General features: G+C 52.4%; 98 protein-coding genes, 8 tRNA genes, 3 rRNA genes, 1 pseudogene and 1 other annotated feature (1 of these 111 only partly in view). Of the genes and pseudogenes, 36 read left to right on the plus strand and 74 right to left on the minus strand.

Annotated elements, in window-relative coordinates:
- Positions 1 to 117: 117 nt before the first annotated feature.
- Both hemL and H4F65_RS16900 read left to right on the plus strand, forming a co-directional pair.
- Positions 118 to 1,398 carry a glutamate-1-semialdehyde 2,1-aminomutase gene (gene hemL, locus H4F65_RS16895; protein ID WP_010280733.1) on the plus strand — a complete coding sequence of 427 codons (1,281 nt, stop codon included), beginning with the start codon at positions 118 to 120 and terminating at the stop codon, positions 1,396 to 1,398.
- A 162-nt stretch (positions 1,399 to 1,560) separates the two neighbouring features.
- Positions 1,561 to 2,184, plus strand: a complete 624-nt coding sequence (locus H4F65_RS16900; protein ID WP_010280735.1) for a glutathione S-transferase family protein — start codon at positions 1,561 to 1,563, stop codon at positions 2,182 to 2,184.
- 7 nt (positions 2,185 to 2,191) lie between these two features.
- Here H4F65_RS16900 and H4F65_RS16905 read toward each other — a convergent pair whose 3' ends face one another.
- Complete coding sequence (locus tag H4F65_RS16905; RefSeq protein WP_010280737.1) at positions 2,192 to 3,658, minus strand: aminotransferase-like domain-containing protein; 1,467 nt, start codon at positions 3,656 to 3,658, stop codon at positions 2,192 to 2,194.
- Positions 3,659 to 3,793: 135 nt separating this feature from the next.
- Between H4F65_RS16905 and H4F65_RS16910 the strand changes: the two genes are divergently transcribed.
- On the plus strand, positions 3,794 to 4,384 hold the full coding sequence (locus H4F65_RS16910; RefSeq protein ID WP_010280738.1) for a LysE family translocator: 591 nt from the start codon (positions 3,794 to 3,796) through the stop codon (positions 4,382 to 4,384).
- A 42-nt stretch (positions 4,385 to 4,426) separates the two neighbouring features.
- On the opposite strand, the gene fhuB is transcribed toward H4F65_RS16910, so the two are convergent.
- The 5 genes from fhuB to hrpB form a co-directional block, all read right to left on the minus strand.
- Complete coding sequence (gene fhuB / locus H4F65_RS16915) at positions 4,427 to 6,445, minus strand: Fe(3+)-hydroxamate ABC transporter permease FhuB (protein WP_010280741.1); 2,019 nt, start codon at positions 6,443 to 6,445, stop codon at positions 4,427 to 4,429.
- A complete protein-coding gene (gene fhuD / locus H4F65_RS16920; protein ID WP_010280744.1) occupies positions 6,438 to 7,364 on the minus strand; it encodes a Fe(3+)-hydroxamate ABC transporter substrate-binding protein FhuD in 927 nt (308 codons plus the stop codon). The genes fhuB and fhuD overlap by 8 nt, the downstream gene beginning before the upstream one ends.
- A gap of 16 nt (positions 7,365 to 7,380) precedes the next feature.
- Positions 7,381 to 8,178, minus strand: a complete 798-nt coding sequence (fhuC, locus tag H4F65_RS16925) for a Fe3+-hydroxamate ABC transporter ATP-binding protein FhuC (RefSeq protein WP_010280747.1) — start codon at positions 8,176 to 8,178, stop codon at positions 7,381 to 7,383.
- A gap of 342 nt (positions 8,179 to 8,520) precedes the next feature.
- Positions 8,521 to 10,998, minus strand: coding sequence for a bifunctional glycosyl transferase/transpeptidase (gene mrcB / locus H4F65_RS16930; RefSeq protein WP_010280751.1), 2,478 nt, complete (start codon positions 10,996 to 10,998; stop codon positions 8,521 to 8,523).
- A 102-nt stretch (positions 10,999 to 11,100) separates the two neighbouring features.
- On the minus strand, positions 11,101 to 13,563 hold the full coding sequence (gene hrpB, locus H4F65_RS16935) for an ATP-dependent helicase HrpB (RefSeq protein WP_010280754.1): 2,463 nt from the start codon (positions 13,561 to 13,563) through the stop codon (positions 11,101 to 11,103).
- A 92-nt stretch (positions 13,564 to 13,655) separates the two neighbouring features.
- Between hrpB and thpR the strand changes: the two genes are divergently transcribed.
- The 9 genes from thpR (at position 13,656) to panD (ending at position 21,029) form a co-directional block, all read left to right on the plus strand.
- The gene (gene thpR / locus H4F65_RS16940) at positions 13,656 to 14,186 is read left to right on the plus strand and encodes an RNA 2',3'-cyclic phosphodiesterase (RefSeq protein WP_010280756.1); all 531 of its coding nucleotides are present in this window, start codon (positions 13,656 to 13,658) and stop codon (positions 14,184 to 14,186) included.
- Between the two features lie 37 nt (positions 14,187 to 14,223).
- Complete coding sequence (gene sfsA / locus H4F65_RS16945) at positions 14,224 to 14,928, plus strand: DNA/RNA nuclease SfsA (RefSeq protein WP_010280757.1); 705 nt, start codon at positions 14,224 to 14,226, stop codon at positions 14,926 to 14,928.
- Positions 14,929 to 15,196: 268 nt separating this feature from the next.
- Entirely contained in the window at positions 15,197 to 15,652 is a 456-nt protein-coding gene (gene dksA / locus H4F65_RS16950) for an RNA polymerase-binding protein DksA (RefSeq protein ID WP_010280759.1), read from the plus strand.
- Positions 15,653 to 15,780: 128 nt separating this feature from the next.
- On the plus strand, positions 15,781 to 16,713 hold the full coding sequence (gluQRS, locus tag H4F65_RS16955) for a tRNA glutamyl-Q(34) synthetase GluQRS (RefSeq protein WP_010280762.1): 933 nt from the start codon (positions 15,781 to 15,783) through the stop codon (positions 16,711 to 16,713).
- Between the two features lie 139 nt (positions 16,714 to 16,852).
- Positions 16,853 to 18,265, plus strand: a complete 1,413-nt coding sequence (pcnB, locus tag H4F65_RS16960; protein ID WP_205536111.1) for a polynucleotide adenylyltransferase PcnB — start codon at positions 16,853 to 16,855, stop codon at positions 18,263 to 18,265.
- Positions 18,262 to 18,795: a 2-amino-4-hydroxy-6-hydroxymethyldihydropteridine diphosphokinase gene (folK, locus tag H4F65_RS16965; protein WP_010280767.1), complete on the plus strand. Its 534-nt coding sequence runs from the start codon at positions 18,262 to 18,264 to the stop codon at positions 18,793 to 18,795. The genes pcnB and folK overlap by 4 nt, the downstream gene beginning before the upstream one ends.
- Before the next feature lie 104 nt (positions 18,796 to 18,899).
- Positions 18,900 to 19,697, plus strand: coding sequence for a 3-methyl-2-oxobutanoate hydroxymethyltransferase (panB, locus tag H4F65_RS16970; RefSeq protein WP_010280769.1), 798 nt, complete (start codon positions 18,900 to 18,902; stop codon positions 19,695 to 19,697).
- Between the two features lie 80 nt (positions 19,698 to 19,777).
- Positions 19,778 to 20,632 carry a pantoate--beta-alanine ligase gene (gene panC, locus H4F65_RS16975; RefSeq protein ID WP_010280771.1) on the plus strand — a complete coding sequence of 285 codons (855 nt, stop codon included), beginning with the start codon at positions 19,778 to 19,780 and terminating at the stop codon, positions 20,630 to 20,632.
- A 16-nt stretch (positions 20,633 to 20,648) separates the two neighbouring features.
- On the plus strand, positions 20,649 to 21,029 hold the full coding sequence (gene panD / locus H4F65_RS16980; protein ID WP_010280773.1) for an aspartate 1-decarboxylase: 381 nt from the start codon (positions 20,649 to 20,651) through the stop codon (positions 21,027 to 21,029).
- Between the two features lie 206 nt (positions 21,030 to 21,235).
- Here the strand turns inward: panD and H4F65_RS16985 are convergent, their stop codons facing one another.
- Together H4F65_RS16985 and H4F65_RS16990 are read right to left on the minus strand one after the other, a co-directional pair.
- The gene (locus H4F65_RS16985; protein WP_010280776.1) at positions 21,236 to 22,006 is read right to left on the minus strand and encodes an ABC transporter permease; all 771 of its coding nucleotides are present in this window, start codon (positions 22,004 to 22,006) and stop codon (positions 21,236 to 21,238) included.
- Positions 22,003 to 22,941 carry an ABC transporter ATP-binding protein gene (locus H4F65_RS16990; protein WP_010280781.1) on the minus strand — a complete coding sequence of 313 codons (939 nt, stop codon included), beginning with the start codon at positions 22,939 to 22,941 and terminating at the stop codon, positions 22,003 to 22,005. The genes H4F65_RS16985 and H4F65_RS16990 overlap by 4 nt, the downstream gene beginning before the upstream one ends.
- Positions 22,942 to 23,078: 137 nt before the next feature.
- Here H4F65_RS16990 and can point away from each other — a divergent pair, with 137 nt between their 5' ends.
- Positions 23,079 to 23,720 carry a carbonate dehydratase gene (can, locus tag H4F65_RS16995; RefSeq protein WP_010280785.1) on the plus strand — a complete coding sequence of 214 codons (642 nt, stop codon included), beginning with the start codon at positions 23,079 to 23,081 and terminating at the stop codon, positions 23,718 to 23,720.
- A 59-nt stretch (positions 23,721 to 23,779) separates the two neighbouring features.
- Here the strand turns inward: can and hpt are convergent, their stop codons facing one another.
- The gene (gene hpt / locus H4F65_RS17000; protein WP_172644812.1) at positions 23,780 to 24,313 is read right to left on the minus strand and encodes a hypoxanthine phosphoribosyltransferase; all 534 of its coding nucleotides are present in this window, start codon (positions 24,311 to 24,313) and stop codon (positions 23,780 to 23,782) included.
- A 152-nt stretch (positions 24,314 to 24,465) separates the two neighbouring features.
- On the opposite strand from hpt, the gene H4F65_RS17005 reads away from it, so the two are divergent.
- A complete protein-coding gene (locus H4F65_RS17005) occupies positions 24,466 to 24,900 on the plus strand; it encodes a GNAT family N-acetyltransferase (protein ID WP_039320705.1) in 435 nt (144 codons plus the stop codon).
- On the opposite strand, the gene H4F65_RS17010 is transcribed toward H4F65_RS17005, so the two are convergent.
- Positions 24,901 to 25,986 (minus strand): ABC transporter ATP-binding protein, encoded by a 1,086-nt coding sequence (locus tag H4F65_RS17010; protein ID WP_010280794.1) that lies wholly within the window; start codon positions 25,984 to 25,986, stop codon positions 24,901 to 24,903.
- Positions 25,987 to 25,990: 4 nt separating this feature from the next.
- Entirely contained in the window at positions 25,991 to 27,613 is a 1,623-nt protein-coding gene (locus H4F65_RS17015) for an ABC transporter permease (RefSeq protein ID WP_010280796.1), read from the minus strand.
- A 489-nt stretch (positions 27,614 to 28,102) separates the two neighbouring features.
- Here H4F65_RS17015 and H4F65_RS17020 point away from each other — a divergent pair, with 489 nt between their 5' ends.
- The 7 genes from H4F65_RS17020 to nrdF all read left to right on the plus strand — a co-directional run bounded on the left by H4F65_RS17020 (position 28,103) and on the right by nrdF (position 34,772).
- Positions 28,103 to 28,450 carry a YacC family pilotin-like protein gene (locus tag H4F65_RS17020; protein ID WP_010280797.1) on the plus strand — a complete coding sequence of 116 codons (348 nt, stop codon included), beginning with the start codon at positions 28,103 to 28,105 and terminating at the stop codon, positions 28,448 to 28,450.
- 107 nt (positions 28,451 to 28,557) lie between these two features.
- The gene (gene speE / locus H4F65_RS17025; RefSeq protein WP_010280798.1) at positions 28,558 to 29,421 is read left to right on the plus strand and encodes a polyamine aminopropyltransferase; all 864 of its coding nucleotides are present in this window, start codon (positions 28,558 to 28,560) and stop codon (positions 29,419 to 29,421) included.
- A gap of 41 nt (positions 29,422 to 29,462) precedes the next feature.
- A complete protein-coding gene (gene speD / locus H4F65_RS17030) occupies positions 29,463 to 30,257 on the plus strand; it encodes an adenosylmethionine decarboxylase (RefSeq protein ID WP_010280801.1) in 795 nt (264 codons plus the stop codon).
- A gap of 712 nt (positions 30,258 to 30,969) precedes the next feature.
- On the plus strand, positions 30,970 to 31,209 hold the full coding sequence (gene nrdH, locus H4F65_RS17035) for a glutaredoxin-like protein NrdH (protein WP_010280808.1): 240 nt from the start codon (positions 30,970 to 30,972) through the stop codon (positions 31,207 to 31,209).
- Positions 31,210 to 31,218: 9 nt separating this feature from the next.
- The gene (gene nrdI / locus H4F65_RS17040) at positions 31,219 to 31,626 is read left to right on the plus strand and encodes a class Ib ribonucleoside-diphosphate reductase assembly flavoprotein NrdI (protein ID WP_010280810.1); all 408 of its coding nucleotides are present in this window, start codon (positions 31,219 to 31,221) and stop codon (positions 31,624 to 31,626) included.
- Entirely contained in the window at positions 31,623 to 33,785 is a 2,163-nt protein-coding gene (nrdE, locus tag H4F65_RS17045; protein ID WP_052051623.1) for a class 1b ribonucleoside-diphosphate reductase subunit alpha, read from the plus strand. The genes nrdI and nrdE overlap by 4 nt, the downstream gene beginning before the upstream one ends.
- A 24-nt stretch (positions 33,786 to 33,809) precedes the next feature.
- Positions 33,810 to 34,772 carry a class 1b ribonucleoside-diphosphate reductase subunit beta gene (nrdF, locus tag H4F65_RS17050; RefSeq protein ID WP_010280814.1) on the plus strand — a complete coding sequence of 321 codons (963 nt, stop codon included), beginning with the start codon at positions 33,810 to 33,812 and terminating at the stop codon, positions 34,770 to 34,772.
- 121 nt (positions 34,773 to 34,893) lie between these two features.
- Here the strand turns inward: nrdF and H4F65_RS17055 are convergent.
- Positions 34,894 to 34,970 (minus strand) — tRNA-Asp (locus H4F65_RS17055).
- Positions 34,971 to 35,142: 172 nt separating this feature from the next.
- Positions 35,143 to 35,880: a DNA polymerase III subunit epsilon gene (dnaQ, locus tag H4F65_RS17060; RefSeq protein ID WP_010280817.1), complete on the minus strand. Its 738-nt coding sequence runs from the start codon at positions 35,878 to 35,880 to the stop codon at positions 35,143 to 35,145.
- Here dnaQ and rnhA point away from each other — a divergent pair.
- Complete coding sequence (gene rnhA / locus H4F65_RS17065) at positions 35,834 to 36,400, plus strand: ribonuclease HI (RefSeq protein WP_167740028.1); 567 nt, start codon at positions 35,834 to 35,836, stop codon at positions 36,398 to 36,400. The genes dnaQ and rnhA overlap by 47 nt on opposite strands.
- 19 nt (positions 36,401 to 36,419) lie before the next feature.
- On the opposite strand, the gene H4F65_RS17070 is transcribed toward rnhA, so the two are convergent.
- Positions 36,420 to 37,130 (minus strand): class I SAM-dependent methyltransferase, encoded by a 711-nt coding sequence (locus H4F65_RS17070; protein ID WP_010280824.1) that lies wholly within the window; start codon positions 37,128 to 37,130, stop codon positions 36,420 to 36,422.
- Positions 37,131 to 37,173: 43 nt separating this feature from the next.
- Between H4F65_RS17070 and gloB the strand changes: the two genes are divergently transcribed.
- Positions 37,174 to 37,929: a hydroxyacylglutathione hydrolase gene (gene gloB / locus H4F65_RS17075; protein WP_010280826.1), complete on the plus strand. Its 756-nt coding sequence runs from the start codon at positions 37,174 to 37,176 to the stop codon at positions 37,927 to 37,929.
- Positions 37,930 to 37,999: 70 nt separating this feature from the next.
- Positions 38,000 to 39,373: a murein transglycosylase D gene (gene mltD / locus H4F65_RS17080; protein WP_010280829.1), complete on the plus strand. Its 1,374-nt coding sequence runs from the start codon at positions 38,000 to 38,002 to the stop codon at positions 39,371 to 39,373.
- 67 nt (positions 39,374 to 39,440) lie between these two features.
- Here mltD and H4F65_RS17085 read toward each other — a convergent pair whose 3' ends face one another.
- From H4F65_RS17085 to rluD, 10 genes are all read right to left on the minus strand, one after another.
- A complete protein-coding gene (locus H4F65_RS17085; protein WP_039320697.1) occupies positions 39,441 to 40,229 on the minus strand; it encodes an endonuclease/exonuclease/phosphatase family protein in 789 nt (262 codons plus the stop codon).
- Between the two features lie 234 nt (positions 40,230 to 40,463).
- Positions 40,464 to 40,540, minus strand: a tRNA-Asp gene (locus H4F65_RS17090).
- Positions 40,541 to 40,592: 52 nt separating this feature from the next.
- Positions 40,593 to 40,708, minus strand: a 5S ribosomal RNA gene (rrf, locus tag H4F65_RS17095).
- A 140-nt stretch (positions 40,709 to 40,848) separates the two neighbouring features.
- Positions 40,849 to 43,755 (minus strand): 23S ribosomal RNA (locus H4F65_RS17100).
- Between the two features lie 215 nt (positions 43,756 to 43,970).
- Positions 43,971 to 44,046: transfer RNA gene (locus H4F65_RS17105), tRNA-Ala, on the minus strand.
- 42 nt (positions 44,047 to 44,088) lie between these two features.
- A tRNA-Ile gene (locus H4F65_RS17110) sits at positions 44,089 to 44,165 on the minus strand.
- A gap of 73 nt (positions 44,166 to 44,238) precedes the next feature.
- A 16S ribosomal RNA gene (locus H4F65_RS17115) occupies positions 44,239 to 45,780 on the minus strand.
- Together the 16S, 23S and 5S rRNA genes with 3 tRNA genes alongside form the textbook arrangement of a ribosomal RNA operon.
- A 489-nt stretch (positions 45,781 to 46,269) precedes the next feature.
- Positions 46,270 to 48,846: an ATP-dependent chaperone ClpB gene (gene clpB, locus H4F65_RS17120; RefSeq protein WP_010285956.1), complete on the minus strand. Its 2,577-nt coding sequence runs from the start codon at positions 48,844 to 48,846 to the stop codon at positions 46,270 to 46,272.
- Between the two features lie 133 nt (positions 48,847 to 48,979).
- Positions 48,980 to 49,705 carry a purine nucleoside phosphorylase YfiH gene (yfiH, locus tag H4F65_RS17125; protein ID WP_010285957.1) on the minus strand — a complete coding sequence of 242 codons (726 nt, stop codon included), beginning with the start codon at positions 49,703 to 49,705 and terminating at the stop codon, positions 48,980 to 48,982.
- A gap of 43 nt (positions 49,706 to 49,748) precedes the next feature.
- Positions 49,749 to 50,726, minus strand: a complete 978-nt coding sequence (gene rluD / locus H4F65_RS17130; protein WP_010285958.1) for a 23S rRNA pseudouridine(1911/1915/1917) synthase RluD — start codon at positions 50,724 to 50,726, stop codon at positions 49,749 to 49,751.
- 134 nt (positions 50,727 to 50,860) lie between these two features.
- On the opposite strand from rluD, the gene bamD reads away from it, so the two are divergent.
- From bamD to pheA, 3 genes are all read left to right on the plus strand, one after another.
- Positions 50,861 to 51,595: an outer membrane protein assembly factor BamD gene (gene bamD, locus H4F65_RS17135; protein ID WP_010285959.1), complete on the plus strand. Its 735-nt coding sequence runs from the start codon at positions 50,861 to 50,863 to the stop codon at positions 51,593 to 51,595.
- 322 nt (positions 51,596 to 51,917) lie between these two features.
- Entirely contained in the window at positions 51,918 to 52,256 is a 339-nt protein-coding gene (raiA, locus tag H4F65_RS17140) for a ribosome-associated translation inhibitor RaiA (RefSeq protein ID WP_010285968.1), read from the plus strand.
- 194 nt (positions 52,257 to 52,450) lie between these two features.
- Positions 52,451 to 52,576, plus strand: a sequence feature (Phe leader region).
- A 28-nt stretch (positions 52,577 to 52,604) separates the two neighbouring features.
- Positions 52,605 to 53,765 carry a bifunctional chorismate mutase/prephenate dehydratase gene (pheA, locus tag H4F65_RS17145; protein ID WP_010285970.1) on the plus strand — a complete coding sequence of 387 codons (1,161 nt, stop codon included), beginning with the start codon at positions 52,605 to 52,607 and terminating at the stop codon, positions 53,763 to 53,765.
- An 81-nt stretch (positions 53,766 to 53,846) separates the two neighbouring features.
- Here the strand turns inward: pheA and tyrA are convergent, their stop codons facing one another.
- Complete coding sequence (gene tyrA, locus H4F65_RS17150; protein WP_010285975.1) at positions 53,847 to 54,968, minus strand: bifunctional chorismate mutase/prephenate dehydrogenase; 1,122 nt, start codon at positions 54,966 to 54,968, stop codon at positions 53,847 to 53,849.
- Positions 54,969 to 54,974: 6 nt separating this feature from the next.
- Positions 54,975 to 56,048: a 3-deoxy-7-phosphoheptulonate synthase gene (locus H4F65_RS17155; protein WP_010285976.1), complete on the minus strand. Its 1,074-nt coding sequence runs from the start codon at positions 56,046 to 56,048 to the stop codon at positions 54,975 to 54,977.
- A gap of 249 nt (positions 56,049 to 56,297) precedes the next feature.
- Here H4F65_RS17155 and btsR point away from each other — a divergent pair, with 249 nt between their 5' ends.
- From btsR to H4F65_RS17170, 3 genes are all read left to right on the plus strand, one after another.
- Positions 56,298 to 57,014 carry a two-component system response regulator BtsR gene (gene btsR, locus H4F65_RS17160; RefSeq protein ID WP_010285977.1) on the plus strand — a complete coding sequence of 239 codons (717 nt, stop codon included), beginning with the start codon at positions 56,298 to 56,300 and terminating at the stop codon, positions 57,012 to 57,014.
- A gap of 46 nt (positions 57,015 to 57,060) precedes the next feature.
- The gene (locus H4F65_RS17165) at positions 57,061 to 57,408 is read left to right on the plus strand and encodes a DUF2799 domain-containing protein (protein ID WP_039320590.1); all 348 of its coding nucleotides are present in this window, start codon (positions 57,061 to 57,063) and stop codon (positions 57,406 to 57,408) included.
- A gap of 262 nt (positions 57,409 to 57,670) precedes the next feature.
- Entirely contained in the window at positions 57,671 to 58,609 is a 939-nt protein-coding gene (locus tag H4F65_RS17170; protein ID WP_010285979.1) for a class I SAM-dependent methyltransferase, read from the plus strand.
- Positions 58,610 to 58,871: 262 nt separating this feature from the next.
- Here H4F65_RS17170 and rplS read toward each other — a convergent pair whose 3' ends face one another.
- The 5 genes from rplS to ffh all read right to left on the minus strand — a co-directional run bounded on the left by rplS (position 58,872) and on the right by ffh (position 62,410).
- Positions 58,872 to 59,219 (minus strand): 50S ribosomal protein L19, encoded by a 348-nt coding sequence (gene rplS, locus H4F65_RS17175; RefSeq protein WP_010285987.1) that lies wholly within the window; start codon positions 59,217 to 59,219, stop codon positions 58,872 to 58,874.
- Between the two features lie 62 nt (positions 59,220 to 59,281).
- Positions 59,282 to 60,037 carry a tRNA (guanosine(37)-N1)-methyltransferase TrmD gene (trmD, locus tag H4F65_RS17180; RefSeq protein ID WP_010285995.1) on the minus strand — a complete coding sequence of 252 codons (756 nt, stop codon included), beginning with the start codon at positions 60,035 to 60,037 and terminating at the stop codon, positions 59,282 to 59,284.
- A 38-nt stretch (positions 60,038 to 60,075) separates the two neighbouring features.
- Positions 60,076 to 60,624: a ribosome maturation factor RimM gene (gene rimM, locus H4F65_RS17185; RefSeq protein ID WP_010285997.1), complete on the minus strand. Its 549-nt coding sequence runs from the start codon at positions 60,622 to 60,624 to the stop codon at positions 60,076 to 60,078.
- Between the two features lie 18 nt (positions 60,625 to 60,642).
- On the minus strand, positions 60,643 to 60,891 hold the full coding sequence (gene rpsP, locus H4F65_RS17190) for a 30S ribosomal protein S16 (RefSeq protein ID WP_010285998.1): 249 nt from the start codon (positions 60,889 to 60,891) through the stop codon (positions 60,643 to 60,645).
- A gap of 157 nt (positions 60,892 to 61,048) precedes the next feature.
- The gene (gene ffh / locus H4F65_RS17195) at positions 61,049 to 62,410 is read right to left on the minus strand and encodes a signal recognition particle protein (RefSeq protein WP_010285999.1); all 1,362 of its coding nucleotides are present in this window, start codon (positions 62,408 to 62,410) and stop codon (positions 61,049 to 61,051) included.
- 170 nt (positions 62,411 to 62,580) lie between these two features.
- On the opposite strand from ffh, the gene H4F65_RS17200 reads away from it, so the two are divergent.
- Positions 62,581 to 63,375, plus strand: a complete 795-nt coding sequence (locus tag H4F65_RS17200; protein WP_010286006.1) for a cytochrome C assembly family protein — start codon at positions 62,581 to 62,583, stop codon at positions 63,373 to 63,375.
- Between the two features lie 72 nt (positions 63,376 to 63,447).
- Here the strand turns inward: H4F65_RS17200 and luxS are convergent, their stop codons facing one another.
- From luxS to H4F65_RS17270, 14 genes are all read right to left on the minus strand, one after another.
- A complete protein-coding gene (luxS, locus tag H4F65_RS17205) occupies positions 63,448 to 63,963 on the minus strand; it encodes an S-ribosylhomocysteine lyase (RefSeq protein WP_010286009.1) in 516 nt (171 codons plus the stop codon).
- Positions 63,964 to 64,116: 153 nt separating this feature from the next.
- Positions 64,117 to 65,670, minus strand: coding sequence for a glutamate--cysteine ligase (gene gshA, locus H4F65_RS17210; protein WP_010286011.1), 1,554 nt, complete (start codon positions 65,668 to 65,670; stop codon positions 64,117 to 64,119).
- An 82-nt stretch (positions 65,671 to 65,752) separates the two neighbouring features.
- On the minus strand, positions 65,753 to 66,181 hold the full coding sequence (locus H4F65_RS17215) for a YqaA family protein (RefSeq protein ID WP_010286013.1): 429 nt from the start codon (positions 66,179 to 66,181) through the stop codon (positions 65,753 to 65,755).
- Positions 66,178 to 66,744, minus strand: coding sequence for a fructose-1-phosphate/6-phosphogluconate phosphatase (gene yqaB, locus H4F65_RS17220; RefSeq protein ID WP_010286015.1), 567 nt, complete (start codon positions 66,742 to 66,744; stop codon positions 66,178 to 66,180). The genes H4F65_RS17215 and yqaB overlap by 4 nt, the downstream gene beginning before the upstream one ends.
- A 388-nt stretch (positions 66,745 to 67,132) precedes the next feature.
- Positions 67,133 to 67,209, minus strand: a tRNA-Arg gene (locus tag H4F65_RS17225).
- A 52-nt stretch (positions 67,210 to 67,261) separates the two neighbouring features.
- Positions 67,262 to 67,338: transfer RNA gene (locus H4F65_RS17230), tRNA-Arg, on the minus strand.
- A gap of 71 nt (positions 67,339 to 67,409) precedes the next feature.
- Positions 67,410 to 67,486 (minus strand) — tRNA-Arg (locus H4F65_RS17235).
- A gap of 8 nt (positions 67,487 to 67,494) precedes the next feature.
- Positions 67,495 to 67,587 (minus strand) — tRNA-Ser (locus H4F65_RS17240).
- 293 nt (positions 67,588 to 67,880) lie between these two features.
- Positions 67,881 to 68,066: a carbon storage regulator CsrA gene (csrA, locus tag H4F65_RS17245; RefSeq protein ID WP_005972168.1), complete on the minus strand. Its 186-nt coding sequence runs from the start codon at positions 68,064 to 68,066 to the stop codon at positions 67,881 to 67,883.
- 324 nt (positions 68,067 to 68,390) lie between these two features.
- Positions 68,391 to 71,018 carry an alanine--tRNA ligase gene (alaS, locus tag H4F65_RS17250; protein WP_010285346.1) on the minus strand — a complete coding sequence of 876 codons (2,628 nt, stop codon included), beginning with the start codon at positions 71,016 to 71,018 and terminating at the stop codon, positions 68,391 to 68,393.
- Between the two features lie 138 nt (positions 71,019 to 71,156).
- A complete protein-coding gene (gene recX / locus H4F65_RS17255; protein WP_010285347.1) occupies positions 71,157 to 71,651 on the minus strand; it encodes a recombination regulator RecX in 495 nt (164 codons plus the stop codon).
- A 45-nt stretch (positions 71,652 to 71,696) separates the two neighbouring features.
- Entirely contained in the window at positions 71,697 to 72,770 is a 1,074-nt protein-coding gene (gene recA, locus H4F65_RS17260) for a recombinase RecA (RefSeq protein ID WP_010285348.1), read from the minus strand.
- A gap of 107 nt (positions 72,771 to 72,877) precedes the next feature.
- Positions 72,878 to 73,372, minus strand: coding sequence for a nicotinamide-nucleotide amidase (pncC, locus tag H4F65_RS17265; RefSeq protein WP_010285349.1), 495 nt, complete (start codon positions 73,370 to 73,372; stop codon positions 72,878 to 72,880).
- Positions 73,373 to 73,604: 232 nt separating this feature from the next.
- Complete coding sequence (locus tag H4F65_RS17270; RefSeq protein ID WP_010285350.1) at positions 73,605 to 73,940, minus strand: hypothetical protein; 336 nt, start codon at positions 73,938 to 73,940, stop codon at positions 73,605 to 73,607.
- A 480-nt stretch (positions 73,941 to 74,420) separates the two neighbouring features.
- Here H4F65_RS17270 and H4F65_RS17275 point away from each other — a divergent pair, with 480 nt between their 5' ends.
- The 3 genes from H4F65_RS17275 (at position 74,421) to H4F65_RS17285 (ending at position 77,445) form a co-directional block, all read left to right on the plus strand.
- A complete protein-coding gene (locus H4F65_RS17275) occupies positions 74,421 to 74,909 on the plus strand; it encodes an SRPBCC family protein (protein ID WP_010285354.1) in 489 nt (162 codons plus the stop codon).
- Between the two features lie 82 nt (positions 74,910 to 74,991).
- Positions 74,992 to 75,666: a MarC family NAAT transporter gene (locus tag H4F65_RS17280; RefSeq protein ID WP_010285355.1), complete on the plus strand. Its 675-nt coding sequence runs from the start codon at positions 74,992 to 74,994 to the stop codon at positions 75,664 to 75,666.
- 180 nt (positions 75,667 to 75,846) lie between these two features.
- Positions 75,847 to 77,445 carry a sensor domain-containing diguanylate cyclase gene (locus tag H4F65_RS17285; RefSeq protein WP_010285356.1) on the plus strand — a complete coding sequence of 533 codons (1,599 nt, stop codon included), beginning with the start codon at positions 75,847 to 75,849 and terminating at the stop codon, positions 77,443 to 77,445.
- A 232-nt stretch (positions 77,446 to 77,677) separates the two neighbouring features.
- On the opposite strand, the gene H4F65_RS17290 is transcribed toward H4F65_RS17285, so the two are convergent.
- Entirely contained in the window at positions 77,678 to 77,827 is a 150-nt protein-coding gene (locus tag H4F65_RS17290; protein WP_155278063.1) for a hypothetical protein, read from the minus strand.
- Positions 77,828 to 77,931: 104 nt separating this feature from the next.
- Between H4F65_RS17290 and grxB the strand changes: the two genes are divergently transcribed.
- Positions 77,932 to 78,567 (plus strand): glutaredoxin 2, encoded by a 636-nt coding sequence (gene grxB / locus H4F65_RS17295; RefSeq protein ID WP_010285357.1) that lies wholly within the window; start codon positions 77,932 to 77,934, stop codon positions 78,565 to 78,567.
- 97 nt (positions 78,568 to 78,664) lie between these two features.
- Here the strand turns inward: grxB and H4F65_RS17300 are convergent, their stop codons facing one another.
- From H4F65_RS17300 to pvcA, 3 genes are all read right to left on the minus strand, one after another.
- Complete coding sequence (locus H4F65_RS17300) at positions 78,665 to 79,087, minus strand: bacteriocin immunity protein (protein WP_010285358.1); 423 nt, start codon at positions 79,085 to 79,087, stop codon at positions 78,665 to 78,667.
- Between the two features lie 105 nt (positions 79,088 to 79,192).
- Positions 79,193 to 79,342, minus strand: coding sequence for a hypothetical protein (locus tag H4F65_RS17305; RefSeq protein WP_167740026.1), 150 nt, complete (start codon positions 79,340 to 79,342; stop codon positions 79,193 to 79,195).
- Positions 79,343 to 79,421: 79 nt separating this feature from the next.
- Positions 79,422 to 80,381: an L-tyrosine isonitrile synthase gene (pvcA, locus tag H4F65_RS17310; RefSeq protein WP_420850576.1), complete on the minus strand. Its 960-nt coding sequence runs from the start codon at positions 80,379 to 80,381 to the stop codon at positions 79,422 to 79,424.
- Between the two features lie 327 nt (positions 80,382 to 80,708).
- On the opposite strand from pvcA, the gene H4F65_RS21935 reads away from it, so the two are divergent.
- On the plus strand, positions 80,709 to 80,798 hold the full coding sequence (locus tag H4F65_RS21935) for a SymE family type I addiction module toxin (RefSeq protein ID WP_336865754.1): 90 nt from the start codon (positions 80,709 to 80,711) through the stop codon (positions 80,796 to 80,798).
- A 70-nt stretch (positions 80,799 to 80,868) separates the two neighbouring features.
- Here the strand turns inward: H4F65_RS21935 and H4F65_RS17320 are convergent, their stop codons facing one another.
- The 25 genes and pseudogenes from H4F65_RS17320 to tssC form a co-directional block, all read right to left on the minus strand.
- On the minus strand, positions 80,869 to 81,192 hold the full coding sequence (locus H4F65_RS17320; RefSeq protein ID WP_010285364.1) for a hypothetical protein: 324 nt from the start codon (positions 81,190 to 81,192) through the stop codon (positions 80,869 to 80,871).
- Between the two features lie 93 nt (positions 81,193 to 81,285).
- Positions 81,286 to 82,038: pseudogene (locus tag H4F65_RS17325) on the minus strand (RHS repeat domain-containing protein); the annotation flags it as partial.
- 102 nt (positions 82,039 to 82,140) lie between these two features.
- Positions 82,141 to 82,512, minus strand: coding sequence for a hypothetical protein (locus H4F65_RS17330; RefSeq protein ID WP_039320565.1), 372 nt, complete (start codon positions 82,510 to 82,512; stop codon positions 82,141 to 82,143).
- An 8-nt stretch (positions 82,513 to 82,520) separates the two neighbouring features.
- Positions 82,521 to 87,632, minus strand: coding sequence for an RHS repeat-associated core domain-containing protein (locus H4F65_RS17335; RefSeq protein ID WP_010285366.1), 5,112 nt, complete (start codon positions 87,630 to 87,632; stop codon positions 82,521 to 82,523).
- Between the two features lie 20 nt (positions 87,633 to 87,652).
- Complete coding sequence (locus H4F65_RS17340) at positions 87,653 to 88,570, minus strand: DUF4123 domain-containing protein (protein ID WP_010285368.1); 918 nt, start codon at positions 88,568 to 88,570, stop codon at positions 87,653 to 87,655.
- Positions 88,567 to 89,523, minus strand: coding sequence for a DUF4123 domain-containing protein (locus H4F65_RS17345; RefSeq protein ID WP_010285370.1), 957 nt, complete (start codon positions 89,521 to 89,523; stop codon positions 88,567 to 88,569). Before H4F65_RS17345 ends, H4F65_RS17340 begins: the two co-directional genes overlap by 4 nt.
- 158 nt (positions 89,524 to 89,681) lie before the next feature.
- A complete protein-coding gene (locus H4F65_RS17350) occupies positions 89,682 to 90,380 on the minus strand; it encodes an ankyrin repeat domain-containing protein (RefSeq protein WP_010285373.1) in 699 nt (232 codons plus the stop codon).
- A gap of 80 nt (positions 90,381 to 90,460) precedes the next feature.
- Positions 90,461 to 91,831 carry a PAAR domain-containing protein gene (locus H4F65_RS17355; RefSeq protein WP_010285376.1) on the minus strand — a complete coding sequence of 457 codons (1,371 nt, stop codon included), beginning with the start codon at positions 91,829 to 91,831 and terminating at the stop codon, positions 90,461 to 90,463.
- A gap of 9 nt (positions 91,832 to 91,840) precedes the next feature.
- On the minus strand, positions 91,841 to 93,877 hold the full coding sequence (locus H4F65_RS17360) for a type VI secretion system Vgr family protein (protein ID WP_010285378.1): 2,037 nt from the start codon (positions 93,875 to 93,877) through the stop codon (positions 91,841 to 91,843).
- Positions 93,878 to 94,073: 196 nt separating this feature from the next.
- Positions 94,074 to 94,592 (minus strand): Hcp family type VI secretion system effector, encoded by a 519-nt coding sequence (locus H4F65_RS17365; protein WP_010285381.1) that lies wholly within the window; start codon positions 94,590 to 94,592, stop codon positions 94,074 to 94,076.
- 618 nt (positions 94,593 to 95,210) lie between these two features.
- Positions 95,211 to 96,566: a tetratricopeptide repeat protein gene (locus H4F65_RS17370; protein ID WP_010285388.1), complete on the minus strand. Its 1,356-nt coding sequence runs from the start codon at positions 96,564 to 96,566 to the stop codon at positions 95,211 to 95,213.
- A gap of 28 nt (positions 96,567 to 96,594) precedes the next feature.
- Positions 96,595 to 98,031 (minus strand): VasL domain-containing protein, encoded by a 1,437-nt coding sequence (locus H4F65_RS17375; RefSeq protein WP_010285391.1) that lies wholly within the window; start codon positions 98,029 to 98,031, stop codon positions 96,595 to 96,597.
- 52 nt (positions 98,032 to 98,083) lie between these two features.
- The gene (gene tssM, locus H4F65_RS17380) at positions 98,084 to 101,581 is read right to left on the minus strand and encodes a type VI secretion system membrane subunit TssM (RefSeq protein WP_039320559.1); all 3,498 of its coding nucleotides are present in this window, start codon (positions 101,579 to 101,581) and stop codon (positions 98,084 to 98,086) included.
- Positions 101,582 to 101,605: 24 nt separating this feature from the next.
- A complete protein-coding gene (tssA, locus tag H4F65_RS17385; RefSeq protein WP_039320555.1) occupies positions 101,606 to 103,030 on the minus strand; it encodes a type VI secretion system protein TssA in 1,425 nt (474 codons plus the stop codon).
- Between the two features lie 11 nt (positions 103,031 to 103,041).
- Positions 103,042 to 103,602, minus strand: coding sequence for a type VI secretion system-associated protein VasI (gene vasI, locus H4F65_RS17390; RefSeq protein WP_010287038.1), 561 nt, complete (start codon positions 103,600 to 103,602; stop codon positions 103,042 to 103,044).
- Complete coding sequence (locus tag H4F65_RS17395; RefSeq protein ID WP_010287040.1) at positions 103,602 to 105,140, minus strand: sigma-54 interaction domain-containing protein; 1,539 nt, start codon at positions 105,138 to 105,140, stop codon at positions 103,602 to 103,604. Before H4F65_RS17395 ends, vasI begins: the two co-directional genes overlap by 1 nt.
- A 2-nt stretch (positions 105,141 to 105,142) precedes the next feature.
- Positions 105,143 to 107,740: a type VI secretion system ATPase TssH gene (tssH, locus tag H4F65_RS17400; RefSeq protein WP_039320552.1), complete on the minus strand. Its 2,598-nt coding sequence runs from the start codon at positions 107,738 to 107,740 to the stop codon at positions 105,143 to 105,145.
- A 13-nt stretch (positions 107,741 to 107,753) separates the two neighbouring features.
- On the minus strand, positions 107,754 to 108,530 hold the full coding sequence (icmH, locus tag H4F65_RS17405) for a type IVB secretion system protein IcmH/DotU (RefSeq protein WP_010282512.1): 777 nt from the start codon (positions 108,528 to 108,530) through the stop codon (positions 107,754 to 107,756).
- Between the two features lie 15 nt (positions 108,531 to 108,545).
- Entirely contained in the window at positions 108,546 to 109,883 is a 1,338-nt protein-coding gene (gene tssK / locus H4F65_RS17410; protein ID WP_010282513.1) for a type VI secretion system baseplate subunit TssK, read from the minus strand.
- A 2-nt stretch (positions 109,884 to 109,885) separates the two neighbouring features.
- Positions 109,886 to 110,407, minus strand: a complete 522-nt coding sequence (gene tssJ, locus H4F65_RS17415) for a type VI secretion system lipoprotein TssJ (RefSeq protein ID WP_010282515.1) — start codon at positions 110,405 to 110,407, stop codon at positions 109,886 to 109,888.
- Complete coding sequence (tagH, locus tag H4F65_RS17420; RefSeq protein ID WP_010282517.1) at positions 110,407 to 111,627, minus strand: type VI secretion system-associated FHA domain protein TagH; 1,221 nt, start codon at positions 111,625 to 111,627, stop codon at positions 110,407 to 110,409. Before tagH ends, tssJ begins: the two co-directional genes overlap by 1 nt.
- A gap of 2 nt (positions 111,628 to 111,629) precedes the next feature.
- Complete coding sequence (gene tssG / locus H4F65_RS17425; RefSeq protein WP_010282519.1) at positions 111,630 to 112,628, minus strand: type VI secretion system baseplate subunit TssG; 999 nt, start codon at positions 112,626 to 112,628, stop codon at positions 111,630 to 111,632.
- Positions 112,592 to 114,358, minus strand: coding sequence for a type VI secretion system baseplate subunit TssF (tssF, locus tag H4F65_RS17430; RefSeq protein ID WP_010282521.1), 1,767 nt, complete (start codon positions 114,356 to 114,358; stop codon positions 112,592 to 112,594). Before tssF ends, tssG begins: the two co-directional genes overlap by 37 nt.
- Positions 114,359 to 114,360: 2 nt before the next feature.
- Entirely contained in the window at positions 114,361 to 114,792 is a 432-nt protein-coding gene (gene tssE / locus H4F65_RS17435; protein ID WP_005972060.1) for a type VI secretion system baseplate subunit TssE, read from the minus strand.
- Between the two features lie 5 nt (positions 114,793 to 114,797).
- A protein-coding gene (gene tssC / locus H4F65_RS17440; RefSeq protein WP_010282534.1) for a type VI secretion system contractile sheath large subunit crosses the window boundary here: on the minus strand, positions 114,798 to 115,343 show its end. It continues 933 nt past the right edge of the window; the window shows 546 of its 1,479 coding nt (coding positions 934–1,479); the start codon falls outside the window, past its right edge; it ends in the stop codon at positions 114,798 to 114,800.

Raw genomic sequence — 115,343 nt, forward strand, 5'->3', positions numbered from 1 at the left:
TCTGTGGGTATGGTGCGGTGTGTTTTCAAGTGAAAACCTGCACAGCGATTTCATAACGGCGGTCAGTTCATTAGAATACCCCTACATTTTACGATCAAGACCAGTCAGGACCGCGTAATGAACAAATCTGAAAGCCTGTATGCTGCGGCACAGCAACTTATTCCCGGCGGTGTGAACTCACCCGTTCGTGCTTTTAACGGCGTCGGCGGTACCCCGCTGTTCATCGAACGGGCTGATGGCGCTTATCTCTATGACGCTGACGAGCAAGCGTACATTGATTACGTGGGATCGTGGGGCCCAATGGTGTTGGGTCACAATCATCCGGCAATCCGTGATGCAGTGATCGCGGCGGCAGAACGCGGCCTGAGCTTTGGCGCGCCGACAGAAATGGAAGTGCAGATGGCGCGTCTGGTCACCTCACTGGTGCCGAGCATGGATATGGTGCGGATGGTCAACTCCGGTACAGAAGCCACCATGAGCGCGATCCGTCTGGCGCGTGGTTATACCGGCCGCGACAAAATCATCAAATTTGAAGGCTGCTACCACGGCCACGCTGACTGCCTGCTGGTGAAAGCCGGCTCTGGCGCGCTGACGCTGGGCCAACCTAACTCCCCCGGCGTTCCGGCTGATTTCGCCCGCCACACGCTGACCTGCGTCTATAACGATTTGTCATCCGTTCGTGCCGCGTTTGAACAATATCCTGACGAGATCGCCGCGATCATTGTCGAACCTGTTGCGGGCAACATGAACTGCATCCCACCGCTGCCAGATTTCCTTCCCGGCCTGCGCGCTCTGTGCGACGAGTTTGGTGCTCTGTTCATTATCGATGAAGTGATGACCGGTTTCCGTGTGGCGCTGGCGGGTGCACAGTCGCACTACGGCGTAGTACCAGATCTGACCTGTCTGGGGAAAATCATCGGCGGCGGCATGCCAGTCGGCGCATTCGGCGGCAAGCGTGAAGTCATGCAGGCGTTGGCACCGACCGGCCCGGTTTATCAGGCAGGAACGCTGTCCGGTAACCCAATTGCCATGGCCGCAGGCTTTGCCTGTTTGACGGAAGTCGCGAAACCCGGCGTACATGAAAAGCTCACCGCGTTGACCAATCAGCTGGCTGATGGCCTGCTGGCTGCGGCGAAAGCCGAAAACATTCCGCTGGTGGTGAATCAGGCAGGTGGCATGTTCGGCCTGTTCTTCACGGATGCCGAGAGCGTCACCTGCTATCAGGATGTGATGAAGTGCGACGTCGAGCGCTTTAAGCTGTTCTTCCACATGATGCTGGAAGAAGGGATTTACCTCGCGCCGTCCGCGTTTGAAGCGGGCTTTATGTCGTTGGCGCATACGCCACAGGATATTGATCGCACCATCGAAGCCGCGCAGCTCTGCTTCTCACGCCTGTAAAACGGACTCGTACACAATGGCGTCACTCAGTGACGCCATTACTGCTCAACACCCGCCTCTGCTCCGCCCCCACTTTTTTCGTCAGGATTCTCGTTTGAGAATGACAAGCCCTCTCAAATTGGTTATGAGTAAGTCTATGTTCCTGAAAATAGCGGAGAGATCATGTTAAAGGTTCTAGGACGCACGTCGTCGATCAATGTTCGGAAAGTGCTGTGGCTGTGTGATGAGTTGGCGATTCCCTTTGACCGCGAAGACTGGGGTGAAGGTTATCAGTCACCGCAGTCACCGGAATTTTTGGCGCTCAATCCTAATGCCATGATACCGGTGATTCAGGACGACGATTTCGTCATGTGGGAATCGAACGCGATTATACGTTACCTCGCCAACGCGAAGGACGGTGCCTGGCTCTACCCACAGGATCCGCGTAATCGTGCTTCGGTCGATCAATGGATCGACTGGCAGGCCAACGAGCTTAATCCCTCATGGCGTTACGCTTTTATGTCGCTGGTGCGCCAGTCTCCCGCACATCAGGATCCGGCGCTCTTGGCCGCATCCTGCAATCTTTGGTCCCGCACCATGGGCATTTTGAATCAGCAATTAGAGCGAACCGGCCACTACGTCGCAGGAAAAACGTTCACGCTGGCTGATATTCCCATCGGGCTATCGGTAAACCGCTGGTATGAAACGCCGCTAGAACACACCGACTATCCCGCCGTCCGCGCCTACTATGAGCGCTTAAGCGAACGCGCGGGCTACCTGACCTGGGGACGCAACGGCACGCCATAAGGCTACTCTAAAACGACGCTACACTACCCGGCTCGATACCGCTCATCTCACAGGCCAGCGCCCCCGCGCGCTTAAGTGCATAGGTGTAGCGTTCATCAAACGGGTAGCAGCACGATAGCCGAAGCGCATGTTTACAGCGACCGCTCAGCGTGTAAAGTTCGCCGGGCGTGACGCAAATCCGCTCTTGCAGCAGGCGATGAAATAACTCAACCCCATCCACGCCGCCCGGTAATTCCAGCCAGAAAACAAAACCGCCCTGCGGCTGCGTCGCCCGCGTCCCCTGTGGGAAATGTCGGGCAATCAACCCACGCGCCTCATCCATCTGCGCGGCATAGCGGCGACGCAGTGTGCGCAGATGGTGATCGTAACCGCCGGACTCCAGAAACTGCGCCAGCGTTTCCGACAGCAGCGCCGATTCCGCCATTGACGAGACCGCTTTCAGCCGCGCCACTTTGGCACGGAAACGGCCCGATGCCATCCAGCCGATACGAAAATCCGGTGCCAGCGTTTTCGTGAAGCTGGAGCAGTAAATCACCCAGCCGTCGCGGTCGAAGGCTTTCACCGTCGGCGACAGCGGCCAGGTAAACTGAAGTTCGCTGTATAACCCATCCTCGATCAGCGGAACCTGATAGTCGTTCACCAACTTTGCCAGCCGCTTTTTATCCGCCAGCGTCATGCTGCATCCCAACGGATTCTGGGCATTCGGCATGGCGATAATCGCCTGTAATCGCTGTTCTGACAGCAGCAGTTCCAGTGCATCCAGCGCAAGACCACGTTGCGGATCGGTGGGAATTTCCACCGTTTTCAATCCCAGACTGGCAAGCAGAGGAAAAAGATAAAAATAGGTTGGCGTTTCCAGCCCCACACAGTCGCCCTGCTGTGTGACCGTGCGTAGCGCCAGCTGTAGCGCTTCCATACAGCCGTGGGTGATAGTGATGTCCTCGCGGGTCAATGTCATACCCAAATCCATCGCTCGCCGCGCCACTTCGCGCCGCAGCCGTTCACTGCCCGGCGGTAGCGCATAGCGACCAATCAGGTCGGGCTGTCGCCGTAGCAAGGAAGCGGCAATACGGCTGATCTTTTCGGTCGGATAGAAATCGGCATGCTGCGGGCACGCCAGAGAAATGTTGATGTAATCCGGGTGCGTCTGAGCAGCAAAAACGGTATCAATCAGATCCAGTTGCTCGCTGCCCGGCACAATCACCTGCGCACGGTGGGGCTTGCTCTCCGTCAGCGACGGCAGACGTCCTCGCACAAAATAGCCGGACTGCGGTCGTGCTTCGATCAACCCGCGATCTTCGAGAATACGCCAGGCATTCAACACCGTATTCACACTCACCTGATGCGAACCGGCAACGCGGCGAATAGAAGGCAAACGGCTTCCCGGCGCTAACGTTCCTTGATGAATCGCCGTGGCGAAGGTTTCCGCGAGCTGTTGATAGAGCGTACTTTCTTGTGAGTCGATAATGGACACAGTTCCCCCGTCAGCCGATGAGTACAGTTAACAGTTAATGCATTTTGTACCCATAACAATAATCATTTTGTGTATCTGTAACCATTTCTTTTTTCTGCCTACCATAGTGTTCTTCCCCATCATCAGGATAACACCATGCTCGACCCTTCTTTTTTCAGCTACGTCACCGTCATGTCCATCACGCCGGGGCCTAATAATCTGCTGCTGGCGACATCAGGCGTCAATTTTGGTCTGCGTCGTACGTTGCCGATGCTGATGGGTATTTTAATTGGCTGCGCGCTACAAACGGCGCTGATGGGGGTGGCATTGGAGCTTTTGCTGAACTGGCTGAGCGCGATCCGCCTCCCCCTTACCGTGCTGGGATGCGTCTATCTACTGTGGCTATCGTGGAAAATCGTGCGCTCATCGGCACCAGAATTACAAGGGCGAGTACAGCCGATGACCGTACTGCAAGGGACGCTATTTCAGGCGGTGAACCCGAAAGCCTGGCTGATGTCCAGCAACATCGCGCTGCTGTATACCGCCAGCAACGGTATTTTCACCACGATGCTCGCCTTTATGGCGCTCAATCTACCCTGTATTTTAGTCTGGGCACTACTCGGCGATCGCATCGGTAAACATCTTCAGGAACCGTGGAAACTGAAAGCCTTCAACGGCATCATGGCGCTTTCTCTGGTGCTCACCACGTTCTGGATGCTGGTCGAAGCTATTAACGTTTCGGGCTAATCACACGGCCTCGGCGGGCTTCCCTCCCCGCCGAGGCCCGCATTATTTCACCTGTTTACGCAATAGATAAACAAAGTAAGGCGCACCGATAAACGTCGCGAGCAGCCCCGCCGGGATCTGCGCCGGAAAGAGGATCATCCGGCCAAACCAGTCTGCCATTACCATCAGCGCACCGCCAATCAATGCAGAGCAGGCAATTTGCGGTAACACGCGGCTAAAGCCCAGCATCCGCGCCATATGGGGCGCCATTAAACCCACAAAGCTCATCGGCCCGACCATCAGCGTTGCCATCGCGGTCAGTACCGATGCCAACAGCAAAACCAGCAGACGAACCGGCGTAACGGCCACGCCAAGTGCTCTGGTTGTGGTAGTGCCAAGCGGCAGAATACGCAGCCAGCGCTGACACAACGGGACGATCAACAGCAGCAGAACGGCAATCACCGCCGTGCGTATCGCGTCAGTCGGTTCAACCGCATAGGTTGAGCCCGACAGCCAGGTCAACACGGTTCCCATACGCGGATCGCCACTGGCCAGCAGCAGCGCAATGACGGTGGTGAACGCCATGCTCAGTGCGATCCCCGCCAGCAGCATACGCTGCGTGGAGAAACCACCGCGTCCAGCGATCATCACCATAACCAACAGCGTCAGCGCCGCACCCGCACTACCGGCCGGAAGTAGCCACACGAACGCATTGCCGGGAATGAAGAACAGCAAAATAATGACGCCAAACGATGCGCCAGAGCTAATCCCCAGCACTTCCGGGCTCCCCATCGGGTTGCCCGTCAGCTTCTGTATTAGCGTTCCCGCCACCGCCAGCATCACTCCAGCGGTTAACGCCGCCAGCACCCGAGGCCAGCGCCATGAGAGCAACTGCGTTAACACATCACCGCCGCCCCACTGCCAGCCGTCGGCATCTTTCCCTAACATCAGCGCCGTAATCACCACCATTCCCAGCAGCATGACGCCAAGTACCAGCCACTTTCCCCACAGGCGACGTTCAGCCGTCGGCGTACTGCTGCTGTCGACCATCGCAGGTTGACCGCTATTACGCAGGCGCGGCAACAGCCACAGTAGCAGCGGCGCACCAATCAGCGCGGTCGCGGCACCCGTTGGAACGTCAAGCCACACGCGGCTCAGCCAGATAACGCCCTGATCGGTAACGCCAAGCAGCAGCGCCCCCAGCAGCGGCGCTAATAAGAGACGGTGAAGTAACCGTCGAGCGCCCAGCATTTTCGCCAGTAGCGGCGCAAACAGGCCGATAAAACCGATAATGCCTGCCGCACTCACTAATTGGGCACACAGGAAAATCCCCAGCCCAAGCGCGCTCAGACGTGCCAGCGACAGCCCAAGCCCCAAGTTACGCGCGACGCCGTCATCCAGTCCCAGTAGCGTTAGCGGACGAATTAACAACAGCGATAGACAGAAACACGCCGCGAGACGCGGGAGAACAAACTGCACATTGCTCCAGTCCTGCTGGTTCAGCACGCCGCTGCTCCACAGGAACAGACCCTGCAACTGCTCATGATGAAAGAGCACCAGCAGTTGATTGACTGCGCTACAGTAGAAACTCAGCACCAGCCCCGCCAGTATCAGCGTCACGGGCGATAAACGCTTGCCCCAGGCGACGCCAAAGACCAACGCACCAACCACCAGCGCCCCAGCCATGGCCGCGACCTGCTGGAGCCATGCGCCACCCGGCAGCGCCCACAGTGTGACCACTGTGATCCCGAGCTGTGCGCCCGTGGCGATCCCCAGCGTTGATGGCTCAGCCAGCGGATTACGCAAGACCTGCTGGAACAGCACGCCGCACAGCCCCAGCCCCGCGCCAATCAGCAGCGCCAGCACCATGCGCGGTAACAGGCTGTAATGGAATAGAAGCTGCTGCATGTTGTTTAAAGCAGGCTGCGTCAGTGCCTCAAACCACTGCGACACAGGCAATTGCTGCTGCAAATTGTAGCTACCCATCCCCAGAATCACGATCAGCAGAAAACCAATCAAAACAATGGGAAGTACCAATGGATGAACGGCACGCTTATGCGCGACAGACAGAGAATTAGGCATGCTTTCTCGCCTCCAGCGCCTGATTCAATACGCGGCAGAAGCGCATCGCCGAGAGCGTTCCGCCGTATAACCAAACGGCAGGCACACGTTGCAAACGCTGGTTACGCACAAACGGCATGGCCTGCCAGAGCGGGTTGTTATCAAGCTGTGCGCTGATGGCGCTATCGCCATGCTCGAAGCAGAGTACGTTGGCATCGCCAACGTCTGCCAGACTCTCAATGCCCACAATGGTACTGCCCCAAAAGCTGGTTTCACCACGCCAGGCATTTTCTATCCCGACATGATCCATCACTTCCTGAAAAAGGCTGTTCTTGCCAATCACCAGCACATGGCGGCTGTCGACCAGCGTAATGAGCAACAGCGGCCGCTGGTTGTAAGGCTGGAGTGTGATTTTTTCCTGCTGGAGAAACTGCGCCAGCTCCGTCAGATGCTGCTCGCCAGCCGCTTTCATATTGAGCGCATCGGCCAGTTTCATGACCGAGGTCTGTGCCGACGTCAGCGGTTTTCCCTGTTCGTTGCTGAAGCCAAAGCCCAGCAGCGGAGAAATACGAGACATTTTTGCGACTGAAGGGCCGTAACCTTCAGAGTAAAGGATCAGCGAGGGGCGAATCTGCGTCAGCAATTCCAGATTAGGCTCGGTACGCAGCCCCACATCAATTACCGATTCAGGCAGCGCGGGCTCTTTCACCCACAGGTTGTAGTTATGCTTATCTGCAATCGCGAAGGGCGTGATGCCCAACGCCAGAAGCAGTTCAACAGGCAACCACTCCAGCGCCACAATGCGGTTTAAATCGGGAAATGTGGCAGTCGCTCCCCTGCTCGCCGCCGAATAAACCAGCGGTGACAACAGCAGCGCCGTCAGCAAACGACGGCGTAGCGGATCGGGAGAGGATGGAGAAGAAAAAAATTCAGGCATCATGAGCAGGAAAACCGAGTTAACAAACGAAGCTGACCGGCGCGCCACCCGCCGGATGAGGCAGAATGCCCATGGGAATGCCGTAGATATTTTCCAGCACGTCCCCTTGCATCAGCGCGACAGGCTCACCCTGCGCAATCATTTTGCCGCCGCGTAACGCCACCAGATGATCGCAGTAGCGCGCAGCCATGTTGATATCATGCAACACCGCAATGACGGTGATGCCGCGCTCGCGACTCATGCGCTGAATCAGCGCCAGAACCTCAACCTGATGCGCAATGTCCAACGCGGAGGTCGGTTCATCCAACAGCAGGCAGCGGCTATCCTGCGCCACCGTCATCGCCAGCCAGGCTCGCTGCCGTTCACCGCCGGACAGGCTATCTACCAGACGATTAGCGAATGGTTTCAGCCCCACCAGCGTGATGGCTTCTTCGACCTTTTCCCGATCGGCGCTACCGAAACGGCCTAATGCGCCATGCCAAGGGTAACGCCCTACGGCAACCAGCTCACGCACGGTCATCCCTTCGGCAGCGGGAAGCTGCTGCGGTAAATAGGCCACCTGACGGGCGAACAATTTGCTGTCCCAGCTTCCGATAGCCTGTTCGCCCAACAGTGCAGTACCACCGCTAGCAGGCTGATGGCGTCCCAGAATTTTCAACAACGTCGATTTACCCGAGCCGTTGTGTCCAATCAGACCACAGACTTTCCCGACGGGGAACGTGATAGATAGAGGGTGTAGCAGCGTGCGTCCGGCGACGGAAAAGCTGACGTCGTCCAGTCTGAAAGTGGTATCAGGCAGTACAGTTTGATTTTGCATAGCGCTTTTGGTTTGTCATGTCACCGAAGGAAAGAGGTGAGCAGAATTCACTATTCCCGTAATCGTCAGTCTAAAAGAGAACGATAATGATTACGATAAAGGCAGCATGATAGGCGCAACAGAATACCAATCGCAAGACTTTTACCGGGCAGCGCCAGAGTGGCGTGAACAGAAAAGCGGTATCAGGCAGGATGTGGTGCAAGCTTTCGCCGCGTCCATGCGGCTCATCTTAAGCCTGCTATCTCCTCAGCATAATTTTTTACGCCGGATAACGACAAAACACGTGATGCCCCTGTCTTTGTCTATAAGAGACAATAGATTAACCGGGGCAGTGAGAAGAATTTATTGACCAAACATTTGTTTGATCCAATCGGCGACACCTTCTCCGTTTTGCTGGTCCTGCTGCGTTGAAGGCTGTGGCTGGCTCGCCTGACACAACGCCTGCGGATTATCCGTCCAGACCGGCAGTACGCGTCCGGCGCTGCTGCCGTTGCAGATAAAGTTACCGCTGGCATCTACCGTCATGGTCGTAATGCCTTCCGGCGGCGTCAGCATTAACGGCAGCGGCGTTTGGTTTTCCAGATAGCGACGATAAATCGTCAGCGCACCGTTCGCCCCGGTCAACTTGGCCGGACCGTTGTTATCGCGCCCAACCCAGCTAATCGCCACTTCTTTACCGTCGATCCCCGCAAACCAGCTGTCACGTAAATCATTGGTAGTACCGGTTTTCGCCGCCAGATGATAATTCGGGAATTTCACCGCCAGCGAACGCGACGTACCACGTTCGACAACCTGTTGCATGCCGTATAGCGTCAGATAAGCCGCCTGCGCTGGCACCGCGCGTTCCGCCTGCGGGAAGCTCTGATACAACACCGTACCGTCTTCCGCAATCACTGAACGCAGCGAGGAAAGCGGTGCGCGGTTGCCACCGCTGGCGATCGTCTGGTATTCCTGCGCCACTTCCATCGGTGTCAGGCTGATCGCACCCAGCAGCATCGCCGGTACAGGCTGAATCACGTTTTCCGGGATCCCTAAACGCTTCAACGTTTCCGTAATCTGATTCAGCCCCACGGCCATACCCAGATTGACGGTCGGCACGTTCAGCGAGTTAGCCAGCGCATCGACCAGCATGACGCGACCGCGGAACTCACGATCGTAGTTCTTCGGCTGCCACAGTTGCCCGTTAGACTGTTTGATCGACAGCGGTTCATCCGCCAGCCAGGTATTCAGACGATAGGTGTCCGGCTGGCTCAGCGCGGTCAGGTAGGTCGGCGGCTTCGCCAGCGACCCGACGGGACGACGCGCCTGTAACGCACGGTTAAACCCGGCGTACTGCGTTTGAGAACCACCAACCATCGCACGGACTTCGCCGCTGAAGCGATCGACAATCACCATCGCCGCTTCCAGATCGCTGACGTTACGCCCTGCACGCAGTGCCGGAACGCCGACTTCCACCGCTTTTTCCGCCGCATCCTGCGAGACCGGATCGAGCGTGGTAAAGATCTTCACGCCGGAGAGATCGTTAACCTTGTCGCCAAGCCGCTGTTGCAGTTCCTGACGCACCAGTTGCATAAACGCTGGCTGCGGACTGATGACACCGCCTTTCGGCTGTACGCCCAGCGGACGCGCACTCAGCATGTTGTACAGATCGGCATCAATAACCTGCTGATTCTGCAACAGACGCAGCACCAGATTGCGTCGTTCCAATGTAATCTGTGGATTACGCCACGGGTTATACAGCGACGCCCCTTTCACCATCCCCACCAGCAGCGCCTGCTGATCGAGGCTCAGTTCATTCACCGGACGGCCAAAGTAATACAGGCTGGCAAGCGGGAAGCCGCGGATCTGATCGTTACCGCTCTGACCGAGATACACTTCGTTCAGATACAGCTCAAGGATACGATCCTTGCTGTAGCGATAATCCATGATCATCGCCATATAGGCTTCGTTAGCTTTACGCCACAGCGAACGTTCGTTAGTCAGGAACAGGTTCTTAACCAGCTGCTGCGTTAGCGTACTGCCGCCCTGAACCGCGCGCCCCGCCGTGATGTTCGCTAAGAACGCACGACCAATAGAGTACAGACTGATGCCATCGTGTTCATAAAAGTGGCGGTCTTCGGTCGCGACCAGCGTATCAACCAGCAGATCGGGGAAACCGGCACGCGGCACAAACAAACGCTGTTCGCCATTAGGCGATTGCATCATGGTGATCAATTTCGGATCGAGGCGGAAAAAGCCGAAGTTACGCTGGTTGTCCAGATTCTGGATCTGCGACAGGCGATCGTTGGCAAACGTCAGACGTGCCTGAATCTGACCTTCTTTTCCATCGGGGAAATCAAACGGACGGCGCAGCATATCGATGCTGTTGCCACGCACGCTGAATTCACCCGGACGGGTAATGCGGCTCACCTGACGGTATTGCATGCCTTCCAGCAGACTGATCATCTCTTTCTGGCTGTAGGCCATGCCCGGCTCAAGGTTGACCATACGACCATAGACAGCGGCCGGCAACTGCCAGACTTTGCCTTCAATACGGCTACGGATCTGGCTGTCGAGGTACACACCATAGATCGCCATCGCCACGGCAAAGATCAGGAACAGCTTGATCGCCAGCCCCAGCCAGCGCCGTCTTCTCTGCGATTTACGCGTCATGGTGTCATCGCCGTCGTTATCATCATCGTCATAGTCGTCCTGATAATCGTCATAATCTTCATCATCATAGTCGTCATCCCTGCGACGTCGTATGGCCTGTTTGCGTTCAGGTTTACGTTTTGGCGCTCTCCCTTTGCGTCCGATAGGTTCGCGGTCATCCCGAGACATTACAATCACTTCTCCGTCAGGTTGTTCACGGCTATCTGCTCTGCGCTCAAGCCGCCTACTCTGTTTCCAGCCCCTTGTTTGGGAAAGCGGAAACGTCTGAAATTAGTGGTTCTGATATTTCTTGGTACGTCTCGTCGGAGCCGTATTCGCCGGATCGTCCGGCCAGACATGCTTGGGGTAACGTCCCTTCATCTCTTTTTGCACCTCGCGGTACGTGCCTTGCCAGAATGCCGCTAAATCCCGCGTAATTTGTAGTGGACGCTGTGCGGGTGATAAAAGTTCCAATACCAGCGCCACGCGCCCCTCTGCCAGCAGCGGGCTCTGCTGCTCACCGAACATCTCCTGCATCCGCACCGACAGTACCGGAGGCTTATCGTCATAATAGGCGATAGGCAAGCGACTGCCGCCGGGTGCCGTGTAGTGCGTAGGCAGCGCGCTATCCAACCGCTGGCGCAGCGACCAGTCCAGCAGCCGCAACAGCGCATCGCTCAAATTGATCTGGTGCAACGCCCGTAAATCACGCACGCCGACAAGTGACGGCTGTAGCCAGATGTCCAGCGTCGCCAGCAGCGCGTCATCATCCACTCGCGGCCAGTCAAGCTCTGGCAACCACTGGTGAGCGCACTGTAGCCGGGCACGTAACTGCAACGCCGTGGCGTCCCAGTTTAATGCATCAATCCCCTGCTCCCGAATCCAGGATAACAGCGCCTGCTGCAGTGCTTCATCGGAAGGCTTATTCAACGGGCGTGTTCGCAGGGTCAGGCAACCTATCTGGTCACGCTGGCTGGCGCGCAGAGTACCCTTTTCTTCGTCCCAGTGCACCACGTTATGTTCATTTATTAGTCCGGGTAGTCGCCGTTCCAGCCGCTCAATATCCAGCGGCAACGCCAGCAGGATCCGTGCCTCTGCGTTCTGATTGTTTTGTGCTGATCGGCCGTTTTGCAGCAGTGCTGGAGCCAGCAACCATTCGGTGCCTGATAACGCCTCATCAGCCGACATCATCGCGCCGCTGCCGTTAGCAAGCTGGTAGCGACCATCCTGACTGCGCCGCCGGGCGATGCGGTCGGGAAAAGCCTGTGCCAGCAGCCAGTCGGCTTCCCCGCCGTCAATGCGCCCCGAGGCCGTCGATAAGCGGCGCGTCAGCTGTTTTGCCCGCCGTAGCCAGTGTGGCAATGGGCGATGCAGCCAGTCAGCCAGATTAATCGATCCGCTACGCGGCGGTTCTTCGAGGATCGCCGCCAGACATCCGGCGGTCGCCAACGCATCTGAACTTTGCTGTGACGCGGCATACAGCATCGTCGCCAGTCGGGCATCGCAGCCTAACGCGGCGATCTTCCGCCCCTCGGCGGTCAACCGATCCTGTTCATCGGTAATACCAAGCTGACGCAGCAGTTGGCGTGCAGCATAAAGCGCAGGAGAGGGTGGCGTATCCAGCCAGATTAACTGCGCCACATCGGTACAGCCCCACTGTAATAAATCCAGCCAGACGCTGCTTAAATCACTGTTCAGTATCTCGGCTTCGCTTTGCGCCGCCGCGCGTTCTGCCTGTTCACGCGAGCACAGATGCCAGCAAATACCGGGGCTCAAACGTCCAGCACGTCCGGCGCGCTGCACCATCGATGCCTGACTGATTCGCTGCGTCACCAGTCGAGTGACGCCGCTTTTCACATCAAAGCTGGCGACACGCTCAAGACCACTATCCATTACCAGCCGGATCCCTTCAATTGTCAGGCTGGTTTCAGCAATATTGGTGGCTAACACCACCTTACGACGACCCGGCTCCGCGGGCAGAATCGCCTTTTGCTGCTCCGCCAGCGTCAAAGCACCATATAAAGGGCAGAGATCCGTCTCGCTCGATACGCTATTTTCCAGCAGCACCTGCACGCGGCGAATCTCCGCGACACCGGGCAAAAACAGCAGCAGCGAACCGTCTTCTTCACTGAGCAAACGCCGCACCTGCCGCGCAACACCCTCTTCCAAACGCTCCTGATTATTCAGCGGCGCATAACACCGCTCAACCGGATAGCTACGACCTTCGGAAACCACGCAGACGGCTTCCGGCAACAGCGCCGCCAGCCGCGCATTGTCGAGCGTCGCGGACATAATCAGCAGTTTTAAATCGTCACGCAGCCCTTGCTGCACATCAAGCAGCAGCGCCAATGCCAAATCAGCCTGCACGCTGCGCTCGTGAAATTCATCAAGGATGACTAGCGCCACGCCTTGCAGTTCCGCATCCTGTTGCAGCAAACGAGTCAGCATCCCTTCGGTGACGACTTCCAGCTTCGTTGCATCACTCACGCGGCTTTCCGACCGCATGCGATAACCTATCGTCTGCCCCGGTTCCTCACCGAGCTGCTGCGCCAGCCGCCAGGCCACGCTCTTCGCCGCCAGACGACGCGGTTCCAGCATGATGATTCGCCCGTTCACATTGCCCTGTTGCAGCAATTGCAACGGCAGCCAGGTCGATTTCCCCGCCCCTGTTGGCGCATTAAGCAGCACCTGAGGCGCGGTATGTAGCGCCGTTATCACATCATCCAGCACAGCGCTGACGGGCGGTAAAATCACAGACATCTCCGTATAAAGTTAACTTTCAGCGGCGAGCATTGTAGCATCTGGATGAATGTAGCATCTGATGGAATCAGAACAGAGAGATCGCCATGTCAGCCACACGCCGCCTGTTTTTTGCCTTATCACTGCCGGAAACCACACAGCAAGAGATTCTCCGCTGGCGTGCCGAGCACTTCCCTCTGGAAGCCGGTCGTCCGGTTGCGGCGGCCAATCTTCATCTGACGCTCGCGTTTCTAGGCGATGTCAGCGAGCAAAAAGCGCAGGTCTTGCAGACATTGGCGAGCCGCATTCGTCAGCCCGCCTTTTCCCTTACGCTGAATGACGCTGGACACTGGCCACGCCCCGGCGTGGTCTGGCTGGGCTGCCGCCGTGCACCGCGCGGGCTGTTACAGTTGGCGGAACTGCTGCGCTCTCAGGCGGCGCGCAACGGCTGTTATCAAACGGCATTGCCGTTTCACCCGCACATTACGCTATTGCGCGGCGCGACTCGCCCCGTTGCGATTCCCCCCGCTACCTTTAGCTGGCAGGTCGACATGACGCACTTTTCGCTTTACGAGTCACTTTTCGACAATGGCAAAACCCGCTATCAGCAGTTGGAAAGCTGGCCATTTATTAAATAAGTGAGCTGGCGGATAAAACGAACAAAACAGGATACGCATGAACTATACCCCACGTTTACAACCTGCCCGGTTGATTAAACGTTACAAACGCTTTTTGGCCGATGTCGTGACCCCGGAAGGCGAGACGCTTACGCTGCACTGTGCCAATACCGGTGCGATGACGGGCTGTGCAACGCCCGGCGATACTGTCTGGTACTCCACATCGGATAACCCTAAACGCAAGTATGCCCAGAGCTGGGAACTGACTGAAACGCAGCAAAATCACTGGATTTGTGTCAATACTCTGCGTGCCAACACATTATTGTACGAAGCCTTATTGGAGAATCGCATAGAAGAGCTGGCAGGCTACCCGGACGTAAAAACGGAAGTAAAATACGGTACGGAAAATAGCCGAGTCGACCTGCTTTTACAGGCGCCGGACAGGATTGACTGCTATATTGAGGTGAAATCCGTCACATTATTGCAACATGAATGTGGTTACTTTCCCGATGCGGTTACACTCAGAGGACAAAAGCATCTGCGTGAACTGCAACAGATGGTTTCCAATGGAAAACGCGCCGTCCTTTTTTTCGCCGTGCTCCATTCAGGCATACAGCAGGTTTCTCCCGCCAGGCATATTGATTCACGCTATGCGGAATTATTTACAGAAGCACAACGGGCAGGGGTTGAAATTTTATGTTACGGCTCCACATTATGCCCTGACGGTATTACATTGACGCATAAACTACCGTTGTTGGGATGACGTACAAGCACTGCATAACACGCCGAACGTACCACTAAAGGCGTAACATATTGTTTATTATTTAATGTAAGCAGGTTGTTCCTCACACTTTATCAGGCCGGTGTCAGGAAGCATTGCCAACCCCATCTTCATCTGCTATTTATAGCGGCCTGTTTTTTCCCCCCTTTGGGGGCCGATATACCCAGATAGCTGAAGTTATGGCCAACAACGCCGCAATTTCGCTACATAAAAGGGTATTATGCGTGTCGTGTTATGTAGGAGAAGCAACATGCAAGAAGGGCAAAACCGTAAGACATCTTCTCTGAGCATTCTCGCAATTGCCGGAGTAGAGCCGTACCAGGAGAAGCCGGGCGAAGAGTATATGAACGACGCTCAGTTGGCTCATTTCAAGCGTATTCTTGAAGCATGGCGCAACCAACTCATGGATGAAGTGGATCGAACTGTGTCGCACATGCGCGATGAAGCCGCTAATTTCCCGGATCCCGTGGATCGTGCCGCGCAGGAAGAAGAGTTCAGCCTCGAACTGCGTAACCGCGACCGTGAGCGCAAGCTGATCAAGAAAATTGCCAAAACCTTGGTGAAAATCGAAGAAGAGGATTTCGGATTCTGCGAATCCTGTGGCGTCGAGATTGGCATCCGCCGTCTGGAAGCACGTCCGACCGCCGATCTGTGTATCGACTGCAAAACGTTGGCAGAGATACGCGAAAAGCAAATGGCAGGCTAATCTTTCTGTCCAGAATCGGCTCCTGCCCGTTGCGGGGGCCGACTCCAGGAACGCTACCGCTGATGAATGATGTTCATCACTCTATCTTCTGTCTGGATAAAACGCTGACGAGATAGCATCAACCTCTTATGTCTGGAACAACTGGTTTCACCGAAACGCATCGTTACGTCGGGCGTTTTGCCCCCTCTCCTTCTGGTGACCTGCATTTTGGCTCACTGATCGCCGCACTAGGTAGTTATCTGCAAGCGCGTTCCCAACAAGGGCGCTGGCTGGTACGCATTGAAGACATCGACCCGCCACGGGAAATTCCCGGCGCAGCCTCCCGTATCCTTGCACAATTAGAACATTACGGCCTGTATTGGGACGGCGAGGTGATGTACCAGTCACAGCGGCATACACGTTACCGCGAGATCCTTCAGCAGCTTCGGCAGCAGGGAGTGAGCTACTATTGCACCTGTACGCGTAGCCGTATTCAGCAGCTAGGTGGACACTATGACGGTTATTGCCGGACGCGTAACCTGCCCTCCGATAACGCCGCGCTACGCCTGCGCCAGACAACGCCGGTATTTCACTTTCACGATAAATTGCGTGGCCAGCTGTATGCCGACACGGCACTCGCGCAGGAAGATTTTATTATCCACCGCCGCGATGGGCTATTTGCCTATAATTTGGCCGTCGTGATCGACGATAACGACCAAGGGATTACGGAGATCGTGCGCGGAGCCGATCTGATCGAGCCGACAGTGCGACAAATTTCGCTCTATCAGCAGTTGGGCTACACGATCCCTACCTATGTTCATCTGCCGTTGGTGCTGAATACCGAGGGCAATAAGCTTTCCAAGCAGAATCATGCACCAGCGCTGCCGAATAGCGATCCACGTCCTGTGCTGCTGGCTGCACTGCAATTCTTGAACCAACCGCTGCCGGAGAACGGTCAGGAGATGACGCTTTCTGCACTTCTGGCCTGGTCTGTCGCGCACTGGTCCCTTGATGTTGTTCCGTTACAGGCGGCAATAAACCCGTCCGCGATCACATCGGCATTCTCAAAGGGGCATTGGTGAGCTATGATTAGCCGCTATTTTTAGTGACGCACTCTCTTTGGCCGTCACATTTGCAGGCCGTCACTGGGTCGACGTCAAAAACGTTTCCCAGAAATTTTTTGCTGTGCCGTTGATTTATCCATCACTATCGAGGTGTATTATCTTTTCCCGAGTTGCTAATTTTTGTCGTAAGGTACTGAATCGTGAGAACGAAATGGTCGAATCAGAGGGACCGCGCCAGCATCTGACGGTGATTCCGCGTGACCAACATACTATTTCACGCAGCGATATCAGCGAGAATGCGCTGAAAGTACTTTATCGCCTGAACAAAGCGGGCTACGAGGCTTATCTGGTTGGCGGCGGCGTACGCGATCTGCTGCTGGGCAAAAAGCCGAAAGATTTTGATATCACCACTAACGCCACACCCGATCAGGTGCGCAAGTTATTCCGCAACTGCCGTTTGGTCGGGCGTCGTTTCCGTCTCGCCCACATCATGTTCGGGCCTGAGGTGATTGAAGTTGCCACGTTCCGTGGTCACCACGAACAGCATCAGGAACAGCAAGAAATCAAAAACTCCTCTCAGCAGGCCCAAAGCGGCATGCTGTTACGCGACAATATTTTTGGTTCCGTTGAAGAAGACGCCCAGCGCCGCGATTTCTCGATCAACAGCCTCTACTACAGCATTTCTGATTTCAGCGTACGTGACTATACCGATGGCCTGAACGATCTGCGTCAGGGCGTCATCCGTATGATTGGCGATCCCGAAACACGCTACCGTGAAGACCCGGTGCGTATGCTGCGCGCCGTCCGTTTCGCTGCCAAGCTGAACATGACGGTCAGCCCGGAAACCGCTGAGCCGATTCCTCGTCTGGCCTCATTGCTGCACGATATTCCTGCGGCGCGCATGTTTGAAGAGTCGCTGAAGCTGCTTCAATCAGGCTATGGCTACCCAACCTATAAAATGCTGTGTGAATACCAGCTGTTCCAGCCGCTTTTCCCGCTGCTGAGTCGCTACTTCACACCAAACGGCGATTCCACATTGGAGCGCATGGTTGCACAGGTGCTGAAAAATACCGATCAGCGTCTGCAAAATGACATGCGAGTCAATCCGGCATTTTTGTTTTCCGCCATGCTGTGGTATCCGCTGGTTGAACATGCACAAAAGCTGGCTCAGGAAAGCGGTCTGGCTTACTTCGATGCCTTCTCGCTGGCGATGAACGATGTACTGGATGAACAGTGCCGTTCTCTGGCCATTCCTAAGCGCATTACGTCTTTAGTTCGTGATATTTGGCAGTTGCAAACGCGTCTGTCTCGTCGTCAGGGTAAACGCGCTTATAAGCTGATGGAACACCCTAAATTCCGCGCCGCGTATGACCTGCTTTGCCTGCGTGCCGTAATCGAAAACCATCAGGAGCTACTGCGCCTGGCTCAGTGGTGGGGAGAATTCCAGGTTGCCGCCCCGCCGCGTCAGCAAAACATGCTGAAATCGCTGGATGACGGCCCGACACCACACCGTCGTTCCCGCCCTCGCCGACCGCGTAAACCGACAACGGCACGCAGAGATCAAGCATGACGAACCGTGTGTATCTGGCGCTGGGCAGCAATCTTGCCCAGCCTTTGCAACAGGTACGCGCGGCATTGTCTGCGCTGGACGCGATTCCACACACTCGCGTCGTTTGCTGCTCCTCATTTTATCGTAGCCGCCCGCTTGGCCCGCAGGATCAACCAGACTACCTCAATGCCGTCGTTGAACTGGAAACCGCATTAGCGGCCGAATCGCTGCTGGATCACACACAGGCTATCGAGCTGGAACAAGGTCGCGAACGCAAGGAGCATCGCTGGGGCCCGCGCACGTTGGATCTGGACATTCTGCTGTTTGGCGATGTCATCATCCAGACTGAACGTCTGACCGTGCCGCATTACGACATGAAGAATCGTGAATTCATGCTCTACCCGCTCGCAGAAATCGCCCCTGAACTAACATTCCCCGACGGCGAAACCCTCGCCCAGCGGTTAACCCATGTCGACCGCAACGGTTTGACACTATGGGATAATAAAGAGTGGGATAACGAGAAGCTGACCGGAACAGTCGACCACGAATAATCCTCCCATCTGTAACTTGAAGCGCGACGGGTATATCGCTACACGTCGGCTTACATTAGAATGTCCCCCTCAATTCTTCGCCCTATTGACATAGGAAGACCGTCATGAAACCGACGACTATCTCCCACTTGCGCCAATGGAAACAAGATCAGCGAAAATTCGCTACGATTACCGCTTACGACGCCAGTTTCTCTCGCTTGTTTTTCGAGCAAGGCATCCGCGTAATGCTGGTGGGTGACTCACTGGGAATGACCGTGCAGGGTCACGATTCCACATTGCCCGTGACCACACACGATATCGTTTACCACACGCAGTGTGTCCGCCGTGGCGCACCGCTGGCGCTGGTTCTCTCCGATATGCCTTTTATGACCTATGCCACGCCAGAACAAACGTTCAGCCAGGCCGCCGAGCTGATGCGCGCAGGTGCAAATATGGTGAAGCTGGAAGGCGGAAGCTGGCTTGCCCCGACGGTAAAAATGCTGACCGAACGTGCCGTGCCAGTTTGCGGTCATCTGGGTCTAACGCCGCAGTCCGTTAATATCTTCGGCGGCTATAAAATTCAGGGCCGTAGCGAAAGCGATGCCAATCAGCTACTGGCCGATGCGCTTGCGCTTGAAGAAGCGGGCGCACAGCTGCTCGTGCTGGAATGCGTGCCTGTCGCGCTGGCCAAGCGCGTAACAGACGCCCTGTCGATTCCAGTAATCGGTATTGGCGCTGGCAACGTGACAGACGGGCAGATTCTGGTCATGCATGATGCCTTCGGCATTACCGGCGACAAGACGCCTAAGTTTGCCAAGAATTTTCTGGCGCCAAGCGGTGGCGATATCCGCGCGGCAGTGCGTTTGTATGCACAAGAAGTCGAACAGGGTCTCTACCCGGCCGAAGAACATTCGTTTCATTGAGACATTCATTTCATTGAGAAATGTCGTTTCATTAAAGAACGAGCATTCCATTAATCAGGCTATTTTTTAGGAGTACGGGTGTGTTAATTATCGAAACCCCTCTGCTGCTGCGCCGCGAGGTTCGTCGCTGGCGTCAGGAAGGGAAACGCATTGCTTTAGTTCCCACCATGGGTAATTTGCATGACGGGCACATGACGCTGGTCGATGAAGCCAGAGCGCGTGCCGATATCGTTATTGTCAGCGTTTTTGTCAATCCTATGCAGTTTGAGCGGCCAGATGATTTAGCCCGCTACCCCCGGACGTTGCAGGAAGACTGCGAGAAATTGAACCGCCGCGGTGCCGATCTGGTTTTCGCACCGAGCCCGGATGTGATATACCCCAATGGACTGGAGTCGCAAACGTTTGTCGATGTGCCAGGCCTGTCTTCTATGTTGGAAGGTGCCAGCCGTCCCGGCCATTTTCGGGGCGTTGCGACCATCGTCAGTAAGTTGTTCAATATAGTACAGCCGGATATCGCCTGCTTTGGTGAGAAAGATTACCAGCAGCTAGCGCTGATTCGGCAACTTGTCCGCGATATGGGCTATGACATTGACATTATTGGTGTCCCTACCGTGCGTGCAAAAGACGGTTTGGCATTGAGTTCACGCAATGGCTATCTCAGTGCGGAAGAACGCCAGCGGGCACCGTATGTTCATCAGGTGATGATGGATATGGCGACACAGTTGAACAACGGCGATCGCCAGATAGACACCTTGCTGGAACAGGCGGCAGACAAGCTGCGTGAAGCGGGCTTTACGCCTGATGAACTGTTTATCCGCGATGCAGATACGCTGCAACCGCTGAGCGCGGCCAGCACGCGTGCAGTGATTTTGATGGCTGCCTGGTTAGGCAAGGCCAGATTGATTGATAACCACCAGGTCGATTTGACTGTATGAACCGAGGTAACAAGCGATGATACGTACCATGCTGCAAGGCAAGCTGCACCGGGTCAAAGTAACTCAGGCTGACTTGCATTATGAAGGCTCTTGCGCCATCGATCAGGATTTTATGGATGCCGCCGGCATTCTGGAATACGAAGCGATTGATATCTACAACGTTGATAACGGTCAGCGTTTCTCTACCTACGCCATTGCGGGCGAAAGAGGCTCACGCATTATCTCTGTGAACGGCGCTGCCGCTCGCCTTGCCTGCGTGGGCGACAAACTGATTATCTGCTCCTACCTGCAGATGTCCGACGAACAGGCCAGAAGCCACAGCCCGAAGGTTGCCTATTTCTCTGGCGATAACGAGCTACAGCGTCAGGCAAAGGCGATTCCGGTTCAGGTTGCCTGATCGCCAAATTTATGACGAAATCGAGCGTTAGTAATGGATAGATCGTAAAGACGCTGCAAGTACCTCCCTGTAAGCTCGAGCCGCGCCATCCCTGGCGCGGACGCTTTACTCTTCTATTCCATTACTACCGTTTTCATTTCTTAGATCAGTCTGCCAAAAAGCTAACACGGTGTTACCACCGCCTTCTCATTTGCAGAATTGACACACTACGTCCGCAGCCCGCGGCCGCGTTCAATCAGCCACCAGACCAGCAGATAAAACGCCACGATAAAGGCAATCAGCACCGACATCGTGAACAGCAGCGGTACATCCTGAATCCCGAGGAAGCCATAGCGGAAACCGCTAATCATGTACACCACCGGGTTCAGCTTGGAAACGGCCTGCCAAAACGGCGGCAGCAGCGTCAGCGAGTAAAACACCCCGCCCAGATAGGTCAGCGGCGTTAACACAAACGTCGGAATCAGGCTGATATCATCAAAGGTTTTTGCAAACACCGCATTCAATAAGCCTGCCAGCGAGAACAGCGTCGCCGTCAGCAAGAGCGTCACAACAATGATCCACCAGGCATGAACATGCAGCGGGACGAAGAACAGCGATACAGCAGTCACCAGAACCCCAACGCACAGGCCACGCGCAATCCCCCCACCAACATAGCCCGCAATGATCACGTGAGTCGGCACTGGAGCGACCAGCAATTCTTCAATATTGCGTTGAAACTTGGCGCTGAAAAAAGAAGAAGCGACGTTGGCATAGGCGTTGGTAATCACCGCCATCATGATCAGGCCCGGCACGATAAACTGCATGTAGGTGAAACCATGCATATCACCAATACGTGAGCCGATCAGGTTGCCGAAAATAATGAAATACAGCGTCATGGTGATCACTGGCGGCACCAGCGTCTGAATCCAGATACGCCCAAATCGAGTGACTTCTTTCACCCAAATACTCTGTAGCGCTACCCAATACAAATGCATCATGCCTTTTCTCCCTTACCGTTCGCCCCGTCTCCATTAACCAAGGTGACAAACAGCTCTTCCAACCGGTTCGCTTTATTACGCATACTTAATATCGTTATCCCCTGCGCGCTTAGCTGGCTAAATAACGCATTCAGGCCTTGCTCACGCATCACATCCACTTCCAGCGTTGACGTATCCATCAGGCGAAACGCATAGCCTTCAAGCTGTGGCAGCGGGCTTTTCGCCGCCAGATCGAAAATAAACGTTTCGGACTTCAGCTGAGCAAGCAGCTGCTTCATCGAGGTGTTCTCCACCAGCTCTCCCCGCTGGATGATCCCGATGTTGCGGCACAGCATTTCCGCTTCTTCCAGATAGTGCGTCGTCAGGATAATCGTGGTGCCCTGCGCGTTCAGTTCCTTCAAAAAGCCCCACATGGAGCGACGTAATTCGATATCCACACCTGCGGTCGGCTCATCAAGAATCAGCAGCTTAGGCTCATGCATTAACGCACGCGCAATCATCAGGCGACGCTTCATCCCGCCGGACAACATCATCGCTTTTTCGTTGCGTTTCTCCCACAGATCGAGCTGTTTCAGGTATTTTTCGGCACGCTGCAATGCATCCTGCCGTTTCACGCCATAATAGCCAGCCTGATTAACCACAATCTGTAATACCGTTTCGAAAGGATTGAAGTTAAATTCCTGCGGGACCAACCCCAGTTGGCGTTTCGCATTCACTTTGTCCAGCTCAAGGTCATAGCCGAAAACGCGAACTTTACCGGCCGTTTTATTCACTAGCGAGCTGATAATCCCAATCGTGGTCGATTTTCCCGCGCCATTTGGCCCCAGAAGCGCATAGAAATCCCCCGCTTCCACGTTCAGGTCGATCCCCCGTAGCGCCTGGACGCCTCCCGAATAGGTTTTGGTTAGTTGCGCCAGTTCCAGTGCATATGTCATAAGAAATGGATTGCCTTATTATCAGTGAATTCTACAAATTTGAAGTATGACGGAGATAAACTATCGTTTTTCAAACGACGCATGTTGCCTTATATTACTCCTCACTGCCCCTTGTTTGTTACAGGTCATTTACTTTCATGAAAGAAATTGAAACGCTCATCGCCAATAACCAGCTTTGGTCTAAAACGATGGTGGAAGAGGATCCTGGCTATTTTGAACGTCTGGCGCAGGCACAACGACCCCGTTTTCTATGGATTGGATGCTCGGACAGTCGCGTACCTGCGGAAAGTCTGACCAGCCTTGAGCCTGGTGAACTGTTTGTTCACCGCAACGTCGCCAATCTGGTTATTCACACCGACCTCAATTGCCTGTCTGTCGTGCAATATGCCGTCGAAGTTCTTGAAGTCGAACATATCATTATCTGCGGCCACTACGGCTGCGGTGGTGTTCAGGCGGCGGTGGAAAACCCAGAATTGGGTTTGATTAACAACTGGCTGCTGCATATCCGTGATTTGTGGTACAAGCATAGTTCGCTGCTGGGGGAATTGCCTCCCGAACAGCGGCTGAATACGCTCTGTGAAATCAACGTTGTCGAGCAGGTTTATAACCTCGGCCACTCCACCATCATGCAGTCCGCCTGGAAGCGTGGGCAGAAAGTCACGATCCACGGTTGGGTTTACGGTATTCAGGATGGCCGTCTGCGCGATCTGGAAGTGACGGCGACCAACCGGGAGACGCTGGAACAGCGTTATCGCCGCGCGATTTCCTCCCTGCCTTGATACGCTGTCTGACGCCCATTCGCTGGGCGTCGCTCACGGCATCGGCCTTATCTGATACGCTATTCCTGTGGAACAACCTTGCCGACGTAAGGTAAATGGCGATAGTGCTGGGCATAGTCGATGCCGTAACCCACAACGAACTCATCAGGGATCGAGAACCCAACCCACTCGACTTTCACCGCCACTTCACGGCGCTCTGGTTTGTCCAGCAGCGTACAGATAGCCAGCGATTTTGGCTCACGCAGTTGCAGAATTTCCCGCACTTTGCTCAGCGTATTGCCCGAGTCGATAATATCTTCAACGATCAACACATCTTTGCCGCGAATATCTTCATCCAGATCTTTCAGGATCTTAACATCGCGCGTGCTGTTCATACCGCTGCCATAGCTGGATGCCGTCATGAAATCCACCTCGTGAGGGACGTCAATCGCCCGACATAAATCGGCCATAAAGATAAACGATCCACGCAATAGCCCCACCAGCACCATATCGCTGCCGCTATCACGGTAGTGTTCGCTGATCTGTTGCCCCAGTTCGGTAACCCGCGCCATCACTTCCTGCTCAGAAATCATGACTTCCACGGTATGTTTCATCATACTGATAACTCTTTGAAGTAAGGTATTCAGCACCCTCGGTAGAATGACAGACTCATTATCGATGATGCGCCAATGCTGACTTTTGAATCAGTCTGGGCAATGCCCAAGCGCGCGAAGTATATCAGAAACCACACCATGAAGGAGACACCATGAGCACACCACCGGTGGATGTTTGCTACAAAGTGAATGTCCCGCTTTCCAGTCAGCAGTTCATTGCGCTGTTGGCGAAAACGTCATTGGGGTCGCGCCGCCCGCTGGATAATGAGACGGCAATTGCAGGTATGCTTAAGCACACCAACCTGCTGGTTTCCGCCTGGCAAGGGGAAGCGCTGGTTGGGATCGCGCGCAGCGTGACGGATTTTCATTTTTGCTGCTATCTGTCCGATCTGGCGGTATCAGAGGACTGTCAGCACGCGGGAATAGGCAAGAAGCTGATTCAACAAACCGCTCAGCAGCTTGAAAAAGGCTGCAAAATTATTTTGCTGGCCGCGCCGCTGGCGGTGGATTACTACCCGAAGTTAGGGTTTGAAAAACACAATAGCACCTGGATCATGCCTGCGTCAGACCTGCATGCAGAGGCGTAATCATTTCGTTTCAGAGCCGTCAGCCGGAGTGCTGACGGCGGGTAAAGCAGGATACAAGACTGGCGGATCCGTCTTAATGCTTAAACGCACCTGCTGTCCCGGTTCAAACCAGTTGCCGGTCTGCACCAGCAGCATCAGTTCTCCCATCTTCACCCGATACAAGTTTGATGTGCCCATAAATAGCCTATCTTCGATCGACGCCGGACCATCGGGATCGAGCGCCAACGCCACGTCTGCCGGGCGTACCATCCAGTCGCATTGTGAATCCATCGGCTGATTGAGCGGATGGGTCGCCTGATGATCGCCCAATGGGCTTTGCCATTGATGGTCGCTCATAATTTTCACAGGTAAATAGTTCGTGTTCCCCATAAAATCAGCGACAAAGCGGCTATTCGGGCGATGGTACAGCTCGGATGGATAACCCTGCTGCATAATCTTCCCTTCATCCAGCAGAATCAGATGGTCGGCGCAGGCAAAAGCTTCCTCCCGGCTGTGCGTAGCGAAAACCGCCGCAACATGACGCTGTTTGAGAATCTGCCGCAATTCGGTGATCAGGCGGTAGCGGGTCTGGCTGTCCAGACCGGGAAACGGCTCATCCAGCAACAGCAGTTTCGGCTCACAGGCCAGCGCACGGGCAATCGCCAAACGCTGCTGCTGTTCATTCGATAGCTCGTGTGGATAACGTGTGGCAACCTCATCCAGTTGCAAGAGCGTCAGCATCTCCGCACAGATTGGCTTCACCTCGCTGTCCGGGCGGCCATACAAACCAAACGCAATGTTGCCTTCCACCGTCAGATGCGGAAAGAGCGCGTAGTCCTGAAAAATCAGGCCAACCTGACGCAGCTCGGGCAGGACGTACGCTTGCGGCGAGCTGACGGGTTCACCTTCCAGCAAAATCTTGCCCTGAGTAATCGGCAGCAGGCCAGCGATAGCCTGTAATAGCGCCGTTTTACCACAGCCGTTTCGCCCCAACAGGCAGATCGTCTCATCGTCGCGCACGGCAAATGAGATGTTCTCCAACACGGGAGACTGCTGCAACGTACAACTTACCGCCTGAACGCTCAGAATATCTATCGGCGCGGCCATGTGATTATCCTTTTATATTCAGTGCGCGATTCAGCCAGAAAACAGGGATTAGCCCTACCGCTACCAGCACCAGAGCAGGAAAGGCAAATGACGCAATCTGCTCATCCGCCGTAAAGCGGAAAACATACGTTGCCAACGTATCAATCCCGAAAGGGCGCAGCAGTAGCGAGACATTTAGCTCTTTCATACTTTCTGTAAAAATCAGCAGCGCCCCAATAAACAGGCTGCGGCGCAACAGCGGAATATGCACGCGTGACCAGCGGCTGAGGGGAGAAGCGCCCAGAACAAGACTCGCACTGTCCAGCGATCGCGGAATACCTTCCATGCTGCGCTCAAGGCTGTCCAGCATCAGGCGCCCAAATTTAACGCTATAAGCGAGGATGAGAATAAACAGCGATCCCGCCAGCAAAGCCTCCGCGGGAGGTAACCCAGCCGCGCTGGCAAATAGATTAATTCCGCTGTCCACCAGCGACAGTAGGGTAAACAGTCCGACAGCCAGTACCGCGCCGGGCAAAGCAAAACTCAGACTGACCAGCCGAACCGGTGTCTGATTAGCAAATATCCCAGCCGTGCGCGTGTAAAAGATAAACGACAGCGCCATTAGCGTAATGATGAAAGTTGCGATGGCAGAGGCTAACAGGCTATTCATCACTGCATGGAGGAACGCCATATCCCATACCGACATCATGTGTCGGAGCGCTAGAAAGAGTAGATATAGCACCGGGAACACAAATGACAGACAAACGATGCCCCAGCAGTAACTGCGAACCGCCTTGCTGCGCCACCCGACCAACACAGGCGGAACCACCTGAGAAGGATTGGCTTGAGCTTGATAAATTCTCTGTTTACGACGCCAGACATTAACCAGAAACATCAGGAGGAAGATCGCAGGCAAAATCAACACGCCAACGCGTGCTGCCGCGCCGAGATCGCCCTGCTTCTGCCAGATATCCAGCACCTGCGTTGTCATAGTTGGGGTATCAAGATAAGACGCCGCGCCATAATCGCCCAGCGTTTCAACCACTACTAGCGCGCCACCGCAGGCAATCGCAGGCAGTGCAATAGGCAAACATAAGCGGCGTAAAACCTGGGTACGTGTTTGATTCAGTAATCGAGCCGAATGAATCAAGCTGGCAGGCTGTTTCGCCAGCGCTTCACGCACCAGCAGGTAAATATAGGGATAAAGCACCAGCGCCAACACCAGGCTGATGCAGCCCAGCGAAACGGGTAGCCCAGCGATGTGGGATTCCCCCCACGACGAGGCTATCTGCAGCCCGCCTTCCTGCAACAACCGGGATAGGTGACGTAGCACATCGGTATAAAGGTAGGCGAGTAGAAACGCGGGCATCGCGAGCGGCAGGCAAAGCGCCCATTGCAGTACGCGATGACCGGGAAAACGGTACATGGCGATAAACCAGGCGGAAGGCAACCCAAACAGTAAACTGAAGAAAAGCGTGCCAATCACGATGACCGCTGAATGTATCAGATAGGTGGGTAACCCGATTTGCCACAGTTGGCTAAATCCCATCCCATCGGCAAAAAAAGCCTGATAAAAAACCGTTGCTAAAGGAAGCAGCAACAGTCCCGCCAACAACCAACTACTGACGCGCCAGACACCGGAGATCATAGAATAAAAACTGTATTAGGTGAGATCGCTGTTATTAATAACAGAGGCTGACGGCGGCGTCATCGTATCAAACAGCGATAAATGGGCTTTAATCCTGCGATTAACCCAAGGCGATTGCCATCACCGACTGCCAATAAAATAAAAACCAACCATTTCAATAGATTGCGATTATGCGTTTTCCCCCTTTCCGCTATTCATTTTTTATCGCAACCCCCTAAATAATTCGAGTTGCAAGCAGGCGGCGACACAGCGACAAATTCGTCAGGAACGAATTTGACCAGCCAGCGGCTGGCCTCTGGTGAGAGACAGGATGTCTCTCATTCATCCCCAGGAGCTTACATAAGTAAGTGACTGGGGTGAGCGAGGAAAGCCAACGCACATGCAGCTTGAAGAATGACGGGGATATCAGATGTTTCACGTAAGAAAACTTGGAACCTCATGGGATATCTGTGATAACGTCATCTGACAACATTTGGAACAGGTTCAACCATGAAAAACTCTGCGCTGGCTCTGCTCCTGCTAAGCCTGATGAGCTTCTCTTCCGCCAGCAAGGCGCTGAATGAATTTGAAGCGGAAGATCTGGCCGATCTAACCGCGATCTTTGTTTATCTGAAAAACCACTGTGGCTATCAAGACCTGCCGAATGAACAGATTCGTCGGACGCTGGTCGCTTTTGCTCAGCAAAACCGCTGGGATCTCAGCAATTACAGCGCGTACGACATGACGGCGATGGGTGAAGACAGCTATCGCGATCTGAGTAAAATCGCTATCCCGACACCAAAGAAATGCCAGTCACTGGCACGTAATTCACTGGGTCTGCTCTCCTACGCACAGTAGTTCCCCCCTCCTCCGCGCTGACCGAAATTTGACCGTGCAAGCGGCAAAAGAGTCAGCTATGATGGCGCGCCAATTTTCATGGCTGTTATCGCGGAGGAAGCCCTAACATGTCCCAGAAAGAAATTTGGTATGAAACCCTGCATGCCAACTTTGGCCAGTACTTTTCGGTTGATCGCGTGCTGTATCACGAAAAGACCGATCATCAAGATCTCATCATCTTTGAAAACGACGCATTAGGTCGCGTGATGGCGCTTGACGGCGTGGTGCAAACCACCGAGCGCGATGAATTCATCTATCACGAAATGCTCACCCACGTTCCCCTTTTGTCACACGGCAGCGCCAAACGCGTACTGATTATCGGTGGCGGCGATGGCGGTATGCTGCGGGAAGTCTGCCGGCACCGCGGCGTCGAACATATCACGATGGTAGAAATCGATGCCGGCGTGGTGGAATTTTGTCGCCAATATCTGCCCAATCACAGCGCAGGTAGCTATGACGACCCGCGTTTTAATCTGGTGATTGATGACGGCGTTAACTTCGTCAGACAGTGCAACGAAAAATTTGACGTCATTATTTCCGATTGCACCGACCCTATCGGCCCCGGAGAAAGCCTGTTCACCTCCGATTTCTATCAGGGCTGCGCCCGCTGCCTGAACGAAGGCGGAATTTTCGTCGCTCAGAATGGCGTGTGCTTCCTGCAACAGGATGAAGCCGTCGGCAGCCATAAAAAGCTCGGCCACTATTTCAAAGATGTCAGCTTTTATCAGGCAGCGATCCCAACTTACTACGGCGGCATTATGACGTTCGCCTGGGCCAGCAATAACCCGGCGCTGCGCCAGATAGACGCCATCACGCTACGCCAGCGTTTTGCGCAATCCGCTATCGCCTGTCGCTATTACACACCTGATGTTCACATCGGCAGCTTTGCCCTGCCACAGTATCTGTTGAGCGCGCTACAGAATGCGCAATAATCCACACTTAGGGAATCACAACCACAAGGGGGTGACGTAAATTGCACAAGCTGAAGCTACACGGCTTTAATAACCTGACGAAAAGCCTGAGTTTTTGTATCTACGATATCTGTTACACCAAAACGGCCGACGATCGCGATGGTTATATCGCCTATATCGACGAACAATATAACGCTAACCGTTTAACAGAAATCCTCACTGAAACCTGCTCAATTATCGGTGCCAACGTCCTTAACATCGCGCGTCAGGACTATGACCCACAAGGTGCCAGCGTGACCATTCTGGTCAGCGAAGAACCCATCGATCCGCGTGACGTGGACACCTCAGAACACCCGGGACCGCTGCCTAACTCCGTTGTTGCCCATCTGGATAAAAGCCATATCTGTGTCCATACCTATCCGGAAAGCCACCCAGAAGGCGGACTCTGTACCTTCCGTGCAGATATCGAAGTCTCTACCTGTGGCGTCATTTCACCGCTGAAGGCGCTGAATTACCTCATCCACCAGCTTGAATCCGATATTGTGACCATCGACTATCGCGTGCGGGGATTTACCCGTGATGTCAACGGTATAAAGCATTTCATCGATCATCAGATCAATTCGGTTCAGAACTTCATGTCCGAGGACATGAAATCGCTCTATCACATGATGGACGTGAACGTGTATCAGGAAAATATCTTCCATACCAAGATGTTATTGAAAGACTTCGACCTGAAACACTACCTGTTCAACGTCAGCCCTGAAGAGCTCAGCGCTACCGAACGGAAAAGAATCACCGATCTGCTGTATCACGAAATGCAGGAAATCTATTACGGCAGAAACCTACCCGTCCTGTAATCAATACACATAGGGTGTATCTCTTAGTCACAAATATAAGGGCATCAAGGATTTTGCCGTTATCCGGCGTAAAAATTATGCAGCGGTGCGCTTGACCGCCGAGTGAGCGACAGGACGTCGCGAAAGCCAGCGCCATGCCGGGAGCATGTCGCTGGTGGCTCGAAAAGCGGGCATGGGCACAGATGGAACCGCGTAGCGGCATAATTTAGCCGGAAGCCTGGGTTCGCAGGGCGGCGGCGACTGAGAAAGATACAAGCGCCCTGCGTCGGGCGCGTGCTATGAAGTAGCATGAAAATGCCGGTATCATTGCGCACGAAATTGTCTCTTAGCCAGCATAAAAAAGCTTTACTAAGAAGCCACCTTTTATCAAAGGAAAGCTGGATTAGTCATGTTGGCTTTTGTCTTCCCCACATTACCCTTCATTTCGTCGCACACTATTTCGTCAAAAATGATGCACATCACATTTATTTCTTTCTGCATTTTTTGCTTGCATTCTCTCTCAGCCTTGCTGCATCTGGGTTCGCGTTAATTGATATAAGGTCAACTAAAAATCATATATCTTGTGTGGTTGAAATTTAAAACGCCCACATCTAGTATTCTTTGTGTAGCACTCGCGTAACGGGTCGCTACCCAGTGGATCGGTTCAGGTGCACATGCCCTGAAGATAGCCGCTCCGACATACTTCTCTCACGCCAAAGGGTAAATACAAATCATGCGTATTACTATTTTCACTAAGCCAGATTGTGTTCAATGCAACGCCACATGCCGTGCGCTGGATAAGCAAGGAATTAACTATCAACTGGTGGACTTAACTGAAGATGAACAGGCGTTGCAGCAGGTAAGAGCGTTGGGCTATCAACAGGTACCCGTCGTGATGACGGCCGACGATCATTGGAGCGGCTTCCGCCCGGATAAGATCAGTACTCTGAACGCCGCCCTGCAATTGTCGTAAGGGGGCAATATGAACCCGCTGGTCTATTTCTCCAGCCAGTCGGAAAACACGCATCGCTTCATTTCCAGGGTTGGCTTGCCAGCCCTGAGAATCCCGATAGCGACAGAACAGCCTGCATTGAAAGTTGATCGCCCCTATATTCTGGTTGTCCCCAGCTACGGCGGAGGCAGCACGAAAGGGGCTGTGCCGCGTCAGGTCATCATCTTTCTCAACGATCCGCATAATCGCGCTTATCTGCGCGGCGTGATTGCCGCAGGCAATACCAATTTCGGTGCAGCGTATTGCATCGCCGGCGATATCATTGCGCAGAAATGCCAGGTGCCTTACCTGTACCGCTTTGAATTGCTCGGCACGGCAGAAGACGTTGCAAATGTGCGTAAGGGAGTAACTGAATTTTGGCAACAACAGACCACGTGAGTGCAAAGGCAACCAAGGCCGACGCGGATGCCCACTCGCTCGATTACCATACACTCGACTACCATGCGCTGAACGCGATGCTTAACCTCTACGACGCAGAGGGAAATATTCAGTTCGAGATGGATAAGCTCGCGGCACGCCGTTATTTCCTACAGCATGTGAACCAGAACACCGTGTTTTTCCACAATCTGGAAGAAAAACTGCGTTATCTGGTGGAAGAAGGCTACTACGAAGCAGATGTACTGGATCAATACAGCTTCGATTTCATCAAAAGCCTTTTTCAACAGGCTTACGCTCACAAGTTCCGCTTTCAAACCTTTCTGGGGGCGTTCAAATACTACACCGGCTATACGCTGAAAACCTTTGACGGTAAACGTTATCTGGAACGCTACGAAGATCGCGTCTGCCTCGTGGCACTGACCCTCGCTAAAGGGGACACTGCACTCGCTAGCGCGCTGGTCGATGAAATCATCAGCGGACGCTTCCAGCCCGCCACCCCCACATTCCTCAACTGCGGTAAAAAGCAGCGTGGCGAACTGGTCTCCTGCTTCCTGCTGCGCATTGAAGACAATATGGAGTCGATTGGTCGAGCAATTAACTCCGCGCTTCAGCTGTCAAAACGCGGCGGCGGCGTGGCCTTCATGCTCAGTAACATCCGCGAAACCGGTGCGCCAATCAAACGTATTGAAAACCAGTCGTCCGGCATTATCCCTATCATGAAAATGCTGGAAGATGCGTTCTCCTACGCCAACCAGCTTGGAGCGCGTCAGGGGGCGGGGGCGGTGTACCTCAATGCGCACCACCCAGATATTCTGCGTTTTCTGGATACCAAGCGGGAAAATGCTGATGAGAAAATCCGCATCAAGACGCTGTCTTTAGGTGTGGTCATTCCCGATATCACGTTCCAGTTGGCAAAAAATAATCAGGTGATGTACCTGTTCTCGCCCTATGATGTCGAGCAGGTTTATGGCGTGCCGCTGTCAGAAATTAGCGTCACCGAAAAATACCATGAGATGGTCAACGACAAGCGCATCCGTAAATCCCAAATTAAGGCGCGCGAATTCTTCCAGATCCTCGCCGAGATCCAGTTCGAATCCGGTTATCCCTACATGATGTTTGAGGACACGGTGAATCGAGCGAACCCGATTCACGGCCGTATCAATATGAGTAACCTGTGCTCCGAGATTTTGCAGGTCAACGAGGCAAGTCTGTACGACGACGATCTTGGCTACAGCCACATTGGTAAAGACATCTCCTGTAACCTCGGATCGATGAATATTGCCAACGCGATGACCTCGCCCGATTTTGGCCAGACAGTTGAAATGGCGATCCGCGCGCTGACCGCCGTTTCCGATATGAGCCACATCAGTTCCGTGCCATCCATCGAAAAAGGCAACGACCAATCACATGCGATTGGTTTAGGTCAGATGAACCTGCATGGCTATCTGGCGAAAGAGCGTATTTTTTACGGCACAGAAGAAGCCGTCGATTTCACCAACATTTATTTCTACACCGTCGCTTTCCACGCAATTCGGGCATCGAATGCGTTAGCGATAGAGCGGAACCAGCGCTTCTCAGGCTTTGAACTCTCAAAATACGCTACGGGTGAGTATTTTGATAAGTACATCGAGCAAACCTGGGAACCCACAACAACACGCGCACGTGAGCTGTTTGAACAGGCTGGCATCCACATTCCTACTCAGCAGGACTGGGCGGCACTGCGCGAATCCGTGATTGCGCACGGTATTTACAACCAGAACTTGCAGGCAGTTCCACCGACCGGTTCGATTTCATATATCAACCACTCGACGTCCAGCATCCACCCGATTGTGTCACGTATCGAAATTCGTAAAGAGGGCAAGATTGGTCGCGTCTACTACCCTGCCCCTTACATGAGCAATGACAATCTTGAGTATTACCAGGATGCCTATGAAATCGGGCCGCAGAAGATTATCGACACCTATGCCGCCGCGACGCAGCACGTCGATCAGGGGCTGTCGCTGACGCTGTTTTTCCGCGATACCGCCACCACGCGCGACATCAATAAAGCGCAGATCTACGCCTGGACCAAAGGCATTAAGACTATTTATTACATTCGCATACGGCAGATGGCGCTGGAAGGCACCGAAGTCCAGGGCTGTGTGTCCTGTGCGCTCTAAGCCATCGCGGAAGGAAATCGAAGCATGACCGCACTCACTCGCGTCCAGGCGATTAACTGGAACAAAATTGAAGACGACAAAGATTTGGAAGTCTGGAACCGGCTGACGTCTAACTTCTGGCTGCCGGAAAAGGTGCCACTTTCTAACGATATTCCGTCGTGGAGTACGCTGAACGCCCGCGAGCGTCAGTTGACGATCCGCGTCTTCACTGGACTAACGCTGTTAGATACCATCCAAAATACGCTAGGCGCACCAACACTCATGCCCGATGCAGTGACGCCACATGAAGAAGCCGTGCTGTCTAACATCAGCTTTATGGAAGCGGTGCATGCCCGCTCGTACAGCTCTATTTTCTCGACGCTGTGCCTGACCAGCGAAGTCGATGATGCGTATCGCTGGAGTGAAGAGAATACGGCGCTACAGAAAAAGTCCGACATTATTCTGTCGCACTATCGCAGTGACGATCCGCTGATGAAGAAAGTCGCCAGCGTGTTTCTGGAGTCGTTCCTGTTCTACTCGGGGTTCTACCTGCCGATGTACTGGTCAAGCCGTGCCAAGCTGACCAACACGGCGGATTTGATCCGGCTTATCATCCGCGACGAAGCGGTACACGGCTACTATATTGGCTACAAATTCCAGCGCGGGTTAGCGAAGGTCGATTCCGCTCGTCATCAGCAGGTGAAAAATTTCGCCTACGATCTGCTACAGGATTTATATGACAATGAGGTGTTATATACGCAGGAACTCTATGACGGCGTCGGCTGGACGGAAGATGTGAAGAAATTCCTCCACTACAACGCGAACAAAGCGCTGATGAATCTGGGTTATGAAGCACTGTTCCCCGCCAGCATGACGGATGTGAATCCCGCGATTCTCTCGGCGCTATCGCCAAACGCGGATGAGAACCACGACTTCTTCTCTGGCTCGGGTTCATCTTATGTGATCGGTAAAGCCGTCAACACCGAAGACGAAGACTGGGATTTCTAAAAAAACGGCCGCTGCTTTTCGGGTGGCCGCATTTTTCTACATCCCTTTTTCACCGCAATTTTTTACACCCCAGAAAATGAAAAACCCCGAATCATTGCTGATTCAGGGCTTTCATAATAAGTGGCGGAACGGACGGGGCTCGAACCCGCGACCCCCTGCGTGACAGGCAGGTATTCTAACCAACTGAACTACCGCTCCACTCGTGCTCACTGAGCGGGATGAATACTAAGATGACGGCACTATTACGTCAATGCTTTTTATAACTAACCGTTTCTGTTTGCTTATAATTTCATCTTGATGTCTATTCTCTCACCCGCAACGCGATCAACCGATTCTTTTTACTGCGCAAAGGGCGAATATCGCAGCGGCGCTATTCTGCCCGCCACAGGCAACTCCCGCCTTTTTTAGCAATCAGATCCAGACGTTGTTCATGCGCCAATAGCTCTGCCTCATCGGCGTAAAGTACCGTTAACGCCGATTGAGGGCGGACGATTCTCTGGATCGTTTCGGTATTCTCACTCTTCTGCTGCGTTTCACCTTCCATCGAAAAAGTCAGTGACGTCTGGCCACCGGTCATCGCCAGATAAACTTCTGCCAGAATCTCGGCATCGAGCAATGCGCCGTGCAGCGTACGCTTGCTGTTATCTATCTGATAGCGATCGCAAAGCGCATCCAAACTATTACGCTTACCGGGAAAGATCTTCCGCGCCATTAACAGGCTATCGGTGATCTTACAGAACGTCTCCGTCTTAGGAAGATCTCGGTTTAGCAGCCGAAATTCGTAATCCATAAAGCCAATATCAAACGTTGCGTTATGGATAACCAGCTCTGCGCCACGGATAAAATCGAGAAAATCATCCACGATATCCGCATACGTCGGCTTATCAGCCAAAAACTCATCGCTAATACCGTGTACGTTATACGCTTCGGGATCCACTAAACGATCGGGTTTGATATAGACGTGAAAATGACGGCCCGTCAGGCGGCGGTTAATCACTTCGACCGCACCGATCTCGATAATTTTATGCCCTTCATAGTGAACCCCCAGCATATTCATACCGGTGGTTTCTGTATCCAGGACTATTTGTCGCGTAATTTCAGTGCTCATCGTTTTCGTTTATGTCAGACTTGCCGTTTTTACCATAAGGGAGAGTCTACCAGAGATGCGCAAACAGGTAGAAATTTTCACCGACGGATCTTGCCTCGGTAATCCCGGCCCCGGCGGCTATGGCGCCCTACTGCGCTACAAGCAGCACGAAAAAGCATTGAGTGCTGGTTATCGTCTTACGACGAATAACAGAATGGAGCTGATGGCCGCAATTGCAGCGCTTGAAACACTGACCACTGACTGTGACGTCGTACTCAGCACAGACAGTCAATATGTTCGTCAGGGAATCACCAGTTGGATTCATAACTGGAAAAAGCGGGGTTGGAAGACCGCCGATAAAAAACCGGTCAAGAACGTCGATCTCTGGCAAAGATTGGATATCGCGATTCAACGTCATTCCGTACGCTGGGAATGGGTAAAAGGACACGCCGGGCATCCCGAAAACGAGCGCTGTGATGAACTCGCTCGCGCTGCCGCCAGTGCACCAACGCTTGATGACACCGGTTATCAGGCTGAATAAATCACCGTAGGCGTCCGCCTCATCTTCGATATATCTTTGTTGCGCCCACCGTGCGGCGCACTGATGCTTTGCGCAACCTCGCCCTCATCGGCGTAAACGTCAGCGGAATTGTGCGCTTCCGGGCAATAATCAGCGTCAGACACCCCAGCATCGGAATATGTTTATTCAACTTCCCTTTGTTTCTTCGCCATGGCGTAACGTGAAAATGGGTCTGATCGATAACCTCATAGTTCAATAATCCCAACCAGTCCGTAATACGCATTTGAGTAAACATGCGGCTGCAATAAGGATGTTTTTTATTGAGTCTGGGGATCAGTTTACCCAATCCAACTAGGCTGATCGGATTAAACGTGCTCAGGATTAACCAACCATCATCGATCAAGACACGATCAACCTCCCGCAAAATACGATGCGGATCCGATGAATAAGACAGCGTTTGGGCAAGCAGGCAAGCATCGATCGACTTTTCAGAGAAAGGTAATTGATGAGCATCAGCCACGACATGAAGATTATCACCGTGTGGAGCTACGTTAACCTGATGCGCGATCGCGCACTCCGTTATGTTGATTTCTGCACTCAGCGCCCCGACCTTGATAAGATGGAAACCAAAGAGTTTTGGCCACCACGGCAACAAAGCCAGCTCAAGCGACTCGCGATAAAATTGCCCACAGGTGATATCATCCCATGAATCAGGTGCAACAATGGTCTGAGGGGTTCGTGCCAATTTCATCTTCTGTTATCTTCCTCAGGCTGCTAGAAAAAAGAGGTGATGAATGAATCTTATCAGTATCCCCGCACTTCAGGACAACTACATTTGGCTATTGAGCAATAAAGAAAATCGCTGTGTGATCGTCGATCCTGGTGAGGCCCCCCCGGTGCTTAATGCGCTAGTTCAACACTCACTTGTCCCCGAAGCAATTTTGCTCACTCACCACCATAATGATCATGTCGGAGGCGTCATTGAACTCCTCAAGCATTACCCTAATCTGCCTGTTTTTGGCCCAAAAGAAACCGCTAAATGCGGCGCGACCTGCCTGGTGGAAGAAGGAAATACCGTCTCTTTGTTAAATTCGGAATTTTCTGTAATTGAGGTTCCAGGACACACATCTGGTCATATTGCCTACTACAGTGCGCCATTTTTGTTCTGTGGCGACACCCTATTTTCAGCGGGATGCGGTCGTATTCTTGAAGGCGAACCGAGGCAAATGTATGAATCCATTCAAAAAATAGCAGAATTTCCTGATGATACGATAGTGTGCTGCGCTCATGAATACACGCTATCAAACTTAAGATTTTCTAATACGATATTGCCAGAAGATCCCATTATTGAAGCTTACCTCCATGAAATCAGTCAGATACGAGAAAAATCGCAGTCTACTTTACCAACAACATTAGGACTGGAGAGAAGAATCAACCTATTCCTCCGCTGTCATGAGATTGATTTAAAAAAGAAATTATCAAAAGAACCTGCAAATATAGAGAATTGGCAAGTTTTTGAGATACTACGCAGCAAGAAAGACTGCTTCTGAAGGTTTAGGTTGTGCTATTCGTCTAATCAAAGTATCCTTGCTCGTCTTTTAAGCAACTATTGACCAACATATGAAGGCTAAAGCGATGATTATCGCCTCAGTCTTGCTGGCGGGTTGTCAGGTCTCACCACATGACACCTCGCAACCCAAACAGCATGCACAGAGTTTGTCTTCGGCAAGTCAAAGTGAAGCAGGAAAGTACACAGATAGTCGAGAGGCCTCCGCGCGATGGCTAGATGACGATAGTCTCGCGCAACGAGATCTGTGGAACTTCATTGGCGACGAGCTGAAGATGGAGGTTCCGGAAAACGCCCGGATCCGCGAGCAAAAAATGCGTTATTTGAAAAATAAGAGCTATCTCCACGATGTAACATTACGGGCAGAGCCGTACATGTACTGGATAGTCGAGCAGATTAAGCAACGTAAAATGCCGATGGAACTGGTACTGCTACCCATAGTGGAGAGCGCTTTTGATCCAAGTGCCACATCATCCGCCAATGCCGCTGGGCTATGGCAGATTATCCCTGGTACAGGACGCAATTATGGTTTGAAACAAAACCAGTGGTACGACGGACGTCGCGACGTGATTGCGTCTACGACGGCTGCGCTGGATATGATGCAACGACTCAACACGATGTTTGATGGCGACTGGTTATTGACTGTTGCTGCATACAACAGTGGTGAAGGCCGCGTCATGCAGGCGATGAAAGCGAATAAAGCGAAAGGAAAATCAACCAGCTTCTGGGCACTGGCGTTACCGCGGGAAACGTCAATCTATGTCCCTAAGATGTTGGCTTTGAGCGATATTCTTAAAAACAGCAAAAAGTATGGCGTGACTCTACCACAACCCAATGAAAGCCGCGCATTAGCAAAGGTTGAGCTGGGGCAGCAGATAGAATTGACACAAGCCGCTGAAATGGCGGGTTTGTCGTTGAATAAGTTGAAGAGTTATAACTCGGGCTATAAGCGTAATGTTACCGCGCCAAATGGGCCACATTACATTATGGTTCCTAAAGCTCACGTTGAGCAGTTGAAAGATTCACTGGCTGATGGTGACATCGCCGCGATTCAACCAACACGCTTAGCGCAAACACAGTCAACGCCAGCATCACAGCAGTATAAGGTACGCTCAGGTGATACCTTATCAGCCATTGCGGCACGGCTTAATGTCAGCACGAAAGATTTGCAGAGCTGGAACAATCTGCGTAGCGCTGGTGCGCTCAAGGTTGGCCAGACATTGCAAGTTGCCAAAGCATCAGGCAATAGCAGTTCTATCACCTACCAGGTTAGGAAGGGTGATTCACTGGCAAGTATTGCTAAACGTCACGGCGTAAATATCGCTGATGTGATGCGCTGGAATACGGTTATCAACAAGAATGCCAACATCCAGCCAGGCGATCGTCTGACGCTTTATGTTAGCAGCAACATAAAACCTGATTCTTAACGTCATATCAGAATTGGTAACGAAAAACAGCTCTCTACATCCGTGGAGGGCTGTTTTTTTATAACGATTAATTCAGGCTAAATTCAACGAGCAGTGGGTTATGATCTGAAGCCTGAGTCACCAATACAGAAGACTGGTTAACGGTCAGCTCACGGTAAAAGACGAAATCGAGCGGCCGACCAAACGCCTTTCGCCGTTGGTCATCAACAAAATGTACCTCCTGCAACCCCATCCTTGCCGCAAACCGATTAAGTGCGTTAATACGCTGCTGACTCCACGCATTAAAATCTCCAGCCATAATAGCTGGCCCTTGATGATGTAAGAGTTGTTCCCCAATCGCAGCCAACTGCTTGGTATAAACCTCAACACCAAAGCTAAAGTTGACCGCATGGATATTGATAACCATCAGCCTCTGGCCATTCTGAAGCGCGTAGACCGTCACCAAAGAGGACTTAGCCAAACGCAACAGGGGCTCCTTTTCACGTAAAGGACAGCAATATACTGGCTGAACCGCTGATAGCGTCATCACACCAGATGGATGCTGCGGGAGAATAATGGCAGGAACCTGATCGGCAGAAAGGTAGTTGGTGGTTGCAAAACGGATGAGTTCTGGCGTGCTTTGCGCTTCCTGCAACAGAACTAGCTGGGTACCTTTACCGAAATTCTGCAACACGGAAAGCCAGTTCATTCGTTGTTGCTTAAAAATGTTCCACACCATTACGCGTAAAACATCACCCTCCAGCAACAATGAGCTTGTCGGTAGCACTTGTCCCGGATAATGCATTTCCCCGGGAGGGAAGATACGTTCGGCTGGTTGGCCGGCAACATACCTCATTGCATAGGTTCTTTTCCGCACGCCTAATCCACTATCAGTTTCAATACTCTAAATACCCTATCAAAAAAGAGCACTCTTCTGTTATAGAATTTTATCGCAGACTTACAATGTACGCTCGGCGATAAGGTAGGAAAAATGAAATGATCGGCAAAAACACAAAAGAAGATAAGGAGAAAGAGGCGAATTCATATACAAATTCTAATATTCAGATATGAAAAAGCCCTAAGCGTTAACTTAGGGCTTCTGCATAATAAGTGGCGGAACGGACGGGGCTCGAACCCGCGACCCCCTGCGTGACAGGCAGGTATTCTAACCAACTGAACTACCGCTCCACCGAATTTCTCTACAACCACCAGATTGCTCCGGCTTACTGCTTAATTTGATGCCTGGCAGTTCCCTACTCTCACATGGGGAAGCCCCACACTACCATCGGCGCTACGGCGTTTCACTTCTGAGTTCGGCATGGGGTCAGGTGGGACCACCGCGCTATCGCCGCCAGGCAAATTCTGTTTCATTCCAGCCGTTACTGTGCTGACTTTCTCTCTCTTGTCATCACGCAACCACCAGAACCAATCTCTGAACAAGCTGAACATCGTTTCATATGAGTCTTTCATCACCCACAAAACACCTTCGGTGTTGTAAGGTTAAGCCTCTCGGGTCATTAGTACTGGTTAGCTCAACGTATCGCTACGCTTACACACCCAGCCTATCTACGTCGTCGTCTTCAACGGCCCTTCAGGGGCATCTAGTGCCCAGGGAAGACTCATCTCGAGGCAAGTTTCCCGCTTAGATGCTTTCAGCGGTTATCTCTTCCGCACTTAGCTACCGGGCAATGCAATTGGCATCACAACCCGTACACCAGTGGTGCGTTCACTCCGGTCCTCTCGTACTAGGAGCAACCCCTCTCAATCTTCCAACGCCCACGGCAGATAGGGACCGAACTGTCTCACGACGTTCTAAACCCAGCTCGCGTACCACTTTAAATGGCGAACAGCCATACCCTTGGGACCTACTTCAGCCCCAGGATGTGATGAGCCGACATCGAGGTGCCAAACACCGCCGTCGATATGAACTCTTGGGCGGTATCAGCCTGTTATCCCCGGAGTACCTTTTATCCGTTGAGCGATGGCCCTTCCATTCAGAACCACCGGATCACTAAGACCTGCTTTCGCACCTGCTCGAGCTGTCACTCTCGCAGTCAAGCTAGCTTATGCCTTTGCACTAACCTCCTGATGTCCGACCAGGATTAGCTAACCTTCGTGCTCCTCCGTTACGCTTTGGGAGGAGACCGCCCCAGTCAAACTACCCACCAGACACTGTCCGCAACCCGGATCACGGGTCCACGTTAGAACATCAAACATTAAAGGGTGGTATTTCAAGGTTGGCTCCATGCAGACTGGCGTCCACACTTCAAAGCCTCCCACCTATCCTACACATCAAGGCTCAAGGTTCAGTGTCAAGCTATAGTAAAGGTTCACGGGGTCTTTCCGTCTTGCCGCGGGTACACTGCATCTTCACAGCGAGTTCAATTTCACTGAGTCTCGGGTGGAGACAGCCTGGCCATCATTACGCCATTCGTGCAGGTCGGAACTTACCCGACAAGGAATTTCGCTACCTTAGGACCGTTATAGTTACGGCCGCCGTTTACCGGGGCTTCGATCAAGAGCTTCGCCTTGCGGCTGACCCCATCAATTAACCTTCCGGCACCGGGCAGGCGTCACACCGTATACGTCCACTTTCGTGTTTGCACAGTGCTGTGTTTTTATTAAACAGTTGCAGCCAGCTGGTATCTTCGACTGATTTCAGCTCCATGAGCAAGTCACTTCACTTACCATCAGCGTGCCTTCTCCCGAAGTTACGGCACCATTTTGCCTAGTTCCTTCACCCGAGTTCTCTCAAGCGCCTGAGTATTCTCTACCTGACCACCTGTGTCGGTTTGGGGTACGATTTGATGTTACCTGGAGCTTAGAGGCTTTTCCTGGAAGCGTAGCATCGGTTACTTCATCACCGTAGTGACTCGTCATCACGCCTCAGTGTTAACGATGACCCGGATTTACCAAAGTCATCCACCTTCACGCTTAAACCGGGACAACCGTCGCCCGGATAACCTAGCTTTCTCCGTCCCCCCTTCGCAGTAACACCGAGTACAGGAATATTAACCTGTTTCCCATCGACTACGCTTTTCAGCCTCGCCTTAGGGGTCGACTCACCCTGCCCCGATTAACGTTGGACAGGAACCCTTGGTCTTCCGGCGTGCGGGTTTTTCACCCGCATTATCGTTACTTATGTCAGCATTCGCACTTCTGATACCTCCAGCAGCCCTCACAGGCCACCTTCGCAGGCTTACAGAACGCTCCCCTACCCAACAACACCTAAGTGTCGCTGCCGCAGCTTCGGTGCATGGTTTAGCCCCGTTACATCTTCCGCGCAGGCCGACTCGACCAGTGAGCTATTACGCTTTCTTTAAATGATGGCTGCTTCTAAGCCAACATCCTGGCTGTCTGTGCCTTCCCACATCGTTTCCCACTTAACCATGACTTTGGGACCTTAGCTGGCGGTCTGGGTTGTTTCCCTCTTCACGACGAACGTTAGCACCCGCCGTGTGTCTCCCGTGATAACATTCTTCGGTATTCGTAGTTTGCATCGGGTTGGTAAGTCGGGATGACCCCCTAGCCGAAACAGTGCTCTACCCCCGAAGATGAGTTCACGAGGCGCTACCTAAATAGCTTTCGGGGAGAACCAGCTATCTCCCGGTTTGATTGGCCTTTCACCCCCAGCCACAAGTCATCCGCTAATTTTTCAACATTAGTCGGTTCGGTCCTCCAGTTAGTGTTACCCAACCTTCAACCTGCCCATGGCTAGATCACCGGGTTTCGGGTCTATACCCTGCAACTTAACGCCCAGTTAAGACTCGGTTTCCCTGCGGCTCCCCTATACGGTTAACCTTGCTACAGAATATAAGTCGCTGACCCATTATACAAAAGGTACGCAGTCACCTAACAAGTAGGCTCCCACTGCTTGTACGTACACGGTTTCAGGTTCTATTTCACTCCCCTCGCCGGGGTTCTTTTCGCCTTTCCCTCACGGTACTGGTTCACTATCGGTCAGTCAGGAGTATTTAGCCTTGGAGGATGGTCCCCCCATATTCAGACAGGATGTCACGTGTCCCGCCCTACTCATCGAACTCACAGCTTGTGCATTTTTGTGTACGGGACTATCACCCTTTACTGTGCGACTTTCCAGACGCTTCCACTAACACACAAACTGATTCAGGTTCTGGGCTCCTCCCCGTTCGCTCGCCGCTACTGGGGGAATCTCGGTTGATTTCTTTTCCTCGGGGTACTGAGATGTTTCAGTTCCCCCGGTTCGCCTCATGACACTATGTATTCATGTCATGATAGTGTGTCGAAACACACTGGGTTTCCCCATTCGGGTATCGTCGGGTATAACGCTTCATATCAGCTTACCGACGCTTATCGCAGATTAGCACGCCCTTCATCGCCTCTGACTGCCTAGGCATCCACCGTGTACGCTTAGTCGCTTAACCTCACAACCCGAAGATGTTTCGATTGATTCATCATCGCGCTGCGATTATTTGAGAGACTCATTGACAGACTGATTCATCACGACACACCCGAAGGCGGTCATAATTGTTCAGCTGTCATGTTTCAATTTTCAGCTTGTTCCAGATTGTTAAAGAGCAAAACTTCGCAGTGCACCCAAACAGGTACACTCTGAAATTTTCTATACAGCGAGTAGTGATGGTGGAGCTATGCGGGATCGAACCGCAGACCTCCTGCGTGCAAGGCAGGCGCTCTCCCAGCTGAGCTATAACCCCATCGTTGCTTACAGATACCTTAGATACCACTCACGGAAGAGTTGGTAGGCCTGAGTGGACTTGAACCACCGACCTCACCCTTATCAGGGGTGCGCTCTAACCACCTGAGCTACAAGCCTATTAAGGTATTTCTGCTCGTTATTTTCATCAGACAATCTGTGTGAGCACTTCACTCAACGCACATCTTCTTGGTAAGGAGGTGATCCAACCGCAGGTTCCCCTACGGTTACCTTGTTACGACTTCACCCCAGTCATGAATCACAAAGTGGTAAGCGCCCTCCCGAAGGTTAAGCTACCTACTTCTTTTGCAACCCACTCCCATGGTGTGACGGGCGGTGTGTACAAGGCCCGGGAACGTATTCACCGTAGCATTCTGATCTACGATTACTAGCGATTCCGACTTCATGGAGTCGAGTTGCAGACTCCAATCCGGACTACGACGTACTTTATGAGGTCCGCTTGCTCTCGCGAGGTCGCTTCTCTTTGTATACGCCATTGTAGCACGTGTGTAGCCCTACTCGTAAGGGCCATGATGACTTGACGTCATCCCCACCTTCCTCCGGTTTATCACCGGCAGTCTCCTTTGAGTTCCCGACCGAATCGCTGGCAACAAAGGATAAGGGTTGCGCTCGTTGCGGGACTTAACCCAACATTTCACAACACGAGCTGACGACAGCCATGCAGCACCTGTCTCACAGTTCCCGAAGGCACTAAGGCATCTCTGCCGAATTCTGTGGATGTCAAGAGTAGGTAAGGTTCTTCGCGTTGCATCGAATTAAACCACATGCTCCACCGCTTGTGCGGGCCCCCGTCAATTCATTTGAGTTTTAACCTTGCGGCCGTACTCCCCAGGCGGTCGATTTAACGCGTTAGCTCCGGAAGCCACGCCTCAAGGGCACAACCTCCAAATCGACATCGTTTACAGCGTGGACTACCAGGGTATCTAATCCTGTTTGCTCCCCACGCTTTCGCACCTGAGCGTCAGTCTTTGTCCAGGGGGCCGCCTTCGCCACCGGTATTCCTCCAGATCTCTACGCATTTCACCGCTACACCTGGAATTCTACCCCCCTCTACAAGACTCTAGCCTGTCAGTTTTGAATGCAGTTCCCAGGTTAAGCCCGGGGATTTCACATCCAACTTAACAGACCGCCTGCGTGCGCTTTACGCCCAGTCATTCCGATTAACGCTTGCACCCTCCGTATTACCGCGGCTGCTGGCACGGAGTTAGCCGGTGCTTCTTCTGCGGGTAACGTCAATCAATAAGGTTATTAACCTTACTGCCTTCCTCCCCGCTGAAAGTGCTTTACAACCCGAAGGCCTTCTTCACACACGCGGCATGGCTGCATCAGGCTTGCGCCCATTGTGCAATATTCCCCACTGCTGCCTCCCGTAGGAGTCTGGACCGTGTCTCAGTTCCAGTGTGGCTGGTCATCCTCTCAGACCAGCTAGGGATCGTCGCCTAGGTGAGCCATTACCTCACCTACTAGCTAATCCCATCTGGGCACATCTGATGGCGAGAGGCCCTAAGGTCCCCCTCTTTGCTCTTGCGAGGTTATGCGGTATTAGCTACCGTTTCCAGTAGTTATCCCCCTCCATCAGGCAGTTTCCCAGACATTACTCACCCGTCCGCCGCTCGTCACCCAAAGAGCAAGCTCTTCTGTGCTACCGCTCGACTTGCATGTGTTAGGCCTGCCGCCAGCGTTCAATCTGAGCCATGATCAAACTCTTCAATTTAAGATTTGTTTGATTTGCTGAACTCGTCAGCGATGCTCAAAGAATTAAAACTGTTTATTCGTAATGAATTTACTGTTGTTCACTCTTCAAGACTTTTTATATCGTTAAGATACGGTCTTGTGAGTGCCCACACAGATTGTCTGATTAAATTGTTAAAGAGCAGTGCCACTTCATCGGTGGCGCGGGCTGCATATACTATGCTTTTCCGCTGTGAAGTCAAGTCATTACTGACCGCCTTCGTTGAATCTTTTTTCCTGTTACCGCAACTGCGTGTCGCTGTTGCCGTGTCAGTGGAGGCGCATTATAGGGACTTCTCGGCCACTGACAAGCTATAAATGCAAATTATTTTCCAACCGTTCAAAAACAAGCCAAAAGACACCATTTCGCACACTTCACATACAGAAAGTGAATGTAATCTGAGCTCATAATGTGAAAACGGGAGCATCCGTTAACGAATGCTCCCGTTGATCGCTTACCAGCTCACTCGCATTATTCTTGCCGCGCGACGATCTGTTCGCCGTTAACATCTAATGTGATCGGTTTACCGGGTATCAATTTCCCCCCCAGCATCTGCTGAGCGAGTGGGTTCTCTATCAGTTGCTGTATCGCTCTTTTAAGCGGACGAGCACCATAGACAGGATCAAACCCGACTTCCCCAAGCATATCTAAAGCTGCATCCGTGATCGTGACACTATATCCACGCTCTTCAAGACGCTTGTACAGTCTCTGAAGCTGAATTTGTGCGATCGACGTAATATGCGCCCTTCCCAATGGGTGGAATACCACGACCTCATCGATACGGTTAATAAACTCGGGGCGGAAGCTGTGGCTAACAACTTCAAGCACCATATCTCTCATTTCGGTATAGCTGCGTTCACCAAAACGTTCCTGAATAAGGTCGGATCCCAGATTGGACGTCATGATGACCACAGTATTACGGAAGTCGACCGTTCTGCCCTGACCATCAGTGAGGCGCCCATCATCTAATACCTGAAGCAGGATATTAAATACATCAGGGTGTGCCTTTTCGATCTCATCTAGCAAAATGACCGAATAAGGACGACGGCGTACCGCTTCCGTCAAATATCCCCCTTCCTCGTAACCGACATATCCCGGAGGCGCACCGACCAAGCGTGAAACCGAGTGTTTCTCCATAAACTCAGACATATCAATACGCACCATGGCGTCATCACTGTCGAAGAGGAAAGTCGCCAGCGTTTTACAAAGTTCCGTTTTCCCAACACCTGTTGGCCCAAGGAACAGGAACGAGCCAATAGGGCGATTCGGGTCTGATAGCCCTGCCCTGCTACGACGGATAGAATTTGCTACCGCTTCAACGGCTTCGTTCTGCCCAATCACACGCTGATGCAGTTCATCTTCCATGCGTAATAATTTTTCTTTCTCACTTTCCAACATGCGAGAAACAGGAATCCCAGTCCAACGCGCCAGCACATCCGCGATTTCAACATCCGTTACTCGATTACGCAGCAAATGCATCGTTTTCCCTTCCTGCTGCGTTGCTGCTGCCAACTGTTTCTCTAGCTCAGGGATTTTGCCATATTGCAGCTCAGACATTCTCCCCAGATCGCCCTGACGGCGAGCCTGTTCCAGCGCAATTTTCGCCTGCTCTAAAGACGCTTTAATATTCTGCGTTCCCGTGAGTGACGCTTTTTCTGCTTTCCACTCTTCCTCTTGCTGGGAATATTCACGCTCTTTTTGGTCAAGTTCCGCGCTCAGCAATTCAAGCCGCTTTTGGCTGGCTTCATCAGATTCTTTTTTCAGCGCCTGCTGTTCCAGTTTTAACTGGATGATTCGACGCTCAAGCCGATCAAGGGGCTCGGGTTTTGAATCAATCTGAATACGAATACTGGATGCGGCCTCATCAATCAGGTCAATCGCTTTATCCGGCAGTTGACGATCCGCGATATAGCGGTTAGACAGCATGGCCGCCGCAACAATCGCTGGGTCAGTAATTTGTACATGATGGTGCAATTCATAACGCTCTTTCAGCCCGCGCAGAATCGCAATCGTGTCTTCGACAGTAGGTTCAGCGACAAACACTTTCTGGAAACGACGCTCAAGGGCCGCGTCTTTTTCAATATATTGCCGATACTCATCGAGCGTTGTCGCTCCGACGCAATGCAACTCACCACGAGCCAGCGCAGGTTTTAGCATATTACCGGCATCCATCGCGCCATCGGCTTTGCCTGCCCCCACCATCGTATGAAGTTCATCGATAAACAGAATGACGTTGCCTTCCTGTTTAGACAGGTCGTTGAGCACGCCTTTCAAACGCTCTTCAAACTCACCACGGTATTTCGCACCCGCCACCAGCGCGCCCATATCCAGTGAAAGTACGCGCTTGTTTTTCAAGCCTTCAGGCACTTCACCATTAACGATACGCTGTGCTAACCCTTCTACTATCGCGGTTTTACCCACGCCAGGTTCACCGATTAATACCGGGTTATTTTTGGTTCGACGCTGCAAAACCTGAATAGTGCGGCGAATTTCCTCATCACGCCCGATCACAGGATCGAGTTTGCCTTGTTCCGCACGCTCCGTGAGATCAATCGTGAATTTTTTCAATGCCTGGCGCTGATCTTCAGCACCCTGATCGTTCACTTGATCCCCTCCTCTCACTCGTTCAATCGCGTTTGTTACACCTTGCTGCGTAACCCCCGCCTTTTTCAATATATCTCCCAACGTGCCGCGAGACTCCAGCGCAGCAAGCGCGAAAAGCTCCGAAGAGATAAAGGTATCGCCACGCTTTTGCGCCAGCTTGTCGCACATATTCAATACGCGGACTAACTCGCTCGAAGGCTGAACATCACCATCAGTACCTTCAACCTGCGGCAAACGTGTGATTGCCTGGTCGATTTCGGTTTTCAGGTGATTGAGATTGGCTCCGGCAACAGTCAGAAGTGGACCAACAGTTCCACCATCCTGATGAAGCAAGGCACTCATCAAGTGAAGTGGTTCAATAAACTGGTGATCGCGCCCAAGGGCGAGAGACTGGGCATCAGCAAGAGCAAGTTGGAATTTGTTGGTAAGACGATCCAGACGCATAACTCCTCCCATACACTGGTCAAAATTGCTACTGGAGATTAAATGAGGTCATCCCTCAAAAATTTCAAGGTTATTTTGCCAGTCGTGACGGGATTTAAATGTTACTTATCCTGGATCGTCTTAATTCAATAGGTTATATCAGCCAGATTAAACTTGCCATACGGCCAGTCACGCCATCACGCCGATAAGAGAAAAATTTGTGAGGCTCGCTCACAGTACAGGCATTTCCACCAAAAATTTGCGTTACCCCTGCAGCACGTAAACGCAGACTTGCCAGTTGGTAAATATCGGCAAAAAATTTATTTCCTACAGGCCGAAATGCTGAGGCCGCAGCCGCATCATGCTGAATAAATGCGTCCCTGACTTCAGGACCGACCTCAAAGGCATCAGGCCCAATAGCAGGCCCCAGCCACGCCATAATTTGTTCGGGTTGTGCACGGAAACAGGATAACGTTTCTTCCAATACCCCCGCGTGCAATCCCCGCCAGCCAGCATGAGCGGCAGCGACTTCATCGCCGTTGATTGCACAAAGAAGCACGGGCAAGCAGTCAGCCGTCATCACCGCACAGACTTTTCCTTTCTTATTCGTATAAGCAGCATCACCACAAACGGATGTTGGGGACGTCTCGCCAAGACGAATCACATCGGTGCCATGCACCTGTTCCAACCAATGCGGCATAGTGGGAAGGCCAGCCATCTCCACCAGCGCTTGCCGATTTGCGGTAACGTGCGCGGGCTCATCGCCCACATGACACCCTAAATTCAGCGAATCATAAGGTGCGCCACTACGTCCGCCAACACGCGTCGTACTACAAGATTTCACACTTTCTGGCAAAGGCCAGTCGGGGTATATCAGCATAGTCCGTCACCTCTATAAATCGGCACTTATCGTATTGAATATATTACCAGTCGAGCTGATCCTTAAACGCTTCAGTATCGGCCTTCAGAGCATTAATCAGATCGACCATATCCTGTGGCAATTCCGCATGCCATTCCATGTGAATGCCAGTAATAGGATGGTAGAAACGCAACATAGTGGCATGCAGTGCCTGACGATCGAACCCACGCAGCGTCTCAATGAAATCCTCTGAAGCGCCTTTTGGCGGGCGCGGACGACCACCATATAACTGATCGCCAACCAGAGGATGGTTAATGTGCGCCATATGCACGCGAATCTGATGGGTGCGCCCCGTTTCCAGACGCAACCGTAAACGGGTATGCGCACGAAAATGTTCCATGATGCGATAATGTGTCACGGCAGGCTTACCCATCGGATGCACGGCCATATGAGTACGCTTGGTTGCGTGACGAGCGATAGGCTGCTCGACCATACCACCCGCGGTCATCGAACCAATCGCCACAGCTTCATATTCACGCGTAATTTCACGCGCCTGTAGTGCCTCAACTAAACGCGTCTGTGCTGGTACAGTTTTCGCGACCACCATGAGCCCTGTCGTATCTTTATCAAGTCGGTGCACAATCCCGGCACGGGGCACGTCGACAATCTCAGGATAATGATGTAACAAGGCATTCAATACTGTGCCATCTGGGTTACCCGCACCGGGGTGAACCACCAGATCTCTGGGTTTATTGATGACCAGGATATCCTCATCTTCGTACACGATATCCAGCTTGATATCCTGTGCTTCCCAGCGAGCTTCTTCTTCAATCAATGCATCAATGGCTACCGATTCGCCGCCAAGTACTTTCTCTTTTGGCTTATTGATGACATTGCCGTTAATCTGTACTCGATTCTCAAGAATCCACTCTTTTATGCGGGATCGTGAATAATCAGGGAACAATTCGGCCAAAGCCTGATCTAAACGTTGTCCGAGTTGAGATTCGGCCACCGTTGCGGTGAGTTGTACTTGTTGTGCCATATTATGCAGCTTCTTCGTTAACGTTGGGTTTTGACGGCGACGCCGTTTAAAATAATGTACTATTGTAGCTGGTCTAAATCGGGAGCTTAACGGACAGCCTCCCGGAATAACATTCTGAGGATAATCAAAACGTCATGACGCGTATGAAATATCTGGTGGCTGCCGCCACGTTGAGCCTGGCGCTGGCTGGTTGCTCCAGCAATTCCAAAGATGCGGTTCCTGATAGTCCGCCATCTGAAATCTATGCCAATGCTCAACAAAAACTGCAGGACGGCAACTTTAAAGCAGCCATCACGCAGTTGGAAGCACTGGATAACCGGTATCCCTTTGGCCCCTACTCGCAGCAAGTACAGTTGGATTTGATCTACGCTTATTACAAATCCGCAGAGCTGCCATTGGCCCAAGCTTCTATTGACCGCTTCCTGCGACTCAATCCGACCCATCCAAACGTGGATTATGTCCTGTACATGCGCGGTCTGACCGACATGGCGCTGGATGATAGTGCATTACAAGGCTTTTTCGGCGTTGATCGTTCCGATCGCGATCCGCAGTATGCCCGCACCGCATTTCGGGATTTCAGCAAGCTCATTCAGGGATACCCGAACAGCCAATACGCCACCGACGCAAACAAGCGTTTGGTTTACCTCAAAGAGCGTCTGGCCAAGTATGAACTTTCTGTCGCGCAATACTACACGAAACGCGGCGCTTATGTGGCAGTAGTTAATCGCGTTGAGCAAATGCTGCGTGATTACCCTGATACCCAGGCAACAAAAAATGCCCTGCCATTGATGGAAAATGCCTATCGCGAACTGCAACTGGCCGCTCAGGCGGACAAAGTCGCAAAAATCATCACTGCGAACCCAGCATAAACGACAAGTGACACACAGTAATAAGACGGCAGCTTCGGTTGCCGTTTTTTTATGGCTCGATCGGTGGACTATGCATTAATGATGCAGAAAAAACAGGTTGGCGGGAGTCAACAACAGCGCGGTAACGTCAATACATCCTATCAATAATGGCACAGGCCAGATGCCCCCTCAAGCACTTCCCTCCTATTCCCGATGATGCTTCACAAATCGCGTTTTCTTGACAAAAAGTGACGAAAAAAAGCGATCAATATCACGCTTTTTGTCACAACTCACTGTATGCTGAAATTATCCAAGACGGACATAGGCAGAGAGGTAAGTTTATATGACTATTAATATTACCAGTAAGCAAATGGATATCACCCCCGCAATTCGTCAACATGTCGAAGACCGTCTTTCTAAGCTGGATAAGTGGCAAACCCAGCTGATTAACCCACATATTATTTTGTCAAAAGAACCACAGGGTTTTGTGGCCGATGCCACTATCAGTACGCCAAATGGCCCGCTGGTTGCCAGCGCCAAACATGATGATATGTATGCCGCCATCAATGAGCTAATTACTAAACTCGAACGCCAGTTGGACAAACTCCAGCATAAAGGTGAAGCCAGACGTGCGGTAGCTAGCGTCAAAGAAGCGAATCTCCAGCCGACTCAAGAAGAGTAACTCGCCCTCTTTACCTCAATACAACGCGCCTGAGGGCGCGTTTTTGCATTCCAGGCGTCGTAATCCACGTCCTAAAGCGCCAACGCGATATCTCGTTTAACATTGCGCTCGGCGATTTTGTATTGACAGGATGAAAAGCCAACAGTTACCTTACCTACTCAGAATCTGGATATCTTCCTGACTAACCGAGTAAACATGACGAATAAACTGTTCTTCTTCGTATTCTTTTTCACCTTCCCCTGATTTGGGAGGCGATTCGTCGTAAGAGCAAGAATACGAAGACGAACAAAAAAGCCTCCTGACCAGGAGGCTTTTTTTATATAAGAACATAAGACAGGTAACAGCATCATGACAGACAACCCATTACTGGCACTGCGAGAACGCATCAGCGCATTGGATCTGCAATTAATTGAATTGTTGGCACAAAGACGAGAACTCGCGCTGGACGTTGCCCGCAGCAAATTGCATTCGCATCGCCCAATTCGTGACAAAGAGCGTGAGCGTGATTTGCTGGACAAACTGACAGTCGCTGGGAAAAAACATCATCTTGATGGTCACTACATTACCCGCTTATTTCAGCTCATCATTGAAGATTCGGTACTGACGCAGCAGGCACTCTTACAGCATCACCTCAACCAAACAACGCCACACTCTGCCCGTATTGCGTTTCTCGGTCCGAAAGGCTCTTATTCCCATCTTGCCGCGCGCCAATATGCCGCACGACACTTCGAGCAATTTGTTGAGTGTGGTTGCCAGAAATTTCAGGACATCTTCAATATGGTGGAAACGGGGCAAGCGGACTATGCCGTTCTGCCGATTGAAAACACCAGCTCTGGCTCGATCAACGACGTCTATGACCTGTTACAACACACGGCTTTATCCATCGTCGGCGAATTAACCAACCCGATAAATCACTGTGTTTTAGTTGCTACCGATACGTCGTTGGAACAGATTGAAACGGTTTACAGCCATCCGCAGCCGTTCCAGCAGTGCAGCCATTTCATTAATCGTTTTCCACACTGGAAGATTGAATACTGTGAGAGCACAGCCGCAGCGATGGAAAAAGTGGCTGCACTCAACTCACCAAAAGCAGCAGCACTCGGCAGCGAAGCCGGTGGTCAGCTTTATCAGCTACAGATGCTGGAACACGATCTGGCAAATCAGTCGCAAAACATCACCCGCTTCATTGTATTAGCACGCAAGCCCATTGATGTGACGGAACAAGTGCCGGCAAAAACCACGCTAATTATGGCAACCGGTCAACAGTCAGGTGCGCTGGTAGAAGCTCTGTTGGTATTGCGCGATAACGGCATTGTGATGACCAAGCTGGAATCCAGACCGATCAACGGTAACCCGTGGGAAGAGATGTTCTATCTGGATGTACAGGCCAATCTGCGCAGCGATGCCATGCAGAAAGCGCTGAAAGGATTAGCCCCCATCACCCGCTCGTTAAAAGTGTTAGGCTGCTACCCGAGTGAAAACGTCGTACCCGTGGATGTGAACGAATAGTCGATGTGAACGAATAATTGAAAAAGCCATCCTGGTATCCCCCGGATGGCTTCTTAAACACAGCCAAGATAGTAAACGTACTTATTGACGAATATCGTTTGCCTGACGCAAAAGCACACGGCTCTCCGCCTGAAAACGTTTGGCATAGTCGCCAAACCAGTGTTCGACCTTCTTGAAGCTGTTGATAAATTCTGCCTTATCCGTCTGCTCCAGTAGCTCAATCGCCTCGCCAAAACGTTTGTAGTAACGCTTAATCAACGCCAGATTATCCTCTGAAGACATAATGATGTCGGCATACAGCTGCGGATCCTGCGCAAACAGCCGTCCAACCATGATCAATTCCAGACGATAGATTGGCGATGACAGCGCTAATAGCTGTTCAAGCTGTACATTCTCTTCCGCTAAATGCAGACCATAGGCAAATGTCGCGAAGTGACGCAGCGCCTGAATGAACATCATGTTCTGATCGTGTTCGACCGCGCTGATACGATGCAGACGCGCGCCCCACACCTGAATCTGTTCCAGTAGCCACTGGTAGGCTTCTGGCTGCCGACCGTCACAATAGACGACAACCTGCTTGGCAAGGCTACCGCTATCTGGCCCGAACATAGGATGCAGACCAAGTACCGGACCACTATGCGCCGCCAGCATCGCCTGAAGCGGGCCATTTTTTACCGATGCCAAATCAACCAAGATACAGTCATCCGGCAAAGCAGGCAGACGGGCAATCACCTGTTCAGTCACGTGAATCGGCACGCTAACAATCACCATGCCGGCATCAGACAGCAGTTCATCCGCGCGCGGCCAGTCATCTTGCTCCAGGATCCTCACCTGATAGCCCGACAGCGTCAGCATTTTCTCAAACAGATTACCCATTTGCCCGCGGCCACCGATGATAACAACGGGACGCAACTGCGGGCACAGCGTTTTAAAGCCTTTGTCGTTTTCACTGGTGTAGGATTCGCGCATGGTACGCCGCAGGATATCCTCAATAAGATCCGGCGGAACGCCCATCGACTCAGCCTCTTTACGACGTGAGCTGAGCATGGCCGCTTCACGATCGGGCGCATAGATGGGCAAACCATGGCGGCTTTTCACCTCACCCACTTCCGCCACTAAACGCAACCGACGTGATAACAGCGCGACAAGCTCCTTATCTACCTCATCTATCTGATCACGCAATACGGTCAGTTCAGCTACCATATTTTGTTACTCTCCTGAATGTTTCACTCGTGCAGCGCTCAGCTCTTGATGAACGGAACGCAGCAACGTCTCTGTGCTTTCCCAACTGATACAGGCATCCGTGACTGATACACCGTAGCGCATATCTGAACGCGGCTGTTCTGAAGACTGGCTCCCCTCGTTAAGGTGGCTTTCCAGCATCAAACCTATAATAGAACGATTTCCCGCCTTGATTTGTTCAATCGCAGATTCAACAACAAGTGGCTGACGGCGGTAGTCTTTATTCGAATTACCGTGACTACAATCTATCATCAGCGCAGGTCTCAGTCCCGCTTCCTGCATCTGTTTTTCACATTCGGCGACATCCTGCGCACTGTAGTTGGGTTTTTTACCGCCGCGCAGAATCACATGACCATCAATGTTCCCTTGCGTTTGCAGCAGACAGACCTGACCCGTTTGATTGATACCCACAAAGCGATGCGGCATTGCAGCGGCTCTCATCGCGTTGATCGCCGTTCCCAGACTGCCATCCGTACCGTTTTTGAACCCAACAGGCATCGACAGGCCGGAAGCCATCTCACGGTGCGTTTGTGATTCTGTTGTACGTGCACCGATAGCCGACCAGCTGAATAAATCGCCCAGGTACTGCGGGCTGTTCGGATCAAGCGCCTCGGTCGCCAGCGGCAGTCCCATATTCACCAGTTCCAACAGCAACTCACGCGCAATGTGCAGCCCTGCTTCCACATCAAATGACCCATCCATAAACGGATCGTTGATAAGCCCTTTCCAGCCTACGGTGGTACGCGGTTTTTCAAAATAAACACGCATCACAATGTAGAGGCTATCGCTTAATTCAGCGGCAAGTGACTGCAGGCGGCGCGCGTATTCCAACGCGGCATCCGTGTCATGAATCGAGCAAGGCCCGCAGACGATCAGCAACCGATCGTCACGACCATGAATGATATCCGCAATGGTCGCTCTCGCTTGCGCAATATCGCGCTGCTCTGCGTCGTTAAGCGGAAACTTGGCTTTTAATTCATCGGGAGTAATTAAAACCTGCTCTGCACTGATATTAATATTGTTAAGTGAATCTTTTTGCATGATCCCATTCCTGAAAAGTTCGGTATATTCGCGATCGTCTGTAAAGACTACTGTCTGTACAACCTGCCTACGCGTGATGTTTACACCATAACACGAACCGTAAAGATTTCAATCCACTTAGTGTAAATAAAAAATTACCACCCTAAATATTGCCACAAAAACGATATCTGTCGGCTCTATCACTTCACGATGTAACCATGCTAATCCCAGACGTGAATAGTGATAGAATCAGGCCAACAAGGGGGAAGGATGCTGAAAGCCATAATCATCGATGACGAACAGCTGGCACGTGAAGAGCTCAGCCTGCTACTGGAAAACGAGTCTGATATCACTATCATTGCACAGTGCAGTAATGCGCTGGAGGCGATACCCGCTATCCATCGGCTGCAACCCGATGTGATTTTTCTGGATATACAAATGCCAAAGATCAGCGGATTAGAGCTGGTCGCCATGTTGGATCCAGAAAATATGCCTTATGTCGTCTTCGTGACAGCCTATGATGAGTACGCGGTGAGGGCATTTGAAGAACATGCTTTTGACTATTTACTTAAACCGCTGGATGCACAGCGACTCAGTAAAACGCTAAATCGTTTACGTCGCGGCGTTAGTGTAAATAAAAACGTACAGATAATTTCAGAGCCCTTACTCCGCCATATTCCCTGTAACGGACACAATCGTATTTTTTTGCTCAAGATTGAGGAAGTCGAGTATCTTTGTTCAGAACTCAGCGGCGTGCACGTCGTGGGCGTCAGCCAGTCTGGCTATACCCAACTTTCACTGAAAACGCTGGAAGAGAAAACGCCCTTCGTCCGTTGCCATCGTCAATATATGGTTAATACGGAACAGCTGAAAGAAATCCAGTTAATGGAAAACGGCGCAGCAGAAGTATTGACGCATACGGGAAAACACATCCCCGTCAGTCGCCGCTATCTCAAATTACTGAAAGAAAAATTAGGCATCGCCTGATGCGGTGCTTCTTCAGGCCAATGGCCGCAACCTTGAAGGTTTGATGATGAAATACAGTTATATCTTGGCTGTAGTTCTTTTAATGACAGCATGCCAAAGCAACGTCCCGTCGCTGACCGCTAAAAGTGAGTCGGGCTTCTGGTACGAAACAGGTTATCAAGATGCAATCTCTGGCATGGTCGTAAAGGACGATAGCACTTTGCAAGAATGGTTTGGTAATCCTCAAGTTGATCGTGAAACCTACCTACGTGGCTATCAGGCCGGACAGTCGGCTTTTTGCGGTACAGATAACATGGAAGAATGGGGAAAAGCTGGGAAAAATTTTCCCGCCAGCTGCGATGGCGTGGAGAACGCGGAGATACTGCGAACTCGCTGGCAACAGAGCCTGCCTTAACATCCTCCCGAAGATAAACGATGGCCCATACTCATCAGCAAGTTAGCTGGCAAAACGCTATGGTTCATCGCATCTGGTAACAATTCCACTCACTTTTGTACTCGCACAGAAATACGTCAGACATACCTCCCCTCTATCATCGCTCACATTAAATAATCACATTAGGTTATTAACAACCTGATACTGAGATAACGAAAATTCATATCTCACTGATAGTTAAATCTATTATTTATGATAGCGATTGATATTATGGAGTGCTCATATGTCCGATTCAAGCAAGCCTCATAACCCGTCTCTAAATAACAGTTCAAGACTCTTATCACACGCTACCCCATCACAGGAAAGCCATGATGAACGAGTCGCTGCGGTAAAGAACAAAATTATCGAGTCCGGCGACCATCCCAGCATTTCAGTAGAGGAACAACTCGCACTTCTGGACGATTTCTCCCACCTTGAGCTAGGCCAGTTTTTACTAAAACATCACGGGTTAAATGCGTACTGGACGCATAATGTGATAGCACATCAGCCAGCTCACTATGTTAATCCCCTCGAAGAAATCATCTACACACAGCTACCCAGCGTTTTGGCAACACGTGAACGATTTGGTATTTTCCAACGCCTGCTTCAAGAACTCTTACGCCCCGACGCTATCATGGTATCTGTCCCCTGCGGGATCATGGCTGACTTATTGCTGTTGGACTATACGCGGCACCGAGATGTGAAATTAATCGGGATCGATCTAGATAGACAGGCGCTGGAAGAAGCTTACAAACTTGCCAGTCAACAAGGGCTGGAAAATAAGATATCGCTGGTGCTTGCTGATGCCTGGACAATTGATTTGGCAGCACAAGCAGATGTGATTACCAGCAACGGACTCAATGTCTATGAACAAGATGATGACAAAGTTACTGAGCTTTACCGTGTGTTCTACTCTGGGCTGAAACCTGGAGGTACGCTGATAACCAGCTTTATGACCCCTCCTCCTACGCTGTCGCAAGATTCGCCATGGATAAATACCGATCCAAAATTGCTAGCCCTCCAATATGTCCTTTTCTCACGCATTATTGGAGCAACATGGACGGCGTTTCGTACGCACAAGAAAACACAGTCACAGCTAGAGCAGGCAGGGTTTACAGATATTCAGTTCATTAACGATCATATGCATATGTACCCAACGGTCATCGCGAATAAGCCGTTCTGAACAGGATAAAAGTGGTATCAACACGATATTTTGATCGCCGTAACCGATCAATATTGAAAAATTGATCTGTATAAACGTTTATAAAATAACCACGCCTAATGTCATCATGGTACTGAAATTCAAAAAATAATGATGGCACCAGGGAAAGCTAAGCCCACCAAAATGGTGGGCTTTTTACTGTCATCAGGCATAAAAAAAGGGGTTTAGCCTTTGGCTAAACCCCTTATAAATAACAACTTTCGGATGTTGCGAAAGCGCTATCTTAGTTAAGACGCTCTTTGATACGAGCAGACTTACCAGTACGCTCACGCAGGTAGTACAGTTTGGCTTTACGCACGGCACCACGACGTTTAACAGCGATGCTGTCAACAACCGGAGAGTGAGTCTGGAATACACGCTCCACGCCTTCGCCGTTAGAAATTTTGCGAACAGTGAATGCAGAATGCAGACCGCGGTTACGAATAGCGATAACCACGCCCTCGAATGCCTGCAGACGTTTTTTGCTACCTTCAACAACCCATACCTTCACTTCTACGGTATCACCCGGACGAAATGCAGGTACGTCCTGCTTCATTTGTTCGTCTTCGATTTGCTTAATAATGTTGCTCATAATATGTCTCTTACCCTAGGTAAACTGATAGTTGGGTTCGCACGGTAAACCAGCGTAACCACCTAATACTCTTGTTGCTCAGACTGATATTCACGTTGGAACTCAGCCAGCAACCTTGTTTGCTCGTCAGTCAGAGCTAGGCTTTTCAGAAGTTCAGGTCTTCTAAGCCAGGTTCGGCCCAGCGACTGCTTCAATCGCCAGCGGCGTATCTCAGCATGGTTACCAGACAGTAACACTGCCGGAACTTCCATGCCTTCCAGTATTTCAGGGCGAGTGAAATGAGGACAGTCCAGCAATCCATCAGCAAAAGAATCTTCTTCTGCTGAAGCCTGATGCCCCAGAACGCCCGGTATAAAACGGGCAACGGAGTCAATCAAAGTCATCGCTGGCAGTTCCCCACCGCTGAGTACGTAATCACCGATCGACCATTCTTCATCGATTTCGGTTTTAATTACGCGCTCATCAATCCCTTCGTACCGTCCACAGACCAAAATCATCTTCTGGTTCGTAGCGAGTTGATGTACGCCTTGCTGATCTAATTTACGGCCCTGAGGTGATAAATAAATCACTTTCGCGCCTTCGCCTGCCGCTGCTTTTGCTGCGTGGATCGCATCCCGTAAAGGTTGCACCATCATCAGCATTCCGGGGCCGCCGCCATAAGGCCGATCGTCCACGGTGCGATGCCGATCGTAAGTGAAATCGCGAGGACTCCAATACTGTACGTTCAGCAGGCCATTTTTAACTGCCCGGCCAGTGACTCCGTAATCAGTAATTGCCCGGAACATCTCTGGAAACAGGCTAATCACCCCAATCCACATAGTCTCGTTCCGCTGGGTACTACTGGTCGATTCAGAGTTCAAAAACCAGGATCCCAATCTACTTCAACAGTTTGAGCAGAAAGGTCGACGCGCTTAACAACCTGTTCGGTGAGGAACGGAACCAGCCGTTCCTTGACTCCGAAGGCATCTTTCAGGTTGGCCTTTATTACCATCACATCGTTCGAGCCGGTTTCCATCATGTCGATGATTTTACCTAACTCATAACCGGTTACGGTCACGACCTGACAGCCAATAAGATCCTTCCAATAATAATCACCTTCGCCCAGATCGGGCAGTTGTGACGAATCTACGACAATTTCACAATTGGTCAGTAAATTAGCCGCATCACGGTCATCAGCACCTTTCACTTTGATGATCAGATCCTGATTGTGATACTTCCAGCCTTCAATCTCGACAAGCTGCCAACCGCTTTTGCTCTGGATGAACCAAGGTTGATAATCAAAAATGCTCTCGGCATCTTCGGTGGATGAAAACACTCTGAGCCAACCTCGGATGCCATATGCCGACCCTATCTTCCCCATCACAATCGGGTTAACAGGAGGTTTTGGGCTGAGTTGATTGCTCATTATCACCACCGCAACAGGTTATGCTGCTTTTTTAGCATCTTTGATCAGCGAAGATACGCGATCAGACACAGTTGCACCCAGACCCAGCCAATGCTCGATACGGTCCAGATCCAGACGCAGGGCTTCTGCTTGACCAGATGCGATTGGGTTGAAGAAACCTACGCGCTCGATGAAACGACCATCACGCGCATTGCGGCTATCGGTCACGACTACTTGATAGAAGGGGCGTTTTTTCGCGCCGCCACGTGCCAAACGAATTGTTACCATAACATCCTCTTTAGTGAATAAAACAACTGGGCCCCATCGAGGAACGGAGCCCAGTATGTCATATAAAAAGCCCGAAAATTTTACTCATTTTGGCGCAAAAAGCAATCTAAAGCTTATAATCACGCCAAGAGTTTCTCTACACCATCGATTTCGGTGATTAACGCCCTGGGAATCCCGGTGGCATCATCCCTTTCATACCGCGCATCATTTTCGCCAGACCGCCGTTTTTCATCTTCTTCATCATTCGTTGCATATCATCGAACTGTTTCAGAAGACGGTTCACGTCCTGTACCTGCATGCCGGAACCCTGCGCGATACGACGTTTACGCGATCCTTTAATAATCTCAGGTTTGGCACGTTCCTGACGCGTCATCGAATTAATGATCGCCTCCATACGCACCAGCACCTTGTCATCCATTTGCGACTTAACATTGTCAGGCAGTTGGCCCATGCCCGGCATCTTGCTCATCATGCTCGCCATGCCGCCCATGTTGCGCATCTGCTTGAGCTGATCCAGGAAGTCGGTCAAATCGAACCCATCGCCCTTCTTCAGCTTATTAGCAAGCTTTTCTGCCTGTGTACGATCGACCTTGCTTTCAATATCTTCAATCAGTGAAAGCACATCGCCCATACCGAGAATTCGCGAGGCAACGCGCTCAGGGTAGAACGGCTCCAGCGCTTCGGTTTTTTCGCCGACGCCGAGGAATTTAATTGGCTTGCCAGTAATATGGCGGATAGACAACGCCGCACCGCCACGAGCATCACCATCAATTTTAGTGAGGATCACACCGGTCAGCGGCAGCGCTTCATTAAAGGCTTTCGCCGTATTCGCCGCATCCTGCCCCGTCATGGCATCAACCACAAACAGCGTTTCAACCGGCTTAATCGCCGCGTGAACCTGCTTGATTTCGTCCATCATCGCGTCGTCAACGTGGAGACGACCCGCGGTATCGACTAACAAGACATCATAGAACTTCAGCTTAGCGTGCTGTAACGCACGTTCTACGATAGCAAGCGGCTTTTCCTGCACGTCTGACGGGAAGAAATCGACGCCCACCTGCTCTGCCAATGTTTCCAACTGTTTAATCGCCGCAGGGCGATAAACGTCAGCTGAAACCACCAGCACTTTTTTCTTCTGCTTTTCGCGCAGGAATTTACCCAGCTTGCCTACGCTGGTCGTTTTACCCGCACCTTGCAGACCCGCCATCAGAACAACAGCAGGTGGTTGCGCGGCAAGATTCAACTCGGCGTTGATTTCCCCCATTGCGCTAACGAGTTCATTCTTAACAATCTTGACGAACTCTTGGCCCGGCGTCAGACTTTTATTGACTTCATGTCCGACAGCGCGCTCTTTCACGCGATTGATAAAATCACGCACCACAGGTAACGCAACGTCGGCTTCCAGCAATGCCATACGCACTTCACGCAGCGTTTCTTTTATGTTGTCTTCAGTCAACCGCCCGCGGCCGCTGATATTGCGCAATGTGCGCGAGAGTCGATCGGTTAAATTTTCAAACATATCTCATGCTCAACGTAAGACAGGCCGCCAGCGCGACACGAATGGAAGAGATTATACACAAAAGCGGGAACGATCTCAGCGCTGCTGACGGAGAACTGTTGGTGCCCGCGGCGACTAACGCTATACTGATTCTTCATTTTACCTAGTTGATATTTAATAACCTAATTTGTATGTCTGTTTTCGCTATTGTGGCGCTTGTCGCCTACACACTCAGCCTCGGACTGATTATCCCCAGTCTGCTGCGCAAGAACAGTGCATATCGTCGGCTGGCAATACTCTCGGCCAGCGCTGCGCTAATTTGTCATGCGGTGGCGCTCTATCAACGCATTTTCGATGTTCAGGTCGGCCAAAACCTTAGCTTGCTAAATATCGGTTCTCTGGTCAGCCTCATCATCTGTACGGTGATGACGTTTGTCGCCACGCGCGATCGCGGCTGGTTTATTCTTCCTATCGTCTACACCTTTGCGCTGATCAATCTGGCCTTCGCCAGCTTTATGCCGAGTGAATTTATTACGCATCTGGAAGCGTCGCCGGGCTTGATGATCCATATCGGACTGGCCCTTTTCTCCTATGCAACACTGCTAATTGCTGCACTTTATGCGCTTCAGCTCGCTTGGCTTGATTATCTGCTCAAGAATAAAAAACTGGGATTTGCCGCTGATATGCCGCCGCTGATGGGCATTGAACGCAAGATGTTTCACATTACGCAGATTGGCGTCATTCTGCTCACGCTGACGCTCTGTACTGGTTTGTTCTATATGGATGACCTGATCGATAACAAAGAGAACCTGCACAAGGCCGTGTTCTCCCTGTTTGCCTGGTTCATCTATATTCTGCTGCTCTGGGGACATTACCATGAAGGATGGCGGGGACGGCGCGTCGTCTGGTTCAGCCTGATCGGCGCCCTTATGCTCACGCTGTCCTACTTCGGCAGCCGGGTTATACAGCACTTCCTCGCAGTCTGACGCGTTCACGAGCATAAAAAAAAAAGAGAACCCACTTCGGTTCTCTTTTTTTATCTGTGCCTATCCAAGAAACTAGATATGTAGCTCGGCCAGTTTATCTTTCGGCAGCGCCAGATCGTCATTTTGGTTGATACCAATGTCGTGATCCACGATGTGTTGAGCAATTTCCTGCGCTTCTTTCAGTGAGTGCATCTCATAGGTGCCACACTGGAATTCGTTCAGCTCAGGAATTTTACGCTGATCGGTCACTTTCAGAACGTCCGCCATCGCCGCTTTCCAGGAATCAGCAACACGTTGCTCATCCGGCGTGCCAATCAGGCTCATGTAGAAACCCGTACGGCATCCCATCGGAGAAATGTCGATAATTTCAACGCCATCACCGTTTAAATGATCGCGCATAAAGCCAGCAAACAGGTGCTCTAGCGTATGGATACCACGCTCTGGCATGACTTCAATGTTCGGACGACAGAAGCGCAGGTCAAATACCGTGATATTGTCGCCATGAGGGGTTTTCATGGTTTTAGCGACCCGAACTGCGGGTGCGGCCATACGAGTATGGTCAACGGTAAAGCTGTCTAATAACGGCATAATTCCACCTCCTCAAAGAAAAAAATTCATTTTTTCTCGTTTCCGAGAACTTTTCCTTTTTATGCGAGTCTGACTTACTGAAAGACGCGCATTTATTATCATCATCCCTATTAGAGATGTTTATTTGGCCACAGTTCCTGTGGCCTTTTCTTTTTAATGCGTCGCCAGATAGTCGTCAAAACTCACCGTATCTTCAGACTCAATCTGACGTTGACGCTGCCAGGAGTTCTCGCTCGCAGCAGCCAATTGTTCTTCCGTCAACACCTGCAGCGGCTCGCTGCTGAGCATTTTGCGGTATTCTTCCGCTAAATTCAGCCCCACGCTACCATTGCCTTCTTGCTTCATCAACGCTAATAGTCGCCCAGAGAACGTCGTTTCTGGATCGTCAAAACCAACAAGCAACTCATCGCATACCTGCTGATAGTGCGGTTGATTGTTTTCCGCGTCCAGCACTTCCGCAACGCGGCGTAAATCTGCAAACAGAGATTTCCCCACTTCAGCAATTGGCTGCTGGATGGTTTCACACCGCATACCCACCGTTTGCCCAGGTTTACGCCCTTCCAGGATCACTCGGTTCCAGTTTTTACGCGTACACAGTAGCTCATCCGCACTCATTTCAGGTGCATCTGCCAGTGCACACCAGATCAGGAATAAATCCAAGAAACGAACCTGACTTTCACTCACCCCGGTAGGAGAGAAAGGATTAATATCCAGTGAACGCACTTCGATATATTCAATTCCGCCACGCAACAAGGCATCAGATGGCGTTTCCCCCGCACGCGTCACACGCTTCGGACGAATCGGCGCATACAGCTCGTTCTCAATCTGCAAGACGTTCGTATTCAATTGTAGATAACGGCCATCCTTCTTCATACCAACCCGAGCATATTCCTCAGACGGCGTTTTTATCGCGCGTTTTAGCGCGGCGACATAGGTATCCAAATCATTAAACGTAATTCCCAGATTGCTCTGTGATTTATTGGTGTAGCCTAAATCACTGAGCCGCAGAGAGGTCGCATAAGGCAGATAAAGCATGCCTTTTTCCGTACGCTCAAACGGTAGTACGGTCTCCCGACCTTTCAGGAAAGAAGAACAAATCGCCGGAGACGCACCAAACAGATAAGGAATCACCCAGCCAAAGCGGTAATAGTTACGGATCAGCCTGAAGTATCCCGCAGATATAGCTTTTTTCCCGCTTTCTGCATCAGCAACGCCTTCTCGCGCCTGCCAGAATGACAGCGGAAGAGAGAAGTTATAATGCACGCCGGAAATAGTCTGCATCAACGCGCCATAGCGATTTTTCAGCCCTTCGCGATAAAGCGTTTTGAAGCGCCCGATATTTGATGAGCCATACTGCGCCAACTCTATATTTTGCTCGCTGTCGATAAAGCACGGCATGCTCAATGGCCACATCCGCTCATTGCCCAAATTGCGGGAAACGTGGCGATGAATATCGCGCAGAAACGTCAACAGATGATCGACATCTTTGTCGACTGGCGTAATAAACTCTAACAGCGCTTCTGCAAAGTCTGTCGTAATCCACGGGTGTGCCAACGCCGAACCCAATATCTCGGGGTGTCCAGTCGTAGCAAGATGTCCGTTTGCTGTTACGCGCAACGTTTCGCGTTCAATTCCACGCTGAATACCCTTCACTGCCAGTGGGTGTTTTTCCAGCCAAGAAAGTGCTTCTGAAATGTCCGGGATCAAATCGACCTCCCGTTGTTAAAATGTAATGGTTGTAAGCATAATTGAAACTCAGCAGCACTCACCAGTTCGCATTGCAATCTGGTTAAGACCACCACGCCATCCCCTGCAACGTTATACCCGTCAATACGATATACCGCAGCGCTTTTCCAATACCGATGAAAAGCGCCGATTGCATCCAGGGCATGCGTAGCCAACCCGCTAACACGCACAATAAATCGCCTACTACCGGCACCCAGCTAAATAACAACGCAGCGCAGCCATAGCGCTGTAACCAGCGCATGGCCACCGAATACCCAGCTTGTTGTTTTGGCTGAGGGAGTAAGCGCCCTATAAAAATATTTGTTAATCCACCCAGCGTATTTCCTACCGTTGCCACAGCAATCAACAGATAGGGCTTTGCACTGTCAGCAAGCAATAACGTTACCAGCAGCACTTCCGAACTGCCAGGCAGCAGTGTTGCACTGAGCAGGCTACTCCAGAAAAGAGAAAAAACGGCCCAGAACTCACTCACAATGTACGGACGTCAACCACAGCCATGTTAGCGCGTTTAGCGGCTTCAATACCGTAGTCTGCATCTTCAAACACGATACAGTGTTCTGGTGCGACAGAAATCAATGTAGCGCAACGCAGAAAGGTATCGGGGAAAGGCTTATGCTGCACAACATCATCAGCCCCAACGATTGCATCAAAATAATCATGCAACCCTAAATGCGTTAGCAATCTATCAGCCATGCCATGCGTGCTACCTGTGCCAACTGCCATAGGACGCCGTCCGCGATAGTGCTTAACAACATCAATCAGCGGCAGTGGCTTTACGGTATCCAGCAGCATTTCCTCAACAACAGCGGTTTTTTCCGCCGCGAGTTGGTGAGCATCAATATCAGCCTGATGGCTGTCGATAATACGCTGTGCAATACGCCAGGTGGGCGAGCCGTTCAATGCTGTCATGGCACTGGCATCATATCTCATACCATATCGGGCAAGAACCTGATCCCACGCTTTATGGTGCGTTGGTTCGGTATCAAGCAGGGTGCCATCCATATCAAAGATCAGCCCTTGATAGCGATCGTACATCATGACTCCATGATCACTGAAAAGAGAGCTTACTTTATCGTAAAGTGAAAACGTTGTCGCTTACTCAATAACCTTATAAAAAACAGGTTATTACCCCTATAGTAGTAAGACAGCCTCCATTTACTCGTTGGCTCAATCTCGATATATAGGCAAGGGAGAGGTAAGAATTAATATACGGAAGTGATGAGAAAATATCGTTCTGATATCAGCAGAACAGAAGGCTGTGCCGCTATAGCGCGAAAAATAGGGTAGAGAGCGATGGGTAAAGCAGAAATGGCGCATCGGAGAAAATTATCTGCCTTGCTTAGTACTTCGAGTCGTTGCCAAAGCAAGGTTACTCTTACTTATCGGTTTGCGCTAAGGCAAGAATTTTATTTACATCGAAATATGGTGCATCCGGGAGGATTCGAACCTCCGACCGCTCGGTTCGTAGCCGAGTACTCTATCCAGCTGAGCTACGGATGCAGAGTGTGGTGCAGAAATAAAGGGGTGAGCAATTAAACGAGATACTTAAGAATGGTGCATCCGGGAGGATTCGAACCTCCGACCGCTCGGTTCGTAGCCGAGTACTCTATCCAGCTGAGCTACGGATGCATTGATAATTCTTCATCTGCGACAAAACTTGCTTTCACTAATACTACTTGCTTTGCAAAGGCAGTATTTAATGGTGCATCCGGGAGGATTCGAACCTCCGACCGCTCGGTTCGTAGCCGAGTACTCTATCCAGCTGAGCTACGGATGCATATTAAATGGCGGTGAGGGAGGGATTCGAACCCTCGATGCAGCTTTTGACCGCATACTCCCTTAGCAGGGGAGCGCCTTCAGCCTCTCGGCCACCTCACCTTACATTACCTGATTCGCTACTAAGAACTTCTTGTTAGTGCTCACCGGTACTGCGTGGCGCACATATTACTTTCCCAGACTTATAAGTCAAACAATTTTTCCCACCTTGTGTTTGTTTGAACAATTCGCATCCAAGACGCGCACTTTCACAACAAAAAGTCTATTTTATCGACAGAAAAACAGGTGGTTACCTTGCCAAAGGCAGCGCACAGGAAAAATAGATATATCGATAAATGTGTGGGGAAAAGCGGGAAATAACAATTGCGTCCCGCGAACACGAGACGCATTGTCAATCAATATGACGTTGGTTGAGATTTTTCGGCCTGAATACGCTGATAGATCTCTTCACGGTGGACAGAAACCTCTTTAGGTGCATTAACACCAATACGCACCTGGTTGCCTTTCACTCCTAATACGGTAACCGTTACCTCATCGCCGATCATGAGGGTTTCGCCAACTCGACGAGTCAAAATAAGCATTCTTTGCTCCTTGAAAGATTATAAAGAGTCGGGTCTCTCTGTCTCCCCGCCATTATCCATCATGTGCCGTGAAAACGTAAACCTAGACGATGGTATAACCACACCACCACACTCTGGTTTGTCACTACTTGTTAGTTTAGTCGATATCAGTAGCTTGTGCTTTTGTTATCACAACAACAGGACTGAGCATGTAAAGCTTCAGAATATCTGAAGGTAACACACTTTCTATCCTGCTTGCCGGATCCTTTTCCGCAGACAAAAACGCCACAACCAGAAAGTTATGGCGTTTTGTCGGATAACGCGGATAAAACGTTATCTGTCGTTTTACAGCTTAGCAGCAACCCAAGATTCAACGCTTGCCAGCGCAGCAGGCAGTGCAGACACGTCTGAGCCACCAGCCTGAGCCATATCTGGGCGACCACCGCCTTTACCGCCAACCTGCTGGGCAACAAACCCAATCAGTTCACCGGCTTTTACGCGGTCAGTCAGATCTTTCGTTACACCAGAAATCAAGCTAACCCGACCTTCTGCCGCTGTTCCGAGAACGATAACAGCAGATCCAAGCTGATTCTTCAGGTCATCAACCATCGTGCGCAGCAGTTTAGGATCCACGTTGTCCAGTTGCGTAACCAGCAACTTCACACCGTTAACCTCTTTTGCTTTGCCAGACAGCGACGAGCTTTCCTGCGCCGCTTGTTGAGCCTTCAACTGCTGAAGCTCTTTCTCCAACGCGCGGGCACGATCCAAAACAGAGCGTACCTTATCCGTCAGGTTGTGACTATCCCCTTTCAGCAGTTGCGCAATGTCTTGCAAAACGTCGCTTTGGCGATGCAGCGCAGACAACGCATTCTCACCCGTGGTCGCTTCAATACGACGCACGCCGGCAGCAGTTCCTGACTCAGAAATGATCTGGAACAGGCCGATATCACCCGTACGGCTTGCGTGCGTGCCCCCACAAAGCTCAATGGAGAAATCTCCCATTGTCAGAACACGGACATGGTCATCGTACTTCTCGCCGAACAGCGCCATTGCGCCCTTCGCTCTCGCATCGTCCAGCGCCATGACATCCGTTTGCACGGTAAGGTTACGGCGGATTTGCGCGTTAACGATATCTTCAACCTGACGAATCTGCTCAGGTTTCATCGCTTCCGTATGTGAGAAGTCAAAACGCAGATAGCTATCGTTAACCAGAGAGCCTTTCTGCGCGACGTGATCGCCCAGAACCTGACGCAGCGCAGCATGCAGCAGGTGCGTCGCAGAGTGGTTCAGACGAATGCGATCGCGGCGTTGGCTATCAACGTTTGCATCGACACTGTCGTTAACACGCAGCGTACCCTGAGTCAGTTTACCGACGTGGCCAATTGCCTGACCGTATTTCTGAGTATCCTGAACGGCAAAGCTGACGCCCGCATTTTTCAGTTCACCCTGGTCGCCAACCTGACCACCGGATTCACCATAAAATGGCGTTTCGTTCAGAATCACAACCGCTTCATCACCTGCCGCAATCTGATCAACCGCAGTTCCATTGTGATAAATCGCAATAACCTTCGCTTGCTGCTGCGTTTTTTCATAGCCGCAGAATGGCGTGTTTTCATCCACACGGATGAGGCTGTTGTAATCTACGCCAAATCCGCTGGCTTCACGCGCACGCTGGCGCTGGGCCGTCATCGCAGCCTCAAAACCTTCTTCATCGACTTTCAGGCCGCGCTCGCGGCACACATCCGCAGTGAGGTCGACAGGGAAACCGTAGGTGTCATACAGGCGGAAGGCTGTTTCACCATCCAGCGTATCCCCTTTCAGGTTTTTAATTTCTTCGTCCAGCAGAGACAAACCGCGTTCCAACGTGCGGGCAAACTGCTCTTCTTCCGTCTTCAGCGCTTGCTCAACCACAGACTGCTGTTTTTTCAATTCTTCAGCTGCTGGCCCCATGACCTGAATCAGCGGCGCAACCAGTTTGTAGAAGAAAGCATCCGTAGCGCCCAGCATATTACCGTGACGCGCAGCGCGGCGGATAATACGGCGCAGAACATAACCACGGTTTTCATTAGATGGCATCACGCCATCGGCAATCAGGAACGCACAAGAGCGGATATGGTCGGCGATAACGCGCAGCGATTTATTGGTTAAATCCGTCGTTCCGACGGCTTTCGCTACCGCCTCAATCAGCGTTTTGAACAAATCAATGTCATAGTTTGAATTGACATGCTGCAAGACAGCAGAAACGCGTTCTAATCCCATGCCGGTATCGACGGACGGTTTTGGCAGCGGCAACATAGTGCCGTCAACCTGACGGTTGAACTGCATGAACACCAGGTTCCAGATTTCGATATAGCGATCGCCGTCTTCATCAGGGCTTCCCGGCGGGCCACCTGCGATGTGCTCACCGTGATCGTAGAAAATCTCGGTACACGGACCACACGGCCCCGTTTCACCCATCTGCCAGAAATTATCAGAGGCGTAAGGTCCGCCTTTGTTATCACCAATACGAATAATTCTTTCGCGCGGCACGCCAACTTCATCAGCCCAAATGTCATAGGCTTCATCATCTGTTGCGTATACCGTTACCCACAGTTTTTCTTTCGGCAGATTGAACCACTGAGGAGACGTCAGCAATTCCCATGCATAGCGAATCGCATCATGCTTGAAATAGTCACCGAAGCTGAAGTTACCCAGCATTTCAAAGAAGGTGTGGTGGCGTGCGGTATAACCTACGTTTTCCAGGTCATTATGTTTACCACCGGCACGTACGCAGCGCTGCGAGGTCGTCGCTCGGACATAGCTACGTTTATCCAGACCGAGGAACACATCTTTGAACTGGTTCATACCCGCATTGGTGAATAACAATGTCGGATCGTTGTTCGGCACCAGAGAGCTGCTATCAACAACCTGGTGTCCCTTACTGTGGAAAAAATCGAGAAACGCTTGACGGATCTCAGCGGTGCTCTTGCTCATAATTGTCCTGGAATCAAGCTAGAAGAACAGATCGCGGGCAAGGTTAGTTCAGCATGCTGACGTTACCGAGCAACTCACGAACAAAAAAGTGGGAATAAGATAAATTTTCTTCGATGGGAAGTAAAATCCCGTGTGCGTTCAATCTGAAAAATTCGTATAAATTGACTGGATTTCTTCATGAAAGAAGCCACGATAGAGCAGATATCGCTGATGTTTGACTTTGTCTTTCCATTCATCGGACAGAGGATGCCCGAATTTTCGTTCCACAACCGATTTCGCCAGCGCACACCAGTCGATATCACTCTCGTTTAATGCTGTGGCTAACGTTGTCTTATCGATTCCTTTCTGGCTTAGCTCCATTTTGATCCGCTGGGCACCATAGCCTTTGCGGCTCCGGCTGCTGATATAGCGGCGAGCATAACGCTCGTCATCCAGCCAACCGTGTTCCTTGCAGTACGCAATAGCCGCTTCCACATCTTCCGCCGCAGCTCGGGCTGTAGCTTCATCTGCTTCATCTTCTGCGTTTGCGCTTTCTGACTTATACAAATACGCCGCACATTTGCGGCGTATTTCAGTTTCACTATAATCGCGAACGGAAAGCACATTCATCGCATAGCGTAATGGTTTATTCATCCATCTACCCGCTAAAGTGCCCTGTCACAATCCATTCAGCCACCATTAAAACTCTTCGTTGCCTTCACCAGCGAATTCATCTTCGTCATGGCTATTTCCAGCGGCGGCTGGCGTCAGTTCATTGCCTTTATGCAGCAGCATTTCACGCAATTTCTTATCCAGCTCCGCAGCAATCGCCGGGTTCTCTTTCAGGAAATTACAGGCATTTGCTTTACCCTGACCGATCTTGTCGCCGTTATAGCTATACCAGGCACCCGCTTTTTCGATCAGCTTGTGTTTCACACCCAAATCGACCAGCTCACCGTGGATATTGATGCCTTCGCCGTACAGAATTTGGAATTCAGCCTGTTTGAACGGTGCTGCTACTTTATTCTTCACGACTTTCACACGGGTTTCGCTGCCGACAACTTCTTCGCCTTCCTTGATTGCACCAGTACGACGAATATCCAGGCGAACAGAAGCATAAAACTTCAGAGCATTACCACCGGTAGTGGTTTCAGGGTTACCGAACATCACACCGATTTTCATACGAATCTGGTTAATGAAGATCAGCAGCGTATTGGCTTGCTTCAGGTTACCCGCCAGTTTACGCATAGCCTGGCTCATCATACGTGCAGCCAGCCCCATGTGGGAGTCACCGATTTCACCTTCAATTTCTGCTTTCGGCGTCAGTGCCGCAACGGAGTCGACGATGATCACGTCAACAGCGCCAGAGCGCGTTAATGCATCACAGATCTCCAACGCTTGCTCGCCGGTATCCGGCTGAGAACACAGCAGGTTATCGATATCTACACCAAGCTTTTTCGCATAAATCGGGTCTAGAGCATGCTCAGCATCGATAAACGCACACGTTTTGCCTTCGCGTTGAGCGGCAGCAATAACCTGTAAGGTCAGCGTTGTTTTACCGGAAGATTCTGGGCCATAAATCTCAACGATACGCCCCATCGGTAAACCACCGGCGCCCAAAGCGATATCCAGGGACAAAGAGCCTGTAGAAATGGTTTCAACATCCATTGAGCGATCCTCGCCCAACCGCATGATAGAACCTTTACCAAATTGCTTTTCGATTTGACCCAGTGCTGCCGCTAGTGCCTTTTGTTTGTTCTCATCAATAGCCATTTCTGCTCCTGTCATGCGGCGTAAAGCTGCTGTCTCTACGCGGCTGCTTAATCATGAATTGCCGAATAATTACTGACATTATACTGTATGCGCATACAGCATCAAGGTTATTTTTTCAGAAACGTGTCGAGCAACGTTTGCAGCGCAAAATGCACCGATTGCAGACGCACTGCGTTTCTGTCTCCGCTGAACCGCATTGTCCGGGCGAATGCCCCACCCTGTTTGTCCGTGAAGCCAAACCACACCGTGCCGATAGGCTTCTCTTCGGTTCCCCCGTCTGGCCCGGCGACGCCGCTTACCGATATGGCAAAATCTGCACCGGCGGCCTGCAAAGCCCCTGCGGACATCTCATTGACGACGGCTTCACTCACCGCACCATGCTGTTCCAGTGTCTCTGCGTTCACATTCACCAGACGTTGCTTGGCCAAATTGCTGTATGTCACAAAGCCATAGTCAAACCAGCCTGAACTGCCAGCAACATCGGTAATGGACTTAGCCAACCAGCCTCCGGTGCAGGACTCTGCACATGTCAGAGTGGCACCGCGTGCCTTCAATTTTTCGCCCACCAAAGCACTTAACCGCAGAATGTCAGCTTCCGTCATTGCCGCCTCATCTTAATCAAGGATTGTTGGGTCAGGGTAACACTTTTCCCCGAAAAAGACGCTCCGCTGCACGGTATGCGAAGCGCATAGCAAAGAAGATGAAAAAAGATGAAAAACGAGGGAAATCGAATAAAACGCTGCCGAATAACCGGGAAGAAAATAGCACGACGCTAAGAGAGTCGTCTGGCAGGAATAAAGAGGGAACAGGAGTAATTAATAATGATGGCGCGATTTACATACAACCTGCACAACTGGTGCATCGCCAGTCCTGCTTATTTATAGCCTGAAAGAAATATCTGAAATAACATTCTTCGATAGGGACATTATTTTCTTCAAAAGAATCGGCCAGCCAGTCGATATTTTCCAGAATCCAATCATCCTCATCGAGTCCGTCTCGGTACATTTCATCATCAGGATCGATGATAGAGTAGATCCCCATCGTTCCCATATGATTTTCTTTATATTTCTCCGGTAACGTGAAATCGTTTTCTTTATAAGATATTAACCAGTGGCCGTGGCAAAGCAGGTTGCCATTACGGCTCCACCTTGCAATAAATGGGTTACTCATATTTATTCCTACCAGCATAAAATCTGGTTATAAACGTATCACGACATATCTATAAAGTAAATTACCACACAACCAGCGCGCCATTTTAATAATAGAAAACAGGGATACATATTCATTACACCTTAATAGGTACAACACCATTAACGATAAATTGATAAATATCAATTTACATAGCAATAAAATATCTAAACAGGGAAGTACAAATAAAAAAAGCCCACTAAAAATAGTGGGCGGGGTACTGCTATTATCGTTATGTAAAAACCCTGGTGTTTTGCGGCACTTCATTCGGCTTCTGTCTGACTCTTACAGTACCGAACGAACATTAAGGCAACATTAGGCGCATAAAAATTCTGACGATTGCTGTGATAGCCTGCACCAACACTATCGCCATCGTCTCCGCTTTGCTTCGTTGGTCGAGATCGGTCAGAATGGCCTGCATATGCCCATAAAGGGGTAACAATCCATTAGGGAGGATGACGGGTGTTTCCCTCTTTCTTAAGACGAACCGCAGCGAAAAACGGCAGTTATGCCAATGAAATCAGCAGCAGTATTACGATCAATCGCCCGGCAGAACGCTTGTTTGATCTCTGGCGCAAACCGGAAACGTTGCCGATCCTGATGGGCCATTTCGCCAGTATCGAGATACTGAACTATACCGACTCCAACTGGCGGATTAACACGCCGATTGGCGCGCTCATTGAGTGGCAGGCTCGTATTATTGATGAAAAACTGGGGGAATATATCCACTGGCGTTCGCTGGAAGGGGCACGGGTTCCGAATGAAGGCCGGCTTTCTTTTCAACCAGCCACATCGGAAGCAGGTACAACCGTAACGCTGACGATTCGCTACAACCCACCGGGGGGCTTGATCGGGAAAAAGATCGGCCAAATGTTTGATATGTTTTCTCGCGATATGCTGACGAAAACACTCTATCGTTTCAAAAAATTAGCGGAGGATGAACTGGCCTGAGTCGCGCCAGACATCATAGCAACAGGTCATCAGTGACCGTTTTCCCGAACTGACGAAAGCGCCCCAATAAAAGGAACGTAGAATGCTGGAATTGATTCAAACCATTGGTCTTGGTCTGGTGTTAATCCTGCCACTCGCGAACCCACTGACAACGGTAGCGGTATTTTTAGCGATGTCCGGCAACATGAGCCAGGGGGAACGAAATCGCCAAATCTTTCAGGCTTCGCTCTACGTCTTCATCATTATGACCGTCGCGTACTACGCAGGTCAGGTCGTAATGAATACCTTCGGAATCTCCATTCCTGGGTTGCGCATTGCCGGCGGGCTCATCGTCGCATTTATCGGTTTTCGCATGCTTTTTCCTCAGCAGAAGCCAGAACATGCGCCTGAAGTCAAAAGCAAAAAAGAAGAAATCAACGACAGCTTCTCCGCCAATGAGGTCAATATCGCCTTCGTTCCACTGGCGATGCCCAGCACCGCGGGGCCAGGAACTATTGCCCTCATCATTAGTTCTGCCTCACAAATCAAGAGCGGCGTCGATATCACGCCATGGGTGATTACCGTTGCCCCCGTACTCACGTTTATGTTGATCAGCCTGATCGTCTGGCTCAGTCTGAAAAGTTCGGGTCTGATTATGCGTTTTATCGGGAAAAGCGGCATTGAAGCCATTTCACGGCTGATGGGGTTCCTGCTGGTTTGCATGGGCGTACAGTTCATCATTAACGGTACGCTGGAGATCGTACATTCCCTGCATTAAGTTGAAGATGCGGGAGAGATATCAATACGTTGCCAGATAGCCCAATTAGCGTCTATAACTTTGAATGGCGGGTTTATTCATTGGTCGCAAGCGAATATCCCGCTGGTTTGCCATTGATGATGACATAACAAAAAGAAAGCGTGATTTTGCTTACCTAGCGGAAAATAGGTGCGGCCAACAATGAAAATAAAAAAACGATTCCCAATCAATTTACGTTCGCTCATTTTATCCCTCGCCATTATCAGCATGATCATCACGCTGACCAATGCTTATGTTGCTGTTTACAATGTACAAAAGAAGCTCATTACCGATCAGATACTGAGCTCAAACCTTAACTATTCTTCCAAGTTAGCGGCGACCACAGAAAGTTTTTTATCTTCAGCACAGCAGGAACTAGCTTACAGCGCGACATCAATAGCGGACAGTTTTAGTGACGATGCGACGCTCCTGAGTAAAAGTGAACAGACATACCGCATGAGCCAAAGCTTTAATTCTATTTTCGTTGCAAATACTCAGAATCAGATACACGCGGTTTACCCAACCTCGCTGAATCTGAAAGGAAGTACGCTGACCTCTGATGCCAGCAAGCTGGCGCTCGTGGAACAAAAGCCGTTAATCAGCCAGCCTTATATTTCAGTTACGGGAAATTTGATCGTGCTGGTTTCCTCCCCGATAAAAGACAAACAGGGAAATTATCTCGGTTACATCGGCGGAACCATTTATTTAAAAAATCAAAACGTCTTAAACGAATTCATGAACACCCATTTTTATAACGATTACTCCAGCGTTTACGTCATCGATAAAAGCGGGATTGTTCTCTATCATCAGGATAAGCAGTGGGTCGGCAAGCCCGTCAGTGATGAGAGAATTAAGAACGCGCTTCACAACAAGAAGAGTGGTACCGCCGCGATGCCCGATATGCAAGGTACGCCGTCTTTGGCGGGTTTCGATACAGTCAATTCATCCGGCTGGGTCATCATTACTTTGCACCCTTCTCAAACCGTTATCGATTTGCTCAGCACCGTGATGCGTTCCGTTTTATACGAAGGTGCCCCGGTAATGGCATTAACGCTTATCGCGCTCACCCTACTCGCCTTCTATATCGCCAACCCTCTGCGCTTGCTGGCCGTTTCTGCCAGTAAAATGGAAGAGTCCGGTGTGATTGAAAAAATAAAGAAAGTCCCCTCCTGGTATTTTGAGGTTGAGCAGCTAAAACGCGTCATTCTTTTCGGTACCCTGCTGCTGCATAAGCGGATTGGCAAACTGAGTTTGCAGGCCCACACCGATCCACTCACTGGGTTGCTCAATCGTCGTGGTATCTATGAAAGCATCGAACTCATTCTCTCAAAGAGCAATCGGGTTGCCGCTATCGTGATTGATATCGACCATTTCAAACGCGTGAATGATACCTACGGACACAATATCGGCGATGACGTCATCAGGCTGTTGGCGAAAAACATAAAACAGGGTTCGCGCGAATCCGATCTGATTTGCCGCACTGGCGGAGAGGAATTCCTCGCACTTCTGCCCGATACGGACATGACGCAGGCTGCTGATATTGCTGAACGGCTGCGTAAAAAAGTGGAAAAAATGCCGCTACCGATTCCTGAAAACATCACGATTTCACTAGGCGTCACCTGTTTTACTCCGGGAATGGAGCAGATCGATAGCGTCTTGAAAATCGCGGACGACGCCCTCTATCAGGCCAAACATGAAGGCAGAAACCGAGTCGTTATCAAAGTAGCCTCCGATAATTCAGTTAATCACAACACGGAATAGACACGCTCAACACGCATCCCGCGAACGGAAAAACAGGCAAAAAAAAACCCGCACAAGGCGGGCCAAGGTCATTCTAATGACAGGGATGGTTAACTAACACAACACTCACAGGGATGTGAGGTACTGACAAGGGATGGAAGGACTATAGCAAGCCAAATGTATAGTATTGTCATCAGCAAGTAAGGTTAATCTACCGGTTGTAAAACAACATTGGTGAGACTGCCCAGCCGCCCTATTTGGCTATTTCAGCCTGCTTTCCCCCGTTCGCAATGACGCTTTTTAGGTTTTCATCAGCGCAACCAGCAGCGCCATAATGCCCAGAACGCTCGACAATCGACCATCCTTCCTGATGCCATGCAGCCATCGCCATCTTCAGGTACATTCGCTTTACCGCCAACCGCATCAGGTATTACTCTGATCGCATGACTTGTCATGACAAGGCTGGCAAATTTTTGCCGCCTTTTTCAAAATATTACGAGGCGATGCATGAAACTTTTCATTTACGAACACTGCCCATTCTGTGTCAGAGCCAGAATGATTTTTGGTCTGAAAGATCTGCCTGTTGAGCAATCCGTCATCATGGAAGGCGACATTGACACGCCAACACGCATGGTGGGTCGCAAAGTGGTGCCGATCCTACAGAAAGAAGATGGCAGCTTCATGCCGGAAAGCATGGATATCGTCCACTATATCGATAGCAAGCAAGCGCCGCTAATCGCCGATAAACCGGTTGATGCTGAGATTGAAGCCTGGTGTAAGTCCGTTTCCAGCGCGGTGTTTAACCTTGCGGTTCCCCGTTTTACGAAAGCCGATTTCAAAGAGCTTTCCACGCCAGAGGCGCGTCATGCCTACACCCTGCGCGAAGAAAAAGCCTTCGGCGATCTGGATGCGCTGCTCGCAAAAACGCCGGAACTGATTGCGGAAGTGGAGCAGAAACTCAAGGCGCTGGAGCCACGTCTGGCAAACGTCAGTACCATTTCCACCACCGACTTTATTCTGTTCCCGATCTTACTGTCGCTCACGATCGTGAAAGGCGTACAGTTTGGCCCTCACGTTCACGCGTACCTTGAGCGTGTATCAATAGCCAGCAAGGTCGGCTTGTTGACCGATAAAGCACTGTAAAACGGCAAGATAGAAACAACAAAGGAGCGGCTTATAGCGGCTCCTTATTTTTAGCAACGTTCGGATGACGTCGTTCATTTATCCATATCAATCAGGATTATTGATCCTTGGGATAAAGTTCACACCCTTCTACATCATGCTCAAGCTCAATCACCGAATACGACTGAGCATTTTTCGTTTTCTTTATCAGGAAAGGACTTGTCGAAAAATAGCTCCCAATGTTCGCATCATCCACGAAACAGGCAATGATCTCCTTTTCATTCTCCGAGAGAATACGTAGCGAATACGTCCAACTGCCATCTGTGTCTGTGGCTTCTGCCCGGTCTTTTTCCTGGCTAAACACATAATCACCGGTATCTTTCAGCAGCGTCCCTTTAGGGAAATGTTTCGGTCCAAAAGAACTGCGGAAAGTAGTCACATCCAAATGTTTCAGCACCGTTAGCGCATCCGTTTTTGTTGCAGAAAAACCGGTCTGGGGAATCATCAATACTGAAAAAATCACGGCCAAAAATAGTTTCATTTACTGCAACCCTGCGATAGAACATCCGTGCGCGTATTCTATTTTAAAAATACGATTCGCAATAGCGTTATGGGGCACGCTTTACCCCATAACGCGTGACGGATTTCAGGCGTTATTTTGCCGTAACGTCTTACTAAACGCGCTTTGCGTTTCCGGCATGACATGATGATATTCCAGCGCATGCTGATTAAGGAAGCACACACCGTCGATCGGCAGCGTACCAAAAGGGGAAAGCGGTTTAATACGGCGGTCCATGCTATTTTCCACCCTGTATATTCCTTTATAAGATGACAATATCGATATCTCGGCGAACGATAAGACGAGAACAGTACGCTTATGCTAGATCATGCTGTTTAACCAAGTAATGGCTAGGCATCCCGCGGATTTCCACGATTTCACCGTCCAGCCGCTGTGCATCGATATTCTTCATTAACACAAACTGCCCATTAACATTGGCGGCTACGCCATGCCAGGGCGTCAACCAATCGTCCTTCGTGGGCATCATATGAATACCCAGCTTCAGACTGTCCGAAGGCTGAGGGTGAATAGACAACCGGATAGCGTCTGGGAATTGTTCAGCAAGCAGATTGCCCCATGCCCAACTGCGTTGAATAACGCTACACGCGCGTTTTTTGGCATCTTTCTGTAACGCCGCATTAGAGCCGGTATAGTCAGGCCTCAGGCTATCTTCATAGAGGAAACGGGTCATTGAGCGGTAAAGCTGTAAACCTTCTTCGCTCTGTATGAGCTGCGCTTTCACCTCCTCTTCTGAGTCAGCGTAATGCTCAACCAGTTGCTGGCGAAGGCGGTCATAGTCAGCGGTGAGCGCCGCCATATTCTCTACATCTTTAAGATTAAAAACGCTGAGATGAACGGCACCCAGTTCATGCAGTAAATTCTCAATCTCATCCTGATAAATATTAATCGTTTCGTCGCTGGTCCCAATCAGATCGCCAAATACATGCCCATCAGAACAAATTCGAATATGCGCACCGGGTGGATAATAAAGCTGAATACGCTGACATAATGAATTCAGGAAGATCAGGGACAAACGCTCTGCCATATCTGGCATTCTGCCCAACACCTTATAAGGGCTAGGAGATTTAAACGGAAACGCAGGCAGAATGAGTTCAATTTGACGTTCTTCTTCAACAAAAGCACGAATTCTGGGTAATTGAACCTGGGTCACCTGAGACTCTTCTTCACTAATTGGTTTCGTCGACTGGGTAAACCTACGCCGATATTGAATTAACTCACTTAATATTAGCGATGAAACTAATTCATTATTCATCATATAAAAAAACCTCATTACTTTACATTAATTTAAAAAGGAATTAACTACATAGCTATGGCGTAGAAACAATAGAATAAAACACTTACGCGAATACAATAAAAAAACTGAATGACATGTTCAGTTTTTTTATTTACGCCACTAATAATTAACTTTAATGCTAAATAAGCATGATAAGAATTAAGAAAGTAATTATTAAAAATGAGGATAAGTGACGATGGAGGCTGATCTCTTCCCTTTCCTCAGTACCGTACGTCCCATAGCGGAACTGGTAGCGCTGACCCAACGCATCCGTCACTGCCGTCAGCGATTAACCTTAAAGGCCGCTGACTGGAAGAGTCGGGTTTTATCACCGGGATGCCCGTCACCGTCAAGGTGGAAAGGGGCAGGATTATTATTGAGACGCAGATTAATCTGTAGCGACTGACCAACCGCTAAAAATCAAAAGCCGGAAGGATCATGGTGATCTCTTCCGGCTTTTATTTTTTAATTATTTATCATTTTTACTTAACAACAGTTCCTTCCAACCTTCTAAATATTTTCTAAACTCACCGATAGAGGATATATCGATTTCCTCATCAGTGTATTCATTACATATATTAACACCACTCGTTTTAATGGTGACTGTATGAGCATTACCAGTCCCTTCCCATACAGGAACCTTCCCAGAAAGAACATCATCACAAGCAGAGATATACTCATTCACGCCATACAAACTGCTTTGGATATCCCCTTGTAAAAAATCAGAAATAACATGAAGCTCATAGTTAATTTCAAGATCAGGGTATCCATCAGCAGCAAAATAATATTTCATAAAACCCACCTAATATATTGGATAAGCTATATTAATATCCCCTACTTTATCCAGCCAGCCTTCAATCTTCACTCCACTAGAAGAAAAACCTGACTATTTACCGTTTGGAGAAACAGTACCATTATTATAAGCACCTCTTATTTCCGACATAACTTTCTGTCTACTCCAACTATCAGGGAAAAATGAAGATTCCGGCCCTTTATTTACCCAAGAACCTGATGCTTTATCAAATACTTCAACTTTAGCACGATATACACCTTGCGAATTTGGACCACTAGTAATCTCAGATATTCTAGCTTTTCCTTCATGTCCAATACTGGCTCGGTGATGAAAACCTATAGCTTTACCTTTCTTGTTTATTTCTCCATGAAATACATGTTCCGCATTGATTTTAGGATCACGCTTATCCAGCCCGAACGGATCTACCCACTCCAGCGGATTATGCACATAACCCTGCGGCCTTATTCCCCCGCCCAGCCCTATCGGGTCCGGCGACAGATACTGTCCGCTTTCCGCATCATAGTAACGATGCCGGTTGTAGTAAAGCCCCGTTTCCGCATCAAACAGCTGACCCTGATAGCGCAGCTCGCAATATACCTCTTCGTTCGCCGCATCCCCCAGGTAGCGCCGCAGCGGGATAGGTCGCCGCTCTTCGCGGTGTGCGCCCCACAGCCCCTGTTCACCACGCCAGCGGATCTCACCTTCCTCACTGCACAGCTCTCTCGCGGTTCCTGTCAGGTCGGTCACGATGTAGTGCAGTTGCGTACTGTCGCCCTGTGCCTCCACCTGTGCCAGCGGCCGGAAGCTTCCCGGCTCGTACACCCACTGCACTTCCCGTGACGTTGAGCGGGGCAGGATTATTATTGAGACGCAGATTAATTTATAGCGACTGGCCTGGCTATAAAATAAAATAGCCGGAAGGATCGTGAGTTCGCTTCCGGTTTTTATTTATTTTAATTTCTCTCTTTTAATTAGATTACCTTTTTCAACAGAGAGATAATCTTTATCATTACCATGAATAACTTCAACATATTCATTCACTTCCACAGAGTCAATTATCCCGCAAAGATAATTCCACGAGAACTGATTTTTATTATCAAAAAATATCACTCCCCATTCACATGGAACTATATACCTTTCAAATGAAAGTGGAATAATGTCATAAACAATACCACCAAGCCGAGATATCTCACTCCGAACATAATCTGTAAAAAAAATTACCCCATCATCTTTTTTTCCCTGTGACGCATTACAATCTGGGCAACGTGTTTCTTCTGATTCGTAACTAGAATAACAATTCTGACATGTAATATATTTCATGCTGACTCCTATTTTATTGGAATACTGGAAGTAATAATCCCCGATCCTGTTCCACCGATATGAGGATCAGCATGATCAGTAATAACCCGTATTTTTTGAGTCACACCATTTCTCGTTGCCGTACCTTCAAATACGTTTCCAAAAAAACCTTCCCTATTAGAGGCTATTTTATTCAAAGGATTATTCGCAACTTCTTTAGCTGCGCTTGCAATATCCCTATTTCCCCATTCTGATGGGAACAAAGACCCTTTCTGTCTTTTTGGCTTCATTGAGGCATAAGGTTCCTGCCGAGGAGGACCAACATGGGGAGAATGCCTTCTTAAAGAATGCCGAAGGGAGCCAAAAGAATACTCATAGTCCTCCCCGCCCTCTTTTTCCGTCAACCCCAGCGGGTCAACCCACCCCAACGGGTTATGCACATATCCCTGCGGCCTTATTCCCCCGCCCAGCCCTATCGGGTCCGGCGACAGATACTGTCCGCTCTCCGCATCATAGTAACGATGCCGGTTGTAGTAAAGCCCCGTTTCTGCGTCAAACAGTTGACCCTGATAGCGCAGCTCGCAATATACCTCTTCGTTCGCCGCATCCCCCAGGTAGCGCCGCAGCGGGATAGGCCGTCTCTCTTCCCGGTGGGCACCCCACAGCCCCTGTTCCCCGCGCCAGCGCACTTCCCCTTCCTCGCTGCACAGCTCTCTTGCAGTTCCTGTCAGGTCGGTCACGATGTAGTGTAACTGTGTGCTGTCGCTCTGCGCCTCCACCTGTGCCAGCGGACGGAAGCTTCCCGGCTCGTACACCCACTGTACTTCCCGTGCCGCTGACCCGTCCGCACGGTACTGCTGCTGACCAATCAGTTGGTCACCGTCCCACCGGTACGCCACCCGTGCGACCGCCTGCGCTGAAGGGAGTTGCCCCTCACGTACCTTACTGACTCTGCGGCCAAACGCATCGTAACGATAGCGCCAGCGTGCCCCGTCCGGCAGACTCACCCGCACCAGTCGGTCCTGCACGTCCCAGTCAAAGTTCGTTTCCTTTGGCCTGAACCCTGGACGCGTTTCCCGCTTCACCGCCAGACGCCCGCAGTCGTCATACCGGTATTGCGTATGGCCCCGCTCGATTACCCGACCCGCCGCATCATACCGCGCCGACGCCTGTACCACCGCATCCTGCACCTTCAGCGTCTCGCCCAGACCCGGCGCTATCTGCGACACCTCGCACAGGTTCTGTTCGCTGTCGTAGCCAAACAGCCGCGCCTGACGCCGCCGCCCCTCATCACGGCGCTCCGCCGTCACCTGGCCTGCCCCGTTCAGCCGGAAGGCCTGCTCGCCCCAGTGGCTGTCGCTGATGCCCGTCAGCCGGTCCAGCACATCGTACTGATAACGACGCTCCAGCACGTCATTCACCCGGCCGTCTGCCCCTTCCAGCGCCTGGCGCTGCAGCAACCCCGTCGGGCTCCACTCGTGGCGTAATGCAAACCCGCTGCCGTTACTGCGTCGTTGCTCTTCGCCCGCCGCCGTGTGGCTGAACTGCAGCGGCTGGTGTGAACCGATACCCAGTGACGACAGCCGCCCCGACTGCCACGCCAGCTGCAGCGGGGCCAGAATCCCTTCCACCACCGCGCGCTGACCACCCGCGTCGTAACCGCTCTGCACCGCCTCGCCGTTGACCGTTTCCGACGTCACCTGCCCCGCACGGTTATAAGCGTATTCCACCACCGCATCCGGACTGGCGGCTTTCGTCAGCCGGCCGGCCACGTCATACGCCAGTTCCGTGATGCCGTCCGTTTCCCCGTCCGCTTTCTGTGCCGTGATGCGCGTTATCCGCCCTGCTGCATCATGTTCGTAGTGCAGTGCGCTGCCATCCGGCGCGGTGCGCTGCACCAGACGGTCTGCCACATCATACTGATAGCGGTACACCCGCCCGTCGTAATGCCGCTCCTCGCTCAGGCGACCGCTGCGGTCAAAGCCGTACGTCCAGTCCCGTCCCTGGCTGTTCGTCACCCCGGCGAACTCCGCTTCCGCATTGTAGTGGTAGCGCACCGTCGCTCCCAGCGGGTCCGTCGCTTCCAGCAGGTTATCGAACGCGCCATAGCGGAACTGGTAGCGCTGCCCCAGTGCATCCGTTACCGCCGTCAGGTTACCTTCCACATCGTAACCAAACCGCGTCTCGCTGCCGTCTTCGTACACCACTTTCGACGGTGACTCGCGCACACCATCATACTCCCAGCGCCGAACCTGTACGCCCGCTTCATGCCCGATATGCCGCTCTGTCAAACGGTCAAGGTCGTCATAGCGGAACATGACCGGCGGTGCATTATCCCGCTCAAGGCTGCTCAGCAGCCCACGACGATTATAGTGATAACGCTGCAACACGCCGTCCGGGCCTATCACCGTCGACAGCTGTCCCGTGTCACCATAACGGTACAGCCACTCTCGCCCTTCCGGATCGTTCACCTCGATAACCTGCCCTGCCGCATTACGCTGGTAGCGCCATTCGCTGCCTAGCGGATCGATATAGGCCAGCAGTTGTCCGTTATCATCATATTCATATTGATGCGTCGCACCGTCAGGGAGAGTAACCTCGGTCACCTGCCCCCAATCGTTACGCTGATACGCAGTGCGGCCCCCCAGCGGATCGATCTCGGCCACCAGTTGGTTGTCCACCCACTCGAATCGGGTCTCACCGCCGTCGGGTGTACGCTGAAGCAGAATATTATTACGTTCATCGCGCACATAGCTGAATACCCCGCCAAACCCGCTGTGGTAGTGGCTGGTCAGGGTGTCATCGTCGTATTCGAAGTGACCCGGCCAGTAGCCTTCTGAGGTTCTGTCCCGGATGGCGCGGCCTTTTTTATCGTAATCATGCTCAACCCAGGTCGAGCCTAAATCCGACCAGCGCAGCAGCCAGCCTTCCGGCGAGTAGCGATAGTCAAAATTACGCCCTTCATCAGCCCGTACGCTCAGTAAATGCCCACGATCGTCATAGCTATAGCTCGCCAGCGTTTTTAACGGCTGACGCTGCGGGGTGCATAGCGTCAGTGCCGTGATTCTTCGGCGCTCCGTTGTGACGTGAATTAAGCGCCCGTCGGACAATACAACCCAGCACAGTTCGCTCAGCATCCACTCGAAAGTCACTCGATTGCCAGCGGCATCTTCAATCGACGTTAGACAAAGCTGGAGACCAAGAGCATGCTCAAACCGATAGCGCAAGCCATCAACATGATGAAGCACCAGTTCACCCTGTTGGCGGGTCAGCCGCCATTGTGGGTTGGACGGCGAACGGCTGACATCTCCCTCATTGGGCAAGACGAAGAACGCCTGATTGAACTCGCCGTCCGTTAGCGTTGCTACCCCGTTGTTGAGCGTCAGGCTGATATCCCAGTTGGTACGCCACAGCCTGCCCAGCAAACCGGCGTACCGCTCTCCCGTCGAGCGATAGTAGCGTTGCAGTGACAGCGGCAACGTCCCCGTTAGTTGAATATCGGTACGTTTCTCCACCACGGCACCGGTTGCCATGTCGACCGGGTCGCCATTTTGTTTGCTATCTTTGCTATCTGCCTTGTTAGTGCCATTCTGATTATTCGCATCCTGCTGAGCCCCCTTTTTACCCGATGGCTTTTCAGTATTGCTGCCCGCATTAATGCTGTTCGCCTCTTCCGGAGGGGCTTCGCTTTTTTTCTTTACGGGCTCTTTCGGTTTGGGTTTTTCTTCAATGGCATTAGCGGGTTTTGACGACTCTGGTTTGTGCGGCGTATTTTCTTCTGCAGCTTGCTTTTTAGGCCGATGGTCTTTGCCTTTGTCACCATCAGGCTTGGCATCGCCTTGTTTAGTTGCGGTTGGAGAATCGGCAGGCTTCGAACCTGCAGATTGATTAGTGGCCCTGCTTTCCGCAGTTGTATGGCTTTGTGGGGCATCGGCTTTTTTCGCAAAGGAACCTTTAGGCCTCGGGCTACCGGAAACCCGTGTCACAATCAGAGGAATAAACTTATCAAATTCTTTCTCGAGGGTCGCAATGGCCTCATCGTAACGTTTAACTAACTGATCCAGATAGTCGAGCATCTTGCTAAACCGGTCTTTCATCAGCGCAACAATCCAGCCGTCCTTCTCTGAGGCCTTCATTGCCGTCACCAAAGCTTGCTGCATCGTCGCTAGCATTGCTTTGCCTTTCTGCCCGTACTCTTTCAGCAGACCTCGCAGTTCGGTGACGCCTTTTACCAGATTACCGTTGGACAGGCTGCGGATCGTTTTGATAGCAAACTGCACAGCCGCGGGTGAGGAGGCATTTCTCAGCGCTTTAATAATCGCCCGCCCGCTCACCTTAATGGCATCACCCAGCCCAGGAATCACCCCAATCACACACAGAACACCACCGGCCACATGCAGTGGATCGTCCATTAATTTAGGGTCTTCATGGGTTTGCCAGCACCACTCGCCAATGGAGTACACGTCCAGCGCTTGCCCCACGACAGGAATACAACCCAGAATAATCTCGCAGAACATCATGAGCGCGGCGTTATCATCCCCACCGGCATCCGCCGTTTCTGCCGCGAGGCTGTGGTGGATCTTGTTGATGGCCTGCTTTAGCTGGCGATTACCGCGGTTAATCTTTTTGTCCAGTTCCCAAAAACGACGATAAGCTTTTGTGTATTCATCAGGGATTGAGGTGAATATTCCCGCACCATCAACATCAATATGTCGGTCACTGCTGTCATCGGCGTCATACGTCACTAACCCCTGTTTACGCAGGAGAAGGAACAGCGTGAAGTACTCACCCGCTAGTGCGGCATAACCTGGAGTTGACTGTAATACGGGGTTGTTCTGGATGGTTTCCTGCGGCGTAAACTCATCCTCACCTTCCTCAAGTATCAACTCAAACGTGCTACATCCCATGTCGTAAATGAAACAGAGACCATTGGCATCCGTCTGCCCGTGGATTTCTGTTTTATTGCTGTCGATGAGGACAAATGGCGCATTGGGAACCGGCTCACCAGAGTCGTAATGGTAATAAATCAGGATTTCGCAGCCACACTCGACGCAACCTCCTGATATTTTTTTATCCGTGCTAAAACCCCGACTCGCAGCTTCCTCGCTGGAAAGCAACGCTGCCTGTTTGTTCTGACTCATGAAATGACGTCCTTTTTATTTTATGCTTCGTCCAGGTGGTCAATTGCTGCCTGATACAGGCGATCCATACGGCTTTGCGTGCCAATATATTCAGGCTGTACCAGAATGTTTTTTGCCCAAGGCTGATGCATGAATTCCGGCGAAAGTTCTGTCGCCAGTGCCAGCCAGCGCACGATATCGCGGTCGTTGTTAAAGCCGCTGTTCCTCGCCTGTTCCGTCTGCTGATGGGTAAACGCCTGTAGTTCATCATCAGGCGCGTTTTGCCAGTCAGCATGGTAAGCACGCAGATGTTCCATATAGCGCGCCAGATTGTGATGTCCGTAAGGCACCATGATGGCTTGCCATTGTTCGTCACTCAGTTGGCGAGGTAGGATGTCAGGAATAGAGTGTGGTTCGCGGGCGGTGAGATTTAAGGCACGTATCGCGCCGTCAGGGGAAATATCGCAGAAGCTGGCTATCGGGCCATAGAGCGCACAGGCTTCCTGTGCGGAACTGGCGGATAACAGCTGATTCATCACCTGCCAGTCACCCACGCGCAGGATGGCATTCTCCCCAGAAGGTGAGGTCACCAGGCTCCACTGTCGCAGATGTTTCGTCACCTCAAGCAGCTGATCGAGCGGCGAATATGCCTGCATAAACCATTCCATCTGTAGCCCCATTCCCCAGCCCGGCTGAGTGATGATGTGTTCTTTCACCTGCGACCAGTTAGCGGCATGAAGCGGGATGCAATAGGGCGATACCGAGGCATGAACACGTCCCGCTTCTCCCCAGTACAAACGGGTCTGTTCCAGGCTGCCCCCCCAGCGTTCGGCCAGCCACGGCACAGCATCGTTCATCGACGCTTCGGCGATAACAAAACAGCCGCCTTGAGCGATACGCGTTTGCCAGGCCGTATCATCTTCCGGCAGCAGTTCAAGGAAAGGTTGCGATACACTCACAGCGTGACCTCCGATATGTCAGGTAACTCTCCCCGCATCCAACCGGGGCGATGGTAATTAAGCTGCACACTCTCAATACGTTCAGGCTCAGATTTAAAAATCCGAATACTGTCCGCGATCGAATAACGTTCAGTCAGATGAATAAAAATCGGGTGCAAATAGAATTCACTGCTGAGCACCCAGCGATGAGCGGACCAGGCTTCACATTCCGCTTCGCTGGCTTTCGGGTAATAGTTCTCAGCTAATGCAATGCCGCTAATAAAGCGTGCTTTTACTATTTCAATATCCAGAGGAAAAACACATTGTGCACTGACAAAAAGAAACAGTTCATTCGCCAGTCGGTGCAGGCGATTCTCATTAGCGAGAAGGTAATATTGATAGTGCGTTAACGTAATGTGGTACGTTTGATTAATGTCGTTCTTTTTTTCTTTATTAACATCCTGCTGTGCGAAGAGCTGATATTCCCCACGTTCGTTATTCACGATGGGCAAATACAGATTATTCAGCGGGCCAAGAAAATCAGTTTGAGCACCAAGGTCCAGCGTGGGCCACCAGGCCGATAAAACGTCTGGCGCATAGCTACGAAATAGCGCTCGTGTGCCATCCGGCCAGAGACAGTAAATGCGCTGCTGCCAGAAATCAACCACCTGCTGCAATGTCAGGTCGCCATGCATGAGTATCACGCCACAATGCCGCTCCGGCTGTGTCTCAGCCAGCCAATGCAGCAGTGTTTCTCCTGGTTTGCCTTCTTCTACTTTCACCACAATAGGCGCCCACATCTGCCAGTTTTCGGCATCCTTGCCAAATTGCAGCTGTTGCCATATATCCGCCGCAGCAGGTTGAAAAGCCTGCCAGTATTCCGGTAATTGGGGATAATTCAACGGCGAGATAATAGCGAACAACGGCGCATTAAACTGGCTGATTTCAAACAGGGTAGAACCGTTTGCCATCATCGTTATTTGCCTATGAATAAATGAGATAATTTTTAATACGATGAGCGTGTATTGATAATCGCAGCAACGACCCGATAATCACGAAAATTATCGGGTCGAGACATGCCGTTTATTTTTATAACGTAAAATACATAATAAAACGGAGAATCAAAATAAAGCTATACTGGCAGCCCTTTTTCCCAACGTTCCCGAACTTCAGCAGGTGACAGCGGAGGGAATTTAACGCCGCGATCCAGCAACAGCTGTTTTACCTTTAGTGCCCAAGGGTAGTGAGGCGATTTAGGAGACATAATGGATAAGCTGTCATCCACGGTAAAAGCGAGATTACTGCCTGTCTCATCATAAATATTACTATCTGCGCCCTGTTCTATCAGCCAATATACGATTTCATATTTATTCAGATAAGCAGCATAGAGGGCGCTGTTTCTTTTGGGGCCATCAACGAGATTCAAATCAGCGCCACGCTCGACGAGCAATTTAATATCGGCCCAGCGCTCTTCCCCAATAGCACTAAATATTGCTGGCTGGCCAAGACGCCCAATCGCATTCGGATCGCCCCCCGCATCCAGAATAATACGCAGCCAGTCAGGGTCTTTCGCGCCCGCCACGGAATTGACGGCACTGTCGCCAAACCCATCTTTATAATTCGGGTCGACACCCAGTTTAAGCGCCAGCTTGACGGCTTTTTTATCCTTCGTCTCATAAATCAGCCACAGCAACGGCGTCACGCCTTCTTTCCCGTGAATATTCAGGTTAACGCCCTGCGACAGCTGATGACGGGCTGCTGACTCGTCACCTTTTTGAATACTTTCCAGTACCGCCACCACGGGCGGCTCAAAGAGTTCACTCGCCCGCATACTGTGTCCTCCTGCCTGACAAGCGGTTAATAATCCCAGAATAACGACGCCTACCAATTTTATACGTGCCAACCATTGCATTATATTCCCCTGAATGTATTGGTTATCTTCCCGATATCTTCCTTTTTCTGGCTTTCAATACCCGCAATCACCTGATCCATACCGTGACGCGCAATCGGCGAGCCCCCTACCGCGGGAAGTGCCATCATATCACCGCTTGCTTTCGGCAGGCCCCCTTCTAACAGTTTTGCAACACCGATGACTCCCCCGAGCACAGCACCCGCGGTTCCACCAATCAATGCGCCCGCGCCAGACAATAAACCTGGAACCAATGCCTTACCGTAGGTTTGTGCCATGGTTAATACTTCACCATCCACAGCCTGCGTCTTTATTAACGAAGCTGTTTTCGCCAGATCCGCTCCGCCAACGCGCGCCACGGTATTAGTATGCAAACCAGCAGCATTAAAGGTATAGCCGGGCAATCCAGTGACACCAACACCAGCCGATGCCAGGCCACCGCCTAATGAATGCCCCACAATGACGGGAGGGGGTGAGACGGTTCTTTTTACCAATTTTGCTAAATCCATTGCCTGATTATACTGAGCAGATTCAAGTCCCATCCCCTGAGCAGCGTTAGTCAACCAGTCTTTAGCCCCTGTCACCGCGTTATTCGTGCCCCGATAGGTCAACATCGTTTCGCCATTAATCGCAGATTTGAACAAAGCAGAACCAAACCCGGTTTTCATGTCCGTCATGTTGGCATTTTTTAGCCCAGGAATCGCGCCGGTATCCAGAATATCCAACCCAACCGGAGCCTTAGGCAATTTATCCAGCACGCCTCGTCGGAATTCATCGACCGAATATACATACTGGGCCGCTTCGGCGCGTAAGATGCTGTCGTTGTTAAACGCCAGCCGTTTTGCCGCATCGGCTAATCCCGGCAGCGTTGCCGCCTCGGTCGCCAATTTGGCGCGCGCCAGATAGCGATCTTTACGCTGGGCGACGGAGAGCAGGTCATCAAGAATAGGCAGCTCGGCGACCGAAGCCCACTCCATCAGCGTCGGCAACAGCATTGGCGTCAATGCCAGCAGAGGGGCGCGGCTTTTTGCCGATTGCTCAGCGCACGGCTTCACCGGGGACTGATAGGGCGAATCGCCGATGATCACATTGCCGCTACCAGCGGCAACCGAACCACCGCAGCCGATCGCATCACCAATACGCGCCGCCAGCTTTCCATTGATGATGACTGTACCGGAGCCCGCGGATATCGCACGATTGTGCACGCCGTGGGGCACATTCGGGCAGGGGCAAGCGTGGAGTAAAACCGCATCGCTTTTACGGGCGGCAGGTTTGCCATTGATAATGACATCACCGCTGCCTTCAATAATCGGGGTAGCGGGAAAACAGCCGTGTCCCGCGCAGCTGTCATCTAAACGTGCAGCACCTGGCATAGTTCCTCCTTAACGTCTGTCTGGCGCATCGGGCAGCGTAGGCTTCGTCGGATCTTCTGGCGTAATCGATACTGGCGCAGTCCCTACGCCAGCCGCACCGCCATCGTTGATTTTCACAATCGTCCCGGAAATCGTCACGCCCGCGCTATCAATCTTGATAAAGCCACCCGGCGCTTTAATGGTCAGAGCCTGCCCCGCTTCCAGCACGATATCCGCAGCTTTCAGGTAACTGTCCGTATTCACCAGAACGCGCTGATGCGCGCCGATCAGCGTCTCTTCAGAACCGGACATCGTGGTCTGACGGCTCCCCTCGATACGGGTAACCTCTCCCCCGCCGATGAAACGTTTGAACGACGCACCAATTTTCTGAATAAAACTCCGGCCAATTTCCTGATGATGATCCTGGCCGATGTTTTCAAAATCATCTTTGCCTATCGTTCGGTGGCGGTGACGCGTGACCCGTTGGAACTGATCCTGATCCACGCTGAGGTGCTGATCGCGTCCTACGCTCTGCCGGTGGATATTGTTGATGACGCCATCCATATCTTTCTGAGCGTGATAATAAATTTGCTCACGCGTCGCCTCATCCTCAAAACGCACCTCGTTGAAACCACTGCCTTTATGGGTATCGGTACGCAGCGTGGTGCGCGTTTTATGTGCCGGTAAAACGTACGGCGTCGGGTTGGTGGCGTGGAAAGTACGCCCGGTGACAATCGGCTGGTCCGGATCGCCTTCAAGGAAACTCACGATCACTTCATGGCCGATACGCGGGATCGCAATCATGCCGTACTGGCCGCCCGCCCAGCCCTGACTGACGCGCACCCAGCAGGAACTCTGGTCATTGCTCGCACCGTAGCGATCCCACGGGAATTGCAGTTTCACCCGACCATACGGGTCGCAGTAGATTTCTTCCCCCAACGGGCCGACGACGGTGGCGATTTGCGGGCCGTCCACCATCGGTTTGTAGGGCATGGCAGCACGCCACGTCGTTGCGCCTTTCACCACGGCAAAACTGTTGCTCATTGTCGTCGGTTCGCCGCCGCTTTCCTCTTCCAGCGCCTGCGGCTGTTGCCCGACGTGCGTCACGCTCACCGTCTGCCACACCGCATTCAGCGCTGCATTCGGGTGCTCCGTCAGGGTAAACGTGTTGCCCGGCATCAGCCCCGCGCAGTTGGATTCCCCTTCGCTCGTCACCGCCCCTGAGCGCAGCGCATCCAGCCGGTAACCGCTGAACGCCTTGCCGCTCGGGTCTTGCTTATAGCGCCCCGGATAGTCGTAATGCTGATAGCTTTCACGCTGGTGTTCCAACTCACCACTCATCTTCTTGTGCGACAGCCCGTAAGCCGGTGTTTTGAAGCTGTAGTCTTTCAGCTCGACTTCGGCCGTACTCACCCGCTCCGCGTAGTGGAAACGCCGGACATATTCGCCCTCACTCAGCCCCTGCGTCGCCAGATTGAAGAACAGCTCGGGGCCTTTGGTCAGTGCGCCCGCATCGTCGGCAAACACCACCCGGTGCTTGCCCTCTTCGTATTCGTGAAAGAAATACATGCCCTCTTCGGCAGCCAGCCGGGTGATAAAGGCTAAATCGCTTTCCCGATACTGCACACAGTATTCCCGCACCGCATGCTCGTTACGCAGCGCAAAGGCGTAGTCGGTAATGCCCGCCTCTTCCAGCAGCGCGCCGATAATCGCTTCCGGCTTCTGCGCCTGAAAGATGCGGGCGTTGGTGCGTAATCCCAGTCGCCACAGGGCAGGACGGACTTCTATCTGATAGCGCGTGCGCCGGAATCCGGTGTCGCCCTGCGTGAAGCCACTGATAATCCCGCTGACCCGACGTTTCAGTTCACCTTCATACCAAATCATCAGCTCGCACGGCTGGTCCAGCACCGCGCCGAAATCGACATCCGGCAACGCGCTCGCCAGACTCAGCGACAGGCTGAAAGGCCGGTTCAGCCCTTCATCCAGCCTGAAATCCACCACCGCGAAAGTGCCTGCTTCCAGGGCACCGACCTTTACGGTGAACTGTAATCCTGTACTGTTTGCCACCCGTCCTCTCCTTCTTCCTTCGCCGTTGCCATGGCTACCGCACGCCTCGGGTTCTCCCGGAGCGGCACGTCGCTATCCTGATGAAAATAAAAACCTGAACTGTGGTCTGAGTCTGCTCACGCCACAGTTCATGTTGATAAAGCATCGCGTTGAGAAAAACGCAGAAAACCCGGGACAAGCCCGGGTTCGGAGGGAATTACGCTTCGACCGGTGCACGCCAGTCATCGGAACCAGAAGTTCCGGCAACGGTGTGCTCCCAATCGATTTTGCGGTAGGACAGTGACACTTCGATCAACTGGGTGTAGTCCAGTTTTGACGGGTCCTGGCAGTGTGGCATTTTGCAGTCGATGTCAACGATGGTGGCATCGGTCAGTACGGTAGAGAAGAAATGTTCCTGTTTCCCTTCAACTGATGTGCGATACCACTTCAGCGTTACGGTCGGCAGCATTTCGCCGGATGCCAGAGAGTTGTACATCAGCGGAACGGCTTTGTTCAGCGCGACGGTGAATTTGAACGGTTTGTGCACACGTTGACCAGACGGCTGACCAGACTGTGGGTCGGTCGGTACGGTGACGATGTGTTTGAATTCCTGAACCAGCATTTCGTCTTCGTGGCCTTCCACATAGATGTTGCCGACAGAATCAGAAGTGAAAGCACCCGCAGTAATGTTGCCCTGAGTTTTACCTTCGATGCTGATATAGCATGGAGTTGGCATAGTCTTGCTCCTTGTTGTTAAACGGAATGAGTTATTGAACAGAATGAGTAACTTCGCCGTCTGTATAGCAATTCACATGCCAAAATATATCTTTATGTTTTATAAAGAAATTTACCTAACTAAAATTCCCCCTAAGCAAAATTTGAGCAAGAAGTTGCGCAGACTTCGCGAATCGTTTGCAGACATTGCGCAAAAAGTGATTTACACCAGAAAGTGAGCAAGAAGTTGCGCAGAATGCGCAGTTATGCTGAAAGTTTGCGTTAGCGATGAATTAATGAAATGAATAACCGATAGAAATCGTGCTTATTAATAGCAAAAAACTATATTTGGCGATAAATCACTCATTTCCATAACAATAATAGTAAGTAGTCACTTACGTTTTTTTATGCAAAGCAGGAATGGAAAAGTCAGGACATCCCGTAATAAAAGAGTAATGAAAAGAGTCATAAAAACAAAAAAACGGGTGTTGCTATCACGCAACACCCGCCTGTTCATTGCCACAACTTATTATGCAACGCCGCTCCAGTCGGATCGCAACGCGCTGTCGATTCTGCTTTAACGATTTACTCTCAGCAGTTGCTTGTCCGCAAGTGAGCACTAACGAACAACCACCACGGATTACTCTGTTTTCCCCGATGACCAGTGCATCGCCAACCGCTGTCCGGCTTTGATTTCATCCGGCTGCATCGTCGCTTCCAGATCGTTACGCGCATGAATGGCTTCGCTCATCCCCTCCGTCGCCGCCATCGCGTACCAGGCGTAAGCATGAATGCGATTGCGGGAGGCACCCAGCCCGTCCTGACGCATCATCCCCATACGGTACTGAGCCATGCGGTTACCGTCATTCGCCGCCAGACGGTACTGTTTCATCGCCTCAACATAATCCTCTTTACCGCCTTGTCCGAGCCGCAGCATCTCGCCATAGGCCAGACGGGATTCCGTGTCTCCTGCTGATGCCGCTTTGGCATATTCTTCACGCGCACGAACGAACTCGTTCGCTGTAAATAATCGCTCCCCCAGCTCACGTTGCGCCCGAATATAGCCCGCAGAGGAAGCCTGAACCAGATACTGTTCGCGCTTTTCATGGGTTGTCTGGCTCTGGCTAAGCAAATAATCGGCCTCACCCGATCCGCCGGACGCAGCGCGCTCCAGCCAATAACGCGCCTTTTGCTCATCCCAAGGTAAGCGCTTACCTTCGCGGTATGCCTTGCCCAACCAAAGCTGTGCCTCAGCATCACCTGATGACGCGGACTTTTGATACCAGTTCAGCGCATTTTCGCCGTCTTCGTGCCGCGCCATCCACAGTTGCGCCTGTGCCTGACCCAGCGTCGCCGCACGGAAATACCAGCGCTCGGCCAGATCGTGACGGATAACTACCCCGTTACCCTGCTCGTAGCGCTGCGCCAGCTGATACTGCGCATCCCGATTGCCGAGTTCAGCGGCTTTCAGCAACCACGACACGGCCTCTTTTTCACCACCCGCATGCGTCGCGTGCCATTGAGCAACAATCAGCTGCGCGGGCGGATAACCATTTGCCGCAGAGGATTCAAATGCACTCAGGCAGGCCGCCACGAGCTTTCCCTGATGCTGAACCTGACAGTCCATACCGAACCGATGTCCCGCTTCACCATTTCCCAGACGTGAGGACGTTGTCCACCACTGGCGGGCTGACGGGCTGTTCTTGGGCGCGCCCAGCCCGGCCTGATACCAGTCGCCAACCTGAAGTGCGGCGGCCGCGCGCAGTTCCGCATTAGCGGGAAGTTCAGACAGGCCAGATGCCTTCTGCATCCACTGCATCGCCTCGGTGTACTGCGATCGCGCGGCTAGCGTCTTTGCCAGCTGATATTGCGCCTCACCGTTTCCCCGGTTCGCCGACGCCGTGAGTTCCGTTTCAGACAGCGATGTGACCGGCGCCTGACATGACGCCAGCCAACAGGCCGACAGGACTATCACTAATTTTTTGTATTTCATCATGTGCTCAGCGTTTTTCCCTTCACGATAATCAGCTGGCAGAATTACCCTGCTGCAAACGGTACAAGCGAACGTTGAAGGCGCGCAGTTCGTCTTCCATCGCGCGTAGCTCCGCAGGCGTCAGCGACTGGCTCCTGGTTTTACGCGCCTCAAGCTCCCGCAGCCGTATCCCAAAGGGAACGTCCGATATCAGGTCTTTTTGCATATCGTAGAGCTTTGATTTCAGGTAGGAAATCGTCACCGTCCGGCGCTGTCGCTCCAGTTCCAGCAGTTGCTGCAACGTGTCGTTGACTCTGGCACGGGCCTGTTCGTACCCGCGTGTTTTTGGTTCATCGCCCTGCTGACGTTCAAGCGCAATCTGCCACTGGCGTTCCATCTCTTTCACCGCCAGCGAGTCGGGATAGAGCTGCTGCATCACGTTTTTCAAGCCGTTTCCGTATTGATACAGATAGAACGGCGACGCATTTTTCACCAGCTCCAGCTGTGCCTGATAGCGGTTAATTAGCTCACCTTCCATGCCCTGCAATTTCTGCTCGCCCAGCGCAATACGCACTCGGCGAATGTCATTATGATCGGGGGCGGCAGGCAAGGCGTATGCAGGCTGTTGCAATAGTGCCAGCGCATCGGCTTTCTGTTCCTGCCAATACTGCCAGCCTGTAATGGCCGCGACAGGCAGCGCGCAGGTCAGCAGCCCGGAGACAAACCAAAACCACGCGGGTTTCTGCTTTTTATGCGCCTCAATCTTCAATACCGTCGGTTTCATTTGCCCTTTCTCCCGTCCGATGAGAATACTGCCCGCAGGCAGAGCAGCCTGACCCGAGCCTGATGAACCACTGCTTTGCACCGTCGCGCCCGGCTCCATGTCCGAATGAAAGAACACCATGGGTGGAATCTGCATATCCTGCTTTTTCAGTTCCTGATCGTCCGACACAATGACAATCTCGGTTTCATCAAACAAATGGGTATAGCCTTCGACGAAGTGCAGCAGATTCTCGACGCGAGGAATGCGGCTCAGCCCCGAGTTGTGCAGCTTTTCACTCATCAATTGCAGTGCACGTTCGCAACGGTAAACCAGCCGCTTATGTTCATGGCTGATGGCATACTGACGCACCACTTCGCTGATGCGAGCAATAAACCAGTCCAGCATCTCGATACGCGCCCGTTCCTGATGTACCGGCGGCCAGAAGTTATCCCACTGCGTCACGATCAAATTCGCCAGAAACTCACAGCTTTCCGTGAAGCCCGTCAACCCAGCCAGCCGCGAACGCGCCAGCGTAAAGTAAATCGCGGTCTGGAGATCCACGCCCTGTTTTTCAAAGATGGTGGTGGCCATATCGTGCACCAGCATCCAATCCACATCAGGGCGAGACGCGTGGCTCAACTTGTTAATTTCCGCCCGAAGTGCGTCAAACTCCGGCAGCATCCGTGGATCGCGGCCGACTTTCAGAGCCTGTTGTGCATCTTGCATATCACATCATCCAGCAATAGGGAGCCTGAGCAGCAGGCTCCCGAGAGTTAAATTAATAAAGCGAGTCAGGCAGCGTGAACTGGCTGAACAGACCACCGGCAAACGGGTTATGGCTGGCATCGGTATACACGCGATACGTCATCGCGCCATTTTCCAGCGAGAAGCGCACGTCAAAGGTGTTCTCATTCACCTGAGTCAGCTGATCGCTATTGATTAAGCGGAACATCGCCCACGGCCCGCTAAAGCTCAGGCTGCGCGGTGAACGCTCACGATCGTCCGGCACCAGCGTCAGCTTGCTCTCAGCCCCGTCGCGCATACTGTTTGGCCACACCAACGGCGTTTTCTGGCGACGACCGTGACTGTATTCCAGCAGCTGTCCGTCCAGATTCAGCACGCTGCGGCGCTTGTTCGCCGTCAGTTCCAGCGGTTCCAGAACGAAATGTACTTCCAGGCTGCCCTGCGCATTAAACAGGGTCTGGCGGATGCGGGTAGCGCGTTCAAGCTGTTTCACCAGCTCTGCCTGCAGAGGGGATGCCATGCCTTCTTCCAGCATGCCGCTCTCCATCATCGCCTTGAGGTTGGTTTGATAGAAGCTGTCCAACGTCCCGCCGGCCATGAAGAACATTTCCATTTCCGATAGCGGCACATCCTTGTTCGATGACGGGTCGAAGGGGTAACGATCCGCCAGCTTCTCATTGAATGGCGTCACGACCTTATCCAGCCATTCCTGATTCAGCGACGACATCGCCAACCCGGTCACCAGACTCGCGCTCTCTCCGGCTAATTGCCCTACCCAGCGATCCAGCGGCGCAGGAAGGCTACGGGCGTATTGCTGTAAGGCGAATACCGGATCGGCAAATTTATTCCCCTGCCGTGCCTGCACCGCTTTCAACGCCGCCTGTCCCGGATCGGTCGCGTTAACGATCTGATCGAGATAGTGATAGAGATCCGTCAGCTTCTGATTGACCTCTTGCACCAGCGGCCCCTGCTCACCGCGTCCGCTCAGCGCCGCATTGATAGTCATAAACGGACGACCAGTACGCGTGTTAATACTCTGCGCCGTATCGTTATCATCATCGGCCAGCTTACGAATGCGGGTGTTATCACTGACCGTCGTCAGCACGCGCTGGAAGGGCTGATCGTTGCCGGTAATATCCGTGAGAATGTCGAGTGCCTGCTCCGGCGTATCGAGCGTCTGCACATCAATGTTCGCCAGCACTTTCTGCCATTGGTTGATGTAATCCGTAATGTAGCGGTCATTCACCTGACGCAGAATTTCCCGCCGATCGGCCTCGCTGAACTGCGCACGCTCGCGCTGTCCCAGCACCCAGGCGTCCAGTGCCGTCAGCTCTAACAGCGCTTTGTCCTGCTTGAGGTAATAATCGCTAAAGCCGGGATACGTCAGCAGCCGAGGCACGCTGCCCGCTTTGTCATTACGCAGGGAAAACACCGGATCAAAGGTCGGCCCGACTTCATCACGAATCGCTAAATCCGGTGGCAGCACCTGTGTCGCCTTCATGACCAGACTCTGATAAACGCGCTGATACATTGGCAGCTTGCTCAGTTCCTGCTGGGCCTGCGTAATCGGTCCATTAAATGGTGCGAACGTGCTGATCGCTACCGCGTCTTTCTGCTCACGTGCCTTGTGCCAGTCGGTGTGCTCAAGGGCGTAATCCAGATGCTGCATCAGCTGTTCCTGCACGTTGCCCTGTCCGGGAAATGCCTTCTGCCAGCGCTGCGCCATAAACTGTTCGACCAGCGCTTTATTGCGCCCTGACGCATCATCCAGCATCCGCATCACGCGCAGAATCGTCAGTTTTTGCTCGCTATTGGCCGGTGCCTGATTCAGATCTTCCAGCAGCCCTTGCATCACTGCCGGGAGAAAGCGCTGATTCAGCATTTGCAGATAGGTGCCTTCAACATGAGGCCCAATCTTGTCACCCTGATACAGGCCAAGATCGGCCAGCAGCGGCGTGCGCTCGTGGTAATTACCAAAGGATAAGGTCGCATCGCGAATCAAATTCAGACGCGGCAACTGCTGATAGCCGTAACCCTGCTGGCCTTCCAGCTCATTGGTGCCAATGAACGCCTGCGCTTTCGTCAGGACGTTACGTCCCGCCTCTTCATTGACCCGATAGAAATGGTGCCAACTGCCAATCAGCGCCAGACTGGCAAGTAACATGCAGCCCACGCCAATACTCAGCCGACGCCGGCGATAGAGGCTATGCAGCCGGTTTTCCCCAGCCAGACTGGCCTCCGGAAAAATGACGTCAGGGAAGAGACGCTGCACAAAGAACGTATTCGATTCACCGCGCAGCGCAGGGTTAATCGGCTCTGGCAGTTGATAGCGTCGGGAAGCCGATTGCGCAAAGGCATCGAACGGCACCCCTTGTTGGTAGACCGAGCTGACGTAGACGCCGCGGATCAGGAACGCGCGATCCTCGCCCGTCGCTAACGTTTCTGTCAGCACTTCCATCACGTAATCTTTCACTCCAGCCAACTGGCGAACGAACGAGAACAGCGAATTGCGCACGCTTCTGTCGGATTGCGTCAGCAGCATATCCGGCAGGTTGTCATTCAGGTGCGTGACCCACTCGTCCCAGAAGCGCTCCAGCTCTTCTAACCAGCCTTTGCTGTTGCTCGCCTGCGGCGTAAACGTCACCCCTAATACGGCCTGACGCGCCTCGCGGTTCAACTGGCGATAGACCTTATCGAAGCCGCTCAGCATATCCAGCCGGGTCAGCGCGATATACACCGGTAAACGCGTATTGATGTTGACGGAAATTTCCTGCAAGCGGGCGCGCATCACCTGCGCGTAAGCTTTGCGATCGGCGACGCCAGCCTGCGCCAGCCAGGAAATATCCAGCGTGAGCACCAGACCGTTGAGCGGCTGGCGGCGGCGGTTTTCACTGAGCCACTGCAACAGGTGCTGCCACAGTCGAGCATGACGCTGTCCGAGCGAATCGCCTTCCAGCTCAGGCTGGGCAAGTAGCTGCCCGCTTGGGTCCCAAATCACCGCGGATTCACCGACCCAACTGCTCACCTGCTGACCTGCCGCCACGTCTCGCAGCTCCGCATCCAGCTTCGGATTCATTTTGTTTGCCGGATTAGCACGATGGATCAGGCTACTTTTCCCGCTGCCAGCCAGACCAATCGTCAGATACCAGGGCATCGCGTACAGCGCGCGTTTACCCAACTGGGTCTGAAACGCCTCCAGCCAGCGATCGAGAAATGTTTGCTGGCTATCGACATACACCTGCAAGGGATCCTGTTCAATCACCTGCTGCTCATGACGCTCCGCCCGCATCTGCTGCACGCGACGCCAGACCAGCCAGGCGCTGTAGGAAAACGCCAGCCACAGCCAAACCAGCGTGAATACCACGCGGCCCCAGATTCCCTGCAACGGGCGCGACTCGCCCACCGTCAAACGCGGCCCCAGCCACCAGGCCAGAACCAACACGACGACCCACAGCAGCACGCCCAAAAGTAACCAGGAGGGTTTCAGTTTAGGCAACTGCTTGCGTAGAAAAGTTATGATTGTTTTAAACATAAGTGACCATTCACTCCGAATGTCTTATTTTTTGCGGGATGCCGCCAACCGCTCCACGCGACTGACCATTCCCGGTTCCCATTGCATCAGGCCCAATTGTTGGCTTTCCTGCCACATGTGCTGATAGTGCTGTGCTGCCAGTGATTTCATCCCTTCTTCGGCGAGTAAATCCGCCAGTACCAACTCGGCATAAAAGCGGTCGCGTGGTTCTTTCAGGCGGCGCATGCGTTCATCCAGTAACTGCATCGCCGCCCCAATTCCTTTCTCGTCCCGACAGGCCGCTGCCTCCGTTGCCAGATCGTCCTGCCGTGCCCCACCGCCGCCGCGAACGGGCTGGCTGGACTGCAACCACTGGCTACACTTCCCAGTCAAAAAGGGCGCGCCATCGCTGAACGCCAGTTCACGCAGCTCCGGCAAGCGCTGAATAAACGCAGAAAGCTCCTCGGCAATCGCCGTCGCGACGGAAGCATGTCCCAACCGTGACGCCACCGAGGCGGACAGCATGTGACCATCAAACCAGTAAGGAGCCAGCACCAGACTTTGTTCTATGCGTTCCCACAGCGCCAAATCGGCCTGAGCCAGCGCACTTTGGTATTCATCCACGCGGTCTGACGAGACGGGTGCCAGTTGGGTTTTATTCCCTTTGGACGACATCGGCGGTGTGGCAATACCGGACCAGATTGCGTGGCGGCGCAGACGGTAACCCATCGGTGAATCGGGATGGCGCTCAACCAGCAGCGCCGCGACGTTCAGCTGTGTTTGCCGCCAGCCACGTTCATCAGATGAATTAATCTCCACCGAACTGACGGGCGTCGAGGCCGCGCTGGCGCTGGTTTCACTCCCGCCCGCGCCTCTACCGCTGCTGGCTGCCGGAGTCGGTTTTGCCGTCTGATTCGCCTGTTCCTGCGCCTGCTGTCGCTGTCTGGCACGCTTAACGCCCTGCACCAGTTCATCCATCAGTGCCGCTTTGTCGCTCGCCAACTCTCCCCAGCGGGTCGCCACCTGCTCCGTCAACTGCTGCAATTGTTCCAGCTCTGCGCTGGATGCACTTTCTGCAATACGGGGCAGCACGCTCTCAAAACGCCGAACAATCTGGATCATCAACTTCTGTTTCTGAACCGGACTGGCAGGCCACGCGGGCACCCAGTAGCTCTCCAGCCAGCTGTCCAGCAGCATCAACGCGGTAGAAAACGGTGTCGCTTTGGCTGGGTGCTGCAAGCAGCGCAATAGCTGCACCAGTACCCGCATGTCTTTGGTTTTGCTTTCCAGCAAGGTCAGGCAGTAACCCGCCACCACGTTAAGATCGACCTGGTTATGCGCCAGCGATCCGAGCTTGACCAGCTCCGTTTCGACCTTTTCCCAGAGCGGATCGTCCGGCAATACCGCCGCGCGCAACATCTCATCCGGCAACGAGGTTTGCAGGCGTTTACACCAGGGATGTGCATGCATGAACGCCTCCTTTACCAGTGACACTGCTGACGCAGCGGCGCTAATGCGTCGCCCAGCCCGGCGAGATCGATACGCAGCGTGTGACCGTCTGCGCCGTTAAGCACCAGTTCGCGATGCCCAATCCAGCGCTTTAACGCATCAATCGCGGGCAGGCCGCGTCCCGACTCCAGTAGCAGTCCACGATTGCGGATAAACCAGCTGTCGGACACCGTCACGCCATCTAGCTGGGATGTGACGGACTCACCTGCCCAGGGTTCGCTGAGCGTTAAGCGCAAATGCGTAATATTGCTGGCGCAGCTAATCACCAGCGTATTGCCATCGGCCAGCACGCGAGTGAGCGTCATATCGCCGCTGTCGGCTTCACGTCCCAGTTGAAACGTTCCGCCCGTCGCGGCGTTATCACGCTGTGGGGACAGCGTGCCGCTGCGTTCCGCTTCCCGCCCCAGCGCGTCATAACAGGCCAACCGGAGCTCAGCAGCCGTCTCATTGCGGCACTGCTCCCATAACGACTGCCAGGCGGGATCGGGCGTCGCAGCCGTTGCTAGCAATAGGGGTGCCATCGTCAGAAACATCAATTTACCTCCAGCTTCTGGCATTTGTGGTCGAGAGTGCGTTTAGGGATATTGAGGCTATCGGCCACCAGCAGGCGGTTGCCCTGAAACTGGCGCAGGCGTGCTTCAATGACAGCCGCTTCATAGCGCTGTGTGGCAATACGCAAATCGTGGATGTGCTGATAGCGATCCTGTTCTTCAGGCGGGCTGCTCGTCAGCCGCTCGCGCAGTTCCGGCGGCAGCGATGTCAGAGACAGCGCCTCACCGTCCGGCGTATGCGCACAGGCGACTTCCAGCAGATTGCGTAGTTCTCGTACATTGCCGGGAAAGTCATACGCCACCAGTTGGCGCAGGAAAGCGCGGTTCAATGGCCCAACGTGCTTTTGCTGTTTATCTGCAAATTGGCCGATGAAGTGCTCGCACAGCAGACGAATATCGTCCGGCCGCTCGCGCAGCGGGGCGACCTGCAACAGGCACTGACAAAGGCGATGATAGAGATCCTGCCGAAATACGCCGTCAGACACCTGCTGTTCCAGCGGCTGATGGGTCGCGGCAATCAGGCGGAAATCGGAATGCACTTCTTTCTCCGCACCCAGAGGACGGAAGCTATGCGTTTCCAACACCCTTAACAGCTTGGCCTGCATGGACTGCGGCATATCGCCGACTTCATCCAAAAACAGGGTTCCGCCGTTAGCCTGCTCGACCAGACCAATCTTGTTACTTTGTGCGCCGGAGAACGCGCCTTTCTGATAGCCAAACAGCTCGCTTTCAATCAGGTTTTCCGGGATCGCCGCGCAGTTGATGGCAATAAAGGACTTGTCGGCACGTTCGGAACACTGATGCAGCAGACGCGCGACCACCTCTTTCCCTGAACCGGTTTCGCCCTGAATCAGCACCGAAAGACGGTGTTTTGCCGCCTGATAAATCTGCTGATGCAGCTCTTTAATGACGACAGAACGGCCAATCAGCGTGGCTTCCACTCGCTTTTCCTGCTCGCGGCGGCTCTGCCCTTCATCCTTAATCTGGCGAAGTGAATCTCTCAGCGCGACCTGCTCCCGCCGGGTGTGCGCCAGCTCACGCAGCAACATAAGCTGACGGCAAAACACCTGCGCCAGCCGTTCGCACTCGCCGCGCTGATGCAGCGTTTGCAGGCGCGTCGGCGTATCCAGCAGCGCTAGCACCGCCAGCGGTTTACCGCTCTCCGACAGCAGCGGCAACGCGTGCAGCCCGCAATTCGTCCCGACAGAAACCAGCATCTGCCGAAATTCACGGTGCTCAATGCGGGCACCGCCATAGAGAGAATCCCAGGTGCGCGCCTGATTCTTATGCAGCGCATAAGCCAGCGGGTGGCTAAAGTCATCCACGCCCAGACTCAGCGCCACTGGCGTTTCATGCACTCGCCCCTGGCAGGTCAGTTGCCTGCCGCTGACATCCACCATACCCAGTAGCATCCCTTGAGGCTGCCAGGCGGCCTGCATCGTCTCCAGCAGCCAGTCGCACAGACCGGCCTCGTCATGCTGTCGAGTGAGTGCAAGCGCCAGTTCGAGGGCATGTTGCATACTCAGCCCTCAACCTCAGTCTGGAACTGGCCGGCTTCGACGCGGAAATGAATACGGCTGACAGGCTCACCCGCAGACATGCGTTGCAGCAGCTGTAGCGAGACCGGCGGCAGCAAGGCGCCATCAATTACCGATTCGAGCATACGCGCGCCGTTTTCGCTGCGGTTTGCCAACCGCAGAATCTCTTCCGGCACCTCGTCTTCAATGATGACTTCCGCACCAAAGCGCTGTTGCAGCAGGGACACCAGACGCGACAGTTTGCCTTGTACGATCTCAACCATGGTGTCATGCGCCAGCGGCAGATAAGGGATGACTTCCATACGCGCCAGGAGTGCGGGTTTGAAGAAGGCCGCCAGCTCAGGGTAAAGTGCATCCAGCAACACATCCGGCTGCTCGGCGTAGTTCACAATCGTCTGGAACCCCAGGTTGGACGTCAGGAAGAACACCACGTTGCGGCAGTCGATCACCCGGCCTTCGCCATCGGCGAGTTCACCTTTATCAAACGCTTGATAGAACAGGTTCAGGACATCCGGGTGCGCCTTCTCCACTTCATCCAGCAGCACCACGGAATACGGTTTCTGGCGGATGGCTTCGGTCAACACGCCGCCTTCACCAAACCCGACGTAGCCCGGCGGCGAACCGATCAGGCGTGAAACCGTATGTTTTTCCTGATATTCCGACATATTGATGGTGGTCAGATAGTTGCGTCCGCCAAACATTAGGTCGGCAATCTGGAGCACGGTTTCCGTTTTACCTACGCCGCTCGGCCCTACCAGCAGGAAAGCCCCCAGCGGACGCCCCGGACGACGAAGATCCGCACGCGCAGTCAGCAGATGTTTATGCAAGTGAGCAATCGCCAACTGCTGCCCTTTAATTAAATCCCCCAGGAATTCAGGCAGGCGTGTGACGACATCCATTTCACTCTGTGAGATGCGGTTCAGCGGCACGCCCGTCCACTCGGCAATAACGGCCGCAATCTGCGTTTTATCAACGTGAGGAGAGACCAGTACCGAGGACTGTTGCAGCGCTTCCAGCGCCTGTTCACAGGCTGCCAGTTCCGCCGCGGCTGACACCGCATCAAAATCGACAGACTGCTCTTCATCCAGCAGCGCCGTACGCAGTTCAATCACACGCTGAACCTGTGTTTTCTGCTGCTGCCAGTCGGCTTCAAGCTGTGCCAGCTGTACCGCACCGGTTTCGCGGGCATCACGCAGTTCAGCTAGCCGTTCTTCGGTATTGCCCAGACCAATACGCGCCTGACGCTCAAGCTGGGTAATTTCCATCTCCTGCTGATGCAGGCGAGTTTGTAGCTGGCTGACCGCACGCGGTGGCGTCGTCAGGTTAATCGCCACGCGCGCGCTGGCCGTATCCAGCACGTCGATGGCCTTATCGGGCAGTTGGCGGCCCGAGATATAGCGGGCTGACAGCTGTGCCGCCGCCTGAAGCGCATCTTCATCAATCAGGACGCCGTGCGCTTTTTCATAGATGCCACGCAGCCCACGCAGAATAACCGTGGCTTCTTCCGCATTCGGTTCACCGACTTTGACGAGCTGGAAACGGCGGGAAAGCGCGGCGTCCTTCTCGACGTATTTTTTGTATTCGCTCCAGGTCGTGGCCGCGATAGTGCGCAGTTCACCGCGCGCCAGTGCAGGCTTGAGCAGGTTGGAAACGTCCAGCCCACCCGCCTGATTGCCTGCCCCGATGAGCGTATGCGCTTCATCAATAAACAGAATGATAGGGCGCGGTGAATCTTTCACTTCCTGCATCACGCCTTTGAAGCGTTTCTCAAATTCGCCTTTCACCGAGGCACCGGCCTGCATCGCTCCCAAATCGAGCGTGAGCAGTTCCACATCCCGCAGTCTTTCCGGCACGGCACCGGCCACGATGCGCAGCGCCAATCCTTCGATCAGCGCACTTTTACCGACGCCTGCTTCCCCGACCACAATCGGGTTGTTTTTACGACGACGAGAGAGAATGTCGATCATCAGATCGATTTCATGGTCGCGGCACAGCACCGGATCCAGTTGCCCCTGCCGGGCGGATTCCGTCACGTTTTGGGTATAGCGAGAGAGCTGCGTGTTCGCCGCGGCTGCCTGTTCAGCCGTGGCAGACTGCACCGCGACCTCTGTTTCCACCGAATCCTTCACCCACTCATCAAACTGCTGGCGTAAAAGCTCACGGTTAATCTGCACCAGCGGGCGGGATACTGCACCAGCCACATAGCGATTGGGCGTCAGCAGCAGGACCAACAGCAAGATACCGCTGCGCAGGCGTGAATGTTGGAATTCAGCCGAGGCCAGCAGCCAGCTATCCTGTAACCACTCCACCAGCAGTGGAGAGAATGAGGGATAGCCCGCGTCAAACTCTTTATCCATGGAGGAAGGCAACAGCAGCGAAGACAGCTCATCCGCATCCACGCCCGCACGCTTGAGGATCTGGCGCACATCACACAGCGGCGTTTCCAGCATTTTCAGCAACAGGTGCTCAATACGGATTTCCGCACCCTGATGTTGAATACAGAGTGCCGCCGCTTCTTCCAGCATATGACGGCACACGGGGTTGAGTCGTTCAACCAGTGTCGGCAGTTCAATTCGAATCACGGTGTAGCTCCTGTTATTGTAATAATTCTCCCAGCTGACGCAGTACGTCCTGGGTTTGATGAGTTAGCTGATAGCGGTACAGGCCGAAGGCGGCCACCAAGACCACACACACGCCGACAAATAGCGTGCGTAATGACACCTGTCTGCGCAGCTGGTAGCGCGAGGCTTGCTGCCCCAGATTCAGGTGGAAGACCGTCGGCGAATTCGCGGGTTCAGGGCGCAGGGTGTCATGCAGCTTGTTCACGACGCGATTCAGTTCTTCACGCCCCTGCGTCATCACCCGATAGCGCCCTTCAAAACCCAGACAGAGGCAAAGGTAGATAAATTCCAGAATGTCGCGATAGCGGGTGGGGTCGTCCAGCAGCTTCTCCAGCAGGACAAACACCTTTTCGCCGCCCCAGGTCTCATTGTGAAAACGGGTCAGCAGAGAATGGGCCGACCACATGCTTTGGCCGCCCCACTCCCGCCCCATCACAGCTTCATCAATGAAGGTGCAGAGGATGTAGCGGAACGACAAGATCACGCCGTTTTCATAGCCATGAGAGTGTAATTCCTGCTCGATAGCCTGAATTTCAGACACCACGCGCTGATACAAATCTTCCACACCCTCGTAGGCAGAGAGCTGGCGCACCCGCTCTACCATGCCCAGCAGCGGCGTGACCGCATCCACCATCGGATTAATGCTTTGTCCACGCAGGCGGAACCAGTAGTCAGAGTCCATATCCAGCTGGCGGGCGTGGTCAAAAAGCAGATCGCCCAGTTGATCGTTTTTAATAACCTCGATGCTCATCTTTTCCTCTCCTTACTACTGCCCACGGATAGCCCAAAGCTGCATATCCAGTTCCGGGAATTCGCCAGCAATATGGAACGCCAGCGTGTTGCCAGACACCAGCACCTGCCAGGCGGGGCTTTGTCTATCCAGTTGGAAATAGCTGTAGCCCGCGTGATAAGGCAGCTGACGCGGCGCAACCGGCAGCGGCAGCAGCGGAATACCCGGCAATTGCAGGCTGATCAGTTCGCGGATCTTCTCGCTGGAGGCGATCTTCGTTTGTTGCAGCAGCTGTTTACGCAGATGCTCCTGCGGCATACGCGCACGCACCGCCAGGACAAACTCGGCGCTGGCCATCAATTCCGCATCGCCAACCATCGCCACCATCACGCCATACGGCTGTTTCTTCAGTTGGATGGAGACGGCGCGCGGCGACAGCACGGTGCTCAGCGCCTGACGCAGCGCCATCATCAGCGGCTCAAAGCTGGCCTGCTGGTGTTCGTGACGATAGGCGGGGAATTCTGGCGGCAGACGCGACTCGTCGGTAAACGTCATCAGTTCGCCACACAGCTCAACCAGCGTTTCGTGCAGGCGTTCAGGGTGCAGCGTGCCAAGGCGCGCCAAATGCGACAGTTTGGGCTGCGCGCGGTTAAGCAATTGCAGCATCATAAATTCAGCCACGTCCGCGACGCCCTGCTGTCCCGGTGCGGCAATACGCTGTGCCAGACTGCGCGCGCGTTCCGCGACTAGGCCTGCGGATTCCCCCAAAAAGCGTTTTAAGGTGGGGATCGCGGTGACGCTGATGCTGCACGGCATAAAATTCGGATCCAGAATCAAGCCGCCGTCAGGGCGTTTATCCAGAATGTTGGCAATCGCCAGCGAGGCATAGGCGCTGCGATCGTCACGATCGAGCATCAGGCGCAGGCTAACCTTACCGACTTCCAGAGAAACGATATCGCCGCCGTCGCTGTGCAGATCGCGCACGTCATGCCGGTGCGATTGCAGGCGGCTGGCGATCCCCTGCCCCGGCTGACCGACTTCGCTGACGCCATTCACCGCCAGCGGCAGCGCCAGATACACTTTCTGGTTTGCCAGCGCGACGTCGGTAATCTCCAACGGCAGTGGTAGCGCATCATCACCCGGAATATTGAACACGGTGCCGTCAGGCATCACCCCGCTGGCGTTAACCAGCGCGATGCGGCCAAAATTGAGGTATTCCTCATTAATCGCCAGAGACTGCAAGCCATAGAAATAATCACTGAGAGCGCTGAGACGCGCATGCAGTGCGTAATCGGTGTGTCTTTGCTGTTGTTGAAAATGCTGCGGTTTAATGAACAAACCTTCCCGCCAGATAATGCGATTGCGACTCGACATAGTTATTCTTCTTCTTGGTCTTTTTTGATTTCGACTTCATCCCGACGCAGGTGCACGAGGATCTGATACGTCTGCCCGGTATTCTTTAGCTTGATGACTTTGCGCCACTCTGCGCTTTCCGAATCGGCATAGCGCGCCACCACGCCGAGGTAGTGCACCTTTTCATCCAGCGCTTCGGGCGGCAGGTACTTGAACTGCCCCGGCAGCAGCGTGTAGTCCTGATGATTGATGTAATTCTTGGCTAATGCCTTTTCGATATCCGTCGTGATTTGGTCGTAATCGGTGGCTAACAGGCGCGAATCTTCCGCCAACAGCACTAGCTGGAATTCAATAGGCGCGGCTTCACCGCTGTCGTTCGGGTTAACGTCCGGTTCCGCCAGCAGGCTAAACCCCACGGTAGAAGGCTGATGATTATTACTGCCCACCTGAATGTCGGGATTCGCCGCTACCTGCGCCATCTTGCCCAGCGTGGTACACCCCGACAGCAGGAACATCAGGGAACATAAGCACAGAGCCCGCAGCATTATTTTTGCTCCTGCTGTTGACGCACGGAACGGTCATACGCCTGCGCATATACCTGATGGAACAGTTTCTGGAAGCCCTGCTGGCGCGGCGACGTTAATTCACGGTAGTAGTGTTGATACATCTGCCACGCCCAGCCGTCATCGGCCGCCAGTGGTTCGCCACTGCGGCGATAGTGCTCAAAGCGATTGAGTAGCGCGGCAGGCGAGAAGGCCTGAAGGATATTTTCCAACGCTACGGCAATCGCTTGCTGGTTCGCGATGTGATGCACCCGCACATTGTTCAACACCTCTTCCACGGCAGCGGGCGCAGACAGGTGAACCGGGCTTTTTCCTTCGGCAAACAGCACCGACAGCGTATCGGCATAGCCCAGCCCAAGACGCAGCGGGTTATCTTCAATCGGGCGTAAATGCGTATCCGCCATGGCCGCCTGTTCCGTCTGCAATGCCAGCAGGCCTTCCACCATCGCGCGCAGGCTTTTTCCCATTTCTTCCAGCATTTCGCGCAGTCGTGCATCATCACCCGGCTGAAGCGACAGCCCCAGCCCGCGCATCAGCGGTGCCAGTGAGGTGCCATCGCTGTAGCCCTCCAGCCCTTCTCCCGCGTACGGTGTGTTGATGGTCGGTAATTCCACAAATTTCTGATCCATGGTGTCCTCAGCAGAAGAAAAAGAAGAAAGAGAGGTCGTGAGCGATGCGCCGGCCGTCTCACTGTCTGATGGCAAGAGTGGCTGGCTCTGCTCTTTCTGTAGTGCCCACAGTGGGTCATTCAGAACAACTGTGGGATCGGCCAGATCCGTTGAGCGCTTTTTTTTATCTTCCGTTAACCAGCCGCCCAGCACATCGACCGTGCCCTGCCCTAATACCTGATCGATATCCTGTTCCGTGGTGGGATCGCCGATATAAACGCCCAGCCGGAAAGGCCCGATAACCAGTTCATCGCCGTGCGACAAAATGACTTTGCGATCGCGCCCAATCGGCGACAGCGATCCGTTAATAAAAGACTGACCGCTCAGATCGCACAGGCTGAAATAGCCGTCGGTCATGTCGATACGGGCGTGCTCCGGCACGACGGAGCCCAGCCGATCCCGCAGTTGCCACTGGTCTTTTTCCGACGCGCCCAGCGTGCCACCACGGTGATCGAACTGGTGCTGCACCTGAGAATTGATATCGAGCTGCTCACTGTTGAGCACAACCAACGTGAGTGGATGGGTTACGTTCACATTTACTCCTGCACACAAATCGTCACATAGGGATCGGCGGGCGGCTGCCCGAGAAAGCTGCTCCATCCCAACCGGCTGCTTTGCTCACTGCCCAGACTTAAGCCCTTGGCTTCGCCTTCGGCAAAACCCAGACGCAGATCCCAGGCCAACTGATCGCGAAGAATGAAAGAGACAAAACGCACCAGCGGCTGAAAATGCTCGCCGTTGGGCAAGAAGCTGAGAAAGCGGCTAAAGCTGAGATTGCCGACCTTGAGCAAAAACTTGCCGGCGCAGTCATTCACTTTGTCGCCGATAACAAAATCACCGCCCAACATCATGTTTCCTCTGCCCAGGCGGTTCTGCTGCCCTTCGTGAATGGGCACACGACGGTGCTGCCAGGCCAGGACAGCCACGTCATCCAGGTCAAAACAGTGAATAACCAAGCCCGCGACCACTTCTGGGGAGCGGCTGGGGCTGGCGAGCACCCCGGCGTAGGACAGCATCTTGGCGCGGTTAACCGGCAGGCTGTCGCGTACGGCGTCATTCCCTAACCCCACCAGCGCAAACATCAGGCGGGAGAATCCATCCTCCCCTTCATTCTGAAAGCGGACGTGATAGCGGTATTTGCGCCATGCGCGGTGCAGCAGCGTAAGTAAGCGGTGATGAAAGAAGTCGAGAAACACGCCCAGCTTCTGTTCGCCCTGCGCGTATTCCCAGGCCAGCTCTTCGAGGTAATAACCGGGCATCGGTGACTGACTGCCGTGCAGGCCAAGAAACGCGACTTCCAGCTCCTGACGGCCAGCTTCATCACGTCCCACCTGCAAGATATCGCTGGGGTGAAAACCGATGGAGGCCGTAGAGCGAAAGCGCAGGCGTTCCTGTTCAGGGCGGAAATCCAGCTCTTGTTCCAGATCCACACCTTCCAGTTGGTTGAGTAGCTCCACCAATTGGAAAAAATTAAAGCGCGAGACATCCTGACGGAATGTCACATCATTGAGTGTTGACCTATCTGTACCGGCCATCGGTAGCGCTCCTTGTTATCGATGTTGACCACTTCCAACAGGTGGAAAGCGTTGACGCTGGCGTATAGCGAGAAGAAGTGCGCCAGCACCGTACTAAACAGATAGAGTTCTCCTTCACTGGAAAACGCGGATTGCCGTACTGACAGGATGGATTTCAAGCCGCGAACCGGCATCCCCTGCACCAGACGGTCGATCGGTGTGGTTTCGATAGATTCGATCCCTGCCAGACGCTTACGCGAGGCCTGTTCCGCCTGCTTGTCGTGCAGCGCCGGGAAATCGTAAGTACGCAGGATCTGCACCAGCGCATCGCGCCGCAGCAGCGACACATAGTTCAGAGACAGATTGGAGATCAGCGTCCAGTGAAGGCTGCCATCCATGGCAGGCCGCAGCGGTCGCGTCGGCCGTACCAGATTGCGAAACGTCGCGAAAGACGGCGAATTGCCGGTTGGCACGCAGATCGACCCAACAGGCAGTTTCGCCGCACGCGATCGGTTGGTGCAGGTCAGCGTTACCGAGATGGATTCATCCAAATCAATCACTTCCTGCTCATCACCACGCACAAAAGAGAGCATGTGATCAAACCCGTTGCCGCTGACCGCTTCTCTTACCCGAATACGGTAATAGAGCGCGAGCCGTCCTTTGGCACGTTCGATTTGGTGCTGAAAGCTCTCAAAAGGCTGATAGGTGCGTGGAATCCCCCTAGCACGGCCTGAATTCCCTTCAACCCAACCTTCAACCTTATCCACAGAGAAAATTTCAAAGCTATCGGCGTTGCGGTAGCTGGCTTTCAGCGGGTAATCCGTCTGGCGTCCGCTGAGGTTGATCGGCTCGCTATCATGCTGGAAGAGATTGATTGCCGGCACGCAGTTGAGCATGAACGAATCAGGACGGATCTTCAGTTCCGCCGGCAGCGGGCGGTCAAAGCAAAAATGCAGACGGAATTCCGTTACCGTCAGCGGAAGCTCCGGCCATACCGCGCCTGCGAGTTGGAAAAAGAGAAAACTTTCAGGAAAACAAAAGTATTCCTGCAAAATGCGGTAGCCGGAATAGACATTGCCGGGATACGGCAATAGCGCATCTTCCCGCTCAAAGCCGACCGTTTTCAGCACGCTGGCTTCCTGACGAAAACGCTGACCATCGACTTCCAGCTCAATGTGCGACAGTTGGCTGGCAATCCAGAAATAGAGTTCGTAGGCCGTATAGGTATCACCGCCCAGATAAAAGCGCAGCTTGTCGAGTTGCAGATCGCTTAACGATAGCGGGCCATGCAGCCCAATATCCAGCGTGATGGTGGAAAGATCGTTGCCGCTCTGTACCTTGATCTCACGGATATCCGCAGGATAAATCCAGGCATCGTGGCAGGTCTGAAAATGGCACACCACATCATCAATCGGCAGACTATCAAGTTCACAGCCGCGTTCAACAAACGCGGGCTGGGCAATCGCGCCGGGGAGTACCGAAAACTGCATAATCGTCATGCTCGGTACGGGGCGCAGGTAATTAGGCCACAGCATGCCCAGCAGACCGTGTGTCAGTTCCGGAAATTCATCCTCGATCTTCGCCCGCAGGCTCCCTGTCAAAAAGGCGAACCCTTCCAGCAGACGCTCGACGTCTGGATCCGTGGTTTGTTCTGACAAAAATCGGGTAAGCTCAGGGTGCGCCTTGGCGAATTCACGCCCTTGCAGGCGCAAGTAGGTCAGCTCATCCCTGAAAAAATGTTCCAGTGACATAATCAGATCATTCTGTAGTGGCGGTGGCTATCCATATGGATATTGAAAGAGGCAACCTGCTCCAGATCTTCCAATCTGACCCGGGCGGTAACCTGAAACGACATCTCCATCGGATTCGATAAATAGTCCGATGTGTCGACATCCACATGAACAATTCGCGGTTCAAAGCGACAGATACACTGTCGGATCGCCTCCCGGATTTTCCCTCGAATGTCCGCCCCACCCTGCGTCGCGTCATTAAAATCAATCACGCCAAGCTCAGGTGCGCTGCGGCAATTTCCGGGCCGGGTGTTGAGCACATTGTCCAATTGACGCTTAACGGACTCGATCAGTGCTTCAACTTCCGTTTCAGGGGAGGAGCGACGCTCCTCCCCACGGATACGATCAAACAGACTTGCCGCGTTTCCCCTTTCCCAGGCAGAAAGAGACGGCATAAGTCTTATTCCTTATCCAAACGCCCTACCAGCGACAGCTCAAAGTTCGCCCCCATGTACTTGAAGTGCGGGCGCACAGACATGGTGACCTGATACCAACCTGGTTCTCCTTCTACATCCAGCACTTTGATTTGTGCGGCACGCAGAGGACGACGGCTACGAACATCTGCCGGCGGGTTTTCCTGATCGGCGATGTACTGTTTAATCCAGGTATTCAGCTCACGCTCCAGATCCTGACGCTCTTTCCATGAGCCAATCTGTTCACGCTGTAGCACTTTGATGTAGTGCGCCAGACGGTTGATGATGAACATGTACGGCAGCTGCGTACCCAGCTTGTAGTTGGTTTCCGCCTCTTTGCCTTCTTTAGTGTTCGGGAACACCTTCGGCTTCTGCACCGAGTTAGCCGAGAAGAACGCCGCGTTGTCACTGTCTTTACGCATCGTCAGCGTGATAAAGCCCTCTTCGGCCATTTCATATTCGCGACGATCGGTGATCAGGACTTCAGTCGGGATCTTGGCCTGAAGTTGCCCCATGGCTTCATAAACATGCAC

This window comes from Pectobacterium brasiliense, assembly GCF_016950255.1.
GTDB lineage: Bacteria > Pseudomonadota > Gammaproteobacteria > Enterobacterales > Enterobacteriaceae > Pectobacterium > Pectobacterium brasiliense.

What these genes read in the sequence shown, in the direction of transcription:
- H4F65_RS17165 (WP_039320590.1), top strand. Translation starts at nt 57,061, where the DNA reads ATGAAATACAGTTATATCTTGGCTGTAGTTCTTTTAATGACAGCATGC.
- panD (WP_010280773.1), top strand. Translation starts at nt 20,649, where the DNA reads ATGATACGTACCATGCTGCAAGGCAAGCTGCACCGGGTCAAAGTAACT.
- H4F65_RS17015 (WP_010280796.1), bottom strand. Translation starts at nt 27,613, where the DNA reads ATGATCTCCGGTGTCTGGCGCGTCAGTAGTTGGTTGTTGGCGGGACTG.
- can (WP_010280785.1), top strand. Translation starts at nt 23,079, where the DNA reads ATGAAAGAAATTGAAACGCTCATCGCCAATAACCAGCTTTGGTCTAAA.
- fhuC (WP_010280747.1), bottom strand. Translation starts at nt 8,178, where the DNA reads ATGCAAAATCAAACTGTACTGCCTGATACCACTTTCAGACTGGACGAC.
- rplS (WP_010285987.1), bottom strand. Translation starts at nt 59,219, where the DNA reads ATGAGCAACATTATTAAGCAAATCGAAGACGAACAAATGAAGCAGGAC.
- raiA (WP_010285968.1), top strand. Translation starts at nt 51,918, where the DNA reads ATGACTATTAATATTACCAGTAAGCAAATGGATATCACCCCCGCAATT.
- tssA (WP_039320555.1), bottom strand. Translation starts at nt 103,030, where the DNA reads ATGCATGCACATCCCTGGTGTAAACGCCTGCAAACCTCGTTGCCGGAT.
- H4F65_RS17020 (WP_010280797.1), top strand. Translation starts at nt 28,103, where the DNA reads ATGAAAAACTCTGCGCTGGCTCTGCTCCTGCTAAGCCTGATGAGCTTC.
- H4F65_RS17330 (WP_039320565.1), bottom strand. Translation starts at nt 82,512, where the DNA reads ATGAAATATATTACATGTCAGAATTGTTATTCTAGTTACGAATCAGAA.
- pncC (WP_010285349.1), bottom strand. Translation starts at nt 73,372, where the DNA reads ATGACGGAAGCTGACATTCTGCGGTTAAGTGCTTTGGTGGGCGAAAAA.
- tssM (WP_039320559.1), bottom strand. Translation starts at nt 101,581, where the DNA reads ATGTTTAAAACAATCATAACTTTTCTACGCAAGCAGTTGCCTAAACTG.
- nrdF (WP_010280814.1), top strand. Translation starts at nt 33,810, where the DNA reads ATGACCGCACTCACTCGCGTCCAGGCGATTAACTGGAACAAAATTGAA.
- fhuB (WP_010280741.1), bottom strand. Translation starts at nt 6,445, where the DNA reads ATGCCTAATTCTCTGTCTGTCGCGCATAAGCGTGCCGTTCATCCATTG.
- H4F65_RS17010 (WP_010280794.1), bottom strand. Translation starts at nt 25,986, where the DNA reads ATGGCCGCGCCGATAGATATTCTGAGCGTTCAGGCGGTAAGTTGTACG.
- tssK (WP_010282513.1), bottom strand. Translation starts at nt 109,883, where the DNA reads ATGTCGAGTCGCAATCGCATTATCTGGCGGGAAGGTTTGTTCATTAAA.
- tssG (WP_010282519.1), bottom strand. Translation starts at nt 112,628, where the DNA reads ATGGCCGGTACAGATAGGTCAACACTCAATGATGTGACATTCCGTCAG.
- dksA (WP_010280759.1), top strand. Translation starts at nt 15,197, where the DNA reads ATGCAAGAAGGGCAAAACCGTAAGACATCTTCTCTGAGCATTCTCGCA.
- luxS (WP_010286009.1), bottom strand. Translation starts at nt 63,963, where the DNA reads ATGCCGTTATTAGACAGCTTTACCGTTGACCATACTCGTATGGCCGCA.
- icmH (WP_010282512.1), bottom strand. Translation starts at nt 108,530, where the DNA reads ATGAGCATCGAGGTTATTAAAAACGATCAACTGGGCGATCTGCTTTTT.
- folK (WP_010280767.1), top strand. Translation starts at nt 18,262, where the DNA reads ATGACGAACCGTGTGTATCTGGCGCTGGGCAGCAATCTTGCCCAGCCT.
- hpt (WP_172644812.1), bottom strand. Translation starts at nt 24,313, where the DNA reads ATGAAACATACCGTGGAAGTCATGATTTCTGAGCAGGAAGTGATGGCG.
- thpR (WP_010280756.1), top strand. Translation starts at nt 13,656, where the DNA reads ATGTCAGCCACACGCCGCCTGTTTTTTGCCTTATCACTGCCGGAAACC.
- fhuD (WP_010280744.1), bottom strand. Translation starts at nt 7,364, where the DNA reads ATGATGCCTGAATTTTTTTCTTCTCCATCCTCTCCCGATCCGCTACGC.
- sfsA (WP_010280757.1), top strand. Translation starts at nt 14,224, where the DNA reads ATGAACTATACCCCACGTTTACAACCTGCCCGGTTGATTAAACGTTAC.
- tyrA (WP_010285975.1), bottom strand. Translation starts at nt 54,968, where the DNA reads ATGGTAGCTGAACTGACCGTATTGCGTGATCAGATAGATGAGGTAGAT.
- H4F65_RS17290 (WP_155278063.1), bottom strand. Translation starts at nt 77,827, where the DNA reads ATGTACCTGAAGATGGCGATGGCTGCATGGCATCAGGAAGGATGGTCG.
- btsR (WP_010285977.1), top strand. Translation starts at nt 56,298, where the DNA reads ATGCTGAAAGCCATAATCATCGATGACGAACAGCTGGCACGTGAAGAG.
- mrcB (WP_010280751.1), bottom strand. Translation starts at nt 10,998, where the DNA reads ATGTCTCGGGATGACCGCGAACCTATCGGACGCAAAGGGAGAGCGCCA.
- H4F65_RS17305 (WP_167740026.1), bottom strand. Translation starts at nt 79,342, where the DNA reads ATGGACCGCCGTATTAAACCGCTTTCCCCTTTTGGTACGCTGCCGATC.
- H4F65_RS16990 (WP_010280781.1), bottom strand. Translation starts at nt 22,941, where the DNA reads ATGACATATGCACTGGAACTGGCGCAACTAACCAAAACCTATTCGGGA.
- H4F65_RS17285 (WP_010285356.1), top strand. Translation starts at nt 75,847, where the DNA reads ATGAAAATAAAAAAACGATTCCCAATCAATTTACGTTCGCTCATTTTA.
- H4F65_RS16910 (WP_010280738.1), top strand. Translation starts at nt 3,794, where the DNA reads ATGCTCGACCCTTCTTTTTTCAGCTACGTCACCGTCATGTCCATCACG.
- H4F65_RS17070 (WP_010280824.1), bottom strand. Translation starts at nt 37,130, where the DNA reads ATGAAATTGGCACGAACCCCTCAGACCATTGTTGCACCTGATTCATGG.
- H4F65_RS17170 (WP_010285979.1), top strand. Translation starts at nt 57,671, where the DNA reads ATGTCCGATTCAAGCAAGCCTCATAACCCGTCTCTAAATAACAGTTCA.
- H4F65_RS17280 (WP_010285355.1), top strand. Translation starts at nt 74,992, where the DNA reads ATGCTGGAATTGATTCAAACCATTGGTCTTGGTCTGGTGTTAATCCTG.
- H4F65_RS17355 (WP_010285376.1), bottom strand. Translation starts at nt 91,831, where the DNA reads ATGCCAGGTGCTGCACGTTTAGATGACAGCTGCGCGGGACACGGCTGT.
- H4F65_RS17155 (WP_010285976.1), bottom strand. Translation starts at nt 56,048, where the DNA reads ATGCAAAAAGATTCACTTAACAATATTAATATCAGTGCAGAGCAGGTT.
- csrA (WP_005972168.1), bottom strand. Translation starts at nt 68,066, where the DNA reads ATGCTTATTTTGACTCGTCGAGTTGGCGAAACCCTCATGATCGGCGAT.
- gluQRS (WP_010280762.1), top strand. Translation starts at nt 15,781, where the DNA reads ATGTCTGGAACAACTGGTTTCACCGAAACGCATCGTTACGTCGGGCGT.
- H4F65_RS17370 (WP_010285388.1), bottom strand. Translation starts at nt 96,566, where the DNA reads ATGATGAAATACAAAAAATTAGTGATAGTCCTGTCGGCCTGTTGGCTG.
- H4F65_RS17365 (WP_010285381.1), bottom strand. Translation starts at nt 94,592, where the DNA reads ATGCCAACTCCATGCTATATCAGCATCGAAGGTAAAACTCAGGGCAAC.
- H4F65_RS17270 (WP_010285350.1), bottom strand. Translation starts at nt 73,940, where the DNA reads ATGAGTAACCCATTTATTGCAAGGTGGAGCCGTAATGGCAACCTGCTT.
- panB (WP_010280769.1), top strand. Translation starts at nt 18,900, where the DNA reads ATGAAACCGACGACTATCTCCCACTTGCGCCAATGGAAACAAGATCAG.
- dnaQ (WP_010280817.1), bottom strand. Translation starts at nt 35,880, where the DNA reads ATGAGCACTGAAATTACGCGACAAATAGTCCTGGATACAGAAACCACC.
- bamD (WP_010285959.1), top strand. Translation starts at nt 50,861, where the DNA reads ATGACGCGTATGAAATATCTGGTGGCTGCCGCCACGTTGAGCCTGGCG.
- H4F65_RS17335 (WP_010285366.1), bottom strand. Translation starts at nt 87,632, where the DNA reads ATGAGTCAGAACAAACAGGCAGCGTTGCTTTCCAGCGAGGAAGCTGCG.
- nrdH (WP_010280808.1), top strand. Translation starts at nt 30,970, where the DNA reads ATGCGTATTACTATTTTCACTAAGCCAGATTGTGTTCAATGCAACGCC.
- pvcA (WP_420850576.1), bottom strand. Translation starts at nt 80,381, where the DNA reads ATGATGAATAATGAATTAGTTTCATCGCTAATATTAAGTGAGTTAATT.
- grxB (WP_010285357.1), top strand. Translation starts at nt 77,932, where the DNA reads ATGAAACTTTTCATTTACGAACACTGCCCATTCTGTGTCAGAGCCAGA.
- clpB (WP_010285956.1), bottom strand. Translation starts at nt 48,846, where the DNA reads ATGCGTCTGGATCGTCTTACCAACAAATTCCAACTTGCTCTTGCTGAT.
- H4F65_RS17350 (WP_010285373.1), bottom strand. Translation starts at nt 90,380, where the DNA reads ATGCGGGCGAGTGAACTCTTTGAGCCGCCCGTGGTGGCGGTACTGGAA.
- yfiH (WP_010285957.1), bottom strand. Translation starts at nt 49,705, where the DNA reads ATGCTGATATACCCCGACTGGCCTTTGCCAGAAAGTGTGAAATCTTGT.
- tssF (WP_010282521.1), bottom strand. Translation starts at nt 114,358, where the DNA reads ATGTCACTGGAACATTTTTTCAGGGATGAGCTGACCTACTTGCGCCTG.
- H4F65_RS17345 (WP_010285370.1), bottom strand. Translation starts at nt 89,523, where the DNA reads ATGATGGCAAACGGTTCTACCCTGTTTGAAATCAGCCAGTTTAATGCG.
- tssE (WP_005972060.1), bottom strand. Translation starts at nt 114,792, where the DNA reads ATGCCGTCTCTTTCTGCCTGGGAAAGGGGAAACGCGGCAAGTCTGTTT.
- H4F65_RS16985 (WP_010280776.1), bottom strand. Translation starts at nt 22,006, where the DNA reads ATGATGCATTTGTATTGGGTAGCGCTACAGAGTATTTGGGTGAAAGAA.
- H4F65_RS16900 (WP_010280735.1), top strand. Translation starts at nt 1,561, where the DNA reads ATGTTAAAGGTTCTAGGACGCACGTCGTCGATCAATGTTCGGAAAGTG.
- trmD (WP_010285995.1), bottom strand. Translation starts at nt 60,037, where the DNA reads ATGTGGATTGGGGTGATTAGCCTGTTTCCAGAGATGTTCCGGGCAATT.
- H4F65_RS17375 (WP_010285391.1), bottom strand. Translation starts at nt 98,031, where the DNA reads ATGCAAGATGCACAACAGGCTCTGAAAGTCGGCCGCGATCCACGGATG.
- H4F65_RS17300 (WP_010285358.1), bottom strand. Translation starts at nt 79,087, where the DNA reads ATGAAACTATTTTTGGCCGTGATTTTTTCAGTATTGATGATTCCCCAG.
- vasI (WP_010287038.1), bottom strand. Translation starts at nt 103,602, where the DNA reads ATGTTTCTGACGATGGCACCCCTATTGCTAGCAACGGCTGCGACGCCC.
- H4F65_RS17395 (WP_010287040.1), bottom strand. Translation starts at nt 105,140, where the DNA reads ATGCAACATGCCCTCGAACTGGCGCTTGCACTCACTCGACAGCATGAC.
- speE (WP_010280798.1), top strand. Translation starts at nt 28,558, where the DNA reads ATGTCCCAGAAAGAAATTTGGTATGAAACCCTGCATGCCAACTTTGGC.
- alaS (WP_010285346.1), bottom strand. Translation starts at nt 71,018, where the DNA reads ATGAGCAAGAGCACCGCTGAGATCCGTCAAGCGTTTCTCGATTTTTTC.
- tssJ (WP_010282515.1), bottom strand. Translation starts at nt 110,407, where the DNA reads ATGCTGCGGGCTCTGTGCTTATGTTCCCTGATGTTCCTGCTGTCGGGG.
- rimM (WP_010285997.1), bottom strand. Translation starts at nt 60,624, where the DNA reads ATGAGCAATCAACTCAGCCCAAAACCTCCTGTTAACCCGATTGTGATG.
- recA (WP_010285348.1), bottom strand. Translation starts at nt 72,770, where the DNA reads ATGGCTATTGATGAGAACAAACAAAAGGCACTAGCGGCAGCACTGGGT.
- recX (WP_010285347.1), bottom strand. Translation starts at nt 71,651, where the DNA reads ATGAATAAACCATTACGCTATGCGATGAATGTGCTTTCCGTTCGCGAT.
- yqaB (WP_010286015.1), bottom strand. Translation starts at nt 66,744, where the DNA reads ATGTACGATCGCTATCAAGGGCTGATCTTTGATATGGATGGCACCCTG.
- mltD (WP_010280829.1), top strand. Translation starts at nt 38,000, where the DNA reads ATGAAGGCTAAAGCGATGATTATCGCCTCAGTCTTGCTGGCGGGTTGT.
- rluD (WP_010285958.1), bottom strand. Translation starts at nt 50,726, where the DNA reads ATGGCACAACAAGTACAACTCACCGCAACGGTGGCCGAATCTCAACTC.
- nrdI (WP_010280810.1), top strand. Translation starts at nt 31,219, where the DNA reads ATGAACCCGCTGGTCTATTTCTCCAGCCAGTCGGAAAACACGCATCGC.
- H4F65_RS17005 (WP_039320705.1), top strand. Translation starts at nt 24,466, where the DNA reads ATGAGCACACCACCGGTGGATGTTTGCTACAAAGTGAATGTCCCGCTT.
- rpsP (WP_010285998.1), bottom strand. Translation starts at nt 60,891, where the DNA reads ATGGTAACAATTCGTTTGGCACGTGGCGGCGCGAAAAAACGCCCCTTC.
- H4F65_RS17320 (WP_010285364.1), bottom strand. Translation starts at nt 81,192, where the DNA reads ATGAAATATTATTTTGCTGCTGATGGATACCCTGATCTTGAAATTAAC.
- gloB (WP_010280826.1), top strand. Translation starts at nt 37,174, where the DNA reads ATGAATCTTATCAGTATCCCCGCACTTCAGGACAACTACATTTGGCTA.
- pheA (WP_010285970.1), top strand. Translation starts at nt 52,605, where the DNA reads ATGACAGACAACCCATTACTGGCACTGCGAGAACGCATCAGCGCATTG.
- hemL (WP_010280733.1), top strand. Translation starts at nt 118, where the DNA reads ATGAACAAATCTGAAAGCCTGTATGCTGCGGCACAGCAACTTATTCCC.
- ffh (WP_010285999.1), bottom strand. Translation starts at nt 62,410, where the DNA reads ATGTTTGAAAATTTAACCGATCGACTCTCGCGCACATTGCGCAATATC.
- H4F65_RS17200 (WP_010286006.1), top strand. Translation starts at nt 62,581, where the DNA reads ATGTCTGTTTTCGCTATTGTGGCGCTTGTCGCCTACACACTCAGCCTC.